Source organism: Pantoea phosphatilytica (assembly GCF_051025615.1).
GTDB lineage: Bacteria > Pseudomonadota > Gammaproteobacteria > Enterobacterales > Enterobacteriaceae > Pantoea.
Genome location: NZ_JBPFDF010000008.1, coordinates 1 through 114610, shown reverse-complemented (window position 1 = coordinate 114610; position 114610 = coordinate 1). Strand labels below are relative to the sequence as shown.

Sequence of the window (114610 nt, the reverse complement as noted above, 5' to 3'; positions counted from 1 at the left end):
AACGTCATAATGAATTTCATTATGTGTTCACTCGTGAGGCTTTGATATTTTTTTGCGTCCGGAGACGCTGATATCAATCCTGCGAGTGCCCACACAGATTGTCTGATAAATTGTTAAAGAGCAGTGCCGCGATTTACTGCGGCGCGGGCTGCGTATATTACGCTTTCCGCATTGTCAGTCAAGCATTTATTTTCGCTTAACTCACTGGTTCGTATGATTTCGAACCTACTTAACCCGGCGCTTCGTAAGCCGTTGTGCCGTGTCAGTGGAGGCGCATTATAGGGAGTTCTCGGAGGCTGACAAGTGCTAATTTCAAATAAAATTCTGAGTGCTGTTTTTTTCAGCGAAAAGCCGCTAAAGCGCCAGTTTTTCCAGCAACGGGAAGCCATAACGCTGTAAAACGGGTGATAATTGTACGGCTTCATCATCCAGCGCCGTGCAAAAAGCGACGTTCTGCTGCGATGAGCGCACTTCAGGCGCTTCATGCTCCAGCAGCCAGGCCGTGCGTCGTGCTATCGCCGCACCGGAATCGATCAGGCGCGTGCCGTCCGGTAACACCTGCTGCAGCTCTTCGCGCAGTAAAGGAAAGTGCGTACAGCCTAAAACGACCGTATCCGGTGGCTCAGCCATCCGCAGCCACGGCTGAACGATGCGGCGTACTTCTTCCAGTGCCACCTGTGCGCCGTGGAGTTTAGCTTCGGCCAGCTCCACCAGCTCCGCTGATCCCAGCATTTCGATGTGGCAGGAACCGGCAAACTGCGCCACCAGCTCATGTGTATAAGGACGACGTACCGTCGCCCGCGTTGCCAGCAACCCCACCACGCCATTACGCGTCAGGCGCGCAGCCGGTTTAATTGCAGGCACCACACCTACAACAGGAAACGCAAAGCGTTCCCGCAGCGCGGGCAGTGAAACCGTGCTGGCCGTATTGCAGGCGATGATGACGAGTGAGAGCGGATAGCGCTGAGTAATCGCCGCAACGATGGCAACCACCCGATCGACAATGAAGGTTTCGCTTTTCTCCCCATAAGGGAAACCGGCGTTATCAAAGGCGTAAAGATAATGAAGGTCTGGCAGGAGCTGCCGGACCTCATCATAGACAGAAAGCCCGCCGACGCCGGAATCAAATACCAGCACCGTGGGGCGTAAATCAGAAGGTGTAGCTGCCGCTGAGGTAATACTCTCGTCCTGGAGTCTGATAGCCATACGCTGTCTCGTAATCTTTATCGAACAGGTTGGCAATTCTACCACGAACCGTGAGTTGTGAAGTGACAGGATATGAGACCGCGAGATCCCACAGGCTGACACCGCCTGATTTCACGCGACGGCTGGGCGTGCTGTTGAAGTCGGTGTCATAACGGTCACCCAGATAGTGATAAGTCACGGACCAGTCAAAGGTATACAGCGTCCAGTCGAGCTGATACTTCACCTGCTGTTTAGCCCGGCGAATGAGCGGCTGGCCGGTGGTGCCATCCCGCGCATCGACATAATCGTATGAGAGCTGATGCGTCAGCGGACCGGTGTCGAATCCGGCTGTGGCCTCAACGCCCTTAATCCGCGCCTGCTTAATATTGTAGTAACGGAAGGTCTGGGGATCGCTATCAATCAGGTTATCGATGTCGTTGCGATAACCTGACACGCGCCAGTTCACCGGTCCGCTCAGCCCTTCAACACCCCCTTCCCACTGCTTACTTTTTTCCGGATCGAGGTCGCGATTGCCATAAAACGGGCTGTAAACCTGGGACAGGTTCGGTGCTTTAAAGGCCGTGCCATACGATGCAAAGAGGCGATAGCCGGAGATAAACTCCCATGACGCCGCGGTCTGCCAGGTGTTATGCCAGCCGAACTGATTGTTGTCGTCACTGCGAACCGCGCCTTCCAGCGTGACGCTGCCCACCTGCTGCTGACCGGTGAGGTAGAGACCGGTGTTGCGCTGCTCATAACCGTCAGACAGATAGTTAGTGCCTGGCTCGGTTGTCTCTTTCTGCCAGTCGATACCGGCGCTAAGCGCGCCCTGCCCCAGCTGCAGGGTGTTACCCCACTGCAGATTGTACTGAGTCACATCATCAAAGGTGGATGCCGCGCCGTAACGGCCATTGCGTGGGTCGTAGTTGATGTCTTTGGTATGACCGTAACTGGCGATGAGTTGAGTAGAGTAAAGGTCACGGCTGAAGCGTAACCCGGTGTCCCAGGTCTGGCTGTAGAGCTGCCGGGTATCCGCCAGCCCGACGACATTCGTGAAGCTCTGATCGTAGCTGTAAGAACCATCGTAGGCGGTACGGTTATCAAACCCATAGCCGCGCACAAAACCAGTGAGCTCATCGCTGAACTGATGCTCCAGATTGCCATACAGCGTTTTGCTCATAAAGCCGTCGCGATCGTGCTGGGCCGGGCCATAGTCATTCGGGTAGCCCGCCACCACATCATACCCCCGGGTATAGGTGTAGTTGCCGGCCAGCGTCAGTGTGGTCGCCTCGCCCAGCCTCTGTTGAGTGGAGCCATCGTAAGATTGATAACCCCGGGAGCCCATGCCCGCCGTCAGCGTAGAGCCCGGCTGCGCACGACCGGTGATGATATTGACGACGCCGCCAATCGCATCGGAACCGTAAACTGCCGAACGCGCACCGCGAATATATTCGATACGCTGAACCAGTGACAGGGGGATCTGGCTGAGGTCAGACGAACCGCTGATACCCGCCTGATTAAGCCGGATGCCATCAATCAGGATCAGCACATGTCGGGATTCGGTGCCCCGGATAAACAGCGAACTCTGCTGACCTAATCCGCCATTCTGCGCCACATCGACACCCGGCAGGCGACGCATGACATCCGTCAGGCTTTTGGCCTGCCAGCGATCGATCTCATCACGCGTAACAACCGTTGTGGGCGCCAGCACGCCCGAAACAGGTTCAGCAAAGCGGTTAGCGGTGACGATTTGCGTTTCATCATTTGCCTGCGCGTAACCGTTTTGCGCCCAGAGAGAAATGGCCGTGGCGCCCAGAGCGCACAGCGAAAGCGTTTTTTTTGTCATTTATTCATGCATCCATAAGACCCAGCAGGATGCCGCAGGCCGACAATCGATAGCACGCGATGATTGTACGAGTAGCGACGTTACACCGGCAGGTCTTCGGGCTGGGAACCATAAGTGATGATGACTTCCCATCCCGGAGGACAGTGTCTGCAATTGCACACATCACGACATTCCTTACCGCTGCGCGTCAGCTCCAGATTTGCACTGGATTCCCTATTAACTCGGGCATGAGGCCGGCGTCAGCAGTCTACGGAGTGGGGATTGGGAAGTCCAGATAGCCCGATATCTTCTCGCTGCAGGACTGGACATCAGCAAGTGAATGCCTACAATCGCCCGCTGGTAAGCTATTAATCAGGATTACTCATGACACCCGAACATCTCCCTATTGAAGAGTATGACGCCCAGCTGGCGGAAAAAGTCAGTCGTTTAGAGACGATGATGACGCCATTTGCGGCGCCCGACGTGGAGGTGTTCCGTTCGCCGGTCAGCCACTATCGGATGCGCGCCGAATTTCGCCTGTGGCATGACGGCGATGACATCTATCACATCATCTTCGATCAGCAGACGCGCGAGCGGATCCGCGTTGATCAGTTCCCGGCGGCCAGCCAGCTGATCAATCAGCTGATGCCGAAGATGATCGCCGCGATCCGCGATAACCGCATCCTGCGCCATAAACTGTTTCAGATCGACTATCTCTCGACCCTGAGCAATCAGATTGTGATTTCGCTGCTTTATCACCGCAAGCTGGATGATGAGTGGCAGCAGGCAGCCGCGGCGCTGCGTGATCAGTTACGCGCCGAAGGGCTGGATGTGCAGCTGATTGGTCGCGCGACCAAAACCAAAATCTGTCTGGATCGCGACTATGTGGATGAGTGTCTGCCGGTGGCAGGCCGCGAGATTATCTATCGTCAGGTCGAGAACAGTTTTACCCAGCCGAACGCCGCGATGAATATTCAGATGCTGGAGTGGGCGCTGGATGTGACACGGGATTCACAGGGCGATCTGCTGGAACTCTACTGTGGCAACGGCAACTTCTCGCTGGCGCTGGCACGCAATTTCCGTCGCGTGCTGGCCACGGAGATCGCGAAGCCGTCCGTCGCTTCAGCTCAGTACAATATTGCGGTAAACCAGATCGATAACGTGCAGATCATTCGTATGGCGGCGGAAGAGTTTACGCAGGCGATGAATGGGGTGCGCAGCTTCAATCGTCTGGAAGGCGTTGACCTGAGCAGCTACGACTGCGAGACGATTTTTGTCGACCCGCCGCGCAGCGGACTGGATGAAGAGACGGTGAAGATGGTGCAGGCTTATCCGCGCATCCTTTATATCTCCTGTAATCCGCAGACCCTGAGCGACAATCTGCAGACGCTGGCGAAAACGCACGATGTGACGCGGCTGGCGCTGTTTGATCAGTTCCCCTATACCCATCATATGGAATGCGGCGTGTTGCTGACGCGAAAAGCGTAAAAAAAACGGGAACCCTGGGGTTCCCGTTTTTATTATCACGTTTAGTGACGCTTGCGTTTGAACCGCGTTGCAATCCAGAACACCAGCGCCACCATCAGGACGGTCGGCACAAAGTTCGATCCGATATCCGGATACTCTGCCCGCACCAGCGCGCTGTAGACCAGAATGCCCAGCAGGAAAAAGGCGGCCGCCAGGCCTGGCATACCATCCGGCATATTGGTATTGAGATAACGCTGATGCAGACACCAGGCTGCCAGACCCAGTGAAATCAGCGGAAAAATCGAAAAGGGAACAAAGGCGCTGAACAGCACCGAAAAGGAGCCGTTAATCGCTAAGCCGGTAATAAAAGCCAGCGCCAGCGTGCTTTTATCGCGAATACCTGGGTGGGTCATGGAGGGATCCTTACTCATTGTTCTTCGGGTTTTTCCAGGGTAACCGCCAGCCGCTCCTGCTCACGGCGGTACCAGTAATAGGCGCCTTTGGCGATCATGCGCAGCTGTAGCACCAGCCGATCCTCAAGCTTTCGTCGCTGCTCCGTATCAACGTCGAGTGCTTCTGCACCGGCGCTGAAGACTATCGTCACCATCGCTTCAGCCTGCGCTTCGGTGAAACTGCGCGGCATGCGATTTTCGACCTCAAGATAATCCGCCAGTTCAGCGATAAAGTGCTGAATTTCACGCGCCACTGCGGCACGAAAAGCAGCAGAGGTGCCGGAACGTTCGCGCAGCAACAGGCGGAAAGCGTTGGGATTGTTGCCGATAAACTCCATAAAGGTCGCGACCGACGTTTTGATAATGCTGCCGCCTTTGGCAATTCGCTGGCGCGCCTGGCGCATCAGCTGGCGCAGCATCAGACCGCTTTCATCCACCATCGTCAGGCCGAGTTCGTCAACATCCTTGAAATGACGGTAAAACGAGGTAGGTGCGATACCGGCTTCGCGGGCAACTTCCCGCAGACTCAGGCTGGCAAAACTGCGTTCGGCGCTGAGCTGACTGAAAGCGGCTTCAATCAGTGTACGTCGTGTACGTTCTTTCTGTTGCGCTCTGACGCCCATTCTCTCTGCCTTTAGCGGTGTTATGGGGCCACTATATCAAAATTTTCAGCGTACAGAGTGGCAATCTTTGTCACCGTCTGTGAACCTCACTCTTTGCCAAACTGTGATGAAAATCGCTGATAGAATTCAGAAGTGCGCGACGAGATGTTAGAATCTCGTTGTAAAAATGTATAAATAATAGGACGTATCGGTATGCAAAAGTCTTACGATTACGATGCCATTGTGATTGGCTCAGGGCCCGGCGGTGAAGGTGCGGCGATGGGGCTGGTAAAACAGGGAGCGCGCATCGCCGTGATCGAACGCTACCACAACATCGGTGGCGGCTGTACGCACTGGGGTACCATCCCCTCCAAAGCCCTTCGCCACGCCGTCAGCCGCATTATCGAATTTAACCAGAACCCGCTCTACAGCGATCACACCCGTCTGCTTCGCTCCTCCTTTGCCGACATTCTCAACCACACGGAAAACGTGATCAGCCAGCAGACAGCCATGCGCCAGGGTTTCTATGAGCGCAACCGCTGCGAGCTTTATCAGGGCGATGCGCATTTCGTGGATGCCAATACGATCGAGATTGAACAGCCGGATGGCACCCGCGAGACGCTGACGGCAGAGAAGTTTGTTATCGCCTGTGGCTCACGTCCTTATCATCCTGCGGATGTGGACTTCACCCATCCGCGCGTCTATGACTCCGACTCGATCCTCAACCTGCACCACGAACCCGGCCACGTCATCATTTATGGTGCAGGCGTGATCGGCTGTGAATATGCGTCGATTTTCCGTGGCCTGAACGTGAAGGTTGATCTGATCAACACCCGCGATCGCCTGCTGGCGTTCCTGGATCAGGAGATGTCTGACTCTCTTTCGTATCACTTCTGGAACAGCGGCGTGGTGATTCGTCACAACGAAGAGTTTGAGAAGATCGAAGGCGTGGAAGATGGCGTAATCATGCATCTCAAGTCGGGCAAAAAAGTAAAAGCGGACTGCCTGCTGTATGCCAATGGCCGTACCGGTAACACCGACTCGCTGTCGCTGGAGAATGTCGGCCTGGAAGCCGATGGCCGAGGCCTGCTGAAAGTAAACAGCATGTATCAGACCGCCCAGCCACACATCTATGCCGTGGGTGACGTGATTGGCTACCCGAGCCTGGCGTCTGCCGCCTACGACCAGGGACGCATTGCCGCGCAGGCGATCATCAAAGGGGAAGCGTCAGCGCACCTGATCGAAGATATTCCGACCGGGATATATACCATTCCTGAGATCAGCTCTGTGGGTAAAACCGAGCAGCAGCTGACGGCCATGAAGGTGCCTTATGAAGTGGGCCGCGCACAGTTTAAACATCTGGCGCGCGCGCAGATCGTGGGGATGAACGTTGGCAGCCTGAAGATCCTCTTCCACCGGGAAACCAAAGAGATTCTGGGGATCCACTGCTTTGGCGAGCGTGCCGCCGAGATTATTCATATCGGTCAGGCCATTATGGAACAGAAAAATGGTGGCAACACGATTGAATACTTCGTGAATACCACCTTTAACTATCCGACCATGGCCGAAGCCTATCGCGTTGCCGCGCTAAACGGGTTAAACCGCCTGTTTTAAAGTGGCGTCGAAATAGTGCTCCATATGGGCTTTGATCGCCTCTGCCAGCTGTTCATAACGGCTGCGCAGAGGGGAGCCCGGACGGTAAACCAGCGCGATCGTCCGTCTGGGAACCGGCTTGTAACAGGGCAGATAGCAGACCCCATCCCGGATGCGTTCCGGCGGAACGGCCAGCGCCGGTAACAGCGTGATGCCGCTGCCTGCCGCCACCATGTTGCGCAGCGTCTCAAGGCTGGTTGCACGGAAATGGGTATCTTCATCCGCTCCCGCCTCAAAGCAGAAGCCCATCGCCTGATCGCGCAGGCAGTGCCCGTCCTCCAGCATCAGCAGTTTTTCACCTGCCAGATCGGACATCGGCACCCGGTCGCGGTCACACCACGGGTGATCAGCGTAGACCGCCAGCTTCATCGGCTCGTCAAACAGCGGGACTTCGATAAAGGCCTCGCTCTCTTTGACCAGCGCGACAATCGCGCAGTCCAGCTTGCCGCTGTCCAGTTGCGCCAGCAGCTGCAGCGTCTGCGCTTCGTGCAGATACATCTCCAGTTTCGGGAACGTCTGGTGCAGCGTGGGGATAATCTGTGGCAGCAGGTAGGGCGCGATCGTCGGGATCAGGCCGATGTGCAGCGGACCGGACATCGCTTCCCCTTGCTGACTGGCCATCTCTTTCAGCACCTTGACTTCCCGCAGCACCGTTCGCGCCTGATCCACCAGCAGCAAACCGGCCTGGGTGAACAGTACTTTACGACTGGTGCGCTCCAGCAGCATCACGCCCAGCTCATCTTCCAGCTTGCGGATCTGCCCGCTTAACGTGGGCTGACTGACATGACAGGCATCCGCAGCACGACGAAAGTGGCGGTGTTCAGCAAGCGAAACCAGATATTCAAGATCACGAATATTCATTATTACCCTCCAGACCACGATAGCCCGTGGCGATAGATAGAATAGCAATGAACGATTGGCCCTATCAAGCGTGGTTGGGAATAATGCGCGCATCAAATGGAACGTGGTTGATCAGGAGTAAGAAATGTTGGCAGGTCAGGAAGGTAAAGCAGTCCCCTCAGTGACTTTTCACACACGCCAGGGCGATCGCTGGGTCGATGTCACCACCGATGCGCTGTTTAAAGATAAAACGGTTATCGTATTTTCACTGCCGGGAGCGTTTACACCCACCTGCTCATCTACTCATCTGCCGCGTTACAACGAATTAGCGGGACAGTTTACCCGCCTGGGTGTGGACAGCATCCTGTGCGTCTCGGTGAATGACACCTTTGTGATGAACGCCTGGAAAGCGGAGCAGCGCGCAGACAACATCACCTTTATTCCTGATGGCAACGGCGAATTTACCCGTGGCATGGAGATGCTGGTCGAGAAAGCTGACCTCGGCTTTGGACCCCGCTCCTGGCGCTACTCCATGCTGGTGCGCAATGGCGTGGTAGAGAAAATGTTTGTGGAGCCGAATCGGCCTGGCGACCCGTTCGAAGTGTCTGATGCTGACACCATGCTGCGCTACCTGGACCCGGCCTGTAAAGCTCAGGAGTCGGTCGCCATCTTTACTAAACCTGGCTGCACCTTCTGCATTCAGGCAAAACAGATGCTGGTCGATCAGGGGATTCAGTACGAAGAGATTGTGCTGGGCCAGGATGCCACAACGGTCAGTCTGCGCGCCGTTACCGGCCGGGCGACGGTGCCGCAAATCTTTATCGGCGGTCGTCATATTGGCGGGAGTGACGATCTGCAGCAATACTTGCTGTCAGCGTAAAAAATCTGAGGGTCAGCCGGGAGAGCTGGCGCTCTGATGATGTGCCTATAAAAAAAGTAGTTGTTATGAAGCTAGAGGTTGGCGGGCATCTGAAATGCCCGCTTTTTTTTATCTGCAGATTACGCCAGACGCTGTTTTGCCTCATTGATGGCACGCGCAACCTGCTGCGGAGAGACACCGCCCTGCGCATTACGCTTATCCAGACAGGATTGCAGCGCCAGGATCGGATAGACATCCTCACCAATTACCGTGCTGTACTGCTGCAGCGTCGCCAGCGGCAGGGCCTCCAGCGCCACACCCTCGCCAATCGCGGCCACGACCACTTCGCCAACGATATGGTGCGCTTCACGGAACGGCACCCCTTTGGCAACCAGATAGTCCGCCAGCTCGGTGGAGTTTGCATAACCCTGTTCGGCGGCCTCCTGGCAGCGCGGACGTTTAACCTGCAGACCATCCAGCACCAGCACCGACATATGCAGACAGTCGAGCCAGGTGTCGAGTGCGTCGAACAGCCCCTCTTTGTCTTCCTGCATATCTTTGTTATACGCCAGCGGCAGCCCCTTCAGCGTCATCATCATCCCGGTCAGCGCGCCCTGCACCCGACCGCACTTGCCGCGAATCAGCTCCAGCGCATCCGGGTTTTTCTTCTGCGGCATTAAAGAGGAGCCAGAGGTGACTTTATCTGACAACTCGATAAAGCCCGCTTCGCCGGTATTAAAGAAAATCATATCTTCGGCAAAGCGTGACAGATGCACCATGCCAATCGCGGCATCGGAGAGCAGCTCCAGCACATGGTCGCGGTCTGAGACGGTGTCCAGACTGTTGCGTGTGGCGGACGCAAAGCCCAGCCAGCCTGCCAGCTGCTGACGGTCGATCTCGTAAGCGGTACCGGCCAGGGCGCCGCAGCCCAGCGGGCTGACATCCAGCCGCTTCAGCGTATCCTGCAGACGGCTCTCATCGCGCGCCAGCATTTCCACATAGGCGAGACACCAGTGGGCAAACGTCACCGGCTGAGCACGCTGCAGGTGGGTATAGCCCGGCATCACCGCATCCTGGTTGGCTTCCGCCGTCACCACCAGCGCCTGCTGCAGATCGCGCGTTGCGCCCAGCAGCGCCTCAACCTGCACCTTGCACCAGAGCTTCAGATCGGTCGCGACCTGATCGTTACGGCTACGGCCGGTGTGCAGTTTTTTACCCAGCGCGCCGACCTTGTCAATCAGTTGACCTTCCACCCAGCTGTGAATATCTTCGGCATCGCTCTGCAGGATCTGCTCAGGATTTTCACGCACGTCCTGCAGTAACGCATTCAGGGCTGCTTCCAGCTGCTGCTGCTCATCCTGAGTCAGGACATTCACCGTTACCAGCGCTTTGGACCAGGCAACAGAGCCAATGATGTCCTGCTCTGCCAGGCGGTAATCGAAGCGCAGCGAGTCGTTGAACTGTTTGAAACGTTGATCTGCTGCCTGAGTAAACCGTCCACCCCAAAGTGCCATGTGAAAACTCCTCTGAATCGTTAAACAAGAGGCGGCATAAATGCCGCCCCTGAAGTGAAACTGTGGGGCGGGGCGTACCCCGCCCGAAAATTACTTCTTCTGCTCGTTCAGGGCACGAATGCGCGACGAGAGTGAGAACAGACGGATGAAGCCGCCCGCATGACGGTGATCGTAAACTTCATCTTCACCGAAGGTCGCGAACTCTTCTGAGTAGAGGCTGTTCGCAGAACGCTTCTGGGTCGCGGTTGCCTGGCCTTTAAAGAGCTGCAGAACCACTTCACCGTTAACCTCTTCCGCCAGCGATTCGGCAGCCGCCTGAATCGACTTACGCAGCGGTGCAAACCAGCGACCATCATAAACAACGTAGGACATTTCATGGCCCAGCTGCTCACGCCATTTGAAGCTGTCGCGATCCAGAACCAGCTGCTCTACCGCACGCAGGGCGTTGACCATGATGGTGCCGCCAGGCGTTTCATAGCAGCCGCGCGATTTAATGCCGACCAGACGGTTTTCAACGATATCGATACGGCCCACGCCATGCTTCGCGCCGAGCACGTTGAGTTTTTCCAGACACTGGAACGGACTCATTTTTTCGCCGTTGACGGCGACCACACGGCCTTTCTCAACGGTCACGGTCACATCTTCAGGCTGATCGGGCGCCTCCAGCGGATCGACCGTCCAGACCCAGCAATCTTTGTTCGGTGCATTGGCCGGGCTTTCCAGCACGCCGCCCTCGGTGGAGATGTGCCACGCGTTTTCGTCACGGCTGTAGATTTTTTCCAGCGACGCGGTCGTCGGGATGTTGCGCTCTTTCAGGTAGTCCAGCAGGGCTTCGCGTGAACGCAGATTCCACTCACGCCACGGTGCCACCACTTTCAGCTGCGGAGCCAGCGCGGTGTAGGTGGTTTCAAAACGCACCTGGTCATTCCCTTTACCGGTTGCGCCGTGGCACAGCGCATCGGCACCCACTTTCAGCGCCAGCTCAACCTGCGCTTTTGCGATGATAGGACGCGCCATTGAGGTGCCCAGCAGGTAGGTGCCTTCATACAGGGCGCCGGTCTGCAGTACCGGATAGACATAGTCGCTGATGAACTCTTCACGCAGGTCAACCACATGGCACTCCGAGGCGCCGGACTGCAGGGCTTTCTTCTCCACACCTTCCAGATCGCCGCGCTCCTGACCGATATCCGCCACAAAAGCGACCACTTCACAGCCGCCGTAGTTCTCTTTCAGCCATGGAATGATGGCTGAGGTATCCAGACCGCCGGAGTAAGCCAGAACGATTTTTTTGATGTTTTGCGTTTGCATTTCGTAATCCTTGAATCAGAGTCGTTAAGCGAGAATCCGGGTGCCAATCGACACGCCGTTAAACAGGTCAGGCAGCCGCTCGGCGTGACGCCAGCTGGCAATATCCACCGGGCGGCCCAGGGTACGCGCCGCATCAAGCGCAGCGTGTACCTTCACAATCATGCCATCGGTGATAATGCCCTGGGTAATCAGCTGTTCAGCTTTATCGGCCGTCATCTCTTCAATGCGCTGGCCTTTACCGTCGAGAATACCACTGACGTCAGACAGCAGAACCAAATCCGCGCCCAGCGTCGAGGCGAGTGCGGTCGCCGCCTGGTCCGCGTTGACGTTCATCAGTTCACCGCTGTCAGTAATACCGATTGAGCTGACTACCGGCAGATAACCGGCCGCCAGCAGGGTGTTCAGCAGAGCCGGATCGCCCGGCATCGCGTGGCCGACATGGCCGAGCTCTTCGTCAAACGGGGTGACGTTGACGATGCCCGCATCACCCAGGCAGAGGCCCACCGCGCGGATACCCGATTTTTTTGCCCATGCCAGCAGGGTTTTGTTAGCGGTTCCCGCCAGCGCACCGGTAATAATGTCGATCTGGTCGGCAGGCGTGACACGCAGGCCGTTTTTCTTCGTCACCGGCAGCGCCAGCTTTTTCATCAGTTCGTCCACCAGGCAACCGCCACCGTGGACAATGATCAGCGGACGCTGATGGGCGCTGCGCCAGGTGAGCAGCGCGTCAAACAGGCGGGCCAGCGCTTCTTCGCTGTCTAACAGCACACCGCCCAGCTTGATAATCAATGGATTGGTCATGGTTTAGTTATCCGTTAAATCAGTGACTGCGTTTCAGGGAAGCCGAACCGGATGTTCAGGCACTGTACCGCCTGCGATGCCGCGCCTTTCAGCAGATTATCTTCGGCGGCCACTACAATCAGATGCTCGCCCTGCATCTCAAAACCGATATCGCAGAAGGGCTGACCCACAACGGCTTTCAGCGCAGGTACGCCCTGCTCATAGAACCGCACCAGCGGTTTATCATCATAGGCGCGATGGAACACTGCGGCGACATCATCACGGCTGACACCCGCTTTCAGACGACAGGTAATGGTCGCCAGAATACCGCGAGGGAAACTCCCCAGATGCGGCGTGAAGATCACCGGCGTAGCGAGGTGCGCGACAATTTCCGGATGATGGCGATGATTGAACAGGCCGTAAGGCTGCAGGCTGACCTCGCAGAAGCTGGTGCCGACATTGGCTTTACGCCCGGCACCGCTCACGCCGCTGGTGGCATTGATGACCGGCCACTGCGCGTCGTTTAACAGTCCGGCATCCACCAGTGGCTTCAGTGCCAGCTGAGCGGCAGTCGGGTAGCAGCCGGGCACGGCCACCAGCTGCGCCTGCTGAATCTTCTCGTGCTGATATTCCGCCAGGCCGTAAACGGCCTTATCCAGCCACTCGCCATGCTGATGGGTGAAGCCATAGAAGCGGGTGTAGAAGTCGGCGTCGTTGACGCGGAAGGCGCCCGACAGATCGAACACCACGCAACCGGCCTTGAGAAATTCGGGCGCCAGATCGTGGCTGACTTCATGGGCGGTCGCCAGGAACACCACATCCACTTTGCCCGCCCACTCCGCCGCGCTGCTGAGCGGCTGCAGCGGGAGATCCACCACGCCTTTCAGCTGCGGATGGAGGTCGGACAGGCGCTTACCGGCATCAGGACTTTGCGCGGAAACCGCCAAAGCGGTTATGTTGATATGTGGATGACGATTCAGGAAGGTGGCTAGCTCTGTACCAGCGTAACCACTGGCACCAACGATCAGCGTATTCAACATCAGGCTGTAACCCTTTTTACAGTCGCACATTCCGGGTCGCGGCCTTGCCCCGTTACCCACCCTGTCATCTGCAGCGATTTAAGGTTCCCTTGCAGAGGACGTTAATGTATTTTTATTCACTATTACTGCATGAATATGGATACATCCTAACCCAAGGACCGCCAACAGTGAAGACAAAATTACCGCCTTTTATTGAACTGTACAGCCAGTTAATCGCCACACCCTCGATCAGCGCAACCGATGCCGCACTGGATCAGAGTAATGAAACTTTAATCAGTTTGCTGGCAGGCTGGTTCCGCGACCTCGGCTTCAGCGTTGAAGTGCAGCCGGTGCCGGGAACGCGCAACAAATTTAATATGCTGGCGCGCACCGGTAGCGGCGCGGGCGGCCTGCTGCTGGCGGGTCATACCGACACCGTGCCCTTTGATGATGGCCGCTGGACACGCGATCCTTTTACCCTGACCGAGCACGACAACAAGCTCTATGGTCTGGGCACGGCCGATATGAAAGGGTTCTTCGCCTTTATTCTCGATACGCTGCGCGATGTGGATGTCAGCACGCTGAGTAAGCCGCTCTATATTCTTGCCACGGCGGATGAAGAGACCACCATGGCCGGAGCCAAATATTTTTCTGAATCGACGCAGCTGCGCCCCGACTGCGCCATCATTGGTGAACCGACCTCGCTTAAGCCGGTCCGTGCGCACAAAGGCCATCTGTCGAACGTGATCCGTATCGAAGGAAAATCGGGCCACTCCAGCGATCCGGCGCGTGGCGTTAACGCTATCGAGCTGATGCATGAGTCGATCACCCACCTGATGCAGCTCCGCACGACGCTGCAGGAGCGCTATCACCACGATGGCTTTGCCATCCCCTATCCCACCATGAATTTCGGTCATATTCATGGCGGTGATGCGGCGAACCGTATCTGCGCCTGCTGTGAACTGCACATGGATATCCGTCCGCTGCCCGGCCTGTCGCTTGGCGATCTCGACGGGCTGCTGAATGAGGCGCTGGCCCCGGTCAGCGCCCGCTGGCCAGGGCGTGTCACCGTGGCCGAGCTGCATCCGCCAATCCCGGGTTATGAGTGTCCGGCTAATCATGAGCTGGTCAGTGTGGTCGAAAAACTGCTGGGCACGCCTACCGAAATCGTTAACTACTGCACCGAAGCGCCGTTTATTCAGCAGCTCTGTCCGACGCTGGTACTGGGGCCAGGTTCAATTAATCAGGCACATCAGCCAGATGAGTTTATCGATACGGCATTTATTAAGCCGACGCGGGCGCTTATCAGTCAGGTTGTGCAGCATTTTTGTCACTGATTAACAGCAAATGGGGCATTTCACTGCAATAACAGCAAAATGCCCCCTCAATCTGCGGGATTTAACAATAAGAATAACTTATCCCGCTTCACTCCCCATAAATACCAATAATTCCCGTTATTTAGCCGCTACTTCGCCGCACTTTATCTCATTTGACGAATGCAACATTACGTGGCTAGATACAAGACGATGTTATACCCACCGGGTGATTATCCAGAGCGTTTCAGAAAGCGGACAGGCGGCAACGGCGCCGGTTCCCCTCCGTGTGCCGGGAACAACACGTTGCTGATTTTCGGCTGCCTGAAAGGTCGGGTGTAGAAGTTTTTCAAGACGATAAGGGTGTCAGGGTCCAATGAACGAACAATATTCCGCAATGCGAAGTAATGTCAGTATGCTCGGCAAACTGCTCGGGGATACGATTAAGGATGCACTGGGCGAGAACATCCTCGACCAGGTGGAAACCATCCGTAAGCTCTCCAAGTCATCCCGCGCAGGCAATGACACTCATCGTAAAGAACTGCTCAATACGCTGCAGAACCTCTCCAACGAGGAGCTCCTGCCGGTGGCGCGCGCGTTCAGCCAGTTCCTTAATCTGACTAACGTAGCGGAGCAGTATCAGACCATCTCGCAGAGTGGCGAGGGTGAGAACCATCCTGAACTGCTGAAAAAGACCTTTGATACCCTGAAGCAGCAGAAAGATATTCGCGAAAGCGACATCCTGACGGCGATTGAGTCGCTGTCGCTGGAGCTGGTGCTGACTGCCCACCCGACCGAAATCACCCGCCGTACGCTGATCCACAAGCTGGTTGAGGTCAACAGCTGCCTGAAACAGCTCGATCACAGCGATGTCTCCGACTACGAACGTAATCAGATCATGCGCCGTCTGCGCCAGCTGGTCGCCCAGGCGTGGCATACCGATGAGATCCGTAAATATCGCCCTACCCCGATCGACGAAGCGAAATGGGGCTTTGCCGTGGTGGAAAACAGCCTGTGGGAAGGCGTTCCCGCCTTTCTGCGTGAACTGAACGAGCAGGTCGAAGAGGCGTTCGGCATCAGACTGCCGGTCGATTTCGTGCCGGTTCAGTTCACCTCCTGGATGGGCGGTGACCGCGACGGCAATCCGAATGTGACGGCGTCGATTACCCGTCATGTGATGCAATTAAGCCGCTGGAAAGCCACCGACCTGTTCCTGCGCGATATTGGCGTGCTGATCTCTGAGCTGTCGATGTCAGAGTGCAGCGAAGAGATCCGCGAACTCAGCGGCGATCCGGAGGCGCTGGAACCCTATCGAGTGATTCTGAAACGCCTGCGCAGCCAGCTGATGAACACGCAGTCGTTCCTGGAGCATCGCCTGAAAGGGGAACGCCTGCCGCGTCCGGCCGACCTGCTGGTGTCTAACGACCAGCTGTGGGATCCGCTGTTCGCCATCTATCAGTCCCTGCAGAAGTGCGGCATGGGCATCATCGCTAACGGCCAGCTGCTCGATACGCTGCGCCGCGTGAAATGTTTTGGCGTGCCGCTGGTGCGTATCGATCTGCGCCAGGAGAGCACCCGTCACACTGAAGCGATTGCAGAAGTGACCCGCTACCTGGGCCTGGGCGATTACGAGAGCTGGTCCGAAGCGGATAAGCAGGCTTTCCTGATCCGTGAACTGAACTCCAAACGTCCGCTGCTGCCCCGCAACTGGGAACCAGGCGATGAAACGCGTGAAGTGCTGGAGACCTGTCGCGTCGCGGCCGAAGCGCCACAGGGCTCTATCGCCGCCTATGTCATTTCGATGGCGAAAACCCCCTCTGACGTGCTGGCCGTTCACCTGCTGCTGAAAGAAGCCGGTATCAGCTATGCGATGCCGGTGGCGCCGCTTTTCGAAACGCTGGATGACCTGAACAACGCTAACGACGTCATGAGCCAGCTGCTGAGCATCGACTGGTATCGCGGCTTTATTCAGGGCAAGCAGATGGTGATGATTGGCTACTCTGACTCGGCGAAAGATGCCGGTGTGATGGCCGCCAGCTGGGCGCAGTATCAGGCGCAGGATGCCCTGATCAAAACCTGCGAGAAAGCCGGGATCTCCCTGACGCTGTTCCACGGACGCGGAGGCAGCATTGGCCGTGGCGGTGCGCCTGCTCATGCAGCACTGCTGTCACAACCACCGGGCAGCCTGCGTGGCGGTCTGCGCGTGACCGAACAGGGTGAGATGATCCGCTTTAAGTATGGATTACCTGAGGTGACTATCGCCAGCCTGTCGCTCTACACCGGCGCGATTCTGGAAGCGAACCTGATGCCGCCGCCGGAGCCGAAACGCGAATGGCGCGACATTATGAATCAGCTCTCGGCTGACTCCTGCGCGATGTACCGCGGTTACGTGCGTGAAAATGCTGATTTCGTGCCCTATTTCCGTTCGGCCACGCCGGAACAGGAGCTGGGTAAACTGCCACTGGGCTCGCGTCCGGCCAAGCGCCGGCCAACCGGCGGCGTGGAGTCGCTGCGTGCTATTCCCTGGATCTTCGCCTGGACGCAGAACCGCCTGATGCTGCCCGCGTGGCTGGGTGCCGGTGCGGCTCTGCAGCAGGCGATGGCGGCAGGCCATCAGGATCAGCTTGAGGCGATGTGCCGCGACTGGCCGTTCTTCTCTACCCGTCTGGGGATGCTGGAGATGGTCTTCTCGAAAGCGGACCTGTGGCTGGCGGAATACTATGATCAGCGGCTGGTGGATAAATCGCTCTGGCCGCTGGGCAAACAGCTGCGCGATCAGCTTGATGCGGATATCAAAGCAGTGCTGACCATCGCCAACGACTCGCACCTGATGGCTGACCAGCCGTGGATTGCCGAGTCGATCGCGCTGCGTAACGTCTATACCGACCCGCTTAACGTGCTGCAGGCGGAATTGCTGCATCGTTCACGCGCCCAGGAAGCGCGCGGCGAAGAGCCGGATGCCCGTGTGGAGCAGGCACTGATGGTCACCATCGCCGGTGTTGCCGCCGGGATGCGTAACACCGGTTAATCCGGCGCTGATGAGCGTCGGCGGGCAGTGATAAAAAAAAGTCGGGCGATGCCCGACTTTTTTATTGTCTGCGCGTGGCGCGATTATGCCGCCGCAGCAGCAGGCCGTACGCCCAGGGTGTGGCAGATGGCGTAACTCATTTCAGCCCGGTTCAGCGTATAGAAATGAAAATCTTTCACCCCCTCGCGCGACAGAATTTTCACCATATCCATGGCGATATTGGCCCCCACCATTTTGCGCGTCTCCGGATCGTTATCCAGCCCGGCAAACATTGCATGCATCCAGCCCGGCACACGCACATTAGTCAGTGTGGCAAAGCGTTGCAGCTGTCTGAAATTGGAGACCGGCAGGATGCCCGGCACGATTTCCACATCAATACCGGTCGCCACACAGCGATCGCGAAAACGTAAGTAGCTTTCCACGTCGAAGAAGAACTGGGTGATCGCCCGGCTGGCGCCCGCATCAATTTTGCGCTTCAGGTTAATCAGGTCAGCCTGGGCGCTTTTTGCTTCGGGATGCACTTCCGGATAGGCGGCGACGGAGATATCAAACTCGCCGACTTCTTTCAGCAGCGACACCAGATCGCTGCCATACATCTCCGGTTTGCCACTGCCGGGCGGCAGATCGCCGCGCAGCGCCACAATATGACGAATGCCATTGTTCCAGTAATCCTGTGCGATAGCGCGCAGCTCGTCACGCGTGGCATCGACACAGGTCAGATGGGGCGCTGCCTCCAGACCGGTACGATCTTTAATGCCTTTGATGATGCTGTGGGTGCGGTCGCGTTCCCCGGAGTTCGCGCCGTAGGTCACAGAAACGAATTTCGGCTTCAGGCTGCTCAGGCGATCGATAGAGCTCCACAGGGTCTCTTCCATTTCGTGGGTACGAGGCGGAAAGAACTCAAAGGAAACATTAATTTGCCCGTTCAGCTCTGCCAGGCTCTGGTTTAGCGCTTCGCGCTGATTAGCATGAAAGAAACTCATCCTGCACCCTCATCGATTAATAACCAGCCTGTAAACATCTACACGTTTAGACGTCCAGAAGTTCAAAATGACGCAATCTGCGTCTGCCGTCAACTTAAAAATAATCAACAGACGTGCGTCATTGTCAGCCAGCGTGAAGGTGGCTGCGCAGGGCAGAGGTAACGCATTGAAAACAGGCGCCGAAGCGCCTGAGGAGGCGTTAAAGCAGTTGGGCGAGGCGATTAATGTCTGACTGAATAGCGCCTGCGGTGACATCCCGGCCCGCGCCAGGCCCGCGGATCACCAGCGGGTTATCCCGATACCAGCGACTCTCAATTGCGAAGACGTTATCACACGGCAGCAGCGAGGCCAGCGGATGCTCCGGACGGACCGCTTCGATGCCCACGCGCGCCTTGCCGTTCGCGTCAAAGCGGGCGACGTAACGCAGCACCAGATCCATCTCCTGCGCGGCTTCCAGTCGCTGCAGCATCTGTTCGTTCAGCTCTTCGCCGTTTTCAAAGAAGTGGTCAACCGAACCCTGCTGACAGTTGTCAGGCACCAGCGACTCCACCCGCACCTGATCCGGCTCGATGTTATAGCCCGCCTCACGCGCCAGGATCACCAGCTTACGCATCACATCCTGACCTGAGAGGTCAGCGCGCGGATCGGGCTCGGTTAATCCCTGCTGCCACGCCTGATCCACCAGCTCGGTAAAGGGCACGGTGCCGTCAAACTGCAGGAACAGCCAGGAGAGCGTCCCGGAGAAAATTCCGCTGATGGCCAGAATGGTATCGCCGCTGTCGCGCAGATCGCGCACGGTATAGTTGATAGGCAGACCCGCGCCCACCGTTGCGTTATAGAGCCAGTGACGCCCGGTTTTGGTAAAAGCATCCCGGATCTGCCGCCATGTCTGACTGTCGGAGGCCCCCGCGACCTTGTTGGCACTGATCACATGGAAACCGTGGCTGGCGAAGTCGAGATATTGCTGCGCCAGCGGGGTGCTGGCGGTGACATCCAGCACCACCAGATCATCAAACGGATGGGCGCGCATCCAGAGGAACAGCGACTCCTCATCGCGCTCCACGGCCTCGTCATCAAAGAAGGCGAGCGCCCGGCTGGCATCCAGCCCCTCATAGCTCAGCAGGCTGCGACGGCTGTCCGCCACGCCCGCCAGCAAAAATTCAAAGCCGGTACGCGCTGACAGTGTCTCCTGCTCACGGGCAAACAGCTCCAGCCAGCGCGAACCGATATTGCCTTTGCCAAACAGCATCAGGCCGATGCGCTTTTCAGCACGGAACAGCGACTGATGCAGCCCCTGGATCAGATGCCGGGTCGGCCCGACGCGCAGCACTGCCACCACGCTGATGTGCTCTTCTGACTGCCAGATGAACTCGATCGGCTGATCTTTTAACTGCTGCCAGAAGCGATGGGTATGCAGCGGGTTGCGGGTGACGCCTGCGCCAACCAGCGCCACCAGCGCCAGCCCGTCGCGCAGCTGCAGATGACCCGGTAAACCCGCGTCCTGCAGCAGCGCAAAGGCGCTGTTGACCACTTCGGAGGTATAGCAGAGTTGCAGAAGCTGGCGATCCGGATGCACACCAAATGCCAGCGGACGCAGCTGCGCTCGCTTCAGCAGCAGGTCGATCTCTTTATGCAGGATCGCGAAGTCATGCTGCTCCGGGAGCTGAATCTCGATCAGGCAGACATCGTCGTGGCTGGTGACGATCCGCGCACCGGTACCGGAAGCCAGGACGCGTTCAATACGGGTAGACCCCTGCTCCGGCTGATAACTGCAACGCAGCTGCAGATCGATATCGCTGCCGGAGACCGGCTGCAGGGTGCGGGTGTGCAGCACCGGGGCCGCCAGGCGCGCCAGCTCGCTGGCTTCATCCAGCCTTAACAGCGGCAGCAGACAGGCGTCCGAAACTTTACGGGGATCGGCGCTGTAGACGCCCGCCACGTCGCTCCAGATGGTGACACGGCCTACACCCGCCAGCGCACCAATCTGTGTGGCGGAGTAGTCGGAGCCGTTGCGGCCCAGCAGCACCGTTTCACCGGCGTCGTTGCGGCTGATAAATCCGGTGACCACGATGCGCTTGTGAGGATGCTGCGCCAGCAAGGTCTGCAGCAGCGGCCAGGACTTGCCCTCATCCACCTGCGGCTGAGCTGCACGTTCAGCCCGCAGAAACTCGCGTGCATCCAGCCAGCAGGCCTGCAGATCGCGCTGGCTCAGCACCGCAGACATCAGGCGCGCCGACCAGATTTCACCATGTCCGACCACTTCGGCGTAGACCGCATCGGTGATCGGCGCATCCAGCAGGGCAGCCAGCTTCTCCAGATCGCGAATAAACGCGCCGATCAGCGGTTCCGCAACTTCAGCAGGCAGGAGCGCACTAATCAGCTCGCTCTGGTAGCGCCGTAACGCCTGTTGCACCTGGTGCGCAGAGAGGCGATCGCTCTGGCTCAGCGTCAGCCAGCTTATCAGCTGGTTGGTGGTTGAGCCGGCGGCAGAGACCACCATCAGGTCGCCCGGCTGGCTGTAGTCCGCCATAATGCTGGCAACGCGCTGGTAGCAGCGTGCATCGGCCAGGCTGCTGCCGCCAAACTTGTGCAACTGCCGGATATCTGGCGTTCCTGCGCCTGCTGAAATCATCATGCTTAACCCTCGGCTGCGACCCGGAATGCATTATCCAGATCGGCTATTAAATCTTCGTGATCTTCGATGCCGACAGAAACCCGCAGCAGCGTATCGGAAATGCCCGCTGCCGCGCGTGCTTCTGCTGACATCCCCGCGTGCGTCATGGTGGCGGTATGGGAGATCAGACTCTCCACACCGCCCAGCGATTCGGCCAGCGTAAACAGCCGCAACGCTTTCAGGAAGCGACGCAGCAGCGCCTCATCACCCTCGACCTCAAAACTCAGCATGGCACCAAAGCCGCGCTGCTGACGTACGGCATATTCGTGTCCGGCGTTCTCCGGCAGCGAAGGATGATACAACTTTTTCACCAGCTTCTGCTGCTGCAGATATGCCACAATCGCCAGGGCATTACGTTGCGCCGCCGCAATACGTGGTGCGAGAGTACGAATCCCGCGCAGCAGCAGATAACTGTCAAACGCCGCGCCGGTTACGCCGATATTGTTCGCCCACCAGGCCAGATCGGTCGCGTGCTGCGGATCGCGGGCAATCACCGCACCCGCAACCACGTCGGAGTGACCATTCAGGTATTTGGTGCAGGAGTGAATAACCAGGTCGGCGCCCAGCGCCAGCGGGTTCTGCAGGGCCGGACTCATAAAGGTATTGTCGACAACGCTGACGGCACCCGCCGCGCGTGCCGCCGCGCAAATCCCGCTGATATCGACCACGCGCAGCAGCGGATTGCTGGGGCTTTCAATCAGCACCAGCTTAGGTTTTTCATCCAGCGCCGCCTGCAGCGCCACCGGATCACCCTGATCGACAAATTTCACCCGATACGCGCCGCGTTTGCTCAGGCTGTCAAACAGCCGATAGCTGCCGCCGTAGCAGTCGTGTGGCGCAACCAGCAGATCGCCAGGCTTCAGGAACAGCGTACTCACCAGATGAATCGCCGACATGCCGGTATTGGTTAATACCGCACCCGCTCCCCCTTCCAGTTCCGCCAGCGTACGCTGAACAACATCACGCGTCGGGTTACCACGACGGGAGTAGTCATGCGCGCGCGGCTCATTGAAATCCAGGAAGTTATAGGTCGTCGAGAGGTGAATGGGCGGGACAACGCAGCCATACTGTTCGTCATCATTCAGACCGCTGCGCACTGCGATAGTTGCCGGTTTACGCGTCATGAGCGAATTGTTCCTGAAGAGTGAAGAAAATGTAGCACACAGGATATCACCCCTTAATTAGACGTCAATACATCTGGACATCTAAATGTCTTTGCGTATAGATTGAGCAAACCCGCAATAACCGCTAAAATTATGCGTCATCGCCTGGCGTTCCCCTCTGTGCAGCAGAGGTTGTGAGCGAAGAAAACCCGCCATATCAGGGGTCAGGCAGGAAAAAATCAGGCATAATCCGCTGATTTCCTCACATTTAACGTTTATTAATTAAGGTAACCCATGGCTGAATGGAACGGCGAATATATCAGCCCGTACGCTGAGCACGGTAAGAAGAGCGAGCAGGTCAAGAAGATAACGGTTTCTATCCCCTTGAGTGTGCTGAAGATTTTAACGGATGAGCGTACCCGTCGTCAGGTGAACAATCTGCGCCACGCGACCAACAGCGAATTGCTTTGCGAAGCTTTTTTACATGCTTTCACGGGCCAGCCGCTGCCGGATGACGTTGACCTGCGCAAAGAGCGCAGCGATGAGATCCCGGAAGAGGCAAAAGCGATCATGCGCCAGATGGGCGTCGATCCGGACACCTGGGAATATTAATCCGTCAGGCTCCTTCGCTTTACCCGTTTCAGAGAAGCAGGCTCCGCTCAGGGAGCCGCTTTCCTGACCCGCCCTGCTCCGCTTATGCCCGCTTCAGTTCACAATATTCAGACGTTCACGCTGTCGCCGGCCTGGTCAGGCTGCCGGGAGAGGGTTTTCGCCATCACGCAGACATAAAAAAACCCAGCCGAAGCTGGGTCTTTTCTGCCGCCGAACCCGCAGGTTCAGGTGCCTTTTAATCTTATTTTTTAGCGCCTGGCACGCTGAAACGCTTGTTAAAGCGGTCAACACGGCCACCAGTTGCCACTTCACGCTGCTTACCGGTATAGAACGGGTGGCATTTGCCACAAACGTCCAGGTTCAGTTCGTGAGTCAGAGTAGAACGGGTGTGAATCTCGTTGCCGCAGGTACATTTGATAGTAACTGCTTCGTATTTCGGGTGAATACCTTGTTTCATGGGAAACCTCATAAAAGGCCGTGTCGCTCTCCGTGCCAGGCGTTAACCTGCACAGCACCACACGCGGTTGAACGTAAAAGTGTATACTCCGGCCAGATCTTTCTCACCGAAGGCCGCATATTATACAGATAACTTTTGATTGCTGCAAATCTATCCTGAGATACCCGCCAGCCGGGTACAGCGTGTACACTAGCTTTCCCGATGATTGAGCCGGAAAGAGAGAGTTATGCCCGTCGTTCAGGTTGCCCTGCCCGTCCCGTTGCCCCGCCTGTTTGATTATCTGCCGCCGCAGGGCGCGCAGCCGGTCATTGGCGGCCGCGTGAGTGTGCCCTTTGGCAATCGAAAAATGATCGGCATCGTGGTCGCCTTCCGCGACAGCAGCGACCTGCCGGAAGCGCAGCTCAGGCGGGTCGGCGAGGTGCTGGATAGCGAGTCACTCTTTCCGCCCTCGCTCTGGCGCATTTTGAACTGGGCCGCGCACTACTATCACTCGCCGCAGGGCGAAGTCCTGAGCCACGCAATTCCGGTGCTGCTGCGTCAGGGGAAAGCGGCGCAGGATACTCCGCTATGGCGCTGGGAAATCACCGAGCTGGGCCGGGCGACCGCGCCAGAGAGCCTGAAGCGGGCGCCTAAGCAGCAGCAGGCGCTGGCGGCACTGCGTCAGCAGCCGCTCTATCGTCATCAGACTGGCGATCACGATCTCACCGACGCGACCCTGCAGGCTCTGCGCGCCAAAGGGCTGTGCGAACTGCATGCGCATCAGCCGGACCGGCATGACTGGCGGTCAACCTATGCCGTCAAAGGCGAGCGTCTGCGCCTGAATACCGACCAGGCGATGGCCGTCGGCGCCATTCGGGCCGATGATGAGAACTATGCGGCCTGGCTGCTGGCGGGGATTACCGGTTCCGGCAAAACCGAGGTTTACCTCAGCGTACTGGAGAATGTGCTGGCGCGCGGTAAACAGGCGCTGGTGCTGGTGCCTGAGATTGGCCTGACCCCGCAGACTATCGCACGCTTTCGTGAACGTTTTGATGCCCCCATTGATGTGCTGCATTCCGCCCTGAACGACAGCGAGCGGCTGGCCGTCTGGTTGCGTGCGCGACGCGGCGAAACGGCGATTGTCATTGGAACCCGCTCGGCGCTGTTTACCCCGCTGGCGCGTCCCGGCGTCATTATTATTGATGAGGAGCATGACAGCTCCTACAAACAGCAGGAGGGCTGGCGCTATCAGGCGCGCGACCTGGCTGTCTTCCGCGCGCATGAAGAGAACATCCCGATTGTGATGGGCTCCGCGACACCGGCGCTGGAGACGCTGCACAACGTGCGCAGCGGCAAATATCGCCAGCTCGACCTGACAAAACGTGCCGGTAACGCCAGACCGGCGCTGCAACAGCTTATCGATTTAAAGGGCGTGCAGCTGATCGGCGGCCTGGCTCCAGGCCTGATCGCGAAAATGCGCCAGCACCTGCAGGCCGACAACCAGGTGCTGCTGTTTCTCAACCGCCGGGGGTTTTCGCCCGCCCTGCTCTGTCACGACTGCGGCTGGATTGCCGAGTGTACCCGCTGTGACCGCTACTACACGCTGCATCAGCATCATCGCCAGCTGCGCTGCCATCATTGCGACAGCCAGCGTCCGCTGCCCAATCAATGCCCGCAGTGCGGTTCGACCCATCTGCTGCCGGTCGGCGTGGGCACGGAGCAGCTTGAGCAGCAACTCGGCACCCTCTTCCCCGGCGTGCCGGTGTCGCGGATCGATCGCGACACCACCAGTCGCAAAGGGGCGCTGGAGCAGCATCTGGCCGACGTTCACCGCGGTGGCGCACGCATCCTGGTCGGCACTCAGATGCTGGCCAAGGGCCACCACTTCCCTGACGTCACGCTGGTGTCGCTGCTGGATGTCGACGGTGCGCTGTTCTCCGCGGACTTTCGTGCGGCGGAGCGCTTTGCCCAGCTCTACACTCAGGTCGCCGGGCGGGCTGGCCGGGCGGGCAAACAGGGCGAAGTTCTGCTGCAGACGCATCATCCGGAGCATCCGTTACTGCAGACGCTGCTGCATCAGGGCTATCCGGCGTTCGCCCAACAGGCGTTACTGGAGCGACAGGCGGTTCACCTGCCGCCCTGGAGCCGCCATGCGCTGTTCCGCGCCGAAGATATGGATAACCAGCAGGCAGCAGAGTTTCTGCAACAGCTTCGCAACCTGCTGGAGGCGAGTCCGCTGAATGATCAGGCTATGTGGTTTATGGGGCCTCTGCCCGCGCTGCAGCCCAAACGCAGCGGGCGCTGGCGCTGGCAGCTGCTCTTACAGCACCCCTCCCGCCAGCGTCTGCAGCAGTTGCTGAGCAGCTCGTTACCGCTGGTTTCAACCCTGCCCGCCGCCCGTAAGGTTAAATGGACGCTGGATATCGACCCGACGGAAAGCTGATTTTTTCTGACACTGCGAGCGGGATCGAAAATTGTCGCTTAAGTCACAATTTTTATGCAAATTAAGTAACAACCGGCCGGGCAATCGTTAACAATGTTGCCCGGTTTGCTTTTATGTCAGGCAAAAACAGAATCGAACGCGCCATAACGCGTCAGGAGCATGTGTTGGAGCAGAATCAACAACCGCCCGCCGCCACGATGAAGGATGTCGCGGAACACGCGGGTGTCTCAACCGCCACCGTATCGCGTGCGCTGATGAACCCGGAGAAAGTCTCTGCGGCCACCCGCCAGAAAGTCGAGCAGGCGGTTGCCGCCGTTGGCTATTCGGCTCATGGTCCCACACGCAATGCGCGTCGTAACGAGACGCGAACTATCCTGGTTATTGTCCCTGACATCTGCGATCCCTTTTTCAGCGAAATTATTCGTGGCGTTGAAGTCGCCGCTGCCGAAGAGGGCTATCTGGTCCTGATTGGCGACTGCGCCCATCAGAATCAGCAGGAGAGAACCTTTCTTAACCTGATGGTTACGCGGCAGATAGATGGCATGGTGCTGCTCGGTTCCCAGCTGCCCTTTGACGCCAGCATTGATGAGCAGCGCAATCTGCCGCCGATGGTGATGGCGAATGAGTTCGCGCCGGAGATGTCCCTGCCCTCGGTTCACATCGATAATCTGACCGCCGCCTTCGAAGCGGTGAATCATCTGCTACAGTTGGGCCACACGCAGATCGCCTGTATCGCCGGGCCGCAGGAGATGCCGCTCTGCCAGTATCGCCTGCAGGGCTACGTACAGGCGATGCGTCGCAGCGGGCTGACGGTCGATCCTGCCTATATCGTGCGTGGCGATTTTACGTTTGAAGCGGGTGTGGCTGCCATGAACCAGCTGATGACGCTGCCGCAGCCTCCGCGCGCACTGTTCTGCCACAGCGATATTATGGCGCTGGGCGCGATGAATCAGGCCAGACGCTGCGGCGTGCGGATACCGGAGGATCTCTCTGTGGTTGGCTTCGATGATATTGAGCTCTCCCGTTACTGCGAGCCGCCGCTCACAACGGTCACGCAGCCGCGTTACCAGATAGGCCGCGAAGCGATGCTGTTGCTGCTGGATGAGCTGAATGGCAAACGGGTGATCAGTGGCTCGCGGCTGCTGGATGCCGGTTTAACCATTCGGGGCAGCACAGCGCGCGCAAAAAAGCGTGAAAAATAAGCCTTTTCGTCTGATTCTTTTCAGTAGATTCTTAAGGCGAACACTGCTGGTCAAAGTTCCGACCCTTAAGTAACATGACGGACTCCTTGCCGGGCGCGTAAGCATCACTATTTCGCCCATCAGGCACTATTTTTGAAGGGTATAAGAACGAGAGTGGCACAAAAAGATTATGTAGGCCGCGGGCGTTCAACAGGGACGCGTCGCAAAAAAAGCCCCAGCCGTGGCAAAAAGAGCAAAGGCGGCTCGGGCATTTCTAAGTTGATGATTGTACTGGCGGTCGCAGTGCTGGTGACCTTTGCCGGTGGTTTATGGTTCCTGGCGCATCATAAAAAAGAGGACGTGCCGGTCATTACGGATCATAAAGCCAACGGCAATGGCTTACCGCCGAAGCCAGAAGAGCGCTGGAAATATATTAAAGAGCTGGAAAATCGTCAGATTACCGTGCCGACCCCTATCGAGCCTTCATCGGGTGGCGAAGTGAAGTCGCAGACACAGCTGACCGATGAGCAGCGTCAGTTGCTGGAGCAGATGCAGGCTGATATGCGTCAGCAGCCGACTCAGCTCAACGAAGTGCCGTGGAACGAACAGACGCCGGCGCAACGCCAGCAGACGCTGCAGCATCAGCAGCAGCTGCAACAACTGCAACGTCAGCAGCAACAGGTTCAGCAGCAACAGCAACGTCAGCAGCAGCAGGTTCAGCAGCAGCAACGTCAGCAGTTGCAGGCTCAGCAACAGCAGCAGCGTCAGCAGCAGTTACAGCAACAACAACTGCGTCAGCAACAGCAGCAGGCACAGCAACGCCAGCAGCAGCAGCAGCAGCAAAATGTACAGCGCCAGACGCAGCAGGCCGCGCCGATTACGCGTGAACCAGAGGCGCAGTCAAAACCGCAGGAAACGGCAAAAGTGAAACCGGCTGAAAAGGCCTCTTCACAGCGCTGGATGGTGCAGTGTGGTTCGTTTAAAGGCACCGACCAGGCTGAATCGGTCCGAGCCGGCTTAGCCTTTGAAGGTTTTGAAAGCCGGATTACTACTGGCGGCGGCTGGAATCGTGTGGTTATCGGTCCTTATAAGGATCGCGCCTCGGCCGACAGCACCCTGAAGCGCCTGCGCAGTTCCGGACACAGCGGCTGCATTCCACTCTCCATCGAGGGTTGAAACCCGTCAAACCCGCCCCATATCTGTTGCATGATACTCCGCGCCCGGTGCGCGGAGTCCTTTTCCGACTGCAACAAGGGGTCTGCCCGTGACAACAATAGTAAGTGTACGACGCAACGGCCAGGTAGTGATTGGCGGTGATGGCCAGGCTACGCTCGGCAATACCGTGATGAAAGGCAACGTCAAAAAAGTGCGTCGTTTATACAACGATAAGGTGATTGCCGGTTTTGCTGGCGGCACCGCAGACGCCTTCACCCTGTTTGAACTGTTCGAACGTAAGCTGGAAATGCATCAGGGCCATCTGGTCAAAGCGGCGGTGGAACTGGCAAAAGACTGGCGTACCGACCGTATGCTGCGTCGTCTGGAGGCCTTACTGGCCGTTGCGGATGAGTCCGCATCGCTGATCATCAGCGGTAACGGTGACGTCATCCAGCCTGAAAACGATCTGATCGCTATCGGCTCCGGTGGGCCTTTCGCTCAGGCAGCGGCACGCGCGCTGCTGGAGAATACCGAACTGGGCGCACGCGACATCGTTGAGAAGTCGCTGAACATCGCGGGTGATATCTGCATCTACACAAACCACAACGTTAATTTCGAAGAATTAACGTCTAAGGCGTAAGGGTATAAATATGTCTGAGATGACTCCACGCGAAATCGTCAGCGAACTGAACCGTTTTATCATCGGCCAGGACAGCGCCAAGCGCGCCGTGGCTATCGCACTGCGTAACCGCTGGCGCCGCATGCAGCTCGACGAAGAGCTGCGCCACGAAGTGACCCCTAAAAACATCCTGATGATCGGTCCGACCGGTGTCGGTAAAACCGAGATTGCCCGTCGTCTGGCGAAGCTGGCCAATGCGCCGTTCATCAAGGTTGAGGCCACCAAGTTTACCGAGGTTGGTTATGTCGGTAAGGAAGTGGACTCTATCATTCGCGATCTGACCGATTCGGCCATTAAGATGGTGCGCAGTCAGGCGATTGAGAAGAATAAATATCGCGCCGAAGAGATGGCTGAAGAGCGCATTCTGGACGTGCTGATCCCACCGGCTAAAAACAACTGGGGTCAGTCAGAACAGAGTGCTGAACCCTCTGCGGCGCGTCAGTCATTCCGTAAGAAGCTGCGCGAAGGCCAGCTGGATGACAAAGAGATTGAGATCGATCTGGCGGCCAGCGGGCCGGGTGTTGAAATCATGGCCCCTCCGGGCATGGAAGAGATGACCAGCCAGCTGCAGTCGATGTTCCAGAACCTGGGCGGCCAGAAGCAGAAAGCCCGCAAGCTGAAGATCAAAGAAGCGATGAAGCTGCTGATCGAAGAAGAAGCGGCAAAACTGGTCAATCCGGATGAGCTTAAACAGGACGCCATCGACGCCGTTGAGCAGCACGGTATCGTATTCATCGATGAGATCGACAAAATCTGTAAGCGTGGCGGCCAGAATTCAGGCGGCCCGGATGTGTCACGCGAAGGCGTGCAGCGCGACCTGCTGCCGCTGGTTGAAGGCTGCACCGTCTCCACCAAGCATGGCATGGTGAAAACGGACCACATCCTGTTTATCGCCTCCGGTGCGTTCCAGGTAGCCAGCCCTTCCGATCTGATCCCGGAACTGCAGGGTCGTCTGCCGATTCGTGTTGAGCTGCAGGCGCTGACCGTGAACGATTTCCAGCGCATTCTGACCGAGCCGAATGCCTCGATTACCGTGCAGTACAAGGCGCTGATGAACACCGAAGGGGTAAACATTGAGTTTACCGAAGAGGGGATTCGTCGCATCGCAGAAGCCGCGTGGCAGGTCAACGAAACCACCGAAAACATCGGTGCGCGTCGTCTGCATACCGTGCTGGAGCGTCTGATGGAAGATATCTCCTATGACGCCAGCGATCGCTCCGGTGAGTCTGTGACCATCGATGCGGAGTATGTCGGCAAGCATCTGGATGTGCTGGTGGCAGACGAAGACCTGAGCCGCTTCATTCTCTGATTCACCGCTTTATGCTTTTCAGAAGCCCAGCCCACCCGGCTGGGCTTTTTTGTGCATGTTATTGATCGAACGATGCTTTTTTCATACTGATGATTTTGCCAACAATCTGCATATAGCGATATACTTACCTCTCCTGTGGCAAACAGACGAAACCCTTATGAAATACGATACATCTGAACTCTGCGATATCTACCATGAAGAAGTGAATGTTGTTGAACCGCTTTTTTCAAACTTCGGTGGGCGCACTTCATTCGGTGGTCAGATTACCACAGTGAAATGCTTTGAAGACAACGGCTTACTTTACGATCTGCTGGAAGAAAATGGCCGGGGTCGGGTACTGGTCATCGATGGCGGCGGCTCTGTCCGTCGGGCGCTGGTGGATGCGCAGCTGGCGCAGCTGGCGGCGGCCAACGAGTGGGAAGGGCTGGTCGTGTACGGTTCGGTGCGGCAGGTGGATGAGCTGGAAGAGCTGGAAATTGGCATTCAGGCCATTGCGGCGATCCCGGCTGGCGCAGCGGGTGAAGGGATTGGCGAAAGCGATGTGCGCGTCAATTTCGGCGGCGTCACCTTCTTCTCCGGCGACCATCTCTACGCTGACAATACCGGTATCATTCTGTCAGAAGACGCGCTGGACATCGAATAGCGCAGACATGAAAACGGGTGCCAGAGCACCCGTTTTTTCACGTCAGCTGAGGCTTCAAACCTCTTCCATTTTTCCCAGCAGCGCACGCAGACGTTCCTGCCACACATGCTGCTCTTCTTTCAGGTGCTGATTTTCACGCATCAGTGCATCGTGGTTGCCCGCAACCTGTTGCGCATCGTTACGCAGTGAGTTGTTCTGCTCTTTCAGCTCTTCGATTTCCATCTGCAACAGGGTGATGGTATCAATCGCCTGCTGTACTTTCGCTTCCAGTTTCTCAAACACTTCAAATGACATCTTTCTGACCTCTCCTAAATTCTGCAAGGCGTTGATGATGCCAGCTTAAGCCAGCAACGTTGTCCCGATTGTATGTAGCCTCACCCCGCAAGTCCAGCAACGTGGCCGCCGCGCGCGCAGTCTGTAACACTTTTCAGTCAATCCCTGACACCGGGCATCGCGAATGACAGCCGTGGTCCGATCCCGCGACAACAGGGCGCGAATTGTGGTTAAAGAAAGCCGGAATACGCGAAATCGCGCATTTTTATGACACAGTACACAAAAAATGATTTCGCTATTTCTCGTTTATGTTCGTTAACGATAAATTCACATCAGCCCTACATCAAAGCTGGGTGACTCATGGACTGAGAACAAAAACTGATAAAATTTAACCTCGCTTCAGGAACCACTATTATGAGTCAGACAACTAACACGCTCAAAGGTCAGTGTATTGCCGAATTTCTGGGGACAGGCTTGATAATCTTCTTTGGCGCAGGCTGTGTGGCTGCTCTGAAACTCGCCGGTGCCGCATTCGGTCAGTGGGAAATCTGCATTATCTGGGGCTTAGCCGTCTCAATGGCGGTGTATCTGACCGCAGGCGTTTCAGGCGCACACCTGAACCCTGCCGTGACGGTCGCGCTCTGCCTGTTCGCCAGCTTCGACGGTCGTAAAGTACTGCCCTACATTCTGGCGCAGGTCGCCGGCGCATTCTGCGCGGCCGCGCTGGTTTATGGTCTTTACTACAGCCTCTTTTTCGATTACGAGCAGAGTCATCAGATGGTGCGTGGCACCGTTCAGAGTCTGGATCTGGCGGGCATCTTCTCTACCTATCCTAACCCGCACATCAGCGTCGGTCAGGCGTTCCTGGTCGAGATGGTCATTACCGCTGTACTGATGGCAGTGATTATGGCGCTGACCGACGATGGCAACGGCGTTCCGCGTGGCCCGATGGCACCGCTGCTGATTGGCCTGCTGGTTGCCGTTATCGGCGGCTCGATGGGTCCACTGACCGGCTTCGCCCTGAACCCGGCGCGTGATTTCGGACCGAAGCTGTTCGCCTTCATCGCAGGCTGGGGTAACGTGGCGTTCACCGGTGGTAAAGATATTCCTTACTTCCTGGTCCCTGTTTTTGGCCCGCTGGTCGGTGCCTGCCTGGGCGCAGTAGGATATCGCACTCTGATTGGTCGCTACCTGCCAGGTATCGCGCAGGCACCTGCAGATGCCCCGGCAGACAAACCCGTTGCACGCGCTCAGCAGCGTAAAGCGTAAGTTTCACCTTTTATCATCAGGACTGAATTTATGACTACCACAACAGATAAAAAGTATATTGTCGCGCTCGATCAGGGCACAACCAGTTCGCGTGCCGTGGTCCTCGATCACGACTCAAATATCGTCGCGGTATCGCAGCGCGAATTTACCCAGATCTACCCGAAAGCGGGCTGGGTTGAGCATGATCCAATGGATATCTGGGCGTCGCAAAGCTCGACACTGGTAGAAGTGCTGGCGCACGCCGACATCCGCTCTGATGAGATTGCGGCAATCGGTATCACCAACCAGCGTGAAACCGCGATTGTCTGGGAAAAAGAGAGCGGCAAGCCGATCTACAACGCCATCGTCTGGCAGGATCCGCGCACTGCGGACTACTGTAACAAACTGAAGAAAGAGGGTCTGGAAGAGTACATCCAGCACACCACCGGCCTGGTGATTAACCCCTACTTCTCCGGCACCAAAGTGAAGTGGATTCTGGATCACGTTGAGGGTGCGCGTGAGCGTGCAAAACGTGGCGAGCTGCTGTTCGGCACCGTGGATACCTGGCTGGTCTGGAAAATGACGCAGGGTCGTGTGCATATCACTGACTACACCAACGCCTCCCGTACCATGATGTTCAACATTCACAAGCTGGAGTGGGATCAGCGCATGCTGGATATCCTGGATATCCCGCGTGAAATGCTGCCGGAAGTGAAGTCCTCCTCAGAAGTCTACGGCCAGACCAACATCGGCGGTAAGGGCGGCACCCGTATTCCAATCGCCGGTATCGCCGGTGACCAGCAGGCCGCGCTGTATGGCCAGCTCTGTGTTCAGCCTGGCATGGCGAAAAATACCTACGGCACCGGCTGCTTTATGCTGATGAACACCGGGACTGAAGCGGTAACCTCCACGCACGGCCTGCTGACCACCATTGCCTGTGGTCCGCGCGGTGAAGTGAACTATGCGCTGGAAGGTGCGGTGTTTATCGGCGGTGCCTCTATTCAGTGGCTGCGCGATGAGATGAAGCTGATCAGCGAAGCCGCTGACTCTGAATACTTCGCGATGAAAGTCAAAGATACCAACGGCGTCTACATGGTGCCGGCGTTCACCGGCCTGGGCGCGCCTTACTGGGACCCGTATGCCCGTGGCGCGATCTTCGGTCTGACCCGTGGTGCTAACTCCAACCACATCATCCGCGCGACGCTGGAGTCTATCGCTTATCAGACGCGCGACGTGCTGGAGGCGATGCAGAACGATGCCAACACCCGCCTGCAGGCGCTGCGTGTGGATGGCGGTGCGGTCTCCAACAATTTCCTGATGCAGTTCCAGGCTGACATTCTGGGCACCCGCGTTGAGCGCCCGGAAGTCCGCGAAGTGACCGCGCTGGGTTCTGCTTATCTGGCCGGTCTGGCCGTGGGCTTCTGGCAGGATCTGGACGAAGTGCGCGCGAAAGCCGTTATCGAACGTGAGTTCCGCCCGAGCCTGGAAACCACCGAGCGTAACTTCCGTTATGCCGGCTGGAAAAAAGCGGTTGCCCGCGCTCAGGCCTGGGAAGAACAGGAGTAATATCAGGGCCCGCGGCGACGATCGTCGCGGGCCTTTCCCCGCCCCACTGCCCCGCTGTGTTACACTGCCTGCCTGTTTTTTGTCAGGTAGATGCCATGAAACGAGAACTTGCCATTGAATTTTCCCGCGTAACCGAAGCTGCCGCCCTGGCGGGCTACCACTGGTTAGGACGCGGCGACAAAAATGCGGCCGATGGCGCGGCTGTCCATGCCATGCGTCATGTCCTGAACTCCATTGAAATCGACGGTCAGATTGTGATCGGTGAAGGCGAGATCGACGAAGCGCCGATGCTTTACATCGGTGAAAGCGTCGGTACGGGTCGCGGTGACGCGGTCGATATCGCGGTCGATCCGATCGAGGGCACCCGCATGACGGCGCTGGGTCAGGCGAATGCACTGGCCGTGATGGCCGTGGGCGACAAGGGAAGCTTCCTGCACGCCCCCGATATGTACATGGAAAAACTGATTGTCGGCCCGGCGGCGCGCGGCGCGATTGACCTCGATCAGCCTCTGGAAACCAACCTGCGCAATATTGCGATCGCGATGAACAAGCCGCTGTCGCAGCTTACCGTCTCCATTCTGGCAAAGCCCCGCCATGACGCGGTGATCGGCCAGCTCCAGCAGCTGGGTGTGCGGGTGTTTACTTTCCCGGATGGCGATGTCGCGGCCTCGATTCTGACCTGCATGCCGGACAGCGAAGTGGATGTGATGTATGGCATCGGTGGCGCGCCGGAAGGGGTGGTCTCTGCGGCGGTGATCCGCGCGCTGGACGGCGATATGCAGGGCCGGTTGCTGGCGCGTCATCATGTGAAGGGCGACAGCGCCGAAAACCGCCGGCTCGGTGAGCAGGAACTACAGCGCTGTGCAGAGATGGGCATCGAAGCGGGTAAAAAACTGACGCTGAGTGAGATGGCGCGCAACGACAATGTGGTGTTTGCTGCCACCGGCATCACCAGTGGCGAGCTGCTGAAAGGCATCACGCGTCAGGGCAATATCGCCACCAGCGAAACCCTGCTGATCCGCGGTAAATCACGCACCATCCGCCGTATCCAGTCGATTCACTACCTCGACCGTAAAGATCCGGCGCTCCATCCGTTTATCCTGTAACCGGCTGGTTGCCGCGCTCCGGCTGACGAGAAAGCGGCAACCAGCAGAGCAGCATCACCAGCGCGGTGAAGAACATCAGCATCCCCAGGCTGAACTGATCGCGCTGCGGCATCAGGGCAGAGAGCCAGGCCACCAGGCCCGATCCCAGGTTCTGCATCCCGCCAATCAGCGCGCCTGCACTCCCCGCCAGCCAGGCATAAGGCTCCATCGCACCGGAGGTCGCCAGCGGGAACAGCATCCCGGCCCCGAAGAAGAACAGCGCCGCAGGCACCAGCAGCGTCCAGATATTCATGATGCCAAACCATGCCGGGATCCACATCAGGATGCCCGCCAGCAGGCAGCTGTTCACACCCCACCACATCAGGCTGTGCCAGGAGCCCTGCTCGCGCCCGGCGAACCAGGCACCAAAGAACGCCGCCGGAATCGGCAGAATGAACAGGATGCTGACGGTCAGGCTGGGCAGGCCAAGCACGCCGCCGAGCAGTACCCCACAGCTCGACTCAAAGACGGCGATCCCGGCCAGTGCGCCAATCAGCAGCACAATGTAGCGGACGAAATTGACGTCACTCAGCAGGCGAACGTAGCGCCTGAAGAAAGGCGTGACTTCCCCGCTCTGAGGCCGGGTTTCCGGCAGCCAGCGCGCCATCGCGCCGGTGACGGACAGACAGAGCAGCAGCAGGAAGGCAAAGCAGGCGTGCCAGCCAAAGAGCTGGGTCAGCAGCGCGCCAATAACCGGCGCCAGCAGCGGGCTGACCAGAATCCCCATGTTAAGCAGGCTGTTGGCGCGGCGCAGCGCGTGCCCCTCATAGAGATCGCGCGGCATCGTGCGCGCCATCACGCCCGCCACGCCGGTTCCCAGCCCCTGAATCGCGCTGCCCAACACCAGCATGTCGAGCGATGTCGACATCAGCGCAGTGACCGCGCCGATCATAAAGATCAGCATGCCCGTCAGGATCACCGGACGCCGCCCGACGCTGTCCGACAGCGGGCCGTAGATCAGCTGGGATCCGCCATAGGTCATCAGATAGGCAGCCATCACACGCTGCAGCGCACCATCCCGCACATTCAGGGCATCCGCCATTACCGACATCGCCGGGACATAGATCGTCTGAGCCATCTGCCCGACGGCCACCAGCACAATGAGCATCACCAGCAGCGGGCGATTTTCCAGTTTACTAATCATGATTCTGCAAAATATCTTTCTGTGAAAGGAGGTTTAAGCAGCGGTTCACCCGCTGGTCACCAGATTATGGCGGGCAAAATATCAGGATTGCGTGACAAAGCGAGAGGCGGGCAAAAAGGGCCGGGGTTGCGGCTGTCAATTTTATGGGCCAGCCTGTAAAGACAATGGAACAGTTTGACGATTAGAGCCTTTGCCGCTCCGCAGACTGGCATTCTCAGCGGGCAGTCGCGAAAATAATGACCTGCCTGAATAATCAACAATCCGGGAGTGATTATGGCTGAATGGGTCAATGCGGAAGTAAAGGAAGTGAAAAACTGGACGGATGCGCTGTTCAGTCTCCGGGTCAACGCGCCCATCGATCCCTTTGTCGCCGGGCAGTTTGCCAAGCTCGCGCTGGAAATCGACGGTGAACGGGTTCAGCGCGCCTACTCCTACGTCAACGCCCCCAGCGATGATCTGCTGGAGTTCTATCTGGTTACCGTGCCGGACGGCAAGCTGAGTCCGCATCTTCAGGCGCTCCGGCCGGGCGACCCGGTGATGATTACCAAAGAAGCGGCAGGATTTTTTGTGCTGGATGAAGTGCCGGATTGCAAAACCTTGTGGATGCTGGCCACCGGCACCGCGATTGGTCCCTATCTGTCGATGCTGCAGCAGGGCGAGGGTCTGGAACGCTTTGAAAACATCGTGCTGGTCCATGCCGCGCGCTACGCCGCCGACCTGAGCTTTTTGCCGCTGATGCAGCAACTGCAGCAGCGTTATCCCGGCCGGTTGCGTATTCAGACAGTGGTAAGCCGCGAAGCGATCGCCGGATCGCTGACGGGCCGGGTGCCGGCGCTGATCGAAAACGGTGAGCTGGAGCGGGCGACCGGACTCACCCTGGATGCCGACAGCAGTCATGTGATGCTGTGCGGTAATCCGCAGATGGTGCGCGATACCCAACAGTTACTGAAAGAGACGCGCGGAATGCGCAAGCATCTGAAGCGTAAACCGGGTCATATCACCAGCGAACATTACTGGTGAGGCGCTGGCCGGTATCGCACCGGCTGGGTCGCGGCACCAAACCGGTTAGCGCCGGGGGTGCCGCGAAAGACGCCGAGATCGAGCAGCAGACCCGCCAGTAAGACAAACGGAATCGCGCGCCCCAGCAGCCAGGGCAGAATTCCAGGCAGCATGCTCCAGTTCCCCGCGACCAGCAACCAGGCCACGATCACCAGAAAGCCCCAGTAGCCGCGACGGTTACGGTCGTGCAGTCGTTTGACGATGACTGCGCTGGCGGGCCACAGCAGACAGACCACGCCGAAGGCCGCCATCTGGGTATCAAGCCAGTCGTTAGCGGCAAAGACAAACAGAAGCGTGGTGGCCAGCAACCAGACCGCCTGCCAGATCCAGAAATCCCGGCGCCCCAGTCGGCCACGCCAGGAAAAACACCATTGTTGTAACGTCATGCATTATTATCCAGAGAAAGAGAACCGCCGCGCTTTTGACCTCGCGGATAAAAACCGTTTTAATTTGCGCCTGAGTTTACGGGTTAGGATCGACAAAATGAAGAATTTGCCTGGCGCACTGCTGTTATCCTTTGCGCTGACGGTTCCGGTATTTGCCGCCGACCCGCCACCACAGGAGCGGGCCGATACGCTGCCTGCTGCCCCCTATCTGCTGGCGGGCGCACCCACTTTTGATATGACTATCGGCCAGTTTCGCGAAAAGTATAATCAGGCCAACGGGACGCTGATGCTGCCGGAGTATCGTGCCATCGATAATCGTGGGGATAAAAGCAACCTGACGCGTGCCGCCAGCAAAATCAATGAAACCCTGTACGCCTCGACGGCGCTGGAGCCGGGTACCGGCAAAATCAAGACGCTGCAGATTACCTGGCTGCCCCTGCCCGGCCCGGATCAGAACGCCTCACAGCAAAAGGCGCTGACCTACATGACCGCCATGCTGCGCTTCTTTGTACCGGGATTAAGTGCCGATGAGGGGCGGAAAAAGCTGGAGGCACTGCTGAAGGAGGGGAAAGATCTTCCCTACTTTGCCCGGGTGGAAGGCGCACTCCGTTTTGTGGTGGCGGACCACGGCGACAAAGGGCTGACCTTTGCCGTTGAGCCGGTCAAACTGGCGCTCGCCAGCCCCTGAGGAAGTGGCTGAAAATGACGAAAAGCAAAGCCATCGCAACATTTGATCTCTATACTGTCTGGCAGTCAACGCTGCCAGCTGGCAGCGATTTTTCATGTATCGCGTTATGCGGAGGATAGAATGCGACATCCACTGGTTATGGGTAACTGGAAGTTGAATGGCAGCAAGCAGATGACAGCTGAACTGATCGCCGGTCTGCGCAAGGAACTCTCTGGCGTTGAAGGTTGTGGCGTCGCGATTGCACCACCAGCGCTCTATCTCGAGCAGGCAAAACACGCTATCTCCGGCAGCCACATCGCCCTGGGTGCGCAGAATGTGGACGTTAACCTGTCTGGCGCCTTCACCGGTGAAGTCTCCGCAGAGATGCTGAAAGACATCGGTGCGAAATATATCATTATCGGTCACTCAGAACGCCGCACCTACCACAAAGAGAGCGACGAATTCATCGCGAAGAAATTCGCCGTGCTGAAAGCTGCGGGTCTGGTACCGGTGCTGTGCATCGGCGAAACCGAAGCGGAAAACGAAGCGGGTAAAACCGAAGAAGTCTGCGCGCGTCAGCTGGATGCTGTGCTGGAATCCCAGGGCGCAGAAGCCTTTAAAGATGCGGTCATCGCGTATGAGCCGGTCTGGGCTATCGGCACCGGCAAATCTGCCACCCCGGCGCAGGCACAGGCTGTCCACAAATTCATTCGTGATCATATCGCGAAGAAAGATGCGGCCATCGCAGAGCAGGTCATCATTCAGTATGGCGGCTCAGTGAACGACAAAAATGCGGCTGAGCTCTTCACCCAGCCTGACATCGATGGTGCGCTGGTTGGCGGTGCGTCACTGAAAGCGGACGCTTTCGCTGTCATCGTAAAAGCGGCAGCGGCGGCCAAAAACGCCTGAGTCTGAGGCGCTGAAGCAGAGGCGGCTCAGGCCGCCTTTTTTGTCGGCGCAATCAGCTGACAGCTGTGGTCCTGTAACTCCTCCGCCGATCCCCTGTTCAGCAGCAGCCAGTTCTGCTCAATCGTCATCAGCACCAGTCGCCCATCCCGTAATTCCGCCAGAGCCAGCCCATATTTTCCCATCTCTGCCCGCGCGGCAGGTTGTTCGTCTGCCAGCCGGATAAACGCACTCTGCTGCGCCAGCGCCTCCGGCGTCAGGGTACGCAGCCAGTAGCGGTGACTGCGCAGCGTGACGCGCTGCCACTGATCGCTGCGCGGCGGTGTCAGCCGGTCGAGCTGCTGACGCACATCGGCCCGCAGGCAGGAGAGATGAATGTGCAGCTGATTCTGCGTGCGCCCATAGTGGGCATTAATCGCCAGTGAGAGCACCCGGTCATCGACAGGCGAACCGTGACGCTGCGCCAGCAGGGAGCGTTCATGCCAGGCAAGGGCAAAATAATTGGGCGTGCCGGGATGGAGTAAGGTCGGGCTTTCGATGCCGCTGATCCTGTTGGTCGGGATCAGCAGATACTGCAGCGGCCCGTTGCGGTCTTTCAGCATCGCATAGTGCTGGCTGAGATCGACGCGCTGACAGGGTGCGGGATCGCCATGACGCTGCTGACCGGGCAGACATTGTTCGCTGACAATCTGCCACAGCGCATCGCTGTTCTTTTTGAAATGCATGGCAGCCGCCAGCATTCCCGCAATGACCAGCACCAGCAGACCGGCAGCCAGACGGGCTGCACGACGTTTTATCGGCATGATGACGCTTCCTGAATGGCTAAGCAGCCTGCATCCTCGCCTGGCAGGAAAAGAATGTCACGGGGTATTCGAATCAGAAGGGATCATCGGGGCGAAGAGGAAAGATCAGCGGTCAGCGCCAATCGGCGCTGACCGCCAGAGATCAGGGTTTCATGACCTTGTCGTAGCTGCCGCCATCGGCAAAGTGCGCTTTCTGTGCCTGCGCCCAGCCGCCAAACTTATCCTGAACGGTAAACAGCTTCACCGGCGCAAAGGTGCTGGAGAATTTCTTCGCGATTTCAGCATCACGCGGGCGATAGTAGTTCTGTGCTGCAATCGTCTGACCTTCCGGCGAGTAGAGATACTTCAGGTAGGCATCGGCGACTTTGCGCGTCTCTTTTTCGTCCACCACTTTATCGACCACTGACACCGTCGGTTCCGCCAGAATGGATTCGCTCGGGGTGACAATCTCAAACTTATCTTTGCCCAGCTTATTCACCGCCAGGTAGGCTTCATTTTCCCAGGCGATCAGCACATCACCAATCCCGCGCTCCACGAAGGTATTAGTTGCGCCGCGTGCCCCGGAATCCTGCACCTCAACGTTTTTAAACAGCGCTCTGACGTACGCCAGGGCTTTTGCCTGATCGCCATTGTTGTGGTCCAGCGCCCAGCCCCAGGCTGCCAGGTAGTTCCAGCGTGCACCGCCCGAGGTTTTCGGGTTGGGGGTAATCACGGAGACGCCGGGTTTCGTCAGGTCGCTCCAGTCATGGATCCCTTTCGGGTTCCCTTTACGCACCAGGAAGACAATGGTCGAGGTATAAGGCGCAGAGTTGTCCGGCAGACGCTGTTGCCAGTTTTTATCGATACGTCCCCGCTCGGCAATGGCATCGACATCCGATTGCAACGCCAGCGTGACCACATCGGCACGAATGCCGTTGATGACGGAGGTCGCCTGCTTACCGGAGCCGCCATGTGACTGACGTACGACAACATTATCGCCGGTTTCCTGTTTATAGTGCGCACTGAACGCTTTGTTGTACTGTTCGTACAGCTCACGCGTTGGGTCGTAGGAAACGTTTAACAGCTGAATGTCTTTCGCCAGAACGCTGGTCGAGGCCAGCAACAGGGTAACGCCAATACTCCACTTGTTCATTACGCACTCTCCCAATGTCGTTATGGGCTAAGCGTGACATAAACCAATTGAGAGATTAAAGAATTAAAAATAAGCGGTTATAACTGCGAGGAATATAGAGCCAGACTGCCGGAGCGTGCTGTGCAGCACGCTCCGCCGTATGATCAGTAGAGTTTTTTCGCGGTGTCGAGCCAGTCACGCTTGAACGGACGCTTCATGTTTTCAATCGCGTCAATGATGTCGTGATGGACCATCTTCTCGTTCTGAATACCGACGCAGCGGCCGCCATAACCCTGCATCAGCAGTTCAATGGAGTAGGCACCCATCCGCGACGCCAGAATGCGGTCATAGGCGCAGGGCGCACCGCCACGCTGAATGTGACCCAGTACGGTCGAACGGGTTTCACGTTTGGTTTCTGTTTCGATGTAACGCGCCAGATCGTCGATATCGCAGATGTGCTCGGTAATCGCCACGATGGCATGTTTCTTCCCTTTGGCGATGCCCGCTTTGATCTCCGCCACCAGCTCTTCGCGGGTGTAGGGGAACTCTGGCAGCACGATGAACTCACAGCCACCGGCAATCGCCGCCGCCAGCGTCAGATCGCCACAGTAGCGGCCCATCACTTCAACGATAGAGATGCGCTGGTGCGAAGAAGAGGTATCACGCAGGCGGTCAATCGCTTCCACCACCGTTTCCAGCGCAGTGAAGTAACCGATGGTGTAATCTGTTCCGGCAACGTCGTTATCGATGGTGCCGGGCAGACCGATGCAGGGGAAGCCCATCTCAGTCAGTCGCTTGGCACCCATATAGGAACCATCACCGCCAATCACCACCAGCGCATCGATGCCGCGCTTTTTCATGTTCTCAATGGCGACCTGACGGATATCTTCGTTACGGAACTCAGGAAAACGCGCCGAGCCCAGGAACGTGCCGCCGCGATTGATCATGTCAGAGACGCTGTAGCGATCGAGGTTGATCATGCGATCTTCGTACAGTCCCAGATAGCCGTCATAGATCCCAAAAACTTCCAGTCCTTCACTCAGCGCGGAACGTACCACTCCGCGAATAGCTGCGTTCATGCCTGGGGCGTCACCGCCGCTGGTTAATACACCAATTTTCTTGATCATGACAACCTCTGGATTGTTCAAACTAAGGGTTAATCCTGCCTGTCGATCGCGGCAGACGGCCATTTATGACTCGCGCGACATGTGATGGCAGATAGTATATCAAAGGCTTGCTGCTGAATTGATTCAGGTCAGACAACTTTTCACTAATTTTTGCAGCAATGTTAACGCCAGGTCATACCTTGCGTATCAAATTGATTCAGTTGGGTTAAAAACCGGCAGAATCCTGTTTCTCGAACGGTACCACAGAACAGGGATCCTGATGGATAATTACGTCCGATCCGGGAAATTCTTTACGTAGCGCCTTCTCAACCTGATCGGCAACCCGATGCGCCTGTACCAGCGGCAACTGATCCTCCAGCTCCAGATGAAGCTGAATAAATTTAGTCGGCCCGGACTGACGGGTGCGCAAATCGTGAACGCCCTGCACCTGCGGCCAGGTGGTGGCGAGGGTCAGGATCTGCTGCCGCTCCTCTTCCGGCAACGCGCGGTCCAGCAGCGACTGCACCGCCTCGTAGCCCATACGCAGCGCGCTGTAGAGAATAAACAGGCCAATCCCCAGCGCGAACAGGGCGTCTGCGCGCGCAAAGCCATAGCTGCTCAGCACCAGCGCAATCAGAATGGCACCGTTCATGATGACGTCCGACTGGTAGTGCAGCATATCGGCCCGGATTGCCTGACTGCGGGTTTTGCGTACCACCCAGCGCTGAAAGGCGACCAGGATCAGCGTCGAACTCAGTGCCACCACGGTCACCGCAATCCCGACGTCCGGTGCGCGCAGCACATTGGGGGAGGCCAGATGCTGCAGGCCGGTCAGAAACAGGAACAGGGCCGAACCGGAAATAAACATACTCTGGGCCAGCGCGGCCAGTGACTCCGCTTTGCCATGGCCGAAGGTATGATCTTCATCAGCCGGCTGCAGGGCATAGCGTACGACCAGCAGATTAGTGAGCGAGGCGGCGATATCGACCAACGAGTCCACCAGAGAGGCCAGCAGACTCACCGATCCGGTGTACCACCAGGCAAAGATTTTCACGAGTAACAACACAGAAGCAAGAATGGTAGCGGCAAGCGCAGCGCGCTTTACCAGTCGGCCATAAGAGGGTTGCATGCCAGTTTTCCTGTAGCGCATCGATGACGATGCGCACTCAGATGAAAGAGTGGCTGCAGTTTAACACCGGGAAGCGGAGCGTGCTCAGCAGGTCGCTCAGCCGGTCAGTTTCTTTTGACAGTGACAGGGTTTGAAAGGGAGAAAAAAACAAGCCCCGACCTCACAGAGGACGGGGCAGAGTGTCATACACATCAGGATCAGGCCATGCTCAGAGGCAGGCCCACCCTAAGGAAGAGAGGCGATTACTTCTTGCCGCCTTTTTTCCCGGCTTCTGATGCTTTTTCACGATCGTTTTTAAAATTTCCGCCGCCGCTGTTCTGGCCGCCTTTTTTACCGGCTTCAGACGCTTTTTGCGGATTATCTGCGAAATTACCTGAACCACCACGATGCTCTGCCATAACTTACTCCGTTAATAGATTCATTCAGGACTACATAATGTGGTTGCTGCTCCCTGAGACTTCGCAAAGACACTGCATTTCCCTGCAGTGACAGAACTAAGTGTAGAGGGTGCGCCTGAACCGGCAAGCGTAACGCGGGATAAGCAACCCATTGATTAGTGGAATGAAAATCAAGAGGCGGGTCAGTAACTCATTGTCTTTCAGCAGGTTAGCCGGTTTCATCCGTCTGAAAAACCTACCGGTACGCTTAACGCGAAAGAGTGGCCCGTAAAGTCATAAATCGGCAGAACTGGCAAACAAACGTTAAACAGGCGCTAATAAAAAGCGGCTTTTGTTACAGAGTGATGATTCCTGTCAAAATAAAAAAAGTGAAAAAAAGATAAAAAAAACCCCCACCATCATGGCGGGGGAAGACAGGGATGTGTCTATGGCAAGGAAAACAGGGATACTATGTTACTGGTTACTGCTGGTACGACTCACTGCCTGCAGCGATGACGCTGGCTGCAATTTCGAAATATGGCGCAGCTCGTTAAGCCGCTGCTGATAATTCTGCTGAACCCTGGCCTGCTGGGCCGGCGTCAGCAGCTGAAACATCTGATTCTGAACGCGGGCCAGCTCAACCTGCTGTTCAACCTGAACACGGGCGATAACTTCCGCCTTTTCACGGATGGCCGCTTCGTTAAACTGGTCTGCAGTGACTAATTCATGCAGTGCTGCAATATCGTCAATGTGAACGACCGGGCGCTCATGCCGGGCCTGTTGCATCAGGTCACGCATCTGCTGACGCTGCTCTTCCGTCAACTCGATGCCATCGAACATGTGGCTTTGCGGATTTTGCGTCATACTGCCTGTCGGCAATCCGCCATGATGCATTTCGTCAATCGTCGTCGCCTCCCGGGCACCTGCGCTGGCACCACTCAGCGCCACCGCTGAGGCAAGGACGACGGCGGTTAATGTGCGCATCGTGTACTCCAGTTCGTTCCGTTTTGCGATTCAACGAGAGCCAGTGTACGGCGACAGCTGCAAACATCCGTCAGGGGGTGTAAAACTACGTAAAGCGATGGATAGGTGCGCCAGGAACACGGTATTTTGCCTGCGGAGGGCTACAAAAATGAATAAAATCCTGTTGGTAGATGACGACCGCGAATTAACTTCGCTTTTAAAAGAATTGTTAGAAATGGAAGGGTTTGAAGTGGTGGTCGCCAGCGATGGCGAACAGGCACTGAACCTGCTCGATAACTCTATTGATCTGCTTTTACTGGATGTCATGATGCCGAAGAAAAACGGTATCGACACCCTGAAAGAACTGCGTCAGCAACATCAGACCCCCGTCATCATGCTAACCGCGCGCGGCAGCGAGCTGGATCGCGTACTGGGCCTCGAACTGGGTGCAGATGACTATCTGCCTAAACCCTTTAACGATCGCGAACTGGTGGCGCGTATCCGCGCTATTCTGCGCCGCTCGAACTGGAGTGAGCAGCAGCAGCAGCACGACAACAGCTCTCCTACGCTGGAAGTCGACTGCCTGCGCCTCAATCCGGGTCGCCAGGAGGCCAGCTTTAACGATGTGACGCTGGAGCTTACCGGTACGGAGTTCACCCTGCTCTACCTGCTGGCACAGCATCTGGGCCAGGTGGTATCGCGTGAGCACCTGAGTCAGGAAGTGCTGGGCAAACGCCTGACCCCTTTTGACCGCGCCATCGATATGCACATCTCCAATCTGCGTCGCAAACTGCCTGAGCGTCACGATGGTCATCCCTGGTTTAAAACCTTGCGGGGCCGCGGCTATCTGATGGTTTCAGCGTCATGATAGGAAGTCTGACCACCCGTATCTTCGCCATCTTCTGGTTAACCCTGGCGCTGGTGCTGATGCTGGTGCTCATGGTGCCCAAGCTCGATTCACGACAGATGACCTCGCTGCTGGAGAGTGAACAGCGGCAGGGCATCATGATCGAGCAGCATGTCGAAGCTGAGCTGTCGCAGGATCCCCCTAACGATCTGATGTGGTGGCGTCGTCTGTTTCGGGCCGTGGAAAAGTGGGCACCGCCAGGTCAGCGGCTGCTGTTAGTGACCAGCGAAGGTCGGGTGATCGGTGCGCAGCATAATGAAATGCAGGTGATCCGTAACTTTATCGGCCAGTCTGACAATGCCGATCATCCGCAGAAAAAGAAGTATGGCCGTGTTGAGCTGGTAGGGCCTTTCGCCGTCCGGGATGGCGAAGATAACTACCAGCTTTATATGATCCGCCCGGCCAACAGTTCTCAGCTCGATTTCGTCAATCTGCTGTTTGACCGTCCCCTTCTGCTGCTGATCGTTACCATGCTGATCAGCTCGCCGCTGCTGCTGTGGCTCGCCTGGAGCCTGGCGCGTCCGGCACGTAAGTTAAAATATGCGGCCGATGAGGTGGCCAGCGGGAATCTGCGCCAGCATCCAGAGCTGGAGTCGGGGCCTCAGGAGTTTCTGGCTGCGGGGTCGAGCTTTAACCAGATGGTGAGCGCGCTGGAGCGGATGATGACCGGTCAGCAACGGCTGTTATCCGACATCAGCCATGAACTTCGTACCCCGCTGACCCGCCTGCAGCTGGCGACCGCACTGCTGCGCCGGCGTCAGGGCGAAAGTAAAGAGCTGGGCCGCATCGAAATGGAAGCGCAGCGTCTCGATGGCATGATCAACGACCTGCTGGTGCTGTCGCGCACCCAGCATAAAAATGCGCTGGTCAGCGAGGCGATGAAGGCGAATCAGCTGTGGAATGGGGTGCTGGAAGATGCGCGCTTTGAAGCTGAGCAGATGGGTAAGAAGATGGACATCCCCTATCCGCCTGGCCCGTGGCCGCTTTATGGCAACCCGCATGCGCTGGAGAGTGCGCTGGAAAATATCGTGCGCAACGCGCTGCGTTATTCCCACTCGCACATCAGCGTCAGCTTCTCGGTCGATATTTCCGGCATCACAGTGCATGTGGATGATGACGGTCCTGGCGTCAGCCCGGAAGATCGTGAACAGATTTTCCGTCCCTTCTACCGGACCGATGAAGCGCGCGACCGCGAGTCAGGCGGCACCGGTCTCGGCCTGGCGATCGTCGACACGGCCGTACAGCAGCATCGGGGCTGGGTAAAAGCCGATGACAGCCCGCTGGGCGGCCTGCGTCTCACCCTCTGGCTGCCGCTCTACTCCTCCGGCCGCCAATAATTTGCTATGCTTCGGCCCCTGTCATCGGGGGCCTTATGCTTAACATTGTCTTGTTTGAACCAGAAATTCCGCCGAATACCGGCAATATCATTCGTCTTTGCGCCAATACGGGCTTTCAGCTTCATCTGATCCAGCCGCTTGGCTTTGCGTGGGATGATAAACGCCTGCGCCGTGCGGGACTGGATTACCACGAATTTACCGCAATTAAATTTCACGCTGACTATCCGGCGTTTATCGCCTCCGAGTCACCGAAACGCCTGTTTGCGCTGACGACCAAAGGGACGCCTGCACACAGCGCTGTCGCGTATCAGGCGGGAGATTATCTGCTGTTCGGACCGGAGAGCCGCGGGCTTCCGGCGGCGATCCTGGCGGCATTACCGGCAGAGCAGAAAATCCGGATCCCGATGAGAGCCGAAAGCCGCAGTATGAACCTGTCGAACGCCGTTTCGGTGGTGGTTTATGAAGCGTGGCGCCAGCTGGATTATGCGGGCGCGCTGATTAAAGACTAGATGCCGTCGCCAAACTGAAAACCCGCCAGGCTGCCGTTGAAGTGCTGATCCATATCCATCGACGGCTTGTCGCTGCCGGGCTTGCCGACGATGCGTGCGGGCACGCCTGCTGCCGTGGTGTGCGGCGGTACAGGCTGTAGCACCACCGAACCGGCACCGATTTTTGCTCCTTTACCCACTTCAATATTCCCCAGAACTTTTGCACCGGCACCAATCATCACCCCCTCACGGATCTTCGGATGACGGTCGCCACTGGTTTTGCCGGTTCCGCCCAGCGTCACCGATTGCAGGATCGAAACGTCGTTCTCCACCACGGCCGTTTCACCAATGACGATGCCGGTGGCATGGTCGAGCATGATGCCATGACCAATGCTGGCCGCCGGATGGATATCAACGGCAAAGGAGACAGAGATTTCATTCTGCAGATAGACCGCCAGGGCGCGGCGGCCTTCATTCCACAGCCAGTGACCAATGCGGTAGGCCTGCAGGGCGTGAAAACCTTTGAGATAGAGCAGAGGCGTAGAGTATTTATCCACCGCCGGGTCGCGCTGACGCACGGCCTGAATATCGTATGCTGCAGACAGGATCATTGATGGATCTTCGCGGTAAGCCTCTTCGACGATCTCACGAATAGCGATGGCGGGCATTATCGGATTCGCCAGCTTATTGGCCAGCATATAACTCAGTGCACTGCCGAGATTTTCATGCTTAAGCAATGTCGCGTGAAAGAAGCTGGCCAGCATCGGCTCACAATCAGCCAGGGCGCGTGCTTCTGCTTTGATATTATTCCAGACCAGTTCTAACTCATCAGACGACATTGCTGTTTTCTCCCGATAAAAAAAGCGCCTGAATGGCGCTGCAGGTGATGATGCTACGCGTCCTGCGTTAGCCTGTGCTGTTTTCGTCCTTCCTTGTTCGTCCCAGCAGGCTCAATGCTGCATCTCTCGCCGGTTTTTCGCAATACAGTACCTGATAAATCTGCTCAGTAATCGGCATTTCCACGCCCATACGCGCAGCCAACGCTTTGACTTCTTTCGTGTTTCTGTAGCCTTCTACAACTTGTCCGATAATGCGTTGTGCGCTATCGACATCCTCACCCTGGCCCAGCATCATGCCAAAACGACGGTTGCGCGACTGGTTATCGGTGCAGGTCAGCACCAGATCGCCCAGGCCCGCCATCCCCATAAAGGTGGTGGGATCGGCACCTAACGCAGCGCCCAGACGGCTCATTTCGGCCAGCCCACGGGTGATCAGTGCGGTACGCGCATTCGCGCCAAATCCAATCCCGTCGGACATCCCGGCGCCAATGGCAATCACGTTTTTTACCGCGCCGCCCAGCTGTACGCCGATGAAGTCGGGATTATTGTAGACGCGGAAACTTTTTCCGCAGTGCAGCTTCTGCTGCAGGTCGTCGGCAAACTGCGCATCCGTTGCCGCCAGCGCAATCGCGGTAGGCAGGCCAGCAGCCAGCTCTCTGGCAAAGGTGGGGCCAGAGATCACAGCCAGCGGGATGGCATCGCCCACAATGTCGCGTGCCACATCCTGCAGCAGTCGTCCGGTCTCTTTTTCCAGCCCCTTGGTCGCCCAGACGATACGGGAGTCTGGTCGCAGATGCGGCTTGATCTGCTGCAGCACATCGCCAAACACATGACTTGGCACCACGATCAACAGGTCGCGGCTGGCGGCAATGGCGCGGGTCAGGTCAGGTTCAGGGGAGAGATTGTCGGGGAAAGGAACATCGGGCAAAAAGGCCGTGTTGCAGCGGTCTGTCTGGAGTTGCGCAAGGTGCGAAGGATTATGTCCCCACAACTGTACCGGATTGCCGTTACGGGCCAGCGTAATCGCCAGAGCGGTGCCGTAGGAGCCGGCACCGATGACGCTAATCGAAGCGTGTGTGGTCATCAGGCATCCTGATGGTGTTCAGCACCTTCTTCACCTTGCTGCTGCTGCAGGTAGTTCATGAACAGCGCATCAAAGTTAACCGGTGCCAGGTTCAGCTGCGGGAAGGTACCTCGTGATACCAGGCTGGTAATACATTCGCGGGCATACGGGAACAGGATGTTCGGGCAGTAAGCGCCCAGGCAATGTGCCATCTGCGTTCCTTCAATACCGCTGATGGTGAAAATACCCGCCTGCTGTACTTCACACAGGAAAGCGGTCTCTTCGCCCACGTTAGCGGTTACAGTCACACGAAGGACGACTTCGTACACTTCGTCAGCCAGCTGAGAAGATGCAGTGTCCAGATCCAGTTTAACGTCCGGTTCCCACTCTTTCTGGAAAACCTGCGGGGCATTAGGCGCTTCAAAAGAGATATCTTTGGTGAAGACGCGCTGAATCTGGAATTGCATTTCGTTGGTGTTATGTTCTGACATGTGACCAAATCCTATGTATGAGATTATCCGGCGTAAAATTACGCCTGCAGTAGGGGATCTAAACCTTCGCGATTATCGAGCGCGAATAAGTCGTCGCAGCCGCCGATGTGCTGCGCATCAATAAAAATCTGAGGTACGGTGGTACGGCCGCTACGCTTAATCATCTCTTCGCGTTTCGCCATGTCGCCATCGATAGGGATCTCCTGAAACGCGACGCCTTTTTGCGTCAGCAGCGCCTTCGCCCGATGGCAGTAAGGACAGGTGGCCTTGGTATACATTTCAACGTTTGCCATGCTCAGCACCTCTGTAGGATTATTTGCCGCGAACCAGTGGCAGGTTTTCGCCGCTCCAGCCGCTGATACCATCTTTCAGCACTGAAACCTGGGTGAAGCCTGCCGCGCTCAGGTGGGCAGCAGGATCGGCAGCGCTCTGTCCGGTTGCACACACCACAATTATGGGCTGTGCTTTGTGCTTTTCCAGTTCGCCCAGGTTGCCTTTTTTAATCTCAGCGGCAGCAATGTTCTGCGCGCCTGAAATATGCCCTCTGCGGAAATCGTCACGCGAACGCACGTCTACCACTACCGCGTCCTCTTTGTTAATCAGGCGGGTGGCTTCACCGCGGCTGATCGTTTTTACTTTAGAGAACATCCCTTTAACGGTAGTGACAATCACCATAACGAGTAAAACGACCCATGCGAGACTCAGGATGGGGTGATTGCTTGCAAACTGCATAATTTCTTGCATGAGGGGTAACGACTCCAGACCGGGCTAATAAGCTAAAACAAGGGTTCTGAGTATACCTGCGCCACTTCGCATGTACAGATGCTATGCGGCCAGAGTATCGATTTGTGCTCCATTTTCCAAAAAAAGTGGCTGAATAGCAAAAATGGCGTAAGGCTTAATCCATGTCGTTGTGAATGTGGACATAACCGGAAAAGCAAATGCCCGTGGGGAGCACTGGTAAGCGGCGGTTCATCGTGGAATAATCATTGGCCTATGAAGGGAAAAACAACCGTTTCGCACACAAGGACCCGTTCCAACGGCGATAACCTGCCGTTGTTCAGCCACCTGTCCAGCCTCTCCCTTAGCCTGCTTTGTGCGGGCGCACTGTTATTGCCTGCCGCAGCCCAAAGTGCGGAAGACAGCAAATCTCAGCTGCAATCCATCCAGCAAAACATTGCTGAGAAAGAGAAAAGCGTTAAAGCGCAGAAGGTGCAGCGCAGTAAACTGCTGGATCAGCTTCAGAGCCAGGAAAAAATCATCGCGCAGGCGAGTCGCCAGTTGCGTGACACCCGCAACAGCCTCTCCGCCCTGAATGACGAAATAAAGCAGCTTACCGCCTCTATTGCCCGCCTTGAGAAACAGCAAAGCCAGCAGGAAAACCTGCTGTCTGAGCAGCTTGATGCGGCTTTCCGTCAGGGCCAGCACAGCGGCGTGCAGCTTTTGCTGGGTGGCGAAGAGAGCCAGCGCAGCGAGCGCATTCTGGCTTATTTCGGCTATCTGAACGCGGCCCGTCAGAAAAGTATCGAATCGCTGCAAAAGACGCGTCAGGATTTAGATCAGCAACGCGCCGCGCTGGAGCAGAAGCAACAGCAGCAGAAAACCCTACTCGCCCAGCAGCAGAGTCAGCAACAGAAGCTGCAGCAGGCGAGCGACGCCCGTAAAAAGACCCTGACGTCGCTGGAAAGCGCGCTGGAAAAAGATCAGGCCGATCTGGTCGAGATGCGGCAGAACGAAAGCCGCCTGCAGGACAAGATCGCGCGGGCGGAACGCGAGGCACGCGAACGTGCCGCCCGTGAAGCGCGTGAGGCGGAAAAAGTACGTCAGCGTCAGGCGCAGGCGAAAGCCAAAGGCTCCAGTTATCAGCCGACCCAGAGCGAACGCGAACTGGTGGCCCGCACCGGTGGACTGGGTCGCGCAGGCGGACAGGCGATGTGGCCTGTACGCGGTCGCATCGAACATCGCTTTGGCGAACAGCTGCAGGGTGAATTACGCTGGAAAGGTCTGGTGATCGATGCGCGCGAAGGCACCGAGGTCAGGGCGATTGCCGACGGTCGTGTGCTGATGGCTGACTGGCTGCAGGGCTACGGTCTGGTCGTGGTGCTGGAGCACGGTAAAGGCGATATGAGTCTCTATGGCTACAACCAGAGTGCGCTGGTGAGCGTGGGTACGCAGGTGAAGGCAGGACAGCCTATCGCACTGGTGGGCACCAGTGGTGGCCGCGGTACCCCGTCGCTCTATTTTGAAATCCGACGTCAGGGACAGGCCGTCAATCCACTGCCGTGGTTAGGAAAATAGGTTTTGCTGCAACGTCGAAAGATCTCCCTTCTGTTAAGTGCCCTGCTGTTCAGCTTCGCTGCGCAGGCGGGTAAACTGGCCATTGTCATCGATGATTTCGGCTATCGCCCTGCCGAAGAGAACAAAGTCCTGCAGATGCCGCAGGCCATTTCGGTGGCCGTGTTGCCCAACGCGCCTCATGCCCATGAGATGGCGACCCGCGCGCATCAGGGAGGGCATGAGGTCCTGATCCATCTGCCGATGGCGCCCCTGAGCAAACAGCCGCTGGAAAAAGATACGCTGACGCCGGAGATGAGCAGTGAAGAGGTGGCCCGCATCATGCGTAATGCGGTGAACAACGTGCCTTATGCGGTCGGTCTGAACAACCATATGGGCAGCAGGATGACATCAAGCCTGTCCGGTATGCAGAAGGTGATGCAGGCGCTGAACCACTACAACCTCTACTTTCTGGACAGCATGACCATTGCCAACAGCCAGGCCGTGCCGGCGGCTCAGGGCACCCAGGTCAGCGTGTTAAAACGCCGGGTCTTTCTTGATGACAGCCAGGACAGCAATGCCATCCGCCAGCAGTTCAGCCGGGCGGTGAAGCTGGCGCAGCGCGACGGATACGCCATTGCCATTGGGCATCCTCACCCTGCCACCGTGCGGGTCCTGCAGCAGATGCTGCCCACCCTGCCAGCCGATATTACGCTGGTTCGCCCCAGCCAGCTGCTGAACGAGCCGCTTCACAGCGCGTCCCGGACACCGGTGGCACTGGCCAAACTGGCGACACCTCGCTTCCAGCCTGCGGCGCTGTGTAAGCCGAAGCAGCCGCTGGCCCCAGTTCCGGCGACCCGCGCTCTGGCGGTCATCGGTGAGAGCCTGAACACCAGTCCGCTGTTTAAAACGCTGAAAAACCTGTTCTGAATGTACTATGAATGCTAAGTCTCAGGCTTAGCGTTCAATTATGCGCAGAAATTACTATAATCCTGGGTCGGGCAATAACGGGCTGTGCGGGAACAGTGATAGGGATGACGATTACTAAACAAAAAATCCTGCTGCTGGACAACGGCAGAGAGTGGGGCGGCGGCACCAACAGTATGCTGGAGCTGCTGAAACGTATCGATCGTCAGAAATTTGATATCACCTGCTGTTTTTATCATAACTACAGCCGTGGCAACGATGAAACCATTGAGGCCACCCTCAATGCACTGGCTATTCCGGTCTTTTTTATTCCGCAAATCAGACAGCCGCGCTGGGCAAAGTTTGTGAAAGAAGCCGCGCGTGCGCTGCTGTTTTTCAATAAAAAACTCAAAAAGCGCGCCATCGATGAGATCGATACGCGCTGGCGGGTCATTCCCAACGCCAGCAAGATCCATTCCCTGCTGCAGCTGGGGAAGTTTGACACCCTCTATATGAATAACCAGCCCAGCACCAATATAGAGGGCTACCTGGCGGCGCGCAGCCTGGACGTCGCGGTAGTGCAGCACTGCCGTATCGATCCGGTCCTGGAGCCACGGCTGGTCAGTATGGTGAATCAGAATTGTCAGGCGGTGATCGCCGTCTCGCAGGGCGTCAGTAAGACCCTGCGCAGCCACGGTGTTGATGCTGAACGCTGTTTCACCGTCAGTAATGCTATCGATATCCACCAGCCTCTGCCTGATCGCCTTGAGGTACGCCAGCGTTTTAAGCTATCCCCGTCGACGTTTGTCTTTGGCTCGATCGGCTCTCTGATATTACGTAAATCTAACCACCATATTCTGCAGGCGCTGGGCCGCTTTAAACGTGCTAATCCTCAGGCCGACTGGAAAATGGTGATCGTCGGGGCGGGTCCGGAACTGCAGCATCTGCTGCAACTGGCAACCGCCGAGAATATTCAGCATCACGTGGTCTTTACGGGCTTCCAGAACAATGCGCTGGATTACCTGACCGCCTTTGATACCTTTATTCTTGCCTCGCGCAGCGAGGGCTTACCGCGGGTGGTGCTGGAAGCGATGCTGGTAAATACCGCCGTCGTCGGCTCCCGGGTCGTCGGCACTGCCGAATTGATCAGTCATGACGAAACCGGGTTGCTGTTTGATTATGGCAACGTGGTGCAGCTGACCCAGCAGCTTACTGCGCTGTGGGAAGATGCGCATTTGCGTCAGCGCCTGATCAATGCGGCAGCAAAACGTGTCCGTGAACAGTACGCCATTGAAACCTATATCAGCGGTGTCGAGAATATCTTACAGAGCGTCACCAGAAAGAAACCTCATGCTTAACTTTTTGAATCCCCGATACCGTCACATCAGAGCGCGCCATAATCTGCCCTATTCGCATAAAGAGGTGCAGGGTTCGGTGCCGGTCACCTCTGTGGTGATCCCCTGTACCGGCGCGGACTATATCGAAGAAGCGCGGCTCAGCACCGATTTTGCGGCACGCTTTGCCACTCAGGTAAAAGAGATTGTAATTGTCAGCGATCAGCCCGCTCATGCCTTTGGCAGCCTGCCGGCGAAAACCCGCGTGGCAACGCTGGATGTGCCACATCGAGAAGCCTCCTATCGCTACAAGCAGATCTACCGCAGCCGTTTGATTAAGCTGCAGGCTCCCCTGCAGGCTGAGGGCGACGGCATTCTGATGATCGATTCCGACCTCAATCTGCTTAAAATGCCAGAGATCATGATGAAGCCGGGCCATCTCTACTCCAGCTTCCGTCAGGGAAAGATGATTGCCAAGCTGGCTGAAGCGCCCCAGGAGGCGATTCCCGCCTACTATCCGCACAGCGTCCGGCCTTATCTGGTGGATCACGTTAACGGAGCTTACCTGGCGGCCACCCGCGACGTCTGGCAGCGCATTTCACCGCTGTGGCTGACGCTGTTTAATGATACCTGGAATCTGATGAACGACAGCCAGCCGCCGACCGATCAGCTGCCGCTCGCGGTGTTGCTGGACATGCTGGATATTAAAACCGTCAATCTGGGAGAATGGGCCAACTGGCCGGTCTCGAAAAAAATTGGCGGCCAGTCGGCGGTGATCCCCTCTGAAGTGGTAGGCGCGCATGGCGGATTCCCGTTGTCAGAGTGGCAGAAATACCTTGCCGATCCGCAGCAGCCGCTGAACTTCAAAGGCCAGGATTATACGCGCAAAGTGCGCTACCTGACCGACGAAGAGAAGAAGCGAAGCTGAGCAGGCGGCCGTCCCGGCGGCCGCTGCGTTAATCCCAGTTCAGTATCACTTTTCCCGAGCGCCCTGAGCGCATCTCATCAAAGCCCTGCTGGAAATCGTCGATGCCGAAACGATGGGTAATGATCGGGGTTAAATCGAGGCCGGACTGGATCAGCGCCGCCATTTTGTACCAGGTTTCAAACATCTCCCGGCCATAAATCCCTTTGATAAAGAGCCCCTTGAAGATCACCTGATTCCAGTCGATCGCCATTTCACCCGGTGGAATGCCGAGCAGGGCAATCCGTCCGCCGTGATTCATCACCTCCAGCAGTGCGCGGAAAGCGGGCGGCGCGCCGGACATCTCCAGCCCGACATCAAAGCCTTCGGTCATGCCCAGCGCGTGCATCACATCACGGAGATCTTCATGCGCGACATTAACCGCGCGGGTGACCCCCATTTTTCGCGCCAGATCCAGACGATATTCGTTGATATCCGTGATCACCACGTTGCGTGCGCCAACGTGGCGACAGATAGCGGCGGCCATGATCCCGATCGGCCCTGCGCCGGAGATCAGCACATCCTCACCAACCAGATCGAAGGAGAGTGCGGTATGCACCGCGTTGCCAAAGGGGTCAAAAATAGCCGCCAGCTCGTCGGAAATGTTGTCGGGAATTTTAAACGCGTTAAACGCCGGGATGACCAGATATTCCGCAAAGCAGCCCTGGCGGTTTACCCCGACCCCCACACTGTTCCGGCACAGGTGCGTGCGTCCGGCACGGCAGTTGCGGCAATGCCCACAGGTGATATGCCCCTCGCCCGAGACCCGATCGCCAATGGTGAAGCCTTTCACCTCCTGCCCGATAGCAACCACCTCACCCACATATTCATGGCCGACAATCATGGGCACCGGAATGGTTTTACGCGACCAGTCATCCCAGTTGTAGATATGTATATCGGTTCCACAGATAGCGGTTTTACGGATTTTAATCAGCAGATCGTTATGCCCCGGCTCAGGCACTGGCGCATCGTCCACCATCCAGATGCCCGGTTCCTTCTTCAGTTTGGCGAGTGCTTTCATAACCGACTCCTCAGGCGATGACGCCAAGTTGTTTGCCGATGCGGGTAAAGGCGGTTACCGCACGCTCCAGCTGTTGCTGAGTGTGCGCCGCCGAGATTTGGGTGCGAATACGAGCCTGCCCCTTCGGCACCACCGGATAGAAGAAACCGGTCACGTAGATGCCTTCCTGTTGCAGCAGGCGGGCAAACGCCTGGGCGACACGCGCTTCCCCGAGCATCACCGGGATAATCGCGTGATCGGCACCGGCCAGGGTAAAGCCTGCTGCCGTCATCTGCTCGCGAAAGAAGCGGGCGTTATCCCACAGACGCTGGCGCAGCCCGTCGCCTTCGCTGAGCAGATCCAGCACCCGCAGCGAGGCGGCAACGATGGCTGGCGCGAGGGAATTGGAGAACAGATAGGGACGGGAGCGCTGGCGCAGCCACTCCACCACTTCGGCTTTCGCGGCGGTGTAGCCGCCGGATGCGCCGCCCAGCGCTTTACCCAGCGTTCCGGTAATAATGTCGACCCGGCCCATTACGTCACAATATTCATGGGTGCCGCGTCCACTGTTCCCGACAAAGCCCACCGCATGGGAATCATCCACCATAACCAGCGCAGAGAACTCATCGGCCAGATCGCAGATTGCAGGCAGATTGGCGATCACCCCATCCATAGAGAAGACGCCATCGGTGGCGATCAGAATATGCCGCGCGCCGTTGTCACGCGCCGTCTGAAGCGCCGTGCGCAGCCCGTCCATGTCGTTGTTGGCATAACGGTAACGCTGCGCTTTGCACAGCCGGACGCCGTCGATGATAGAGGCGTGATTCAGCGCGTCAGAGATCACTGCATCCTGCGCATCCAGCAGCGTTTCAAACAGGCCACCATTGGCGTCAAAGCAGGAGGAGTAGAGAATCGCATCCTCCATCCCGAGAAACTCCGCCAGCCGCTTCTCCAGCGCCTTATGGTTGTCCTGAGTGCCGCAGATAAAGCGCACCGAGGCCATGCCAAACCCATGCGAATCCATTCCCTCTTTTGCCGCCTGAATCAGCGCCGGATGGTTTGCCAGCCCTAAGTAGTTGTTGGCGCAGAAGTTAATCACTGCCGGGTCGTCGCCAACCGCAATCGCCGTCTGCTGGGCAGAGGTGATGATCCGCTCCTGTTTAAACAGTCCTTCCTGACGTGCGTCATCAAGCTGCTGACGAAGTTGTTGGTAAAATTGCGCAGGCATTATTGCTCTCCTCAGATGGCAAAAAACTGGCATATCTTACTGAACAGGCCGCATCTTCACGACAAATCGCCCAACAGAATGTCATTTTTGCAGCATAGTTCACGCCGCGAGGAGAGACGGACAAAGCGTTAAAGAGTCATCTGGCTGTCTGCACTCGGATGAAATGTTATGATGTGAGGCATTCGTGCGTGAAACCTCCTGTTTCACCCTACAACATTGAAGGTAATAACATGATTATCGTAACTGGCGGCGCGGGCATGATTGGCAGCAACATCGTCAAAGCGCTGAACAAACGCGGTCACACCGATATTCTGGTGGTGGATAATCTGAAGGATGGCACCAAATTTGCCAATTTAGTCGACCTCGACATCGTCGATTACATGGACAAAGAAGAGTTTCTGATCAGCGTGATGGCGGGTGACGACTTAGGCCCGATCGAAGCGGTATTCCACGAGGGTGCCTGCTCCGCCACCACCGAGTGGGATGGCAAGTACATGATGGAGAATAACTATCAGTACTCCAAAGAGCTGCTGCACTTTTGCCTTGAACGCGAGATCCCCTTCCTCTACGCCTCCTCCGCGGCCACCTACGGCGGACGCAACGACCATTTCATCGAAGAGCGCCAGTATGAGCAGCCGCTGAATGTTTACGGCTACTCCAAAATGCTGTTCGACCACTATGTCCGCCAGATGCTGCCGGAGGCGAACTCGCCGGTGTGCGGCTTCCGCTACTTCAACGTCTATGGCCCGCGTGAAGGTCATAAAGGCAGCATGGCAAGCGTAGCCTTCCATCTGAACACGCAGATCAGCAACGGTGAGAATCCAAAACTGTTTGAAGGCAGCGATGGCTTTAAGCGCGACTTCATCCACGTTGACGATGTGGCCGAAGTCAACCTGTGGTGCTGGGAGAATAATATTTCCGGCATCTACAACTGCGGCACTGGCCGCGCCGAGTCCTTCCAGGAAGTGGCTGACGCGGTGCTGAATTTCCATCAGAAAGGTCAGATCGAATACATCCCGTTCCCGGAAAAACTCAAAGGCCGTTATCAGGCTTATACCCAGGCCGATCTCACAAAACTGCGTGCCGCCGGCTACGACAAGCCGTTTAAAACGGTGGCGCAGGGCGTCGCTGAATATATGGTCTGGCTGAATCGCAACGCATAAAGGAAGCTGCTCCGGCGATGAAAATTCTGGTAATCGGCCCGTCGTGGGTCGGCGATATGATGATGTCGCAAAGTCTCTATCGCACCCTCAAAGCCGAACATCCCGATGCGGTGATTGACGTGATGGCACCGGCCTGGTGCCGTCCATTACTGTCACGCATGCCGGAGGTGAATCAGGCGCTGGCGATGCCACTCGGGCATGGCGCGCTGGAAATCGGCGAACGTCGCCGGCTGGGAAAAGTGCTGCGCGCCAGCCATTACGACCGGGCCTATGTCCTGCCTAACTCCTTCAAATCGGCGCTGGTGCCCTTTTTTGCCGGCATCAGACGGCGTGTAGGCTGGCGTGGCGAGATGCGTTACGGCCTGCTGAACGATTTGCGGGTGCTGGACAAAGCGGCTTTTCCGCTGATGGTTGAGCGCTATGTTGCGCTGGGCTACGACACCCCCGTTGCCTCGGCGGCGCAGCTGCCACAGCCGCTGCTGTGGCCCAGACTGCAGGTCGATGAGCAGGAGATGCGTGAAACGGCCGCCCAGTTCCGGCTCACCGCGACCCGCCCGATCATCGGTTTTTGCCCCGGTGCTGAATTTGGCCCGGCCAAACGCTGGCCACACTATCACTACGCCTCGCTGGCCCGTCAGCTGATTGCAGAAGGCTTCCAGATCGTGCTGTTTGGATCCGCCAAAGATCGTCCGACCGGCGAAGAGATTATCGCGGCGCTGCCTGAAGAGGCGCGCGGACACTGCCGGAATCTGGCGGGTGAAACCCAACTGGAGCAGGCGGTGATCCTGCTGGCGCAGTGTCGTGCCGTGGTCAGTAACGACTCCGGCCTGATGCACATTGCCGCCGCGCTGGACCGCCCGCTGGTGGCGCTCTATGGACCCAGCAGCCCGGACTTTACGCCGCCGCTGGCGCGTCAGGCGCGCATTATCCGCCTGATCACCGGCTACCACAAAGTGCGCAAAGGCGATGCTGAACAGGGTTATCATCAGAGCCTGATCGATATTCAGCCAGAGCGCGTCCACCAGACATTGCGTGAGCTGCTCGCGCCTCAGGAGGTGCCATGCACGTCCTGATCGTAAAAACGTCGTCGATGGGCGATGTGCTGCACTCCCTTCCGGCTCTCACCGATGCGATGCATGCCATTCCCGGCATCCGTTTTGACTGGGTGGTGGAAGAGAATTTTGCTCAGATCCCTGGCTGGCATCCCGCGGTCGACAGGGTGTTGCCAGTCGCCATCCGGCGCTGGCGTAAACACTGGTTTGGCAGCCAGCAGCGTGAAGAGCGCGTGCTGTTTAAGCGTGCGTTACAGTCACGCCAGTACGATATCGTGATTGATGCGCAGGGGCTGATTAAAAGCGCCGCGCTGGTGACGCGGTTAGCCAAAGGGGTGAAGCATGGACAGGACAGCCGCAGTGCGCGTGAGCCGTTTGCCAGCTGGTGGTTTGACGTCCGCCATGAGGTGAGCAGGCAGCAGCACGCGGTAGAGCGGACGCGCGAACTGTTTGCCAAAAGCCTCGGTTATGAAAAGCCGCAGCATCAGGGCGACTATGCGATCGCCGGGCACTTCCTGCATCATCTGCCCGCCGACGCGCACCATTATCTGGTCTTTCTGCATGCCACGACGCGCGACAATAAGCACTGGCCGGAATCACACTGGCGGCAGCTGATTGCCCTGATGCAGCCCAGTGGACTGCGGGTGAAACTGCCGTGGGGTGCCGAGCATGAGCATCAGCGTGCGCTGCGTCTGGCGGAAGGGTTTGCGCATGTGGAGGTGTTGCCAAAACTGACGCTGGAAGCGGTCGCCCGACAGCTGGCGGGTGCCCGGGCGGTGGTGTCCGTCGATACCGGTCTGAGCCATCTGACCGCGGCGCTGGATCGTCCCAATCTCACACTGTATGGCCCGACCGATCCCGGACTGATTGGCGGTTACGGGCAGAATCAGCAGGCACTGAGTGCTCCGAATCATCATCTGGCGGAGCTGACGGCTGACACGGTGGCAGAGAGACTGCAGGCCGTTATTACGGAAAACACACCATGAACTATGTGCTGATCTATCTGTTGCTGCTGCCTTTCCGGGCGCTGATGCGGCTCTTTTACCGCCCGACCGGACGCAGCTTAATTATCCAGACGGCGAAGATTGGGGACTTTATTAATATCACCCCGATGCTGCGCGCGCTGGGTCAGTCTGAGCTGCTGATCAGCAAAGCGGTGGAGCCGCTGGCACGTCACGACGACACGGTCAGCCGCTATTTTCTGATCGAAGAGGCGAAGCGCAGCTTTTTGGCCAAACTGAAGCTGGCGTTCACCCTGATGAACCGCTATGACAACGTCTATCTGGTACAGCCAAACAGCGTGAACCTGTTTTTTGCGGCATTATGCAATGCGCCCAACCGGCAGTTTCTGCGCACTTACGTGCGCAAATCCTACCACTCAACCTTCTATCGCCGGGCCAGCGGCATTGTCGAACATACGAAAACGGACTTAACGCTCGACAGTTACCTGAAGCTCATCAACCGCGACTATCGCCACACCGATTTCCCCAAGCATGCGACCTCGCCGCTCTGGCAGCCGCCTGCGCCGCCAGCCGCGTTGCTGAACCCGCGCAGCGGCATTAAAATCGGCATCAGCATCTCTGCCGGTAACCGGGCTAAAACCATTCCGGCCACCGTCTGGCAGCAGCTGATGGCCTCGCTGTCTGACCTGCCCTGCACCTTTTATGTCTTTGGCCCGCCCGCTGAACAGCCCTGGCTGGATGAGTTACTGAGCCTGACCGGGCCGAAAGAGAATATTGTCAGCCTGATTGGTGAGCTAAAGCTGGAAGAGGTTCCGTGGGCCATCGCGCAGATGGATTTCTACATCTCCTCAGACTCTGGCAATGCCTATATCGCCGACGCGCAGCAGGTTCCGGTGATCATGCTTTACGGGCCGTGTGAAATCAGAGAACAGCGTCCGGTTAACAACGTGTTATTTATCGGACCCGATAATATTGCTGCCTCGACGTTCGTTTTTGCTACGCGTTTTAAGTTTGATCAGCCCGCTGAAAAATTATTCGGGCTGGATGACGATAAACTGACTAGAATACAAACGTTTATTACTCATAATCTGGAATAGTGAAGCGTAATGGCCATTACCCCTCTTGCTGACGCCGTTCAGCAAAGTCAGCTGCTGGTGAACACGCTCGCTGACATGGATGATAATCCGGTTCATGTTGCGTTTGGCATCAACCATGCCTACGCGCGTGGTCTGGGCATTACGCTGTTTTCACTTCTTTGCCATCATCCCGATACCGCTTTCCACGCCCACATTTTTTCCGATTCGCTGCGTGAAGAGGATGTGGAAAAGCTGCGTACGCTGGCGACCGGTCATCGGCTGGCAATTACGCTGCATATCTTCAACAGCGCCTGGGTTGATCAACTGCCTGCGGTGGGACGCTACCCCAAAAGTATTCACTACCGCTTCCTGATCCCTGAAACCGTGGCGCGCTACAGCGATCGGGTGATCTACCTCGACGCCGACACCCTGGTCGTCGGGGATTACTCGCCCCTGTTTACGCTGGATATCACGGACTACACGCTGGCGGCCTGCAATGACACGCCGCGGGCGCGGCAGAACCAGTGCGCGCGGCTGGGGCTGACGCACCATCACTATTTCAATTCCGGCTTTATGCTGATCAATATTCCACGCTGGCTCGACAGGCAGACCACGGCGCGCATTACTGACGTGCTGGTGACCCGCGGCGCCGGGTTTGGTTTCCCCGACCAGGATGCGCTGAATATTGTGCTGGAGGAGGAGATCCTGATCCTGCCGGATCGTTACAACCATATTTATGACATCATTGCCAACAAAGTCTGGGACCACTCCGGCGTACCCGACGACACCGTGATGATTCACTACACCGGCAAATGCAAACCCTGGCACGCCTGGGGGGGCAGCGATCTCTCCCGTCTTTACTACCGTTATTACCAGCGTTCGCCATGGGCCACGCAGCCGCTTGATGCGCCAAAGCATTACAAAGAGATCAAGCGCTTTGCCCGCATAAAGTGGCATCAGAAAGAGTACGCTGAAAGCATGAGCTGGATGATGAAATATGTCAGGCTGAAGTTTTTTAATCCGCGCCAGCCGTAGTGAGCCCCGGCGTGCAGGCGCGAAAGGAGGCCGGTTCTGTCAGCTATCACGCCTGCGAGCCCGACACAGAGATCGCTGGCTGATGCGTCCGCGCCTGCATCAACCGGATGCGTAAAAAAAACGCACATAACACACTCCAGAGGTCGTGCGTGGCTTTTTAGTAAAGCAGGCTGGTCAGCCCGTTCTATAATCGCGACACTCCTGTTTTCATTCTGCTGATTTGGACATGATTTATGACGAGGCAACGCCCTTTCGCAGTGAATATCCCGCTGGCGCAGAGAGTGTCATGAGTACTTCTCCTCTGCTGAGTATCATTACCCCGATGTATAACGCGGGCAGCATGTTTGATGAGTTCATGCGGTCACTGCTGGCGCAGACACTGACCTCGCTGGAAATTATTATCGTCGACGATGGTTCCACCGACGGCTCAGGCGAACGCGCCGACCACTATGCGCAGCATCACGCTCACATTCGTGTCATTCATCAGGAGAACGGCGGTGTCTCGCGGGCGCGCAATGCGGGACTGGCTATCGCGCGCGGAAAATATGTCTCCTTCCCTGACGCCGATGATACCCAGCAGCCCGAGATGTACCAGACGCTGGTGACGATGGCAGAGGCGGACGATCTGGATGCGGCGCAGTGCAACGCCGAGTGGTTTTTCAAACACAGCCAGCGGGTAAAGCCGCTGATCCCGCTGGATCGCCTGCGCAGCACGCCGGTGCTGAGCGGTGCCGCCTGGCTCAACACTGCCCTGAAAACCCATCGCTATATGCATGTGGTCTGGCTGGGCATCTATCGCCGGGCGCTGATTGAGCAGCATCAGTTGCAGTTTGAACCCGGTCTGCATCATCAGGATATTCCCTGGACCACCGAATTTATGCTGCTGGCCAGTCGGGTGCGTTATACCGACGCGGTGCTCTATCGCTACTATATGCACGACGCCTCGATCAGCAATCGCAAACGGACAGGGGCGCGCAACGTTGAATATCAGCGTCACTACCTGAAAATCGCGCGGCTGCTGGAAGAGCTGAATATCCGCTATCGGGACCGCGTAAAAATCTACCCATCGTTTCACTATCAGGTGACCCATGAGGCGCTGAGCGTCTGCCACAGCGTGAGACGGGAACCCGACGAACAGGCCCGCCAGGCCATTATCGCAGATCTCTTTGCCAGCCGGACGCATCTGCGCATGCTGCGCAATGCCCGGGGCATCAAGCAGTGGTATCAGTTACTGCTGTGGCTGGGCCGGCTCTATCGCTGGCGGGCTAAATAACCGCTGAGGCTGGCTTTATCCTAAAAAGCGTTTGCCCTACAATCGGTTCACTGAATTCTGAGAACTCTTGTTTATGGCCAGCCTGACTCCAGCAAACATCTCACCCCAAAATATATTACTGATTAAGCTGCGCCATCATGGTGACATGCTGCTCACCACGCCCGCGATTAATGCGCTGCGGGCGCGGTATCCGCAGGCCAGCATCGATGTGCTGCTCTATCAGGAAACCCGCCCGATGCTGGAAGCGCATCCGGCTATCCGCCATTTGCACGTTATCGATCGTAAATGGAAGCAGGAAGGCACCTGGCGCAAGCTGGGCCATGAGCGAGCCCTGATCCGCGCCATTCGTGATGCACAGTATGATCTGGTGATTAATCTGGCCGATCAGTGGCGCGCAGCCCTGATTACCCGGCTTTCCGGGGCGCCCGTTCGCATCGGGTTCGCCTTTAAAAAGCGGGATAACGCCCTGTGGCGATGGTGCCATAACCGCCTGGTGCCCACGCACAATCACAGCAAACTGCACACCGTTGAGCAGAATATGTCGGCGCTGGCGCCCCTGGGCATCAGCAGCGATGGCGCACGCGTGTCGATGCACTACAGCGAGGCAGACCGGCAGATCGTACAAGCCCGCCTGGCGGAACACCGGGTGACCGGCTCCTATATCGTGGTGCAGCCAACCTCGCGCTGGGGCTTCAAATGCTGGGAAGAGGAGAGCGTGGCCGCCACGATCGAACAACTGGCGCAGCCCGGCCGTAAGGTCGTGCTGACCGCCGGACCGGACAAGCAGGAGCTGGCCATGATTAACCGCATCCGGGCGCTCTGTGCGTCGCCGGACGTGGTGTCGCTGGCCGGCCAGTTCACGTTGCCGCAGCTGGCCGCGCTGATTGAGCACGCCCGGCTGTTTATTGGTGTCGACTCCGCTCCGATGCACATGGCCGCCGCGCTGAAAACGCCCTGCATTGCGTTGTTTGGCCCGACCAAACTGCAGCACTGGCGGCCCTGGGGCGACAACAATCACGTCATCTGGGCGGGCGATTATGGCCCGCTGCCCTCACCCGATTCTATCGACACCCGCACTGACCAGCGCTATCTGTCGGCGATCCCGGTGAAGGATGTGGTCGCGGCCGCAAGGAGTTACCTGAATGAGTAAGTTACGGCTGGCGATCGTCCGGCAGAAATACCGGCCGGATGGCGGCGCCGAGCGGTTTATCTCACGCGCGCTGGAGGCGCTGGGTAGCGAACAGCTCGACCTCAACATCATTACCCGCAGCTGGCAGGGCACGCCAAACCCTGACTGGCATCTGCATATCTGCAACCCGGCAAAGCTGGGCCGCATCTCCCGAGAACGCGGTTTTGCCCGCGCGGCCCGCGCCTGCTGGGAGCGGGAGCAGTTCGATATTGTGCAGAGCCATGAGCGCATCGCGGGCTGTGACATTTTCCGCGCCGGGGATGGCGTTCATCGCGTCTGGCTGGAACAGCGCGCCCGCATCGTCTCGCCCTGGCAGCGGCTGAGCGCGGCACTCAGTCCTTATCACCGCTACGTTCTGCAGGCGGAAGCGGAGATGTTTAACTCGCCGACGCTGAAAGCGGTGATCTGCAATTCGGAGATGGTGAAGCGCGATATCCTGCGCTGTTTCTCGCTTGATGCCGGCAGGATCCATGTGATTCACAACGCCATCGACGCCAGCCGTTTTCAGCCCGCTACGGAAGCGGCGCGTCAGGCGAGCCGCCAGCAGCTGGCGCTGCCCGCTGACGCCACCGTACTGATTTATGTCGGCTCCGGCTTTGAACGTAAAGGGCTGAAAGCGGCGATTCAGGCGCTGGCCGCCAGCGATCGCTATCTGATTGTGGTGGGTCAGGACAAGCAACAGTCACGCTATCAGCAGCTGGCCAGGCAGCTGAACTGCCTGGATCGGCTGCGCTTTGTCGGCGTCCGGCAGGATGTGCAGCCGTTTTATCACGCAGCGGATGGCCTGCTGCTGCCCACGCTCTACGATCCTTTCCCGAATGTGGTGCTGGAGGCGATGGCCTGCGGCTTGCCGGTCATTACCAGCACCGGCTGCGGTGGCGCCGAATTCATTACCGCCGGTCAGGAAGGCTTCGTCTGTGATGCGTTGGATATCAACGGGTTAAATCAGGCGGTGAACGCCATACCGGCACTTTCCCGCGATTCACGCATGGGCGACGCCGCACGGCGCAAAATTGAACCTTACGGCCCGTCGCGACTGGCGCAGGCGCTGACGTCGCTTTATCAGCAGGTACTGAGCGGCAACTGACAATCCGGGATGAGTGCATGCAGGGTTTCTGATAACATGCCGCCATCCGATTTTAATCTTTTTTCAGACGCGAACCTGCTGTAACGGTAACTATGACGACCATTTACACCGCACTGCTCTACTTAATTCAGCCACTGATCTGGCTGCGCCTGTGGCTGCGCGGTCGTAAAGCGCCGGCCTATCGCAAACGCTGGGCAGAACGCTATGGCTATTGCACCGGCAAAGTCGCGCCCGACGGCATCGTGCTGCACTCGGTCTCTGTGGGGGAAACCCTGGCCGCGATTCCGCTGGTGCGCGCGCTGCGTCATCGTTATCCGACCCTGCCGATTACCGTCACCACCATGACGCCGACCGGCTCCGAGCGGGCACAATCCGCGTTTGGCAAAGATGTTCACCATGTTTATCTGCCCTACGATCTGCCGGGGTCGATCAATCGTTTTCTGGATACGGTCAACCCCAGGCTGGTGATCATCATGGAAACCGAGCTGTGGCCGAACATCATCCGCATACTGCACCAGCGTAATATTCCGCTGGTGATCGCCAACGCCCGCCTCTCCGCCCGCTCGGCCAAAGGCTATCGCAAGCTGGGCAAATTTATGCGCCGGCTGCTGCAGAGCATCACGCTGATCGCCGCACAGAACGCCGAAGATGGCGACCGCTTCCTGGGGCTGGGGCTGAAACGGTCCCAGCTGGCGATTACCGGCAGCCTGAAGTTTGATATTTCCGTCACGCCAGAGCTGGCCGCCCGCGCCGTAACGCTGCGCCGTCAGTGGGCACCACGCCGTCCGGTCTGGATTGCCACCAGCACGCATGAAGGCGAAGAGGCTATCGTGCTGGATGCGCATCGCCGCCTGTTGCAGACATTCCCGGATCTGCTGCTGATTCTGGTTCCCCGCCATCCCGAACGCTTTGATGATGCGCGCGAACTGACGCAGGAACGCGGCTTCAGCTTTATTCTGCGCAGCAGCGGCGAGATCCCGTCAGGTGCAACCCAGGTAGTTATCGGTGACTCAATGGGTGAACTGATGCTGCTGTACGGCATTGCGGATCTGGCCTTTGTCGGCGGCAGCCTGGTGGAACGGGGCGGACATAACCCGCTGGAACCGGCCGCACATGCCCTTCCGGTGCTGATGGGCCCGCACATCTGGAACTTCAAAGATATCTGCGGCAAGCTGCAGGAGGGCCAGGGGCTGATCACCGTTACCGACGTGGTGTCGCTGGAAAAAGAGGTCACTAATCTGTTGCAGGATGACGATTATCGCCGCTATTACGGACGTCACGCGGTAGAGGTGCTGCATCAGAATCAGGGCGCGCTTCAGCGCCTGCTACAGTTACTCGAACCCCATCTGCCACCGCGAGCCCACTAATGTCCGTACGCCAGCGTCTCTCCGTGGTGATGATCACCAAAAATGAAGCCGGGCTGCTGCCTGATTGCCTGGCCTCGGTCAGCTGGGCCGATGAAATTATCGTGCTGGACTCCGGCAGTGATGACGGCAGCACTGATATCGCGGCCCGGGCAGGCGCACAGGTCTACCGGAATGATGACTGGCAGGGCTACGGCATCCAGCGCCAGCGCGCGCAGCACTATGCCACCGGCGATATGATTCTGATGATCGATGCGGATGAGCGCGTCTCACCGGAACTGCGTGCTGCGATTGAGCAGGTGCTGGCTGCGCCGCCCGGCCGGACGATTTACAGCCTGGGCCGCAGCAATCTGTTTCTCGGACGCTTTATGCGGCACAGCGGCTGGTATCCTGACCGCGTGCTGCGGCTCTATCCGCGTACCTTCCGCTACAATGACAATCTGGTGCATGAATCGCTGCAGAGCGAGGGCGCACCGGTCGTGGCGTTGCCCGGTGACCTGCAGCATCTGACCTGCCGCGATCTGGTCGCTTTCCAGCGCAAGCAGCTGGCCTATGCCGAAGCCTGGGCAACGGAACGCCATCAGCGCGGTAAAGGATGCAGCCTCTTTTCCGTGTTCAGCCATACGCTGGGTGCCTTTGTGAAAACGCTGGTATTACGTGCCGGTTTTCTCGACGGAAAGCAGGGCTGGCTTCTGGCGGTGGTTAATGCGCAGTATACCTTCAATAAATATTCAGCCCTCTGGGCGCTGAATCATGCTTCGGCAAAAGGGCGAGTATGACCACAAAAGCCATCTATCCCGGTACCTTTGATCCCGTTACGCTCGGGCACCTCGATATCGTGACGCGCGCCGCGCTGATGTTTGATCAGGTGATTCTGGCCGTTGCTGCCAGTCCCGGTAAAAAACCGATGTTCAGTCTGGATGAGCGCGTGGCGCTGGCCAGCGAGGTCGTGCGTCATCTGCCCAACGTCAATGTCGTCGGCTTCAGCGATCTGATGGCGAATTTTGCCCGTGAACAGCAGGCTAATGTGCTGGTGCGGGGGCTGCGTGCGGTGTCAGACTTTGAATATGAAATGCAGCTGGCGCAGATGAATCGTCATCTGCTGCCGACGCTGGAGAGTGTTTTCCTGATGCCGTCCGAAGGCTTCTCGTTTGTCTCATCGTCGCTGGTCAAAGAGGTGGCACGTCACGGCGGCGATGTCACCGCCTTCCTGCCCGCCTCTGTCCATCAGGCCCTGCTGGCTAAACTGGCTTAATGCTGACAGCGGGGGCACCAGTAAGTGCTGCGCTGCCCGTGCCTGCCGCTGATAATGGGTGTGCCACAGACGCGGCAGGGTTCACCGGCCCGATCATAGACCTGCAGCTGCTGCGCAAAATAGCCTGGCTTGCCGTCGCTCTGTAAGAAGTCACGCAGCGTGGTGCCGCCCTGCTCGATAGAGCGTAACAGCACCGCTTTAATGGTATTGACCAGCAGCTCCGCTTCGGCCTGCGACAGGCTGCCGGCGGCACGATCGGGAAGGATCCCGGCGGTAAACAGCGACTCGCTGGCGTAAATGTTGCCCACGCCCACCACCACTTTGTTGTCCATCAGCCACGGCTTGATCAGCGTTCGCTTGCCGCGCGACTTCTCAAACAGGTAATTCCCGTCAAACTGGCTGCTCAGTGGCTCAGGGCCGAGATGTGCCAGCACGCTGCTGCCCGCCAGATCGCTGCTCCAGAGCCAGGCCCCGAAGCGGCGCGGATCGGTGTAGCGCAGCACTTTGCCGTTGCTCATAACCAGATCAACATGGTCATGCTTTGCGGCAGGCAACTCTTCAGACAGCACGCGCAGGCTGCCTGACATGCCAAGGTGGATGATAATCCAGCCATGCGGCAGCTCCAGCAGCAGATATTTTGCGCGGCGCTGCACGCTGAGCACCGGCTGATCGCTCAGCGCCAGAATTTCCTGCGAAACAGGCCAGCGCAGACGTGAATTACGCACCACGGCGTGAAGGATAGTTTCACCGACCAAATGCGGCTCGATACCGCGGCGGCTGGTTTCAACCTCTGGCAACTCTGGCATATCCTCTCCTCAGCGTTTTACACAAACAAAAAACCCGGCCGGAGCCGGGTTTTTAGCAGAACACTAAAATTACTTAATTTTAGCTTCTTTGTAGATCACATGCTGACGTACAACCGGATCGAACTTTTTCAGTTCCAGCTTCTCTGGTTTAGTACGCTTGTTCTTCGTGGTGGTATAGAAGTGACCTGTACCAGCAGAGGAAACCAGCTTGATCTTCTCACGAATACCTTTAGCCATGATTCAGTTCCTTAGTACTTCTCACCACGGGCACGCATGTCGGCTAATACCGTATCAATGCCCTTTTTATCAATAATACGCATACCTTTAACAGATACACGCAGACTAACGAAGCGCTTCTCGCTCTCAACCCAAAAACGGTGTGAGTGCAGGTTCGGAAGGAAACGGCGTTTCGTCGCGTTCATTGCGTGGGAACGGTTGTTACCGGTCACCGGACGCTTTCCAGTTACCTGGCAGACTCGTGACATGTCTATTCTCCAAAAATCAAATCAGCTCGAGCTTTAAAAATTAGGTTTTGGCCGCCTCGTCAGGCTTGCAGCCCGCCAGGCGAGTTCCATGGAACCCGCTAAGCTGGCCTAACCGCCAAACCCGAGATTCTCAAAGGTGGCGTAGTATACGCCGCTCAGCCCAAGTGCTCAAGTCCCGAACAGATAAAGATCCCGAATGATCGGGCAAAAAGCCGCCACCTGGCGCGAAAATTCCCGCTATCAGAGCCATCCGCGCTCGGCGAAAGAGACATATTCGCCATGACCTATCACCAGATGATCCAGCAGACGGATATCAAGGAGCTGACAGGCTTCGCTGATTTTATGGGTCACCTCACGGTCTGCCCGGCTCGGTTCGGCTACGCCCGACGGATGATTATGCGCCAGGATCAGGGCGGCGGCATTAAGCTTCAGGGCTTCGCGGACGATCTCGCGCGGGTGAACTTCGACGCTGTTGATGGAGCCCGAGAACATATTCTGTGCCCGCAGCACCCGGTGCTGATTATCCAGGAACAGCGTCATAAAGATCTCGCGTTCCTGATCGGCTAACAAACTTTGCAGGTACTGCCGCGTAATCTGCGGATTTTCCATCACGCTTTCACGGGCAAGTTTGCTGGCGAAGAAGCGCTTCGCCAGTTCGGCGATCGCATGCAGCTGCGCCAGTTTGGCATCGCCGACACCTTTAATGCCGCTGAAGGCCGTTTTGCCTGACGTCATAAGCTGATAAAGCGAGCCAAAATCCTGCAACATCTGGTCAGCCAGCGCAATGACGTTCTGCCCTGGCGATCCGGTACGGAGAAAAATAGCCAGGAGTTCGGTATCGCTGAGCGAATGCGCGCCCAGCTTCTGAAGTTTTTCCCGTGGTCCGCTTATTTTCATATCTGCTCTCCCTGAGATACGCATCAGCATGACTCATCCGAATGCGAACCGCTATGCGTGGCGATACGATCTACGAGGCGGCTCGCAAACGCAGCCTGTGGAAAGGCGTATCCACGCTTTTGTGATAAAGTCCGTGCATTCGCCGCCACGAGCGGCTGAGAGCTTAGTGAGGCCAACATCATGATGGGATTAGCCGGCAAAAAAATTCTTCTTGGCGTCAGCGGCGGGATCGCTGCTTACAAAGCACCTGAACTGGTGCGCCGTCTGCGCGACCGCGGCGCGGATGTTCGCGTGATGATGACAGAGGGCGCGAAAGCCTTTATTACGCCGCTCAGCCTGCAGGCCGTGTCCGGCTATCCGGTCTTTGACGATCTGCTTGATCCTGCTGCGGAAGCGGCGATGGGTCATATCGAACTGGCCAAATGGGCCGACCTGATTGTGCTGGCACCAGCCACTGCCGATCTGATTGCCCGGGTCACTGCCGGTATGGCAAACGACCTGGTGACGACTGCCGTCCTGGCGACGGCCTCCCCCGTCGCGGTGGTGCCTGCGATGAATCAGCAGATGTATCGTGCGGCGGTTACACAGCAGAATCTGCAGAGTCTTGCGGTGCGCGGCGTGCTGATCTGGGGACCGGACAGCGGCAGCCAGGCCTGCGGCGACGTCGGGCCGGGCCGGATGCTTGATCCGCTGGCGATTGTTGACCATGCGGTGCAGTGGGCCGCACCCGTCAACGATCTGCAACATCTCAACATTATGATCACCGCCGGTCCGACCCGCGAGGCGCTGGATCCGGTGCGCTACATCAGCAATCACAGCTCAGGCAAAATGGGCTTTGCGATAGCCGCCGCCGCCGCCAGACGCGGCGCGCAGGTGACGCTGGTCAGCGGCCCGGTTACCCTGCCTGCGCCAGCGGGCGTGCGCCGCATTGATGTCACCAGCGCGCTGGAGATGCAGGCCGCCGTGATGAGCGAGATAGACAAACAACATATTTTCATTGCAAGCGCAGCCGTGGCAGACTACCGGGCGGCCGATATTGCGACCGATAAAATCAAGAAACAGGGCGGCGATGATACCGTCACGCTGAACCTGATAAAGAATCCCGATATTGTTGCCGGCGTCGCCGCCCTTCAGGAAAAGCGGCCATTCGTTGTCGGATTTGCGGCTGAAACACAGAATGTGGAAGAATACGCCCGGCAAAAACGGGTGCGCAAGAATCTGGATCTGATCTGCGCTAACGACGTCGCTAAAACCGGACAGGGGTTTAATAGCGATACCAATGCTCTTCACCTTTTTTGGCAGGATGGAGAAAAACGCTTACCGCTCAGCGATAAGTCGCTCCTTGGCCAACAATTAATAGACGAGATTGTCAGCCGTTATGATGAAAAAAATAGACGTTAAAATCCTGGATCCGCGTGTCGGCAAAGAGTTTCCCCTGCCGACCTACGCCACCTCAGGTTCTGCCGGGTTAGATTTACGCGCATGCATTGATGAGGTTCTCACTATCGCGCCAGGCACCACGACGCTGGTGCCGACCGGCCTGGCGATTCATATCGCCGATCCTGAACTGGCTGCGGTGATCCTGCCGCGCTCAGGTCTGGGCCACAAACATGGGATTGTGCTAGGCAATCTGGTGGGCCTGATCGACTCCGATTATCAGGGACAGCTGATGGTCTCGGTCTGGAATCGCGGTCAGGAGAGCTTCTCGCTGCAGCCTGGCGACCGCATGGCACAACTGGTCTTCGTGCCCGTGGTGCAGGCGGAATTTAACCTGGTAGACGATTTCGACGCCAGCCTGCGCGGTGAAGGCGGCTTTGGCCACTCAGGTCGCCAGTAACCCGCAATACCGACTTTCACTTACGCCCGTTATTTTTCCTCATCGCCATGGGACGCGTTCCTGTGGCAGATGCGTAGGTGTTGCCTGTTTTTAGGTAAATTTCAGGGGTTTTTAAGGTCATGGCAGAAAAAAAAGTCGCGAAACGGAATCGTCGCGAAGAGATTTTGCAGGCACTGGCACAGATGCTGGAGTCCGGTGATGGCAGTCAGCGCATTACCACCGCTAAACTGGCGGCCACGGTAGGCGTATCCGAAGCGGCGCTCTATCGTCACTTCCCCAGCAAGACCCGGATGTTCGACAGCCTGATTGAGTTTATTGAAGACAGTCTGATTACCCGCATCAATCTGATCCTCAAGGATGAAAAAGAGACCATGACGCGCCTGCGTCTGATCGTCCAGTTGATACTGGGATTTGGTGAGCGTAATCCAGGACTGACCCGCATTCTGACCGGCCATGCGCTGATGTTTGAGCAGGACCGCCTGCAGGGCCGCATCAATCAGCTGTTTGAGCGCATTGAAGTGCAGCTTCGGCAGGTCATGCGTGAACGGAAGATGCGTGAAGGTGAAGCTTTTCAGGCTGATGAGGCGCTGCTGGCCAGTCAGCTGCTGGCTTTCTGTGAAGGTTTACTGTCGCGCTATGTCCGTTCTGAGTTTCGCTTCAGCCCTACCGCAGACTTTGAGGCACGCTGGCCGCTGATCGCCGTTCAGCTGGCCTGAGAGTAAAAAAGGCGGGCATCGCGCCCGCCTCGATTAAATCCCGTACGCCTTCTGATAAGCCCGCACCTGCGCCAGGTGATCGGCCATCTCCGGCTTCTCTTCCAGCCAGGTAATCAGATCGGCCAGCGTGATAATCGCGGTCACTTTGCAGCCGTAATCGCGTTCCACTTCCTGAATCGCCGACATCTCTCCGCGTCCGCGCTCCTGACGATCCAGCGACACCAGCACACCAGCCAGCGTGGCGTTGTGCGCGCCGATAATGTCCATCGACTCACGGATCGCCGTACCGGCGGTGATCACGTCATCCACCAGCATCACTTTGCCCTGCAGTGGACTGCCCACCAGCAGACCGCCTTCGCCGTGATCTTTGGCTTCTTTGCGGTTGAAGCAGTAAGGCACGTCGCGGTCATGATGATCCGCCAGCGCCACCGCCGTGGTGGTCGCAATCGGAATGCCTTTGTAAGCCGGACCGAACAGCAGATCGAAATCGACCGCGCCATCGACCAGCGCCTGCGCGTAGAAGCGTCCCAGCAGCGCTAAATCCCGCCCGCTGTTAAACAGACCGGCATTAAAGAAATAGGGGCTTTTACGCCCGGACTTCAAAGTGAACTCACCGAACTTCAGCACCTGCTTGTTCAGGGCGAATTCAATAAACTGACGCTGCCAGGCTTTCATTTCTCACTCCTCAAATAAAGAAAAGGCGACTCTGTGGTCGCCTGTTACATCAATTTTCCAGCGCCGCTTTCTGCGCCTGAATCAACTCTTCAATGCCGCCGCGCGCCAGTGCCAGCAGCGTCAGCAGTTCGTCGTGGCTGAAGGGTTCACCTTCTGCGGTGCCCTGCACCTCGATCATGCGGCCATCTTCCATCATCACAACGTTCATGTCGGTTTCAGCGGCAGAATCTTCAACGTATTCCAGATCGCACAGAGCTTCGCCCCTGACGATGCCCACGGAAATGGCCGCAACCATCCCCTTCATCGGGTTCGCTTTCAGCTTGCCGCTGGCAACCAGCTTATTCAGCGCATCGGCCAGCGCCACACAGGCACCGGTGATGGAGGCGGTGCGGGTGCCGCCATCGGCCTGGATCACGTCGCAGTCGAGCGTAATGGTGAACTCACCCAGCGCCTTCAGATCGACGGCGGCGCGCAGTGAACGGGCGATCAGACGCTGGATCTCCAGCGTGCGGCCACCCTGCTTACCTTTTGCCGCTTCACGCGCCATACGGCTGTGGGTCGAGCGCGGCAGCATGCCATATTCGGCCGTGACCCAACCCTGGCCCTGGCCTTTCAGGAAACGCGGAACCCCTTCGTCTACGGAGGCAGTGCAAAGCACTTTCGTTTCGCCGAACTCCACCAGAACGGAACCCTCTGCGTGTTTGGTGTAATTGCGGGTCAATGTGACTGGACGCACCTGTTGTGCGCTACGGCCTGCTGGACGCATGGGTAATCTCCGGCTTGCTAATGATTGGCTGCGCATTATACGGACTTCCTTGCCCGCTGTCTCTTGCGCCGGTCCGGAGCAGCCATCAGATGAAATTCCCCGCCAGCTGTGGCTAAATGCGCGTTCCTTTCTCTCTGATAAAAAACACATATGGCCGCCATTCTTCATTTTCTGCTGGCGCTGGTGGTGATTTTCGCCCTTGCGCTGCTGGTCAGTCATGACCGTAAACAGATTCGCCTGCGCTTTATTATTCAACTGATTGTGGTGGAAGCAGTCCTGGGCTGGTTCTTCCTCCACTCCGCCGGGGGTCTGGCGCTGGTCGGCTCATTCGCCGGTTTCTTTGAAACGCTGCTGGGCTTTGCCGCACAGGGCACTGAGTTTGTGTTTGGCGGCATGAGCAAACAGGGGCTGGCCTTTATTTTCCTCGGCGTGCTCTGCCCGATTGTCTTTATTTCGGCGCTGATCGGTATCCTGCAGCACTGGCGTATCCTGCCACTGCTGATCCGTCTTTTCGGGACCCTGCTGTCGAAAATTAACGGCATGGGCAGGCTGGAGTCGTTTAACGCCGTCAGTACGCTGATTCTGGGTCAGTCAGAGAACTTCATCGCCTACAAAGGGATTCTGGCTGACATTCCGCCACGCCGCCTCTACACCATGGCGGCCACCGCGATGTCGACCGTGTCGCTGTCGATTGTCGGTGCGTATATGTCGATGATTGAACCGAAATATGTGGTTGCGGCGCTGCTGCTTAACATGTTCAGCACCTTTATTATCCTGTCGATCATCAACCCGATGACCCGCCAGGATGAGCAGCCTATCGCGCTGGAAAAACTGCATGAAGATCAGAGTTTCTTTGAGATGCTGGGTGAGTACATCCTGGCCGGTTTCAAAGTGGCGATGATCATTCTGGCTATGCTGATTGGTTTTATTGCCCTGATCGCCGCCGTTAACGCGCTGTTCGCCGCCCTGTTCGGCTACAGTTTCCAGCAGCTGCTCGGCTACCTGTTCTATCCACTGGCCTGGCTGGTTGGGATCCCTAAAGCCGATGCCCTGCAGGCGGCCAGCATTATGGCGACCAAGCTGGTGGCCAATGAGTTTGTGGCGATGATTGAGCTGCAGAAAGTGGCGGCAGGCATGAGCGCGCGCGGGCTGGGCATCCTGTCGGTCTTCCTGGTCTCCTTTGCTAACTTTGCCTCCATCGGCATCGTTGCGGGCGCCATCAAAGGCCTGAATGAGAAACAGGGCAATGTGGTGTCCCGTTTTGGCTGGAAGCTGGTGTATGGTTCTACGCTGGTCAGCCTGCTCTCTGCCGCGTTTGCCGGGCTGTTTATCTGACCTTTCAACGGGCGGCGACGCTGCCGCCCTTTTCCCCTCAGAAACTGACACACACGGGCGCATCGACCCGCATCACCGACTCCTGACCAAACCGTTTCTTATAGAGGCTGCGTATTGCCTCGATAGCCTGGCTGGTGGCAGGATCGATCCCGTGGATAAGCATTAACGCTTTGCTGTTTTCGCGTGCCAGCTGGCCGTTTTCGCCCAGCCACTGCCCTCTGGCGTCATAGACCGACAGCCCCGATCTGAAGCGCGGCGTGACCTCGTTATCGACAAAGTTCATCCAGTCGAGCGAACTTACCCTGCCACCATCCGGTTTACTCAGTCCAAACCACAGCGTGGTCTGCATCATCATGTCGCCTCCCGCACAGATAGGTTGCGGTTTCGTAGGCGACGAGTGGTGGCGCGCCTGGCAGCCCGCCAGCAACAGAGCCATCACAACAGGAAGGGCAATAACGCGAGACATAGATCAGTTATCCTCACAAGGGGTCAGCGGTCATCATAAGTGGCTGCCGCGGAAAGCGGAAATGGTTCGTTATTTTCCTGTGAGGCGCTTATGCCTGTTATGCCGTGGCTCGCCTCGCTATACTTCACCTATCTTTCCGCAAATGAGTACCGCTTATGATCCGCAGTATGACCGCTTATGCCCGCAGCGAAGCCAAAGGCGAATGGGGCAGCGCCGCCTGGGAGCTGCGCTCTGTTAACCAGCGTTATCTGGAAACCTATATCCGTCTGCCGGAACAGTTTCGCGGGCTGGAACCGGTTATCCGTGAGCGCATACGTCAGCGCCTGACGCGCGGTAAAATCGAGTGCAACCTGCGCTATGACGCCGATCCCAGCGCGCAGGGCGAACTGATGCTGAACGAGACTCTGGCTAAACAGCTGGTGCAGGCGGCCAACTGGGTGAAAATGCAGAGCGACGAAGGCGCCATCAATCCGCTGGATATTCTGCGCTGGCCGGGTGTGATGTCCGCGCAGGAGCAGGATCTGGACGCCATCAATACGCAGCTGCTGCAGGCGCTGGATAACGCGCTGAATGATTTCATTGCGGCGCGCGAAAGCGAAGGCAGCGCACTGAAAGCGATGATCGAGCAGCGTCTGGAAGGCGTGTCGCAGGAAGTCAGCAAAGTGCGTGCGCAGATGCCTGACGTGATCAAATGGCAGCGTGAGCGCCTGGTCACCAGACTGGAAGAGGCGGACGTTCAGCTGGAAAACAATCGCCTTGAGCAGGAACTGGTGATGATGGCGCAGCGTGTTGACGTCGCCGAAGAGCTGGATCGTCTGGACGCGCATGTGAAAGAGACCTACAACATCCTGAAGAAGAAAGAGGCCGTTGGCCGTCGTCTCGACTTCATGATGCAGGAGTTCAATCGCGAGTCGAACACCCTGGCCTCGAAATCGATCAACGCCGATATCACTGCCTCAGCGATCGAACTGAAAGTGCTGATTGAGCAGATGCGCGAGCAGATTCAGAACATCGAGTAACTCCCTGCCTCACGTCCTGAACGAAGCGTCAGCAATGACGCTTCGTTCATCGCTCCCGCATCGGCTTTTAACATTCATTCGCAAATCGCAGCCCGCCCACGCCTGACGGGCCGCATTTTTACGTAAAGATAGATAAATAATCATTTCCGGACTCTTCCTGGCGTCTCATCTGACACGCTTTATCTTCCGGATAATCCTGCTTCAATCTGCTGAAATTTATCTGCTTTTTCTGGTCTGCATCCTTGTGATGCCTTCTGGCGACATCGCTCCATGAAACTGGTCAATCCTGTAGATTCCAGAGTTTCCCTTTCTTTGAAGGCACTTTTTGATAAAGTGCCGGTCGAAATCAGTACAGCTGTACCGCCTGGAGACTATGGAAGTGCTCTTTATGCGTTACGTCCATTTCTCTCATGAAGGTAGTTAATGAAAAACACCGGAAAATTTAGCAGTTCGCTGCTGCATCCGCGTTACTGGTTTACCTGGTTTGGCCTGAGCGTGCTCTGGCTTCTGGTCCAGCTTCCCTATCCTGTTCTTATGCGTCTCGGTGCCGGGGCGGGTAAGATCTCCCGTCATTTTATGCAGCGCCGCGAACGTATCACCCGTCGCAACATTGAACTCTGTTTTCCCGGTATCAGCGAAGAGAAAACGGAAGCGATGATTGCCGGTAACTTTGCGTCGTTAGGCATGGCGCTGGCTGAAACCGGTATCGCCTGGTTCTGGTCTGACCGTGCGGTCAGGCGTCTGTTTAACGTTACCGGCATGGACAATCTCTATGCGGCGCAGAACGAAAAACGCGGCGTGATGCTGATTGGTGTGCATTTTATGTCGCTGGAGCTGGGCGGGCGCATCAGCGGCCTCTGCCAGCCCATGATGGCAATGTATCGTCCGCACAACAATCAGGCAATGGAGTACGTGCAGACCAAGGGCCGGATGCGGTCGAACAAAGCGATGATCGACCGTCGCGACCTGCGCGGCATGGTCAATGCGCTGAAGCAGGGCGAGTCGGTCTGGTTTGCGCCGGACCAGGATTACGGCCCGAAAGGCAGCACCTTTGCGCCGCTGTTTGCAGTGGAGAAAGCCGCTACCACCAACGGAACATTTGTCCTGTCGCGCCTGGCGAAGCCTGCGATGGTGCCGATTATGCTGATCCGCAATCCGGACAATCATGGCTACCACCTGATCATCGAAGCGATGCTGGAAAATTACCCTCATACTGATGAGGTCGCAGCGGCAGCTTATATGAATAAGGTGATTGAAAATCAGATCCTGCGCGCGCCCGAACAGTATCTCTGGCTGCATCGCCGTTTCAAAACCCGGCCACCGGGTGAACAATCGCTCTACGTCTGAGTGAACGCATAAAGCAGGCCCCGCGCCTGCTTTTTTGTTTTTGTCCGCCGCCCTTTCCTCCGGCCACCCTTTTTTTCTGTTGGTATCGCCACTCGTGAACGCTTCGCTTCTCTGCCCGTTACCCGGCTGGCATCAGCACGCAAATTAGGGAATGATGGTGTCTCTTACCTCGTCATTGCCGGACAATCTTATGGATATCAATGATGCACAGCAGTGGCAGCGCCCGCTGATTGATGATCGCCTTACACCCTATATTGAAGTAGACACCGCGCGGCTGGATCAGAACCTGCAGCAGATGCAGCGCAAAGCGAATGAGGCCGGTTTGGCGTTGCGGCCGCATATCAAAACGCATAAAAGCGTCTGGATTGCGCAGCGCCAGCTTGCACTGGGTGCCCGGGGCGTTACGGTTTCTAAGCCCAGCGAAGGCGTGACGTTTATTCTGGGTGGCGTGCGCGATCTGCTGCTGGCCTACCCGATTGTGCAGCCGCAGAGCGTGGCCGATTTGCTGCGCCAGGCAGTGCTGCATCAGGTCAGGCTCACCCTGATCGCGGACAGCGTTCAAGGTGTGGCGGCGATTGCTGAGGCCCGCCAGCAGCAACCGGCGTGCGAACTGGCGGTCGCGATTAAGGTGGATGTCGGATTGCATCGGATTGGTGTCAACCCGGACACCGATGAGGCGATAGTGATTGCCCAGGCGCTGAAGGATCACGGGTTACGCTTTGCCGGACTCCTTTCCCATGCCGGTCACGCTTATGGTGCCGGTCATGCCGCGGCGATTGCGGATATCGCCCGTCAGGAGGCCCACCTGATGCAGCGGCTTCAGGCAAAACTGCAGGCGGCAGGATTTACCGATTGCCCCCTCTCCGTGGGCTCAACACCCACCGCGCTGGCGGCAGAGATTGCGCCCTGCCTGGATGAAATCCGGCCCGGCAACTATGCACTCCTGGATCTCACCGCCTGCCGACTCGGTTTAAGCCGTGTCGACCAGCTGGCTATGAGCGTCATCACCCGCGTCGTAGCGGTGAACGACCACTTCGCGATTGTGGATGCGGGATCGAAGATGCTGAGTTCCGACAAAGGCCCACACGGCACCAATGCCAGCGGTTTTGGTATTGCCGTGGATGAAGCCGGCCACACGTATGAGGTGACGAAGCTCTCGGAAGAGCACGGTTTCCTGCTTTATCAGGATCGCCGCCCGGACGTCGGTTCGCTGCTGCGCATCTTTCCCAATCACAGTTGTGCCGTGATGGCGCAGTCGGACGGCTTTGTTCTGCGTCATTCAGACGGTCAGAGCGAAGCGCAGCCGGTTTCTGCGCGCGGCAATTTCATCTGAATCAGCGGCAGACAGCCTTATTCTGCTGTCTGCCGTTTGTACAGAACTCTGCTGACCCCACAGTTCTGCTGTTACAACGTTTTAACAAACCTGCCGCCATGCTTTAATGCCTTTTTCGCTTATCCTCCGGAGGTTATATGCTCTCCTCGCGTACGCTGAGTCTGACAATCCCCCGTCACTGGTTAGATCTGTATGAAACCATCTGGAAGCCGGAGTTTTTTCCAAAGTGGGCGTCAGGGCTGACGCAGAGTGCTCTGGAGCCGGAGGGAAATCGCTGGCGTGCTAAGGGCCCGCTCGGCAGTGTGAAGCTGCGGTTCTCGCCCCACAATCCATTTGGTGTAATGGATCACTGGATTGATGGCGGTTCAGGAAAGGAGATCTACGTGCCGATGCGCGTAATCGCTAACGAACAGGGTGCTGAGGTGCTGGTGACGATTTATCGCCAGCCATTTACGTCCGATGAGAAATTTAAGCAGGATATTGAATGGGTTAGCAAGGATCTCGAAAAACTCAATCAACTGCTGACTCAATAAATCAATCACTTAGAACGGAGTTTTTCCTGTATTTATCACTGGTCGTTTATGAAAAAAACAGAAAAATTTCTGCAGATAAAGCATTACGCCCTCATCTGATTGTTGCTCCCTGTTAAGCATTGACCACCACTGCGGCTTAAGCATTGTTACCAGGGAAATTCCTGGTAATCTCTTCCGCCAGCAGGGTGATCCCCCGTGATTACAGGCCTCTTTACCTGTCGCGCCCGCTTTTCGCCTGTTGCGCATTCATTAATCATTAATCGTTGTTTATTTCCACAGTGCTGAGGATTTAATATTTATCATGCATAAAGTGAAACCATTTATTTCTGCGTTAGCGTAATCAGACTTTTCTTATGGTGTTAAATTAAATAAAACAATGTATAAATCATTCCACACACAGCAATACCCATAATGATAAAGCACGAAAACGTCATGGACCGCTCAGCTTCTCTTTTGTTATCTGAATAAAAGGATGCTGAGAATGCCGCAGGGATGCGGGCAGGAGAATATAAAACGACAAAAGGATTTATTCGTGATCTGGCGGCATGCTCATCAGTAAAGGAGAATGCCGCCATGACACGACACAGACGCTTAACCGGGGAACCTTTTTATCCGGGTACTATTTTCAAACCGATAATAACACGGCAGGTCTGAAATAATTTTCAGAACGCAGGCCGGAAAATTGCACTAAAGAACGGTGTCACAGCAACTTCTGCTTGCTGTAACACAACTATTTAATTCTCACAGAGTCGCTGGGCTCTATCGAGTATATGATGGCAATACGTGAAAGCAGTCTTAATAGCGCAAAATGGTCTCTGCTCTCTTCAATCAAAATTATTGGCATCGGCGTCCTGCAACTCTCCTTGCTGGCGCAGATTCTGCAGGCGAATGAACTGAATCTGCTGGCAGTTGCCGTCATCGCCCTGCTGGCTGTGGATGCGCTGGCCGATCGCGGCTTCTGTAACAAGCTCATCCGCCGCTGTATGCTCTCGATCAACGACCTCTCTATAATCTACTGGGGTAATATGTTGATGGGGGTTGCGGTTTTTGGACTCTTATTTACCGGCAGTCATCTGCTGACTGCGCTATTTCATCAGCCTGAACTGGCCTTAATGCTGCAGATGGTCTCCGTGGTGTTTATTATCATTCCCCAGGGCCAGCATTATCGTGCGATATTACAGCGTGAGAAACAATATACGCGTATCGCGTTTGCCGAAACCTCTTCGGTATTAGCCGGGCTTGCGGTGACCTTATTTACCGTCTGGCTGACACCCTCCGTATTATGTGCGATCTGGGGTTACCTGGCGATGGCCTCTATTCGTATGCTGATTTACTGCTACTATGGTCGTTCCTGGTTCCAGCCGGAATATCATTTCAGCCTGAACGCATTTTTGAAAATTCGTGCACGAAACAAATAATAAAATAAGTCTGTATGGTGGGCTCTGAGCGTCGGAAACGATGCGTTGGCGTGCTGTTAACCAGCACGCCTTTTCTTTTTTATCGGCTGCATCATCTCTCTTTTCGATTCTGACTCTTCTCCGCTGTCCCGCTTTCTCTCTTTTGTCCGAATGAGTGCCTGCCTGAAGGCGAACCTGTTGTCGCTGTGTCCTGCTTCCAGCCCCGTCACTGAAACGTCAGGCATGCGTCTGCCCGGCATCACCGTTCTCTCCTGTCCCTGCCGCAGATGTTCTGCAAAACTCTTTCTATGCTGACGCCGGGGCGGGCTGGTATAAACTGCGCTCATCCCGGACGCCGGACGCCAGAAAGTCCCCGTCGCCGTCTCTCGGGCAATGCCGTCGCGTTGCCGCCGTTTTACCGGAGTCTGCTATGTTACTGACCGTTCTCTACATTATTGGTATTACCGCCGAGGCCATGACCGGCGCGCTGGCCGCAGGTCGCCGCAAAATGGATCTGTTCGGCGTCATTATCATTGCGTCAGTCACCGCTATTGGTGGCGGTTCGGTGCGCGATATCCTGCTGGGCCACTATCCGCTGGGCTGGGTGAAGCATCCCGAATACATCATGATTGTGGCGGCTGCCGCCGTTGTGACTACCTTTCTGGCACCGCTGATGACACATCTGCGTAAAGTCTTTCTGGTGCTGGATGCGCTGGGTCTGGTGGTCTTTTCCATCATCGGCGCGCAGGTTGCGCTGGATTCCGGCCACGCCATGATTATTGCCGCCATAAGCGCAGTGATCACCGGCGTCTTTGGTGGCGTACTGCGGGATATGTTCTGCAACCGTATTCCGCTGGTGTTTCAGAAGGAAATCTACGCGGGTATCGCTTTTGCCTCAGGCTGGATCTACATCCTGCTGCTGAAAACCTCGCTGGCGCATGAAGCGGTGATCATCATTACCCTGCTGTTCGGCTTTTTCGCCCGTTTACTGGCGCTGCGCTTCCGTCTGGGTCTGCCGATTTTCAACTATCCCCATCCCGAGCACTGAGCTGGCGGGAATGTCCTGCTGCTGCAGGAATGTTATCAGCGTCTGCAGCCGGGCATCATGAAACTGCTCCACCAGGCGATTTGCCAGCGCCGCGCCGACACCCGGTAATGTCTGCCAGGCCATCACATCCCGCGCTATCAGGCTCTCCCACTGCTGGTCAGGCAGGGCATTCAGGGCCTTGCGCGGCAGTGAAACGCCTGACGCCTCCACCCAGCGACGAAACGGCTGCTGCCGGGTGAGATTAAAACGGTGCCAGAGCTGTCCGGCACGTTCCGGCGACAATCCGGTTGCTGCGGCAATCTGCTGCGGGGTTAATACCAGCCAGCCGAACAGGTGAGTCATGCTGCCGCTTTCCAGCAGGCGCAGCCAGGTCCCGCGCTCAACGCCCGGAATATTCAGTACGCCTTTCTGGCTGAGCCAGCGTAGTTTCGCCAGCAGCTGCTTCTGACAGGTCGCACTGAAGGTAAAACAGCTCAGCGGGCTGTAACGTGATGCCTCAGGAGGGTGAGGAGGGTGTCGCTCTGCTACACGCCAGATTACCCGTTCCAGCCGGGGAATGCCCTGACCCGCCAGGCTCAGCGTGATCACATCCCCCGCGACGATATCGCTCTCCTGCCAGCGCCGCAGCGATCCGATGTTTACCCGCCTGACCGTCCGGTCATCCAGCTGTACCGGCTGCAGATTCAGCACCGCCGCGATTTTTCCGGTCCGGCCCACCGGAAAATCGACGGAGAGCACTTCCGTGCTGACTTCGGGCGGCTGATACTTCCAGGCAACGGCCCAGCTTCCCTCGCCCGGCAGCCAGCGTTGCCCCGCAGGGCGCTGGCTCTGATGGACCACGACACCATCAGTGACAAAGGGGAGCGCAGCATGAAACCAGCGTTCCCGCCAGGCGGCAACCTCCTCTTCATCCTTCACGCGGTGACTCCATCGGGCCGCCAGGCCAAATCCCCAGCGGCTGAGCTGCTGAAGGCGTTCTGCCATCGTCTCCGGGCCATCCGGCCAGGCCCAGATAAAAATGCCGAGCGACTTCAGCAGGGGAACACGCTGTTTACTCATCATGGCTCCGGCCACCTGTGAGCGCGCATTCTTACCGCCATCGACCGCCTGCCGATGATCGGTCATCAGCAGGAAGAGCTCACCCTGAAGGACCACATTCTCAAGATCGGTGTCGATTTGCAGCGGAATAACCGGGATGGCGGCGGCTTTAGAGAGCCACTCTTCACCGCGCAACCCATCGCCACGACTCAGCAGCGATACCAGCCTGCCGTGACGATAGACCAGTGATACTGCGATGCCGTCGATCTTCGGCTGCACCCAGAGGTCGTGCCGGTCCTGCATCCAGTAAGCCAGTGCCAGTTGGTCGCGCACCTTTTTAACGCCCGTATGCGCCACCGGATGCAGGTGCTCGCCCTGGTCCGGCAACTGCGGCGCATAAGCGGGCTGCTGCGGACTAAAGCAGTGCTGCCAGTGATTGAGTCGCTGCTGCAGCGCATCATAATCCGCGTCCACAACCGGACTCTGGCCCTGCCGATAGTAGGCATCATCCCAGTGTTGCAGTTGCTGCTGCAGTCGGCGCATCTCTTCTGTCGCCCGTATGGGGGTCCAGACCGGACACAGGGCGCTCTGCACAGGCCCTGTGACGATCCACAAAAGCGTTGCCAGCAGCACTCCGCTAACTCTTTTCATGCTCGCTCTCCTGAGGTTTTGGGGTATTCCACACCCCGGCCTCATGACCTGCCAGCGACCATATTCGGTTTCGCGAAGGCTACCGACGCAAACCGGTAAGATTTTCAGCGTGGCGACAGCGGATTGCGCGAAGATGCGCAAAAGTTGGCTGTTACCGCTGCGCAAACGCTGCGTGGCAGCGGGAAGCTGTGTATACTGGGCAGGAAATCGACTCCGCTTTTAATCAATTCAAGAAAACCATGGCTCAAGGCACGCTCTATATTGTTTCTGCACCCAGCGGCGCAGGTAAATCCAGCCTGATTCAGGCACTGTTAAAGACCCAGCCGTTGTATGACACGCAGGTCTCTGTTTCGCACACGACGCGCGGTATGCGTCCGGGTGAAGTCCATGGCGAACATTACTTTTTTGTTGAGAAACATGAATTTGAGCAGATGATCGCGGAAGATGCCTTCCTCGAACATGCCCGGGTTTTCGACAACTATTATGGAACCTCGCGCCATGCGATTGAGCAGGTGCTGGCAACCGGCGTTGACGTATTTCTGGATATCGACTGGCAGGGCGCGCAGCAGATTCGCGCCAGAATGCCGGGCGCACGCAGCATCTTCGTTCTGCCGCCTTCGAAAGAAGAGCTCGACCGCCGTCTGCGCGGTCGTGGCCAGGACAGCGAAGAGGTGATCACGCGTCGTATGGCTCAGGCCGTAGCGGAAATGAGTCACTACGCCGAATATGACTATTTAATTGTGAATGATGATTTCGATCTGGCGCTGTCCGATCTGAAAACCATTATTCGCGCAGAACGTCTGCGTATGGCGCGCCAGAAGGCGCGTCACGATGCTTTAATCAGCAAACTGTTGGCAGTCTGAATACAGTTTCAGTATGATGCGCAGTCATTTCTTCATCTGTGGAGTAGCACACCTATGGCACGCGTAACCGTTCAGGACGCAGTAGAAAAAGTTGGTAATCGTTTTGACCTGGTGTTGGTCGCTGCACGTCGTGCACGTCAGATGCAGGTAGGCGGCAAAGATCCGCTGGTTCCGGAAGAGAACGATAAGCCGACCGTTATCGCCCTGCGCGAAATCGAAGAAGGTCTGGTCACCAATCAGATTTTAGATGTGCGTGATCGTCAGGAACAGCAAGAGCAGGAAGCCGCTGAGTTACAGGCCGTTACCGCTATCGCTGAAGGTCGTCGTTAACAGCCACCTGCAGGTCGCCCTTGTATCTGTTTGAAAGTCTCAATCAGCTGATTGAAAAATACTTGCCAGAGGAGCAGATCAAGCGCCTCCAGCAAGCCTATCTTGTCGCACGTGATGCCCACGAGGGACAGACACGCTCCAGCGGTGAGCCCTATATCACCCATCCGGTTGCCGTAGCCTGTATTCTGGCGGAAATGAAGCTCGACCATGAAACCCTCATGGCCGCGCTGCTGCATGACGTGATCGAAGACACACCTGCCACTTATCAGGACATGGAACAGCTGTTCGGTAAAAGCGTGGCGGAGCTGGTCGAAGGCGTTTCCAAGCTGGATAAGCTGAAATTCCGCGACAAGAAAGAGGCGCAGGCAGAGAACTTCCGCAAGATGATTATGGCGATGGTGCAGGATATCCGCGTCATTCTCATCAAGCTGGCTGACCGCACCCACAACATGCGCACCCTGGGTTCGTTACGCCCGGACAAACGTCGCCGCATCGCGCTGGAAACGTTAGAGATTTACAGTCCGCTGGCGCATCGCCTGGGTATTCACCATCTTAAAACGGAGCTGGAAGAGCTCGGTTTCGAAGCCCTTTATCCTAACCGGTATCGGGTGATTAAAGAGGTGGTGAAAGCCGCACGCGGTAATCGTAAAGAGATGATCCAGAAGATTCTTTCTGAGATCGATGGCCGCCTGCAGGAAGCGGGCATCCCCTGCCGCGTCAGCGGTCGTGAGAAGCATCTTTACTCGATCTACCGCAAAATGACGCTGAAAGAGCAGCGTTTTCACTCGATCATGGATATCTATGCCTTTCGCGTTATCGTGAAAGACCTGGATACCTGCTATCGCGTTCTGGGCCAGATGCACAGCCTCTACAAGCCGCGTCCGGGCCGCGTTAAAGATTACATCGCCATCCCCAAAGCCAACGGCTATCAATCGCTCCATACCTCCATGATCGGCCCGCACGGCGTGCCGGTGGAAGTGCAGATCCGCACCGAGGATATGGATCAGATGGCGGAAATGGGGGTCGCCGCGCACTGGGCATACAAACAGGCGGGCGAAAGTGGCACCACCGCACAGATTCGCGCTCAGCGCTGGCTGCAGAGCCTGCTGGAGCTGCAGCAGAGTGCGGGCAGTTCGTTTGAATTTATCGAAAGCGTAAAGTCCGATCTCTTCCCGGATGAGATCTACGTCTTTACGCCTGAAGGCCGCATCGTGGAGCTGCCCACCGGCGCCACGCCGGTGGACTTCGCCTATGCGGTGCACACCGATATCGGCCATGCCTGTGTCGGCGCTCGCGTTGACCGTCAGCCCTATCCGCTGTCGCAACCCCTGACCAGCGGTCAGACGATTGAGATTATCACCGCGCCAGGCGCCCGTCCTAACGCCGCCTGGCTTAACTTCGTCGTCAGCTCGAAAGCCCGCGCCAAGATCCGCCAGTTGCTGAAAAACCTCAAACGCGAAGACTCCGTGAATCTGGGTCGTCGCCTGCTCAGCCACGCGCTGGGCGGCAGCCGCAAACTGGCGGAGATCCCGGCTGAAAATATCCGGCAGGAGCTGGATCGCATGAAGCTGACCTCGCTTGACGACCTGCTGGCGGAAATCGGTCTGGGCAATGCGATGAGCGTGGTGGTGGCGAAGAATCTGTTGCAGGCTGACAGCAAGGCGATCAGCAGCAGCAAGCGCGGTAAGCTGCCGATTAAAGGTGCAGATGGCGTACTGATTACCTTTGCCAAATGCTGCCGACCCATTCCCGGTGACCCGATTGTCGCCCATGTCAGCCCCGGTAAAGGGCTGGTGGTGCACCATGAGTCGTGCCGGAACATTCGCGGCTACCAGAAAGAGCCCGAAAAATTCATGCCGGTCGAGTGGGATAAGGTCACCGAGCAGGAGTTCGTGGCGGAAATCAAGGTCGACATGTTTAACCATCAGGGCGCGCTGGCTAACCTGACGGCCGCCATTAATACGGCCGGTTCCAATATTCAGAGCCTGAATACCGAAGAGCGTGATGGCCGCGTTTACAGCGCCTTTATCCGCCTGACCGCACGCGACCGCGTCCATCTGGCGAATATCATGCGCAAAATCCGCGTGATGCCGGATGTGATCAAAGTCCACCGTAACCGTAATTAGTGCATGAACGATCAACGTTTTGCCCGGATACAGACGATGCTGGCCCTGCGCCAGCACGATCTCACGGTCTGTATGGAGAAGGTGCATAAGCCGCATAACGTTTCCGCTGTGATCCGCACCGCCGATGCCGTCGGCATCCATGAGGTGCATGCGGTCTGGCCCAGCGAGCGGATGCGCACCCAGGCTTCTGCATCCGCTGGCAGCAACAGCTGGGTCAAGGTCGTTACCCACCCCACTATTGGCGATGCCGTTAATCAGCTCCGTCAGCAGAAAATGCAGGTGTTAGCTACCCATCTCTCCGCTGATGCCGTAGATTTCCGCGAGATCGACTATACCCTGCCGACCTGCATCCTGATGGGTCAGGAAAAAACCGGTATCACCGAAGAAGCCCTGGCGCTGGCCGATCGGCAAATCGTGATTCCGATGGTGGGCATGGTGCAGTCGCTGAATGTCTCCGTCGCCTGCGCGCTTATCCTCTATGAAGCTCAGCGGCAGCGGCAGAATGCAGGACTCTACCTGCGCGACCACAGCCTGCTGGATGACGAAGAGCAGCAGCGCCTGCTGTTTGAAGGCGGCTTCCCGGTGCTGGCAAGAGTCGCAAAACAGAAAGGCTTACCCTATCCGCGCATCAATGCGCAGGGGGAAATCGACGCCGATCCCAGCTGGTGGGCGACCATGCAGTCAACCGGTAAACAAAGATGAAAGGCCGTCTGCTGGATGCCATCCCGCTCAGTACCCTGACCGGCGTCGGTGCCAGCCAGGCGGCAAAGCTGGCCAGGATTGGCCTGCACACCATTCAGGACCTTCTGCTTCACCTCCCGCTGCGTTACGAAGATCGTACCCAACTCTATGCGATTGACGATCTGCTGCCCGGCATCTGGGCCACCGTAGAGGGCGAGGTGCTGCACACCGACATCACCTTTGGCCGCCGCCGGATGATGGTCTGTCAGATCAGCGATGGCAGCGGCGTTCTGACGATGCGCTTCTTCAATTTCAACGCGGGCATGAAGAATAATCTCTCGCCAGGCCGTCGCGTCACCGCCTATGGCGAAATTAAACGCGGCCAGCGTGGCGCGGAGATTATCCACCCCGAATACCGCATTCAGGGCGAACAGAGCAATGTGACGCTGGAAGAGACCCTGACGCCGGTCTATCCCACCACCGAAGGGATTCGTCAGGCCACGCTGCGTAATCTCACCGATCAGGCGCTGACGCTGCTGGAGAGCTGCCCGATTGCCGAACTGCTGCCGCAGGAGCTGAGCAGCGGGCTGATCAGCCTGCCTGATGCGCTCCGCACGCTGCATCGTCCACCGCCCGATCTCAGGCTCAGTGAGCTGGAGAGTGGCCGTCATCCGGCACAGCGCCGGTTGATTCTGGAAGAGCTGCTGGCGCACAACCTCAGTATGCTGGCGGTGCGCGCCGGTGCGCAGCGTTACTATGCGCTGCCGATGCCACCACGGCACACTCTCAGCGACCAGCTGCTGGCCGCGCTGCCCTTTTCACCCACCCGCGCCCAGGCGCGCGTGGTGACGGAGATAGAACAGGATCTGGCCAACGATTTTCCGATGATGCGGCTGGTGCAGGGCGATGTCGGCTCCGGTAAGACTCTGGTCGCCGCACTCGCGGCGCTGAATGTGATCGCGCACGGCAGGCAGGTCGCGCTGATGGCGCCGACCGAGCTGCTGGCTGAACAGCACGCCAGCAACTTCCGTCAGTGGTTTGCGCCGCTGGGTATTGAAGTCGGCTGGCTGGCCGGTAAACAGAAAGGCAAAGCCCGTCAGGCGCAGCAGGAGGCGATAGCCAGCGGTCAGGTGGCGATGGTAGTCGGCACCCATGCGCTGTTCCAGGAGCAGGTCCGGTTCAGCGGGCTGGCGCTGGTTATTATTGATGAGCAGCACCGGTTTGGCGTCCACCAGCGACTGGCGCTGTGGGAAAAGGGCGAAGAGCAGGGTTTTCATCCGCATCAGCTGATCATGACCGCCACGCCGATCCCGCGCACCCTGGCGATGACCGCCTATGCCGACCTGGATACCTCCACCATCGACGAGCTGCCGCCGGGACGTACGCCGGTGACCACGGTGGCTATCCCGGACTCCCGGCGTGATGAGATCGTGGCCCGGGTTGAGCACGCCTGTCGCGAAGGACGCCAGGCCTATTGGGTCTGCACCCTGATCGAAGAGTCAGACCTGCTGGAAGCCCAGGCGGCGGAGGCGAGCTGGGAATCGCTGAAAACCGCGCTGCCCGGCCTGAACATCGGGCTGGTGCATGGCCGGATGAAACCGGCAGAGAAACAGGCCGTCATGCAGGCGTTCAAGGCCAATGAGCTACAGCTTCTGGTCGCGACCACCGTTATTGAGGTAGGCGTGGATGTGCCTAATGCCAGCCTGATGATCATCGAAAACCCGGAGCGGTTGGGGCTGGCACAGCTGCATCAGCTGCGCGGACGCGTAGGCCGCGGTGCCGTGGCTTCTCACTGCGTGCTGCTCTACAAAGCGCCCCTGAGCAAGACGGCGCAGAAGCGTCTGCAGGTGCTGCGCGACAGCAATGACGGCTTTGTCATTGCCCAGTTCGATCTGGAGATCCGCGGCCCCGGTGAGCTGCTGGGCACGCGCCAGACCGGAAACGCCGAATTTAAAGTCGCTGACCTGCTACGCGATCAGGCGATGGTGCCGGAAGTGCAGCGCGTGGCGCGCCATATCCATCAACACTATCCCGAACAGGCCAGCGCCCTGATTGAACGCTGGCTGCCAGAGAACACCCGCTACACCAACGTCTGAATAAAATCCCGCTAATAGAGCCCTGTTATCCTCACGGGCAAACGATTGCTTTTAGCCTGCGGATGATTACAATCGCCACACACTTTTTCGGGAAGAACAGAAGATGTCCATCACTCCACAATCAGACCAGCCCTCCGCCAGGCACAGCGAACTGATTTACCGTCTTGAAGATCGTCCACCACTGCCGCAGACGCTGTTTGCCGCCGGTCAGCACCTGCTGGCGATGTTTGTGGCGGTCATTACCCCCGCGATTCTGATTTGTCAGGCGCTGGGCCTGCCCGCAGAGGATACCCGGCACGTTATCAGCATGTCGCTGTTTGCCTCGGGCGTCGCCTCGCTGCTGCAAATCAAAACCTGGGGACCGGTGGGATCGGGCCTGCTGTCGATTCAGGGCACCAGCTTTAACTTCGTCACGCCGCTAATCATGGGCGGGATGGCGCTGAAAAATGGCGGGGCTGACGTTCCCGCCATGATGGCCGCCCTGTTTGGCACGCTGATGGTCGCCTCCTGTACCGAAATGGTGTTGTCGCGCGTCCTGCATCTGGCGCGCCGGATTATTACACCGCTGGTTTCCGGTATCGTGGTGATGATTATCGGCCTGTCGCTGATTCAGGTAGGACTGACCTCGATTGGCGGTGGCTTCAGTGCCATCAGCGACCACACCTTCGGCGCGCCAAAGAATCTGATGCTGGCGGGGGCCGTGCTGCTGGTGATTGTGCTGCTTAACCGGCAGAAAAATCCCTACCTGCGCGTGGCCTCGCTGGTGATTGCGATGGCGGTGGGTTATCTGCTGGCCTGGGCGATGGGCATGCTGCCTGCTGCGGGCTTACCGGCCGATCAGCCGCTGATTGTGGTGCCTGCCCCGCTCTACTATGGTCTGGGCTTTGACTGGAATCTGCTTATCCCGCTGATGCTGGTGTTTATGGTGACCTCCCTGGAGACCATCGGCGATATCACCGCGACGTCCGATGTCTCCGAGCAGCCGGTCAGCGGCCCGCTCTATATGAAACGCCTGAAAGGGGGCGTGCTGGCGAATGGCCTTAACTCTTTTGTTTCCGCGCTGTTCAATACTTTCCCGAACTCCTGCTTCGGCCAGAACAACGGGGTGATTCAGCTGACCGGTGTGGCCAGCCGCTACGTCGGCTTTGTGGTGGCGCTGATGCTGATTGTACTGGGGCTGTTCCCGGCGGTCAGCGGTCTGGTGCAGCTGATCCCTGAACCGGTGCTCGGCGGTGCCACCATCGTGATGTTCGGCACCATTGCCGCGTCGGGCGTCCGCATCGTGTCACGCGAGCCGCTTAACCGTCGCGCCATCATGATTATCGCCCTGTCGCTGGCGGTGGGCCTGGGCGTTTCGCAGCAGCCGCTGATCCTGCAGTTTGCGCCGGACTGGCTGAAAACCCTGCTCTCTTCCGGTATTGCGGCGGGCGGTATCACCGCGATCGTCCTCAACCTGATTTTCCCGCAGGAGAAGTAAGGCCACGGGCAGGCTCCGGCCTGCCTGCTAATTATTCGGATTTACATCCAGGCTGTTGAGCTGTAACGGGAATTCAGGCATAACAACCTCTCACCGGATTCAACTCGGGAAGGATGCAATGAAATTTCTTGGAAAGTTTTTCCTCACCCTGCTTTTGCTGCTGCTGTTCACCCTGGTGGTGATCTATGTTCTGCTGCAGACACACTGGGGTGCAGGCTGGTTCAGCCGTTGGGTGAGCGACAAAACCGAATGGCATCTCTCCCTGAGTAAAATTGAACACAATTTCTCTTCCCCCTCTCACATCATTCTGGATGACTTCAGCTTTGGTCACGACGGGCAGCCTGCGGTACTGGTCGCCAGACGGGTCGATCTCGGCCTGGCGCTGATCCAGTTCAGCGATCCGCTGCACTTCAGCAGCCTGGAACTGCGCGATGGCGAGGTGAATCTGGCCAATCTGACGCAGGGCAGCGCACTGCCGATTCAGGCCGACCGCCTGCAACTCAATAATATGCGTGTCGACAGCCCCAACACCGCGCTGCCGCTGCTCGCCCGCCAGGTGAATGGCGGCATCATGCCGTGGAAACCCGTTGCCCTGGATATGCTGGGCCGCGATGCCCGCTTCCAGATGAGCGCGGGCAGCATGACGCTGAATGAAGTACCGGCTGAAAACGTCCTGATCCAGGGCAGCGTTTCCCAGGGCCGGATGCGCATCGACAATATGGGGGCCGACCTGGCGCGCGGTTCCATGACCGGTAACGGTGAACGCGATGCCCGGGGCAACTGGAAGGTGAATCAGCTGCGCCTGAACGACATTCGTCTGCAGACCGCCAGCAGCCTGAAAGATTTTCTGCATAAGTTACAGGTGGTGCCCTCCCTTGCCATTACCCGGCTGGATCTGACCGATGCCCGCCTGCAGGGGCCGGACTGGGCGGTGACGGATCTTGATCTGACGCTGAGAAACGTGAACTGGCAGAACGATGACTGGCAGAGTAACGACGGTTCGCTGGCGCTGAATGCCAGCAACTTCATTAACGGCGGATTTGAACTCAACGATCCCATTATCAACCTGGATTTCTCCCCGCAGGGTGTGGCGCTGACCCAGTTCAGTTCACGCTGGGCGAATGGGGTGATCCGGGCTGACGGTGAATGGTCACGCAGCGACAAACGTCTGACGCTGAAAAACCTGGCGGTGGCCGGGCTGGAATATACCCTGCCACAGGACTGGCGCGACCGCTGGCAGGCCACGCTGCCCGCCTGGCTGGAGAGTGTCGAGGTGACGCGCTTCACCTCGAACCGTAACCTGATCATTGATATCAATCCGGCGTTTCCTTTCCAGCTGACCTCTCTGGATGGCACCGGCGAAAACCTGCGGCTGGCGCAGCAGCATCAGTGGGGGATCTGGTCAGGTAAGCTCAGCCTGAATGCGGCCGAGTCGACCTTTAACCGCACCGATCTGCGTCATCCGTCGATTACGCTGAGTGCCGATGCGCAGCAGATTCAGGTGACGGAACTGAGTGCGTTCAGCAATAAAGGCCTGCTGGAAGGCACAGCCACCCTGGGTCAGCAGCCTGCCCGGCCGCTGACGCTGCAGCTGACAGGTCGTGCCGTGCCGGTCAATGTGTTGCAGAACTGGGGATGGCCGGCGTTGCCGTTATCCGGTGACAGCAATATGCAGCTGCAGCTGCGCGCGGCGCTCGCCGCCGGTCAGCCGCTGCGTCCATCGGTTAATGGCACGTTATCTGTGGTAACTGACAGTCAGCAGGTGCAGCAGACGATGCAGGCGGGCGAGGTCCGATAATCCCATCGGGGCCGCATGGCGGCCCCGAACCTCAGTTGATTCGTGCGCCGGAACCGCCCTCCTCCAGCGGCCCGTCGGGATCGGCAGGCAGAACGATATAGACCCCTTCAAACACCGCGCCACGCTCATCATCTCCAAACAGCTCGACTTCAAGCTGCACGCGCGCTTTACGTCCGCGCGCCAGCCGGTCGAGATCGCCGCTTAAGGAGCCCAGGTCGGCAATGGCGCCCGGCCGTCCGCTGATGGGCTGGCTGTAGCGGATGTGCGCATCCGCCAGAATAATGGTGCCACCAAGGTGACGCTCGCGCAGCAGCAGCCAGATTAATCCCCAGCCGGTCAGCGTAGCCAGTGAGAAGAGGCTCCCGGCGAACAGGGTATGATGGGGATTCTGGTTGCCCGCTTCCGGCATGGTGGTGATAAATTTCTGCCCGGTAAACTGCAGGATGCGCACCCCCATCTTCTCGCTGAGGGGGATGTGATCGTACCAGGCCTGTTGCAGCTGACCGCACCAGTCGGCGCGATGCAGGATATCGTCAAGGGTGACGACCGGTTTAATCATCAGGAAGTGACGTACCGGCGTAGTCTGCGGCGCGGTGATCTCGCCCTGATTGATGTAGCCCAGTTTGGCGAAGAAGGCGACGGCATCCTCACGGGCACTGCAGGTGACCCGCTTGACCCCCTCCTGACGCGCCACCGACTCCAGCGTCATCGCCACCAGCGTACCCAGGCCTTTGCCCTGCACCGAGGGGTGAACGGCCATAAAGCGGATCGCGGCCTCGTTGTCGGCATTGATATAGAGACGGCCAATGGCAACCGGGTTTCCCTGCTCATCAACCACCATCTGGTGATGCGCCAGGGCATCCCACGCGTCACGTTCCGACCCCGGCGGCTGGCGCAGAGGCTTACGCAACATCTCCCAGCGGAACTGATAATAGATATCCAGCTCTTCCGCCGTCTGTGGCACACGAAGGTGATACATGTAATGTTTCTCCCGTTCGGAGCTTGCGTGGCCTGATCCATGCCGCTCAGCTGACGATCTCACACCTGCAACCAGAACGTTACAGGACCATCATTCACCAGCGAAACCTGCATATCCGCGGCAAAACGACCGTTCGCCGTGGTGATGGCCTGCTGGCGACAGCAGTGGCTGAAGTATTCATACAGACGTTCCGCTTCAGCCGGCTCGGCGCCGCCTGAAAAAGAGGGGCGCATCCCTTTTTGCGTGTCTGCGGCCAGTGTGAACTGCGACACCACCAGCACGCTTCCGCCCGTCTGGCGGAGGCTCAGGTTCATTTTGCCCTGTTCGTCACTGAAGATGCGATAGCCCAGTACACGTTCTGCAAGACGCTCCGCACGCGCGTTGTCGTCGCCTTTTTCCACGCCCAGCAAAACCAGTAATCCGGCACCAATTTCGCCAACCACCTGCTGGTCGACGCTGACGCTGGCTCGCTGCACGCGCTGAATCAATGCAATCATGTTTCCTCGCGTTGTTCTTCTTTTTGCTGCTGTTTCAGCTGCCGGTAGTCGGCTAAGGTGACAGTTATCTCCGCACCCAGCAACACAATACACCAGGTCCAGTAGACCCAGAGAAAGAGAATCGGGATCACGGCCAGTACACCGTAGATCAGCTGATAAGAGGGGAACATCGTAACATAGAGCGCGAAGCCCTTTTTTCCCAGCTCAAACAGCGCACCCGCCACCAGCGCACCAATCAACGCATCGCGCGGCGGTACACGCTGGGTCGGAACGATGCTGTAGAGCAGCCAGAAGGCGAACCACGACAGCAGCAGTGGAAAAATACGCAGCATCTGATCGACCAGGCTGGTGACGCCGGTGGCGTTAATCCAGCGCAGCGACAGCAGATAAGAGCTGATCGCCAGGCTGGCACCGGCCAGCAGCGGACCCAGCGTCAGGATCATCCAGTAGACCGCGAAGGAGTAAACCATCGGCCGCTTCTTGTCGCTACGCCAGATGGTGTTTAACGCAGTATCGACCGAATGCATCAACAGCAGGGCGGTCACGATCAGGCCGATCGCCCCGACCGCCGTCATCCGGTTTACGTTGGCAACAAACTGCTCCAGATAACGCTGCAGCGTGTTGCCTGCGGCGGGCATTAAGTTGTTAAAGACGAACTGCTTCAGCTGTACGCTGATATCAGAGAAGACCGGAAACGCGGCAAACAGGGCAAACACCACCGCGATCAGCGGCACCAGCGCCAGCAGTGAGACATACGCCAGATTACCCGCCTGGGTCGTCATACCGTCTTCATCAATGCGTTTCCACAACAGCCGGAGCCACAGCCAGAAGGCATGCAGCCCGGGATGAAATTTATGTGACATCATGAGTAACTGTTAACCTGCAAACCAGTTGGGGACTGTCGAACTGTCAGTCACCAGTACACTTTCAATTCCCAGGGCGCGGGCCGCCTCTATATTGTCGGGATTATCATCAAAGAAGACCGCCTGATCGGCCGTCACCCCTTCCGCCGCCAGAACGTGCTGGTAAATCCGGGCTTCCGGTTTACGCATGCCCAGATCCTGCGACAGATAGAGCCTGTCAGCGGCCTGCTGCACATCCGGGTACTGCGTTGGCCAGAATTCACAATGCAGTCGGTTGGTGTTTGAGAGGATCACCACCCGATGGCCCTCTAGCCGCAGCCGGTTCATCAGCGCCAGGGTTTCCGGACGCACATCCACGAACACCGCCTGCCAGCCCGCAGCGAACTGCTCATAGCTCAGCGCGATCTCCAGTTTTTCACACAGCGCCAGTGCGAAATCTTCATCGCTGATCTCGCCGCGCTCATGCTGTTCAAATGCCTCATCCATCCGGAAATGGCTTTGCAGCGACGCCAGCGGCACACGACTCAGATCACTCCAGACACCCAGCACGCGGTTAAAGTCGATATCGATAATCACATTGCCTAAATCAAAGATATACAGCATGGTGTCTCTCCCTCGGTTCCCTGGACTATTCACTCTAGCGGCAAAAGTGCAGGCTGAACAGGCATCCGCGGAGAGAAAAGCGTAAACGCCGGAAGGCGAGCAAAACGTGCGGGAGTACAGATGAGCCGGGCGGGGTCCGGCTGAAAAAAGCGGGGCTTCAGGCAAAAAAAAAGCCCCGCATGGCGGAGCTTTTCTCAGTTAAAGGCGCAATTATGCGTCTTTAGAACCACGCGAAGCACGTTTACGGTCGTTTTCTGTCAGATGACGTTTACGGATACGCACTGACAGCGGCGTCACTTCTACCAGTTCGTCATCATCGATGAACTCGATAGCCTGTTCCAGCGTCATTTTCTGCGGTGGAACCAGGGTCGTGGCTTCATCCGTACCGGAAGCACGCATGTTGGTCAGCTTCTTACCGGTCAGACAGTTAACGGTCAGGTCGTTAGAACGGCTGTGAATACCGATGATCTGGCCTTCATAGACTTCTGCACCGTGACCCAGGAACAGCTTACCGCGATCCTGCAGACCGAACAGGGCGAACGCAACAGCTTTACCCTGACCGTTAGAGATCAGTACGCCGTTCTGACGCTGGCCGACTTCGCCCTGACGGATGTCATCGTAGTGGCTGAAGGTCGAATAGAGCAGACCGGTACCGGAAGTCATGGTCATGAATTCGTTACGGAAGCCAATCAGACCACGGCTTGGGATCACGTAGTCAAGACGTACGCGGCCTTTGCCATCCGGATCCATGTTTTTCAGGTCGCCTTTACGCTCGCCCATGGCTTGCATAACGGAACCCTGATGCGTCTCTTCGATATCCAGCGTAACGTTTTCGAATGGCTCCTGCTTACGGCCTTCGAACTCACGGAAGATGACTTTCGGACGGGATACCGCCAGCTCGAAACCTTCACGACGCATGTTTTCGATCAGAACAGAGAGGTGAAGCTCACCACGACCTGATACGCGGAACGCGTCAGCATCTTCGGTTTCTTCAACACGCAGTGCCACGTTGTGAACCAGTTCTTTGTTCAGACGCTCAAGGATCTGACGTGAAGTCACGTACTTACCTTCTTTACCGCAGAACGGTGAGGTGTTGACGTTGAAGAACATGGTAACGGTTGGCTCATCGACGCTCAGTGCCGGCAGCGCCTGCACGTTCTGTGGATCACAGATAGTGTCAGAGATGTTCAGCTCGCCCAGACCGGTAATCGCGATGATATCGCCCGCTTCGGCCAGGTCGCTGTCGATACGCTCAAGCCCCAGGTGAGTCAGGACTTTGCCGACTTTACCGTTACGGGTTTTGCCTTCGCTATCGATGATAGTGACCTGCTGGTTAGGCTTCACTTTACCGCGTTTGATACGGCCGATACCGATCACGCCCAGGTAGTTGTTGTAGTCCAGCTGAGAGATTTGCATCTGCAGTGGCGCTTCAACCTCAACCTGAGGCGGAGAAACGTGGTCGACGATCGCCTGATACAGCGGGGTCATATCGTCAGCCATGTCGGTGTGCTCCAGACCCGCAATACCATTCAGCGCAGAGGCGAAAATGATAGGGAAGTCGAGCTGCTCATCGGTCGCATCCAGGTTAACGAACAGATCGAAGACCTGATCCACAACCCAGTCCGGACGCGCGCCAGGGCGGTCTACTTTGTTGATAACCACAATCGGCTTCAGACCATGCGCGAACGCTTTTTTGGTCACGAAGCGGGTTTGCGGCATAGGGCCATCCATCGCATCTACAACCAGCAGCACCGAGTCCACCATGGACATAACGCGCTCAACTTCACCACCGAAGTCGGCGTGTCCTGGGGTATCAACGATGTTGATACGGTAGTCATTCCACTTAATGGCGGTGTTTTTTGCGAGGATGGTAATCCCACGCTCTTTCTCCAAATCATTGGAGTCCATCACACGCTCGGTTGCTTCGGTACGGGCATCAAAAGTACCGGATTGTTGCAGCAGTTTGTCAACCAGGGTGGTCTTTCCATGGTCAACGTGCGCGATGATGGCGATGTTACGCAAATTTTCGATCACAGCTTTGCCTCAGGCATTAGAAATAGCGCGCTATTGTACACGGATTAAGCGGAAGACTGAACACGATCACACTTTTCACTGAAAGTTTATTGCATTGGCGCAAATTCGCACTGTTCCCGGTGCAGAAAATGCACTAAGTTGGTCCTGCGCACCAAAATAGTGCTCAAAGTGCACTCAGTAGCACCATCATGGTGCACTAAAACCATCGTGGTGCAGCGTCTTAATGACAAAAAGGTGCAGCACAAGGCGATTTAAGCAACATCAAAAAAGTTGGCACAGAATTCGCTTTAGTCTGTTTAAGCGTAAACGCCAGTCAGATGTCGGTTGAAGAGCGTGCCGGAAGAGGTGGAGCAGGAAGCAGTTTCCCGCCACGCCTTCCGGAAACGACGTTTCCTCGCCATGTAGATAATGAAAGACCATTTCCAGGAGAGTTGAGTATGTCCGCTGAACACGTTCTCTCGATGATGAACGAGCATGAAGTTAAGTTTGTTGACCTGCGTTTTACCGATACCAAAGGTAAAGAACAGCACGTTACGATCCCTGCTCACCAGGTTAACGCTGACTTCTTCGAAGAAGGCAAAATGTTCGATGGTTCCTCTATCGGCGGCTGGAAAGGCATCAACGAATCAGACATGGTGCTGATGCCTGACGCGACCACCGCGGTCATGGATCCTTTCTTCGAAGATTCTACGCTGATCATCCGTTGTGACATTCTTGAGCCAGGCACCATGCAGGGCTACGATCGCGACCCGCGCTCCATCGCCAAGCGTGCAGAAGATTTCCTGCGCTCTTCAGGCATCGCGGATACCGTGCTGTTTGGACCAGAACCTGAATTCTTCCTGTTTGATGATATCCGTTTTGGTTCATCAACCTCCGGTTCACATGTCGCTATCGACGATATCGAAGCCGCATGGAACACCGGTAAAGAGTACGAAGGCGGTAACAAAGGCCACCGTCCAGGTCTGAAAGGCGGTTACTTCCCGGTGCCACCGGTTGACTCATCACAGGACATCCGTTCTGCCATGTGTCTGACCATGGAGCAGATGGGCCTGGTCGTTGAAGCGCATCACCACGAAGTGGCAACCGCAGGTCAGAACGAAGTGGCAACCCGCTTCAACACCATGACCAAGAAAGCGGACGAAATTCAGATCTACAAATATGTCGTTCACAACGTCGCGCACGCTTACGGCAAAACTGCGACCTTTATGCCGAAGCCTATGTTTGGCGACAACGGTTCAGGCATGCACTGCCACATGTCGCTCTCTAAAGGCGGCCAGAACCTGTTTGCCGGCGATAAGTACGGCGGCCTGTCTGAAATGGCACTGTTCTACATCGGCGGTATCATCAAACACGCTAAAGCGATCAACGCCCTGGCGAACCCGACCACCAACTCCTACAAGCGTCTGGTTCCGGGTTACGAAGCACCGGTCATGCTGGCTTACTCAGCCCGTAACCGTTCCGCCTCTATCCGTATTCCGGTTGTTGCCAGCCCGAAAGCCCGCCGTATCGAAGCGCGCTTCCCGGATCCAGCGGCTAACCCATACCTGGCGTTCACCGCGCTGCTGATGGCTGGCCTGGATGGCATCATCAACAAGATCCATCCTGGCGATGCGATGGATAAGAACCTGTATGACCTGCCACCGGAAGAAGAAGCTGAGATTCCAAAAGTTGCAGGCTCTCTGGAAGAAGCTCTGAATGCACTGAACGAAGACCGCGAGTTCCTGACCCGTGGCGGTGTGTTCACTGACGAATCAATCGACGCTTACATCGAACTGCGTAAAACAGAGATGGACCGCGTTCGCATGACGCCACACCCGGTTGAGTTCGAGCTTTACTACAGCGTTTAACTGGTCAGACATTTTTGTTGCCGTGGAAACTTTTAGCCCATCTTCGGATGGGCTTTTTTCTCCGCGAATTCACCGTTCATTCGCGCCCTTTCAGGCTTAAAGAGTAAAATGCACCTATTTAGTGCAGAGGAACGTGGTATGGCAACTGGCTCTCTGCCCGATGCAGGGCAGATTCTCAACGCGTTGATCAACAGTATTCTGCTGGTGGATAACGATCTGGTTATTCATTACGCCAACCCGGCCGCGCAGCAGCTACTGGCGCAAAGCTCGCGCAAACTGTTCGGCACGCCGTTACCGGAACTGACCGGCTACTTCTCGCTGAATATTGAGGTGATGCGTGAGAGTCTTGAGGCTGGCCAGGGTTTTACGGACAGTGAAGTGACGCTGGTGGTTGATGGGCGGGCGCACATTATGTCGCTGACCGCCCAGCGGTTACCCGACGGCTTAATTCTGATGGAAATGGCGCCGATGGATAATCAGCGTCGTCTCAGTCAGGAGCAGTTACAGCACGCCCAGCAGGTGGCCGCCCGCGATCTGGTTCGCGGCCTGGCCCATGAGATTAAAAACCCGCTGGGTGGATTGCGCGGCGCGGCACAGCTCTTATCCCGTGCCCTGCCCGATCCCTCGCTGAACGAATATACCAAAGTGATTATTGAACAGGCTGACCGGCTGCGGAATCTGGTTGATCGTCTGTTAGGGCCGCAGCAGCCGGGTATGCACATTACCCAGAGCATTCATCAGGTGGCCGAACGCGTGGTCAATCTGGTGTCGATGGAGCTGCCGGAGAATGTCTCGCTGGTGCGGGATTATGATCCCAGCCTGCCCGAACTGCCGCACGACCCCGACCAGATCGAGCAGGTGCTGCTTAACGTGGTCCGCAACGCCCTGCAGGCGCTGGGTGATGAGGGCGGCACGATTATTATCCGCACCCGTACGGCTTTCCAGCTGACGCTGCACGGCACCCGTTATCGCCTGGTGGCACGTATTGATATTGAAGATGATGGCCCCGGCATTCCGGCCCAGCTGCAGGATACGCTGTTCTATCCGATGGTCAGCGGACGTGAAGGCGGAACCGGTTTAGGCCTCTCGATTGCCCGTAGCCTGATTGATCAGCATTCAGGAAAAATAGAATTTAACAGTTGGCCAGGACATACCGAGTTTTCGGTTTACCTGCCTATTCGCCAGTGAGGTTTCTATGCAACGAGGGATAGTCTGGATCGTCGATGACGATAGCTCCATCCGCTGGGTGCTTGAACGCGCGCTCACTGGAGCCGGTTTAAGCTGTGCGACCTTTGACAGCGCAGGCGAGGTGCTGGATGCCCTCTCAACCAAAACCCCGGACGTTTTACTGTCAGATATCCGCATGCCGGGCATGGATGGCCTGGCGCTGCTGAAACAGATTAAACAGCGTCATCCGATGCTTCCGGTCATCATTATGACGGCGCATTCAGATCTCGATGCCGCCGTCAGCGCCTATCAGCAGGGGGCGTTTGATTATCTGCCTAAACCTTTTGATATTGATGAAGCCGTGGCGCTGGTAGAGCGTGCGATCAGCCACTATCAGGAGCAGCAGCAGCCGCGCAATCAGCCGGTCAGTGGACCGACGACCGATATCATCGGTGAGGCCCCGGCGATGCAGGATGTCTTCCGCATTATCGGACGGCTGTCGCGCTCGTCGATCAGCGTTCTGATTAATGGTGAGTCGGGAACCGGTAAAGAGCTGGTGGCGCATGCGCTGCATCGCCATAGCCCGCGCGCCAAAGCGCCGTTTATCGCGCTGAATATGGCCGCGATCCCCAAAGATTTGATCGAATCTGAGCTGTTTGGTCACGAGAAAGGTGCCTTTACCGGCGCGAATCAGATCCGTCAGGGCCGTTTTGAACAGGCTGATGGCGGCACGCTGTTCCTGGATGAAATCGGTGATATGCCGCTGGATGTGCAGACCCGCCTGCTGCGCGTGCTGGCCGATGGCCAGTTCTATCGTGTCGGGGGCTATGCGCCGGTTAAAGTGGATGTGCGTATTATCGCCGCGACGCACCAGAACCTGGAACTGCGCGTGCAGGAAGGCAAGTTCCGCGAAGACCTGTTCCACCGCCTTAACGTGATCCGCGTGCATCTGCCTCCTCTGCGTGAGCGTCGTGAGGATATTCCGCGTCTGGCGCGCTATTTCCTGCAGGTCGCCGCCCGTGAGCTGGGTGTGGAAGCGAAGATTCTGCACCCGGAAACGGAAACGGCCTTAACCCGGCTGCACTGGTCGGGTAACGTGCGCCAGCTGGAGAACACCTGTCGCTGGCTGACGGTAATGGCAGCCGGTCAGGAAGTGCTGATTCAGGATCTGCCCGGGGAGCTGTTCGAATCGAGCACGCCGGAGAATCCGGTGCAGTCACTGCCGGACAGCTGGGCCACGCTGCTGGCGCAGTGGGCCGACCGCGCCCTGCGTTCCGGTCATCAGAATCTGCTGTCGGAAGCGCAGCCGGAGATGGAGCGTACGCTGCTGACCACCGCCCTGCGCCATACGCAGGGCCACAAGCAGGAAGCAGCCCGTTTACTGGGCTGGGGACGCAACACACTGACGCGCAAGCTGAAAGAGCTTGGCATGGAGTAAGCGGTTCAGGACGGGCTGGCAGGATTGCCGGCCCGTTTTTTCAGATCACGCGGGAGAACTGCTGCTGACGCGCTTTCTGACGCAGATAGCGATCAAAGCACATGCAGATATTACGAATCAGTAACCGGCCAATTCCCGTCACCTTCAGCCCTGTTGCGGTACATTCCACCAGCCCGTCAGCAATCAGCGGTTCCAGCAGCGCCAGATCCTCAGCAAAGTAATCCCTGAAGTCGATCCCCCACTGCGCTTCTGTGGCAGCAAAATCCAGCGAGAAGTGACAAATCAGCGTTTTAATCACATCACGCCGCAGGCAATCATCCTCGCTTAAGGTGAGACCGCGCCACAGGCCATTTCCCTGCCGTTCTACACAATCATACCAGGTATTGAGCTCTTTCTGATTCTGGGCATAACTGTCGCCAATCATACTGATGGCGGAGACGCCCAGCCCCAGCAAATCGCTGTCGCCCTGGGTGGTGTAGCCCTGAAAATTACGGTGCAGCTGCCCGCTGCGCTGCGCAATAGCCAGTTCATCCTGCGGCTTCGCAAAGTGGTCCATGCCGATAAACTGGTAACCCTGCTGCGTCAGGGTCGCGATGGTCTGCTGCAGAATATCCAGCTTCTGCTGCGCGGAGGGCAGCTCATCCTCTTTGATTTTGCGCTGCGCCGCGAACATCGCAGGCAAATGCGCATAGTTAAACACACTCAGGCGATCCGGGCTCAGCGCCAGCACCCGCTCCAGCGTCCAGGCGAAGCTGGCGGGCGTCTGCAGGGGCAGACCATAGATCAGGTCGATGCTGGTGGAGCTGAAGCCCTGTTCGCGGGCCCGCGCCACCAGGCCGAAAATCACCGCCTCGTCCTGCACCCGATTGACGCGCTCCTGCACCGCTTTATTGAAATCCTGCACGCCCATGCTCAGACGATTGAATCCCAGCGATCGCAGGTGATCGATCATATCCAGCTCAATTTCCCGCGGATCGACCTCGATCGACATCTCAGCCTCGTCGGTCAGCGTGAAGTGCTGTTTCAGCAGCGCCATCAGCCGCGAAACCTGGGCTTTGTCGAGAAAGGTAGGCGTCCCCCCGCCCCAGTGAAGCTGCGTAACCTGACGCTGACGAAACAGAGGCGCGCGCTGAATAATCTCCTGCTCAAGCACATCCAGATAGCGGTCAGCCTTATGGCGCTGACGCGTCACAAGCTTGTTGCAGCCACAGAAGTAGCAGAGACGATGGCAGAAAGGAATATGGACGTAGAGTGACAGCGGGCGATCCGGATAGCGTGCCACGGCGCGCCGGAAATCGGCTTCCGCGAACTGTTCGCTGAACTCCAGCGCGGTGGGATAAGAGGTGTAGCGCGGACCGGCGTAATTGTACTTTTCAATTAGCGCCCGATTCCAGTCAGTCTGCAGCGATGGCATGCTCACTCCTTCCGGTGACGTCGTCTGAGAGAAGGTCGCGAAGAAGAAGGGATGAAAGGTGAGCGGGATGAGACCCGACGTAAACGTTGCTTCAGACGCGACAGGCGTCGTAGTTTAAACAATAACCACAGCAGATAACATGTCGCCAGCAGCGCGAAAATTGATCCAGGCCAAAACATTGTCGTTTACCTGAAATGTGCGGCATGCGGAAACCACATGCCGATCAAATTGGCTTAATTGCCCTTCAGCAGGCGATACATATCTTCTTCTGCCTTGTCATCTTCGTCATCATCCATCACGATGCCCAGCTGCTCCATCAGTTCATCGATGCGATCCAGCGAGGCATCCAGCCAGCCCTGATCTTCAGCTGACAGCGTTTCGCCATTTTCCAGTCGATCCAGCAGCGCATCCAGACGCTCATCATTTTCCAGCTTCGCCAGCTCTTCCTCAGGCGTCAGACGTACTTTTTTCGCGGCGGGCTTTTCGACGCTTTTCTTTGGCTTAGTGGCCGTGGTCTTTCCGTCTGCAATCAGGGCGACCGGTTTTTTACTCCCGATGCGTGGGTCTTTCGCGCTGTCCGACTGACGCCCGCTGCTATTGGCAGGCGCTGCCGGATTCGCACGGCTGCCAGATGCGTGCCCGCGATGCTTTTTATCACGTTTGCGATCGCGCGCTTCGTTGTTGATTTCGTCACGCGATTTGCGTTTGGCTTTGCCGGCAGGTTTGCCGTGCGCAGCTCGTGCAGGTTGCTTCATAGTGTTCGGTCCCGGCTTTTTTATTCAGTATAGAATTGCGGCGAAATCTAGCAGAAACCAGACAAAGAAAAAAGGCGACAGCTCAAGCTGTCGCCTTATTTCATACCTTCATAAGAAGGAATCATGTTTTAAATCCTTTTTGGCTCGTAACATCCCGGTCAATCCCGCGCCTGCTCAACTCCTGAGCTATTCCTTATCCCTGTCCGGTCCTCTCCTCTGACCGCTTCCATTCCCTCGCTCATTGCCATCCTGACATCCCTGAGGCATCTTCCTGATGGGTGCTGCCGTGCACTGCACACTAATGTAGACCAACTGGTAAAACCCTCAAGTCGCCATCGAAAATAGTTCGTTCAAAAAAGAAACGAAAATATGTAAACAATTGAATTTTATCTTTTTTTATTTTAAGTAATTAAAGTAAAAAGCGAAATAACCCGCAGCAGCTATGGCAAATATCTTACACAGTTTGTTAAAGAGATGTGATTGAGCACTTTCGCGCCATAACGCGTATAATCGCCGGCATTGCCTTAATGCGTTTTTTTGGAGTGTCACCTTGTCTGAACTGAATTATCACGTTACCCACTTTGTTATGAGCGCGCCGGATATCCGTCATCTGCCTGCCGATACCGGAATTGAAGTGGCTTTCGCTGGCCGCTCAAACGCGGGAAAATCGAGTGCGCTGAATACGTTAACCAATCAGAAAGGTCTGGCGCGTACCAGTAAAACGCCGGGACGTACGCAGCTGATTAACCTGTTTGAAGTCAAAGAGGGCAAGCGTCTGGTCGACCTGCCTGGCTACGGCTATGCCGAAGTCCCGGAAGAGATGAAGCTGAAGTGGCAACGTGCGCTAGGGGAATACCTGCAAAAACGTCAGGCACTGAAAGGACTGGTCGTGCTGATGGATATCCGCCACCCACTCAAGGATCTCGACCGCCAGATGATTCAGTGGTCAGTGGAAAGCGGCATACCGGTACTGGTGCTGCTCACCAAAGCCGATAAACTCGCCTCGGGTGCCCGTAAAGCCCAGCTGAATGTTGTGCGTGAAGCGGCGCTCGGCTTTGCCGGAGATGTACAGGTCGAGCTCTTCTCATCGCTGAAGAAAATTGGCGTGGATAAAGTGCGTCAGAAGCTGGACAGCTGGTTTAACACGCTTGAACCGGCTTATGAGGATCAGGACGCCGAAGAGTAAGGCACTGCCCCGCGCTGCTGAAGCGACGCGGTGAAAAGCCCAATAAAAAACGCCCCAGTCACAGAATGACTGGGGCGGCTAAATTCAGCCAAATCCGATTACGTGAAGTAAAAGGTCTGAAAGATAGAACATCTTACCTCTGTACCCTACGCGACGAACTTTACCTGATTTTCTGTGCGTGACAAAGGCTTTTTTGTTGCTTACTTACATCAAAAAGGACTTTTTTTACCATGCTCGTCACAGAATTAGCGTTGCGATGTAGTTAAATGACGAGAAAAATGTTTAGCCGATAGGCAGTTAGAAAACCACTCGTGTGTCATACCAGCCTTCGCTCAGCTAAACCGGTTAACCCAACGATTTTCTTATACCTGAGTCCGGGTCGATCCCTCTCATCTGAACCGACCCGCAGCAGGCAATCAGTGGGCTTCGTCCCAGTTATCGCCCACGCCGACTTCCACCAGCAGCGGCACGTCGAGCCGCACGCTGCCTTCCATCAGCGCCTGGATTTTCTGGCTGGCCTCTTCAACCGCTTCCGCTTTGACCTCGAAGACCAGTTCATCATGAACCTGCATGATCATTCTGACGGTGTCATCGTTTTGCTGCTCAAGCCACGCATCAACAGCAATCATTGCCCGTTTGATGATATCTGCTGCCGTTCCCTGCATCGGCGCATTGATCGCGGCACGTTCGGCGGCTTTACGGCGAATGGCGTTGCCCGATTTAATATCGGGCAGCCAGAGCCGGCGGCCTTCCAGTGTTTCGACATAGCCTTTACTCGCCGCCAGCTGACGGGTGTTCTCCATATAGCGCAGTACGCCAGGATAACGTTCGAAGTAGAGATCCATATACTTCTTCGCTTCGCCCGCCCCGATATTCAGCTGACGTGACAGGCCAAAGGCGCTCATCCCATAGATCAGACCAAAGTTGATCGCCTTGGCACTGCGACGCTGTTCACCGCTGACCTTCTCCAGCGGCACCCCGAACACTTCCGATGCTGTGGCGCGGTGAATATCTTCGCCCTGAGCAAACGCGTCCAGTAACCCTTTGTCCTGGGAAAGGTGCGCCATAATACGCAGTTCGATCTGCGAATAGTCCGCAGCCACGATGCGATAACCTTTCGCCGCCACAAAGGCCTGACGAATCCGCCGCCCTTCATCATTGCGAACCGGAATGTTCTGCAGGTTTGGATCGGCTGAAGAGAGACGCCCGGTCGCGGTCACGGCCTGATGATACGAGGTGTGCACGCGCCCGCTTATCGGGTTGATCATCTGCGGCAACTTATCTGTATAGGTCGATTTCAGCTTGGATAAACCGCGATGCTCCAGGATCACTTTTGGCAGCGGATAATCGAGTGCCAGCTCAGCCAGCACCTCTTCACTGGTGGAAGGCGCACCACCCGGGGTTTTCTTAGTCGGTTTGATGCCCTGTTTTTCAAACAGAATCACCTGGAGCTGTTTGGTGGAGGAGAGATTGAAGGGTTCGCCCGCCAGCTCATGCGCTTTTAACTCCAGTTCTGCCAGGCGTGCCGTCAGCTCTTTCGAGTGTTGCGCCAGTATGCCCTGATCGATCAATACGCCATTACGCTCTATCCGGGAGATCACGGTCAGCAGCGGCATCTCGATCTGCTCGAAAACGTTCTTCGGCCCCGCTTCTTTCTCCAGCTCTGGCCACATCTTCAGATGCAGCTGCAGGGTGACATCGGCATCTTCAGCCGCATAGTGCGAAGCCTGTTCCAGTGCAATCTGGTTGAAGGTCAGCTGATTTTTGCCTTTGCCGGCGATCTCCTGGAAGGTGATCGTCTTGTGGTGAAGCCAGCGTGCGGCCAGGCTGTCCATATCATGCTTGCCCACCACGCTGTTCAGAATGTAGGACTCAAGCATGGTGTCGAATCTGATGCCCGCCAGTTCGATGTCGTAGTTCTTCAGCACGCCACGGTCATACTTCAGGTTCTGACCCACTTTCCAGACGCTGTCATCTTCCAGCAGAGGTTTAAGCTGCGCCAGCACGGCCGCGCGATCCAGTTGATCAGGCGCATCGAGATAGTCATGGGCAACCGGCAGATAGGCGGCTTCCCCGGGGGCAATGGCGAAACTGATGCCAACGATGCTGGCGCTCAGGGTGTCCAGCGCATCGGTTTCCAGGTCAAAGGCAAAGACGTCGCTGTTTTTCAGCTTCTCCAGCCAGGTTTCAAACAGCGCCTGGTCCAGGATAGTGACATATCCTTCTGATGAGAGAACGCTGCGGGTTTCGACCGCAGGGGCTGGCTCATCGGCCAGGGCTTTCTGCGCCTGGGTGTTGCTCTTTTTGCCCTGCAGCCATTTGCCCTCCTGCAGATCGCTCAGCCAGCGTTTAAACTCATAACGGCTGAACAGAGCCTGCAGTGCCTCCACATCCGGTTCAGTGACCGTGAGCGCCTCGCACGGCTGCTCCAGCTCAACATCGGTCTTAATGGTCGCCAGCTGGTAGGAGAGAAAGGCCACATCGCGATTCTGTTCGAGTTTCGTCGCCATGGTTTTCGCACCACGGAACGAAAGATCGGCAACCTTATCCAGATTGTCATAGATCGTCTTCATGCTGCCCAGCCCCTGCAGCAGCGCCTGCGCGGTTTTCTCACCCACGCCCGGTACACCGGGAATGTTGTCTGAGCTGTCGCCCATCATGGCGAGGAAATCGATGATCAGCGCAGGGGGAACACCATATTTGTTCTCTACCTCTTCCGGCCCGAGAATGGTGTTTGTCATGGTGTTGATCAGCGTAATGCCTGGCGTGACCAGCTGGGCCATATCTTTGTCGCCCGTACTGATCAGCACCGGGAGACCTTTTTTCTCCGCTTCCAGCGCCAGCGTACCGATTACATCATCAGCCTCAACGCCGCTCACCGCCAGCAGCGGCAGCCCCATCGCCCGCACCATCTCATGGAGCGGCTCGATCTGCGCACGCAGATCGTCAGGCATCGGGGGACGGTGAGATTTGTAATGCTCAAACAGCTCGTCCCGGAAGGTTTTGCCTTTGGCATCGAACACCACAGCAACGTGACTCGGATTATATTGCGCCAGCAGGCTTTTCAGCATGTTGAGCACGCCGTACATGGCGCCAGTGGGTTCACCTGCACTATTGGTCAGCGGCGGAAACGCGTGATACGCGCGATAAAGATAGGATGAGCCATCAACCAGAATCAGGGGATTTTCTGCAATTTGCGCCATAAGTCTGTGTCGTCTTCGTTGCGATGAGTTGGGTTATAAGGATGCCACAACCTGGCAGAAATGGTGAACTAAGGCGTACCGCGCCAGGTTTTTTTCATGCTTCCGGAAGCCGGATCGCAACGATCGTTCTGTGGATAACTTTGTGCGTAAAAATTATAACGGTCTGTTTTTCAGGGCTCCGTACAATTCAGTATCAAATAAAAGTCAATAATTTCAATTGTTTATTTTATTTCCGTGACCCGATCGCTATTTTTAATAGCGCGATCCCTTGTGTGGATATTAAATTTATGCCCTGGAGATGGACAAAAAGCAGACGGATGTTCAAAAGCCAAAAAAAACGCCAGCAGCGCTGGCGTTTAATGGAAGGGTGAAGCCGATTACTTCTGGCTTACAAGGAATTTAACCACGTTCGCATAGTCCGCGACGAAATTATCCATAGAGCTGGTATCCAGACCGCCGTTGTTCACCATGTATTTGCCGTTGACGAACATGGCAGGCACACCGCGAAGATCCACATCCGCAGCGGCTTTCTGCTGCTGCGCTACCAGGGCTTTAACCGCAAAGCTGTTCCAGGCCGCATCATAATCCGCAGCAGAGATACCTGCCGCCTGGACAAAGGTCGCTTTCAGGCTGGCAGGATCGGTAATGGTCTGGGTTTTCTGGATGCCATCGAAAATAGGTGCCGTGACTTTATCTTCCACGCCCAGCGCCATCGCGACAGCCCAGGCCTGAGTTACGACCGGACCCAGATCGCCGCCAAGGAAATCAACATGGTATTTCACCAGTTTAACGTCAGCAGGCAGATTCTTTTTCACCGCGTCATTGACGTGATAAATGCGTTCAAACTGATAGCAGTGCGGGCAGAAGAAGGAGAAGAACTCCATCACCTGAGGTTCGCCAGCTACCGGCTTCTGCAGATTCACATATTGTTTACCTTCAGTGAACTGGGCAGCAGACGCGCTGAATGCCAGCACTAAACCCATCAGTGCAAACCAAATTTTCTTCATCGTGAAAAAATCTCCTGACTACGTCATTAATATTGCGGTGTCAGCTGCAGAGGAGGTTCCTGCAACAGCTTCTCCTGCTCGGTAAAGAGTGAAATCTGCCTGCGCCAGAAATCTTCATCTGTCATCCAGGGAAACGCGCGCGGAAAAGCGGGATCCTCCCAGCGTCGGACAACCCAGGCCAGATAATAAACCATGCGCATGGCGCGTAAAGGCTCAATCAGTGACAATTCATTAATATCGAAGTCACTGAATTCGCTGTACGCCTCCAGCAGGATATCCCACTGAATACGCTGTTCCTGCCGGTCGCCGTTAACCAGCATCCAGAGATCCTGCACAGCGGGGCCGTTACGAGCGTCATCCAGATCGACGAATAACGGCCCGTCACGCCACAGGATATTACCCGGATGGCAGTCCCCATGTAATCGTAGCGGCTGCCACGCAGTGTGCCACTGTTGCTGCAGCGTGTTTCCCAGCTTATCGACAGCCTGTAGCAGGGGGGCTTTGAGCGATTCAGGAACGAGCAGAGCGCGCTCCAGCACCTGCCGGGGTTCATGCAGATATTCTTCCAGCCCTATAGCTGGCCGATGGCTGAAAAGGGCTTTACGCCCGGTCTGATGAATGCGCCCCAGAAAACGGCCAACCCACTCCATCTGATCTTCGTTGTCTGTCTCATACTGCCGCCCGCCGAGACTGGGAAAGACAGCAAAAAAGAAGCCCGCGTGACTGTGCAATGACTCGCCCTGCAATCGTAGCGGCGCGGCAACCGGCACTTCGTCAGCCAGCAGGTCATGCGCAAACTGATGCTCTTCCGCGATCTGTTCCGCACGCCAGCGCTGCGGACGGTAAAACTTTGCGACGTAGCGGCGTTTTTCATCATCGCTGAACTGGTAAACCCTGTTTTCATAACTGTTCAGGGCTGTCAGGCCTGATTCGACGCGGATCCCGGTCTCCCACAGCGCATCCAGCAGCACGTCAGGATTCAGAGTCTGGAAGTTAAAAGCAGCGTCGCTCATGATGTTACCTGTAGTTGCCCTTGCATTTAGCTGCCAAGGATAACATTACTCGTCCGATTTAATGACCCCCCGTGCGCGCAGCAGGGCGGTTTTGAAATCAACTTCATAATCTTTTTTCAGGCCCGGAATCGCATCATCGCGGGCGGAGTCACGCATTTTGAGATGGTAAATTAATACATCGTCCGTTAATTCACTTAACGGGCCACGGAAACCAGATTCCTGAGCCAGTTTCTGCAAAAATGTGACCAGATTGAGGTCTGGCTCTTTTTGCCAGGCGGGTTGCAGCAGCGCAAGCAGTTCATTTAAACGATGACATTTCATTTCGTTTTCTCCTTTCACAACTACTTATCAGCGAGGGCAGACGCATGACGACAGTAACCGGCATCATTATGGCCGGTGGTCAGGGCCGCCGTATGGGTGGTCAGGACAAGGGATTAGTGCAACTCAATGGCAGGCCGCTTTATGAGCATGTTCTTGAACGGTTCAGGCCACAGGTCAACATTGTCATGATTAATGCGAATCGTAATATTGATCGCTATCAGTTAAGCGGGTGTCGGGTGATTCAGGATCTCGTCGGGGATTATCCTGGCCCGCTGGCTGGCATCTATAGTGCATTGCGCGCTATTGATGATGAATGGGCAGCGTTCTGTTCCTGCGATACGCCAGCCATTCCGCTTAACTTTGTTGAAAAGCTGGCCGGACAGCGCGGAGCAGCACCGGCGGTCTGGGTTCGTTCGGCGTCGCGCGACCACCCGACGCTGGCCCTGGTTCACCGGAAACTGGCGGCACCGCTTCAGGCGTATCTGGAGGCGGGTGAACGGCGCCTTATGCACTTCCTGCGCGACCATGGCGGTCATGCTGTTCAGCTGGATGATGATGAGTCGGCTTTCCGCAATATCAATACACCTGAGGATCTGAAGGAGAGACGCTGAGATGGCATTACCCCTTCTTGCTATTACAGGCTGGAGCGGAACCGGAAAAACGACGCTGCTACAGCAGGTGATCCCCCTGCTGGCCAGTAAAGGGATTCGCGCCGGGCTGATTAAGCATACCCATCATCAGATGGATATTGATACACCCGGCAAAGATAGCTATCTGCTCAGAAAGGCGGGAGCCCGTCAGGTCATCGTAGCAAGCGCGCAGCGGTGGGCATTGATGTGTGAGACGCCGGAAGAGCCCTCTGTTAATCTGCCTTATCTGCTGAGCCGCATGGATCCCTCTGTGCTGGAGATTGTGCTGGTCGAAGGCTTCAAAGATGAACCCGTGCCTAAAATTGTGCTCTGGCGCGCCGGGATTAAAGGAGGCGTCGGTGAACTGCTTGATGAGCATGTTATCGCGGTGGCCAGCGATCAGAAACTGGATCTGGCGCTACCCGTTCTGGATCTGAACAGCCCGGAAAACGTGGCAGATTTCATTGCTGAGTGGCTGAAAAAACGTTGAAGAAGGCGAGACTGATATGTTTTTCACGATCGACGGACGTAAAAAAGCCCCGCACTTCCGTGCGGGGCTTCTTCACTTGTACAGTGCCTGGCAGTTCCCTACTCTCGCATGGGGAGGCCCCACACTACCATCGGCGCTACGGCGTTTCACTTCTGAGTTCGGCATGGGGTCAGGTGGGACCACCGCGCTAAAGCCGCCAGGCAGATTCTGT

At 57.0% G+C, this 114610-nt stretch carries 108 protein-coding genes, 1 rRNA gene and 1 riboswitch; of the genes, 59 read left to right on the top strand and 50 right to left on the bottom strand.

Annotated elements, in window-relative coordinates; genetic code table 11:
* Positions 1–354: 354 nt before the first annotated feature.
* Together murI and btuB are read right to left on the bottom strand one after the other, a co-directional pair.
* Positions 355–1206, bottom strand: coding sequence for a glutamate racemase (gene murI, locus ACR6AS_RS20055; RefSeq protein ID WP_111140435.1), 852 nt, complete (start codon positions 1204–1206; stop codon positions 355–357).
* On the bottom strand, positions 1151–3031 hold the full coding sequence (btuB, locus tag ACR6AS_RS20050) for a TonB-dependent vitamin B12 receptor BtuB (protein WP_111140434.1): 1881 nt from the start codon (positions 3029–3031) through the stop codon (positions 1151–1153). The genes murI and btuB overlap by 56 nt, the downstream gene beginning before the upstream one ends.
* Before the next feature lie 70 nt (positions 3032–3101).
* Positions 3102–3284, bottom strand: a riboswitch (cobalamin riboswitch).
* A gap of 110 nt (positions 3285–3394) precedes the next feature.
* On the opposite strand from btuB, the gene trmA reads away from it, so the two are divergent.
* On the top strand, positions 3395–4498 hold the full coding sequence (gene trmA / locus ACR6AS_RS20045) for a tRNA (uridine(54)-C5)-methyltransferase TrmA (protein WP_111140433.1): 1104 nt from the start codon (positions 3395–3397) through the stop codon (positions 4496–4498).
* A 41-nt stretch (positions 4499–4539) separates the two neighbouring features.
* Here the strand turns inward: trmA and ACR6AS_RS20040 are convergent, their stop codons facing one another.
* Both ACR6AS_RS20040 and fabR read right to left on the bottom strand, forming a co-directional pair.
* Positions 4540–4890, bottom strand: a complete 351-nt coding sequence (locus tag ACR6AS_RS20040) for a YijD family membrane protein (RefSeq protein ID WP_111140432.1) — start codon at positions 4888–4890, stop codon at positions 4540–4542.
* A 14-nt stretch (positions 4891–4904) separates the two neighbouring features.
* A complete protein-coding gene (gene fabR, locus ACR6AS_RS20035) occupies positions 4905–5552 on the bottom strand; it encodes an HTH-type transcriptional repressor FabR (RefSeq protein WP_111140431.1) in 648 nt (215 codons plus the stop codon).
* Positions 5553–5744: 192 nt separating this feature from the next.
* Between fabR and sthA the strand changes: the two genes are divergently transcribed.
* Positions 5745–7145, top strand: a complete 1401-nt coding sequence (sthA, locus tag ACR6AS_RS20030; protein ID WP_111140430.1) for a Si-specific NAD(P)(+) transhydrogenase — start codon at positions 5745–5747, stop codon at positions 7143–7145.
* Here sthA and oxyR read toward each other — a convergent pair.
* Complete coding sequence (oxyR, locus tag ACR6AS_RS20025; RefSeq protein WP_111140429.1) at positions 7128–8045, bottom strand: DNA-binding transcriptional regulator OxyR; 918 nt, start codon at positions 8043–8045, stop codon at positions 7128–7130. The genes sthA and oxyR overlap by 18 nt on opposite strands.
* A 124-nt stretch (positions 8046–8169) precedes the next feature.
* Between oxyR and ACR6AS_RS20020 the strand changes: the two genes are divergently transcribed.
* Positions 8170–8904 carry a glutathione peroxidase gene (locus ACR6AS_RS20020; protein ID WP_111140428.1) on the top strand — a complete coding sequence of 245 codons (735 nt, stop codon included), beginning with the start codon at positions 8170–8172 and terminating at the stop codon, positions 8902–8904.
* A gap of 119 nt (positions 8905–9023) precedes the next feature.
* Here ACR6AS_RS20020 and argH read toward each other — a convergent pair whose 3' ends face one another.
* From argH to argC, 4 genes are all read right to left on the bottom strand, one after another.
* Entirely contained in the window at positions 9024–10397 is a 1374-nt protein-coding gene (gene argH, locus ACR6AS_RS20015) for an argininosuccinate lyase (RefSeq protein ID WP_111140427.1), read from the bottom strand.
* A 90-nt stretch (positions 10398–10487) separates the two neighbouring features.
* Complete coding sequence (locus ACR6AS_RS20010; RefSeq protein ID WP_111140426.1) at positions 10488–11705, bottom strand: argininosuccinate synthase; 1218 nt, start codon at positions 11703–11705, stop codon at positions 10488–10490.
* Between the two features lie 24 nt (positions 11706–11729).
* Positions 11730–12506: an acetylglutamate kinase gene (gene argB, locus ACR6AS_RS20005; protein ID WP_111140425.1), complete on the bottom strand. Its 777-nt coding sequence runs from the start codon at positions 12504–12506 to the stop codon at positions 11730–11732.
* Positions 12507–12520: 14 nt separating this feature from the next.
* Positions 12521–13525 (bottom strand): N-acetyl-gamma-glutamyl-phosphate reductase, encoded by a 1005-nt coding sequence (gene argC, locus ACR6AS_RS20000; RefSeq protein ID WP_434163546.1) that lies wholly within the window; start codon positions 13523–13525, stop codon positions 12521–12523.
* Positions 13526–13692: 167 nt separating this feature from the next.
* On the opposite strand from argC, the gene argE reads away from it, so the two are divergent.
* Together argE and ppc are read left to right on the top strand one after the other, a co-directional pair.
* The gene (argE, locus tag ACR6AS_RS19995; protein WP_111140424.1) at positions 13693–14841 is read left to right on the top strand and encodes an acetylornithine deacetylase; all 1149 of its coding nucleotides are present in this window, start codon (positions 13693–13695) and stop codon (positions 14839–14841) included.
* A gap of 352 nt (positions 14842–15193) precedes the next feature.
* On the top strand, positions 15194–17845 hold the full coding sequence (ppc, locus tag ACR6AS_RS19990) for a phosphoenolpyruvate carboxylase (protein WP_111140423.1): 2652 nt from the start codon (positions 15194–15196) through the stop codon (positions 17843–17845).
* 83 nt (positions 17846–17928) lie between these two features.
* On the opposite strand, the gene metF is transcribed toward ppc, so the two are convergent.
* The 3 genes from metF to metB all read right to left on the bottom strand — a co-directional run bounded on the left by metF (position 17929) and on the right by metB (position 22626).
* A complete protein-coding gene (metF, locus tag ACR6AS_RS19985) occupies positions 17929–18828 on the bottom strand; it encodes a methylenetetrahydrofolate reductase (RefSeq protein ID WP_111140422.1) in 900 nt (299 codons plus the stop codon).
* A gap of 199 nt (positions 18829–19027) precedes the next feature.
* On the bottom strand, positions 19028–21463 hold the full coding sequence (locus ACR6AS_RS19980) for a bifunctional aspartate kinase/homoserine dehydrogenase II (RefSeq protein WP_111140421.1): 2436 nt from the start codon (positions 21461–21463) through the stop codon (positions 19028–19030).
* Positions 21464–21465: 2 nt separating this feature from the next.
* Entirely contained in the window at positions 21466–22626 is a 1161-nt protein-coding gene (gene metB, locus ACR6AS_RS19975; RefSeq protein ID WP_111140420.1) for a cystathionine gamma-synthase, read from the bottom strand.
* A 273-nt stretch (positions 22627–22899) separates the two neighbouring features.
* Between metB and metJ the strand changes: the two genes are divergently transcribed.
* Positions 22900–23217: a met regulon transcriptional regulator MetJ gene (metJ, locus tag ACR6AS_RS19970; protein WP_009088019.1), complete on the top strand. Its 318-nt coding sequence runs from the start codon at positions 22900–22902 to the stop codon at positions 23215–23217.
* 241 nt (positions 23218–23458) lie between these two features.
* Here the strand turns inward: metJ and rpmE are convergent, their stop codons facing one another.
* Complete coding sequence (gene rpmE, locus ACR6AS_RS19965; protein ID WP_003851227.1) at positions 23459–23674, bottom strand: 50S ribosomal protein L31; 216 nt, start codon at positions 23672–23674, stop codon at positions 23459–23461.
* A gap of 226 nt (positions 23675–23900) precedes the next feature.
* Here rpmE and priA point away from each other — a divergent pair, with 226 nt between their 5' ends.
* The 6 genes from priA (at position 23901) to rraA (ending at position 31063) form a co-directional block, all read left to right on the top strand.
* Positions 23901–26096, top strand: coding sequence for a primosomal protein N' (gene priA, locus ACR6AS_RS19960; protein WP_111140419.1), 2196 nt, complete (start codon positions 23901–23903; stop codon positions 26094–26096).
* A 164-nt stretch (positions 26097–26260) separates the two neighbouring features.
* Positions 26261–27298, top strand: a complete 1038-nt coding sequence (gene cytR, locus ACR6AS_RS19955) for a DNA-binding transcriptional regulator CytR (protein WP_434163545.1) — start codon at positions 26261–26263, stop codon at positions 27296–27298.
* 153 nt (positions 27299–27451) lie between these two features.
* A complete protein-coding gene (gene ftsN / locus ACR6AS_RS19950; protein WP_434163544.1) occupies positions 27452–28453 on the top strand; it encodes a cell division protein FtsN in 1002 nt (333 codons plus the stop codon).
* An 88-nt stretch (positions 28454–28541) separates the two neighbouring features.
* Positions 28542–29072: an ATP-dependent protease subunit HslV gene (hslV, locus tag ACR6AS_RS19945; protein WP_111140416.1), complete on the top strand. Its 531-nt coding sequence runs from the start codon at positions 28542–28544 to the stop codon at positions 29070–29072.
* A 10-nt stretch (positions 29073–29082) separates the two neighbouring features.
* Positions 29083–30420, top strand: coding sequence for an ATP-dependent protease ATPase subunit HslU (gene hslU / locus ACR6AS_RS19940; RefSeq protein ID WP_111140415.1), 1338 nt, complete (start codon positions 29083–29085; stop codon positions 30418–30420).
* A 157-nt stretch (positions 30421–30577) separates the two neighbouring features.
* Complete coding sequence (rraA, locus tag ACR6AS_RS19935) at positions 30578–31063, top strand: ribonuclease E activity regulator RraA (RefSeq protein WP_111140414.1); 486 nt, start codon at positions 30578–30580, stop codon at positions 31061–31063.
* 54 nt (positions 31064–31117) lie between these two features.
* On the opposite strand, the gene zapB is transcribed toward rraA, so the two are convergent.
* Positions 31118–31357: a cell division protein ZapB gene (gene zapB / locus ACR6AS_RS19930; RefSeq protein ID WP_003851242.1), complete on the bottom strand. Its 240-nt coding sequence runs from the start codon at positions 31355–31357 to the stop codon at positions 31118–31120.
* Positions 31358–31750: 393 nt separating this feature from the next.
* Here zapB and ACR6AS_RS19925 point away from each other — a divergent pair, with 393 nt between their 5' ends.
* From ACR6AS_RS19925 to glpX, 3 genes are all read left to right on the top strand, one after another.
* Positions 31751–32605: an MIP/aquaporin family protein gene (locus tag ACR6AS_RS19925; RefSeq protein ID WP_434163543.1), complete on the top strand. Its 855-nt coding sequence runs from the start codon at positions 31751–31753 to the stop codon at positions 32603–32605.
* 30 nt (positions 32606–32635) lie between these two features.
* Complete coding sequence (glpK, locus tag ACR6AS_RS19920) at positions 32636–34150, top strand: glycerol kinase GlpK (RefSeq protein ID WP_367395925.1); 1515 nt, start codon at positions 32636–32638, stop codon at positions 34148–34150.
* 95 nt (positions 34151–34245) lie between these two features.
* On the top strand, positions 34246–35256 hold the full coding sequence (glpX, locus tag ACR6AS_RS19915) for a class II fructose-bisphosphatase (protein ID WP_293770505.1): 1011 nt from the start codon (positions 34246–34248) through the stop codon (positions 35254–35256).
* On the opposite strand, the gene emrD is transcribed toward glpX, so the two are convergent.
* On the bottom strand, positions 35246–36439 hold the full coding sequence (gene emrD, locus ACR6AS_RS19910) for a multidrug efflux MFS transporter EmrD (RefSeq protein WP_111140700.1): 1194 nt from the start codon (positions 36437–36439) through the stop codon (positions 35246–35248). The genes glpX and emrD overlap by 11 nt on opposite strands.
* 273 nt (positions 36440–36712) lie before the next feature.
* On the opposite strand from emrD, the gene fpr reads away from it, so the two are divergent.
* Positions 36713–37459 carry a ferredoxin--NADP(+) reductase gene (gene fpr / locus ACR6AS_RS19905; protein ID WP_418804203.1) on the top strand — a complete coding sequence of 249 codons (747 nt, stop codon included), beginning with the start codon at positions 36713–36715 and terminating at the stop codon, positions 37457–37459.
* Here the strand turns inward: fpr and ACR6AS_RS19900 are convergent.
* A complete protein-coding gene (locus ACR6AS_RS19900) occupies positions 37450–37884 on the bottom strand; it encodes a DUF805 domain-containing protein (RefSeq protein WP_293770509.1) in 435 nt (144 codons plus the stop codon). The genes fpr and ACR6AS_RS19900 overlap by 10 nt on opposite strands.
* A gap of 97 nt (positions 37885–37981) precedes the next feature.
* Between ACR6AS_RS19900 and ACR6AS_RS19895 the strand changes: the two genes are divergently transcribed.
* Together ACR6AS_RS19895 and tpiA are read left to right on the top strand one after the other, a co-directional pair.
* Entirely contained in the window at positions 37982–38572 is a 591-nt protein-coding gene (locus ACR6AS_RS19895) for a DUF1454 family protein (RefSeq protein WP_111140728.1), read from the top strand.
* 120 nt (positions 38573–38692) lie between these two features.
* Positions 38693–39460, top strand: coding sequence for a triose-phosphate isomerase (gene tpiA, locus ACR6AS_RS19890; RefSeq protein WP_111140703.1), 768 nt, complete (start codon positions 38693–38695; stop codon positions 39458–39460).
* A gap of 26 nt (positions 39461–39486) precedes the next feature.
* On the opposite strand, the gene ACR6AS_RS19885 is transcribed toward tpiA, so the two are convergent.
* The 6 genes from ACR6AS_RS19885 to cpxP all read right to left on the bottom strand — a co-directional run bounded on the left by ACR6AS_RS19885 (position 39487) and on the right by cpxP (position 44967).
* Positions 39487–40260 (bottom strand): CDP-diacylglycerol diphosphatase, encoded by a 774-nt coding sequence (locus ACR6AS_RS19885; RefSeq protein WP_111140704.1) that lies wholly within the window; start codon positions 40258–40260, stop codon positions 39487–39489.
* Positions 40261–40402: 142 nt separating this feature from the next.
* Positions 40403–41392 carry a sulfate ABC transporter substrate-binding protein gene (locus ACR6AS_RS19880; RefSeq protein WP_111140705.1) on the bottom strand — a complete coding sequence of 330 codons (990 nt, stop codon included), beginning with the start codon at positions 41390–41392 and terminating at the stop codon, positions 40403–40405.
* Positions 41393–41535: 143 nt separating this feature from the next.
* A complete protein-coding gene (gene pfkA / locus ACR6AS_RS19875) occupies positions 41536–42498 on the bottom strand; it encodes a 6-phosphofructokinase (protein ID WP_111140706.1) in 963 nt (320 codons plus the stop codon).
* A 205-nt stretch (positions 42499–42703) separates the two neighbouring features.
* Positions 42704–43606: a CDF family cation-efflux transporter FieF gene (gene fieF / locus ACR6AS_RS19870; RefSeq protein WP_111140707.1), complete on the bottom strand. Its 903-nt coding sequence runs from the start codon at positions 43604–43606 to the stop codon at positions 42704–42706.
* 242 nt (positions 43607–43848) lie between these two features.
* Positions 43849–44004 (bottom strand): con-10 family general stress protein, encoded by a 156-nt coding sequence (locus tag ACR6AS_RS19865; protein WP_003851267.1) that lies wholly within the window; start codon positions 44002–44004, stop codon positions 43849–43851.
* A gap of 453 nt (positions 44005–44457) precedes the next feature.
* Positions 44458–44967 (bottom strand): cell-envelope stress modulator CpxP, encoded by a 510-nt coding sequence (gene cpxP / locus ACR6AS_RS19860; RefSeq protein WP_111140708.1) that lies wholly within the window; start codon positions 44965–44967, stop codon positions 44458–44460.
* Between the two features lie 148 nt (positions 44968–45115).
* Here cpxP and cpxR point away from each other — a divergent pair, with 148 nt between their 5' ends.
* From cpxR to trmL, 3 genes are read left to right on the top strand one after another with little or no spacing between them, the layout of a single operon-like run.
* Complete coding sequence (gene cpxR / locus ACR6AS_RS19855; protein WP_111140709.1) at positions 45116–45814, top strand: envelope stress response regulator transcription factor CpxR; 699 nt, start codon at positions 45116–45118, stop codon at positions 45812–45814.
* Positions 45811–47190, top strand: a complete 1380-nt coding sequence (gene cpxA / locus ACR6AS_RS19850; RefSeq protein WP_111140710.1) for an envelope stress sensor histidine kinase CpxA — start codon at positions 45811–45813, stop codon at positions 47188–47190. The genes cpxR and cpxA overlap by 4 nt, the downstream gene beginning before the upstream one ends.
* 35 nt (positions 47191–47225) lie before the next feature.
* On the top strand, positions 47226–47699 hold the full coding sequence (gene trmL, locus ACR6AS_RS19845) for a tRNA (uridine(34)/cytosine(34)/5-carboxymethylaminomethyluridine(34)-2'-O)-methyltransferase TrmL (RefSeq protein WP_111140711.1): 474 nt from the start codon (positions 47226–47228) through the stop codon (positions 47697–47699).
* Here trmL and cysE read toward each other — a convergent pair.
* The 5 genes from cysE to ACR6AS_RS19820 all read right to left on the bottom strand — a co-directional run bounded on the left by cysE (position 47696) and on the right by ACR6AS_RS19820 (position 50815).
* Positions 47696–48517, bottom strand: coding sequence for a serine O-acetyltransferase (gene cysE / locus ACR6AS_RS19840; protein ID WP_111140712.1), 822 nt, complete (start codon positions 48515–48517; stop codon positions 47696–47698). The two genes, trmL and cysE, sit on opposite strands and share 4 nt — an antisense overlap.
* A gap of 67 nt (positions 48518–48584) precedes the next feature.
* Entirely contained in the window at positions 48585–49601 is a 1017-nt protein-coding gene (gene gpsA / locus ACR6AS_RS19835) for an NAD(P)H-dependent glycerol-3-phosphate dehydrogenase (RefSeq protein ID WP_199560018.1), read from the bottom strand.
* Positions 49601–50071 (bottom strand): protein-export chaperone SecB, encoded by a 471-nt coding sequence (secB, locus tag ACR6AS_RS19830; protein ID WP_111140714.1) that lies wholly within the window; start codon positions 50069–50071, stop codon positions 49601–49603. Before secB ends, gpsA begins: the two co-directional genes overlap by 1 nt.
* A 38-nt stretch (positions 50072–50109) precedes the next feature.
* Entirely contained in the window at positions 50110–50364 is a 255-nt protein-coding gene (gene grxC, locus ACR6AS_RS19825; RefSeq protein ID WP_111140715.1) for a glutaredoxin 3, read from the bottom strand.
* Between the two features lie 19 nt (positions 50365–50383).
* Entirely contained in the window at positions 50384–50815 is a 432-nt protein-coding gene (locus ACR6AS_RS19820; protein ID WP_111140716.1) for a rhodanese-like domain-containing protein, read from the bottom strand.
* A 252-nt stretch (positions 50816–51067) separates the two neighbouring features.
* Between ACR6AS_RS19820 and envC the strand changes: the two genes are divergently transcribed.
* The 4 genes from envC to ACR6AS_RS19800 all read left to right on the top strand — a co-directional run bounded on the left by envC (position 51068) and on the right by ACR6AS_RS19800 (position 55513).
* The gene (envC, locus tag ACR6AS_RS19815) at positions 51068–52369 is read left to right on the top strand and encodes a murein hydrolase activator EnvC (protein ID WP_111140717.1); all 1302 of its coding nucleotides are present in this window, start codon (positions 51068–51070) and stop codon (positions 52367–52369) included.
* 3 nt (positions 52370–52372) lie between these two features.
* Positions 52373–53275 carry a divergent polysaccharide deacetylase family protein gene (locus ACR6AS_RS19810; protein WP_434163542.1) on the top strand — a complete coding sequence of 301 codons (903 nt, stop codon included), beginning with the start codon at positions 52373–52375 and terminating at the stop codon, positions 53273–53275.
* 104 nt (positions 53276–53379) lie between these two features.
* On the top strand, positions 53380–54609 hold the full coding sequence (locus tag ACR6AS_RS19805; protein WP_111140719.1) for a glycosyltransferase: 1230 nt from the start codon (positions 53380–53382) through the stop codon (positions 54607–54609).
* Positions 54602–55513, top strand: coding sequence for a glycosyltransferase family protein (locus ACR6AS_RS19800; RefSeq protein ID WP_111140720.1), 912 nt, complete (start codon positions 54602–54604; stop codon positions 55511–55513). The genes ACR6AS_RS19805 and ACR6AS_RS19800 overlap by 8 nt, the downstream gene beginning before the upstream one ends.
* A gap of 28 nt (positions 55514–55541) precedes the next feature.
* Here the strand turns inward: ACR6AS_RS19800 and tdh are convergent, their stop codons facing one another.
* A complete protein-coding gene (gene tdh, locus ACR6AS_RS19795) occupies positions 55542–56570 on the bottom strand; it encodes an L-threonine 3-dehydrogenase (protein WP_111140721.1) in 1029 nt (342 codons plus the stop codon).
* Between the two features lie 10 nt (positions 56571–56580).
* Positions 56581–57777, bottom strand: a complete 1197-nt coding sequence (locus ACR6AS_RS19790; protein ID WP_293770612.1) for a glycine C-acetyltransferase — start codon at positions 57775–57777, stop codon at positions 56581–56583.
* A 230-nt stretch (positions 57778–58007) separates the two neighbouring features.
* On the opposite strand from ACR6AS_RS19790, the gene rfaD reads away from it, so the two are divergent.
* The 11 genes from rfaD to coaD all read left to right on the top strand — a co-directional run bounded on the left by rfaD (position 58008) and on the right by coaD (position 69233).
* Positions 58008–58940 (top strand): ADP-glyceromanno-heptose 6-epimerase, encoded by a 933-nt coding sequence (gene rfaD, locus ACR6AS_RS19785; RefSeq protein ID WP_111140723.1) that lies wholly within the window; start codon positions 58008–58010, stop codon positions 58938–58940.
* A gap of 17 nt (positions 58941–58957) precedes the next feature.
* Positions 58958–60013, top strand: coding sequence for an ADP-heptose--LPS heptosyltransferase RfaF (gene rfaF, locus ACR6AS_RS19780; protein WP_111140724.1), 1056 nt, complete (start codon positions 58958–58960; stop codon positions 60011–60013).
* A complete protein-coding gene (rfaC, locus tag ACR6AS_RS19775; protein ID WP_111140725.1) occupies positions 60001–60978 on the top strand; it encodes a lipopolysaccharide heptosyltransferase RfaC in 978 nt (325 codons plus the stop codon). The genes rfaF and rfaC overlap by 13 nt, the downstream gene beginning before the upstream one ends.
* Positions 60975–62051, top strand: a complete 1077-nt coding sequence (locus tag ACR6AS_RS19770; RefSeq protein ID WP_293770524.1) for a glycosyltransferase family 9 protein — start codon at positions 60975–60977, stop codon at positions 62049–62051. Before rfaC ends, ACR6AS_RS19770 begins: the two co-directional genes overlap by 4 nt.
* 9 nt (positions 62052–62060) lie before the next feature.
* Positions 62061–63065 (top strand): glycosyltransferase family 8 protein, encoded by a 1005-nt coding sequence (locus ACR6AS_RS19765; RefSeq protein ID WP_367395933.1) that lies wholly within the window; start codon positions 62061–62063, stop codon positions 63063–63065.
* 286 nt (positions 63066–63351) lie between these two features.
* A complete protein-coding gene (locus ACR6AS_RS19760; protein ID WP_434163541.1) occupies positions 63352–64338 on the top strand; it encodes a glycosyltransferase in 987 nt (328 codons plus the stop codon).
* 73 nt (positions 64339–64411) lie between these two features.
* Positions 64412–65488, top strand: coding sequence for a putative lipopolysaccharide heptosyltransferase III (gene rfaQ / locus ACR6AS_RS19755; RefSeq protein WP_111142155.1), 1077 nt, complete (start codon positions 64412–64414; stop codon positions 65486–65488).
* Positions 65481–66614, top strand: coding sequence for a glycosyltransferase family 4 protein (locus tag ACR6AS_RS19750; RefSeq protein ID WP_288477685.1), 1134 nt, complete (start codon positions 65481–65483; stop codon positions 66612–66614). The genes rfaQ and ACR6AS_RS19750 overlap by 8 nt, the downstream gene beginning before the upstream one ends.
* Positions 66615–66706: 92 nt before the next feature.
* Complete coding sequence (gene waaA, locus ACR6AS_RS19745) at positions 66707–67981, top strand: lipid IV(A) 3-deoxy-D-manno-octulosonic acid transferase (RefSeq protein ID WP_418799781.1); 1275 nt, start codon at positions 66707–66709, stop codon at positions 67979–67981.
* A complete protein-coding gene (locus ACR6AS_RS19740; RefSeq protein ID WP_293770542.1) occupies positions 67981–68757 on the top strand; it encodes a glycosyltransferase family 2 protein in 777 nt (258 codons plus the stop codon). Before waaA ends, ACR6AS_RS19740 begins: the two co-directional genes overlap by 1 nt.
* Positions 68754–69233 carry a pantetheine-phosphate adenylyltransferase gene (gene coaD / locus ACR6AS_RS19735; protein ID WP_111142159.1) on the top strand — a complete coding sequence of 160 codons (480 nt, stop codon included), beginning with the start codon at positions 68754–68756 and terminating at the stop codon, positions 69231–69233. Before ACR6AS_RS19740 ends, coaD begins: the two co-directional genes overlap by 4 nt.
* Here coaD and mutM read toward each other — a convergent pair.
* The 4 genes from mutM to radC form a co-directional block, all read right to left on the bottom strand.
* On the bottom strand, positions 69230–70039 hold the full coding sequence (gene mutM, locus ACR6AS_RS19730) for a bifunctional DNA-formamidopyrimidine glycosylase/DNA-(apurinic or apyrimidinic site) lyase (RefSeq protein ID WP_293770545.1): 810 nt from the start codon (positions 70037–70039) through the stop codon (positions 69230–69232). The two genes, coaD and mutM, sit on opposite strands and share 4 nt — an antisense overlap.
* A 69-nt stretch (positions 70040–70108) precedes the next feature.
* The gene (gene rpmG, locus ACR6AS_RS19725; RefSeq protein WP_001051798.1) at positions 70109–70276 is read right to left on the bottom strand and encodes a 50S ribosomal protein L33; all 168 of its coding nucleotides are present in this window, start codon (positions 70274–70276) and stop codon (positions 70109–70111) included.
* Between the two features lie 11 nt (positions 70277–70287).
* Positions 70288–70524, bottom strand: a complete 237-nt coding sequence (rpmB, locus tag ACR6AS_RS19720; protein ID WP_111141478.1) for a 50S ribosomal protein L28 — start codon at positions 70522–70524, stop codon at positions 70288–70290.
* A gap of 240 nt (positions 70525–70764) precedes the next feature.
* Positions 70765–71421 carry a RadC family protein gene (gene radC, locus ACR6AS_RS19715; protein WP_111141477.1) on the bottom strand — a complete coding sequence of 219 codons (657 nt, stop codon included), beginning with the start codon at positions 71419–71421 and terminating at the stop codon, positions 70765–70767.
* A gap of 180 nt (positions 71422–71601) precedes the next feature.
* On the opposite strand from radC, the gene coaBC reads away from it, so the two are divergent.
* From coaBC to slmA, 3 genes are all read left to right on the top strand, one after another.
* Entirely contained in the window at positions 71602–72822 is a 1221-nt protein-coding gene (coaBC, locus tag ACR6AS_RS19710; RefSeq protein WP_434163540.1) for a bifunctional phosphopantothenoylcysteine decarboxylase/phosphopantothenate--cysteine ligase CoaBC, read from the top strand.
* Positions 72800–73258 (top strand): dUTP diphosphatase, encoded by a 459-nt coding sequence (gene dut / locus ACR6AS_RS19705; RefSeq protein ID WP_146240874.1) that lies wholly within the window; start codon positions 72800–72802, stop codon positions 73256–73258. The genes coaBC and dut overlap by 23 nt, the downstream gene beginning before the upstream one ends.
* A gap of 119 nt (positions 73259–73377) precedes the next feature.
* Positions 73378–73974, top strand: coding sequence for a nucleoid occlusion factor SlmA (gene slmA / locus ACR6AS_RS19700; protein ID WP_313655808.1), 597 nt, complete (start codon positions 73378–73380; stop codon positions 73972–73974).
* A 33-nt stretch (positions 73975–74007) separates the two neighbouring features.
* Here the strand turns inward: slmA and pyrE are convergent, their stop codons facing one another.
* The gene (pyrE, locus tag ACR6AS_RS19695; RefSeq protein ID WP_111141473.1) at positions 74008–74649 is read right to left on the bottom strand and encodes an orotate phosphoribosyltransferase; all 642 of its coding nucleotides are present in this window, start codon (positions 74647–74649) and stop codon (positions 74008–74010) included.
* Between the two features lie 49 nt (positions 74650–74698).
* Entirely contained in the window at positions 74699–75415 is a 717-nt protein-coding gene (rph, locus tag ACR6AS_RS19690; RefSeq protein ID WP_111141472.1) for a ribonuclease PH, read from the bottom strand.
* Between the two features lie 150 nt (positions 75416–75565).
* On the opposite strand from rph, the gene ACR6AS_RS19685 reads away from it, so the two are divergent.
* Complete coding sequence (locus tag ACR6AS_RS19685; RefSeq protein ID WP_434163539.1) at positions 75566–76750, top strand: NupC/NupG family nucleoside CNT transporter; 1185 nt, start codon at positions 75566–75568, stop codon at positions 76748–76750.
* Between the two features lie 37 nt (positions 76751–76787).
* Here ACR6AS_RS19685 and ACR6AS_RS19680 read toward each other — a convergent pair whose 3' ends face one another.
* Positions 76788–77216, bottom strand: a complete 429-nt coding sequence (locus ACR6AS_RS19680) for a DUF3574 domain-containing protein (RefSeq protein ID WP_293770553.1) — start codon at positions 77214–77216, stop codon at positions 76788–76790.
* A 155-nt stretch (positions 77217–77371) separates the two neighbouring features.
* Here ACR6AS_RS19680 and ACR6AS_RS19675 point away from each other — a divergent pair, with 155 nt between their 5' ends.
* The 6 genes from ACR6AS_RS19675 (at position 77372) to ACR6AS_RS19650 (ending at position 83893) form a co-directional block, all read left to right on the top strand.
* Complete coding sequence (locus ACR6AS_RS19675) at positions 77372–78235, top strand: YicC/YloC family endoribonuclease (RefSeq protein WP_111141469.1); 864 nt, start codon at positions 77372–77374, stop codon at positions 78233–78235.
* A 423-nt stretch (positions 78236–78658) separates the two neighbouring features.
* On the top strand, positions 78659–79582 hold the full coding sequence (gene lpxP, locus ACR6AS_RS19670; protein ID WP_111141256.1) for a kdo(2)-lipid IV(A) palmitoleoyltransferase: 924 nt from the start codon (positions 78659–78661) through the stop codon (positions 79580–79582).
* Between the two features lie 190 nt (positions 79583–79772).
* Positions 79773–80915: an alanine racemase gene (locus ACR6AS_RS19665; RefSeq protein ID WP_434163538.1), complete on the top strand. Its 1143-nt coding sequence runs from the start codon at positions 79773–79775 to the stop codon at positions 80913–80915.
* A 137-nt stretch (positions 80916–81052) separates the two neighbouring features.
* Entirely contained in the window at positions 81053–81448 is a 396-nt protein-coding gene (locus ACR6AS_RS19660; RefSeq protein WP_293770561.1) for a polyketide cyclase, read from the top strand.
* A 773-nt stretch (positions 81449–82221) separates the two neighbouring features.
* A complete protein-coding gene (locus ACR6AS_RS19655) occupies positions 82222–82866 on the top strand; it encodes an oligosaccharide flippase family protein (RefSeq protein ID WP_111141269.1) in 645 nt (214 codons plus the stop codon).
* 409 nt (positions 82867–83275) lie between these two features.
* Complete coding sequence (locus ACR6AS_RS19650; protein WP_111141260.1) at positions 83276–83893, top strand: trimeric intracellular cation channel family protein; 618 nt, start codon at positions 83276–83278, stop codon at positions 83891–83893.
* On the opposite strand, the gene ligB is transcribed toward ACR6AS_RS19650, so the two are convergent.
* Positions 83831–85582 (bottom strand): NAD-dependent DNA ligase LigB, encoded by a 1752-nt coding sequence (ligB, locus tag ACR6AS_RS19645; RefSeq protein WP_434163537.1) that lies wholly within the window; start codon positions 85580–85582, stop codon positions 83831–83833. The genes ACR6AS_RS19650 and ligB overlap by 63 nt on opposite strands.
* 239 nt (positions 85583–85821) lie before the next feature.
* On the opposite strand from ligB, the gene gmk reads away from it, so the two are divergent.
* The 7 genes from gmk (at position 85822) to ACR6AS_RS19610 (ending at position 94953) form a co-directional block, all read left to right on the top strand.
* Entirely contained in the window at positions 85822–86445 is a 624-nt protein-coding gene (gene gmk / locus ACR6AS_RS19640) for a guanylate kinase (protein ID WP_111141262.1), read from the top strand.
* 54 nt (positions 86446–86499) lie between these two features.
* Entirely contained in the window at positions 86500–86775 is a 276-nt protein-coding gene (rpoZ, locus tag ACR6AS_RS19635) for a DNA-directed RNA polymerase subunit omega (RefSeq protein WP_003851346.1), read from the top strand.
* A gap of 20 nt (positions 86776–86795) precedes the next feature.
* On the top strand, positions 86796–88901 hold the full coding sequence (gene spoT / locus ACR6AS_RS19630; protein WP_111141263.1) for a bifunctional GTP diphosphokinase/guanosine-3',5'-bis pyrophosphate 3'-pyrophosphohydrolase: 2106 nt from the start codon (positions 86796–86798) through the stop codon (positions 88899–88901).
* Between the two features lie 3 nt (positions 88902–88904).
* On the top strand, positions 88905–89603 hold the full coding sequence (trmH, locus tag ACR6AS_RS19625; protein WP_293770563.1) for a tRNA (guanosine(18)-2'-O)-methyltransferase TrmH: 699 nt from the start codon (positions 88905–88907) through the stop codon (positions 89601–89603).
* Entirely contained in the window at positions 89600–91678 is a 2079-nt protein-coding gene (gene recG / locus ACR6AS_RS19620; protein WP_293770565.1) for an ATP-dependent DNA helicase RecG, read from the top strand. Before trmH ends, recG begins: the two co-directional genes overlap by 4 nt.
* Positions 91679–91781: 103 nt before the next feature.
* Positions 91782–93155 (top strand): nucleobase:cation symporter-2 family protein, encoded by a 1374-nt coding sequence (locus ACR6AS_RS19615; protein ID WP_293770567.1) that lies wholly within the window; start codon positions 91782–91784, stop codon positions 93153–93155.
* Between the two features lie 118 nt (positions 93156–93273).
* Positions 93274–94953: an AsmA family protein gene (locus ACR6AS_RS19610; RefSeq protein ID WP_367395937.1), complete on the top strand. Its 1680-nt coding sequence runs from the start codon at positions 93274–93276 to the stop codon at positions 94951–94953.
* Between the two features lie 31 nt (positions 94954–94984).
* On the opposite strand, the gene fabY is transcribed toward ACR6AS_RS19610, so the two are convergent.
* From fabY to typA, 5 genes are all read right to left on the bottom strand, one after another.
* A complete protein-coding gene (fabY, locus tag ACR6AS_RS19605; protein WP_293770573.1) occupies positions 94985–95932 on the bottom strand; it encodes a fatty acid biosynthesis protein FabY in 948 nt (315 codons plus the stop codon).
* Between the two features lie 59 nt (positions 95933–95991).
* Positions 95992–96429, bottom strand: coding sequence for a D-aminoacyl-tRNA deacylase (gene dtd / locus ACR6AS_RS19600; protein WP_111142112.1), 438 nt, complete (start codon positions 96427–96429; stop codon positions 95992–95994).
* Positions 96426–97295 carry a virulence factor BrkB family protein gene (locus ACR6AS_RS19595; RefSeq protein WP_111142113.1) on the bottom strand — a complete coding sequence of 290 codons (870 nt, stop codon included), beginning with the start codon at positions 97293–97295 and terminating at the stop codon, positions 96426–96428. The genes dtd and ACR6AS_RS19595 overlap by 4 nt, the downstream gene beginning before the upstream one ends.
* A 9-nt stretch (positions 97296–97304) precedes the next feature.
* Positions 97305–97895: a glucose-1-phosphatase gene (gene yihX / locus ACR6AS_RS19590; protein ID WP_111142114.1), complete on the bottom strand. Its 591-nt coding sequence runs from the start codon at positions 97893–97895 to the stop codon at positions 97305–97307.
* A 210-nt stretch (positions 97896–98105) separates the two neighbouring features.
* The gene (typA, locus tag ACR6AS_RS19585) at positions 98106–99929 is read right to left on the bottom strand and encodes a ribosome-dependent GTPase TypA (protein WP_111142115.1); all 1824 of its coding nucleotides are present in this window, start codon (positions 99927–99929) and stop codon (positions 98106–98108) included.
* A 437-nt stretch (positions 99930–100366) separates the two neighbouring features.
* On the opposite strand from typA, the gene glnA reads away from it, so the two are divergent.
* The 3 genes from glnA to glnG all read left to right on the top strand — a co-directional run bounded on the left by glnA (position 100367) and on the right by glnG (position 104381).
* The gene (gene glnA / locus ACR6AS_RS19580; RefSeq protein ID WP_009088151.1) at positions 100367–101776 is read left to right on the top strand and encodes a glutamate--ammonia ligase; all 1410 of its coding nucleotides are present in this window, start codon (positions 100367–100369) and stop codon (positions 101774–101776) included.
* 138 nt (positions 101777–101914) lie between these two features.
* Positions 101915–102964, top strand: coding sequence for a nitrogen regulation protein NR(II) (gene glnL / locus ACR6AS_RS19575; RefSeq protein ID WP_111142116.1), 1050 nt, complete (start codon positions 101915–101917; stop codon positions 102962–102964).
* Positions 102965–102971: 7 nt separating this feature from the next.
* Positions 102972–104381 carry a nitrogen regulation protein NR(I) gene (gene glnG, locus ACR6AS_RS19570; protein ID WP_128085010.1) on the top strand — a complete coding sequence of 470 codons (1410 nt, stop codon included), beginning with the start codon at positions 102972–102974 and terminating at the stop codon, positions 104379–104381.
* 40 nt (positions 104382–104421) lie between these two features.
* Here the strand turns inward: glnG and hemN are convergent, their stop codons facing one another.
* Positions 104422–105795 (bottom strand): oxygen-independent coproporphyrinogen III oxidase, encoded by a 1374-nt coding sequence (hemN, locus tag ACR6AS_RS19565; RefSeq protein ID WP_434163536.1) that lies wholly within the window; start codon positions 105793–105795, stop codon positions 104422–104424.
* A 233-nt stretch (positions 105796–106028) separates the two neighbouring features.
* Positions 106029–106550 (bottom strand): Der GTPase-activating protein YihI, encoded by a 522-nt coding sequence (yihI, locus tag ACR6AS_RS19560; RefSeq protein WP_111141988.1) that lies wholly within the window; start codon positions 106548–106550, stop codon positions 106029–106031.
* Positions 106551–107100: 550 nt separating this feature from the next.
* On the opposite strand from yihI, the gene yihA reads away from it, so the two are divergent.
* The gene (gene yihA, locus ACR6AS_RS19555; RefSeq protein WP_111141987.1) at positions 107101–107736 is read left to right on the top strand and encodes a ribosome biogenesis GTP-binding protein YihA/YsxC; all 636 of its coding nucleotides are present in this window, start codon (positions 107101–107103) and stop codon (positions 107734–107736) included.
* A gap of 84 nt (positions 107737–107820) precedes the next feature.
* Here yihA and spfP read toward each other — a convergent pair whose 3' ends face one another.
* From spfP to ACR6AS_RS19535, 5 genes are all read right to left on the bottom strand, one after another.
* Positions 107821–107868 carry a small protein SpfP gene (spfP, locus tag ACR6AS_RS20550; protein WP_071892919.1) on the bottom strand — a complete coding sequence of 16 codons (48 nt, stop codon included), beginning with the start codon at positions 107866–107868 and terminating at the stop codon, positions 107821–107823.
* A gap of 284 nt (positions 107869–108152) precedes the next feature.
* Positions 108153–110939: a DNA polymerase I gene (gene polA, locus ACR6AS_RS19550; RefSeq protein ID WP_293770602.1), complete on the bottom strand. Its 2787-nt coding sequence runs from the start codon at positions 110937–110939 to the stop codon at positions 108153–108155.
* 377 nt (positions 110940–111316) lie between these two features.
* On the bottom strand, positions 111317–111946 hold the full coding sequence (gene dsbA / locus ACR6AS_RS19545) for a thiol:disulfide interchange protein DsbA (protein ID WP_293770604.1): 630 nt from the start codon (positions 111944–111946) through the stop codon (positions 111317–111319).
* A 26-nt stretch (positions 111947–111972) separates the two neighbouring features.
* Positions 111973–112959 (bottom strand): serine/threonine protein kinase, encoded by a 987-nt coding sequence (locus ACR6AS_RS19540; protein WP_367395940.1) that lies wholly within the window; start codon positions 112957–112959, stop codon positions 111973–111975.
* Between the two features lie 45 nt (positions 112960–113004).
* Positions 113005–113280, bottom strand: a complete 276-nt coding sequence (locus ACR6AS_RS19535) for a YihD family protein (RefSeq protein ID WP_418799737.1) — start codon at positions 113278–113280, stop codon at positions 113005–113007.
* A gap of 44 nt (positions 113281–113324) precedes the next feature.
* On the opposite strand from ACR6AS_RS19535, the gene mobA reads away from it, so the two are divergent.
* Positions 113325–113891, top strand: coding sequence for a molybdenum cofactor guanylyltransferase MobA (mobA, locus tag ACR6AS_RS19530; protein WP_434163535.1), 567 nt, complete (start codon positions 113325–113327; stop codon positions 113889–113891).
* Position 113892: 1 nt separating this feature from the next.
* On the top strand, positions 113893–114399 hold the full coding sequence (gene mobB, locus ACR6AS_RS19525) for a molybdopterin-guanine dinucleotide biosynthesis protein MobB (protein WP_293770610.1): 507 nt from the start codon (positions 113893–113895) through the stop codon (positions 114397–114399).
* 85 nt (positions 114400–114484) lie between these two features.
* On the opposite strand, the gene rrf is transcribed toward mobB, so the two are convergent.
* Positions 114485–114600 (bottom strand): 5S ribosomal RNA (gene rrf / locus ACR6AS_RS19520).
* Between the last annotated feature and the right edge of the window lie 10 nt (positions 114601–114610).

Bases quoted from the DNA above. Each gene is read 5' to 3' on its own strand.
- ACR6AS_RS19535 (WP_418799737.1), bottom strand. From the start codon at position 113,280: ATGAAATGTCATCGTTTAAATGAACTGCTTGCGCTGCTGCAACCCGCC.
- ACR6AS_RS19615 (WP_293770567.1), top strand. From the start codon at position 91,782: ATGTCCATCACTCCACAATCAGACCAGCCCTCCGCCAGGCACAGCGAA.
- hslU (WP_111140415.1), top strand. From the start codon at position 29,083: ATGTCTGAGATGACTCCACGCGAAATCGTCAGCGAACTGAACCGTTTT.
- rfaF (WP_111140724.1), top strand. From the start codon at position 58,958: ATGAAAATTCTGGTAATCGGCCCGTCGTGGGTCGGCGATATGATGATG.
- dut (WP_146240874.1), top strand. From the start codon at position 72,800: ATGATGAAAAAAATAGACGTTAAAATCCTGGATCCGCGTGTCGGCAAA.
- oxyR (WP_111140429.1), bottom strand. From the start codon at position 8,045: ATGAATATTCGTGATCTTGAATATCTGGTTTCGCTTGCTGAACACCGC.
- ACR6AS_RS19760 (WP_434163541.1), top strand. From the start codon at position 63,352: ATGAGTACTTCTCCTCTGCTGAGTATCATTACCCCGATGTATAACGCG.
- fpr (WP_418804203.1), top strand. From the start codon at position 36,713: ATGGCTGAATGGGTCAATGCGGAAGTAAAGGAAGTGAAAAACTGGACG.
- rfaD (WP_111140723.1), top strand. From the start codon at position 58,008: ATGATTATCGTAACTGGCGGCGCGGGCATGATTGGCAGCAACATCGTC.
- fieF (WP_111140707.1), bottom strand. From the start codon at position 43,606: ATGCAACCCTCTTATGGCCGACTGGTAAAGCGCGCTGCGCTTGCCGCT.
- waaA (WP_418799781.1), top strand. From the start codon at position 66,707: ATGACGACCATTTACACCGCACTGCTCTACTTAATTCAGCCACTGATC.
- ACR6AS_RS19865 (WP_003851267.1), bottom strand. From the start codon at position 44,004: ATGGCAGAGCATCGTGGTGGTTCAGGTAATTTCGCAGATAATCCGCAA.
- glnA (WP_009088151.1), top strand. From the start codon at position 100,367: ATGTCCGCTGAACACGTTCTCTCGATGATGAACGAGCATGAAGTTAAG.
- pyrE (WP_111141473.1), bottom strand. From the start codon at position 74,649: ATGAAAGCCTGGCAGCGTCAGTTTATTGAATTCGCCCTGAACAAGCAG.
- dtd (WP_111142112.1), bottom strand. From the start codon at position 96,429: ATGATTGCATTGATTCAGCGCGTGCAGCGAGCCAGCGTCAGCGTCGAC.
- ACR6AS_RS20020 (WP_111140428.1), top strand. From the start codon at position 8,170: ATGTTGGCAGGTCAGGAAGGTAAAGCAGTCCCCTCAGTGACTTTTCAC.
- cpxP (WP_111140708.1), bottom strand. From the start codon at position 44,967: ATGCGCACATTAACCGCCGTCGTCCTTGCCTCAGCGGTGGCGCTGAGT.
- glpX (WP_293770505.1), top strand. From the start codon at position 34,246: ATGAAACGAGAACTTGCCATTGAATTTTCCCGCGTAACCGAAGCTGCC.
- ACR6AS_RS19740 (WP_293770542.1), top strand. From the start codon at position 67,981: ATGTCCGTACGCCAGCGTCTCTCCGTGGTGATGATCACCAAAAATGAA.
- ACR6AS_RS20040 (WP_111140432.1), bottom strand. From the start codon at position 4,890: ATGACCCACCCAGGTATTCGCGATAAAAGCACGCTGGCGCTGGCTTTT.
- yihI (WP_111141988.1), bottom strand. From the start codon at position 106,550: ATGAAGCAACCTGCACGAGCTGCGCACGGCAAACCTGCCGGCAAAGCC.
- trmH (WP_293770563.1), top strand. From the start codon at position 88,905: ATGAACGATCAACGTTTTGCCCGGATACAGACGATGCTGGCCCTGCGC.
- ACR6AS_RS19900 (WP_293770509.1), bottom strand. From the start codon at position 37,884: ATGACGTTACAACAATGGTGTTTTTCCTGGCGTGGCCGACTGGGGCGC.
- ACR6AS_RS19885 (WP_111140704.1), bottom strand. From the start codon at position 40,260: ATGCCGATAAAACGTCGTGCAGCCCGTCTGGCTGCCGGTCTGCTGGTG.
- glnL (WP_111142116.1), top strand. From the start codon at position 101,915: ATGGCAACTGGCTCTCTGCCCGATGCAGGGCAGATTCTCAACGCGTTG.
- tpiA (WP_111140703.1), top strand. From the start codon at position 38,693: ATGCGACATCCACTGGTTATGGGTAACTGGAAGTTGAATGGCAGCAAG.
- ACR6AS_RS19765 (WP_367395933.1), top strand. From the start codon at position 62,061: ATGGCCATTACCCCTCTTGCTGACGCCGTTCAGCAAAGTCAGCTGCTG.
- ACR6AS_RS19655 (WP_111141269.1), top strand. From the start codon at position 82,222: ATGGCAATACGTGAAAGCAGTCTTAATAGCGCAAAATGGTCTCTGCTC.
- ACR6AS_RS19895 (WP_111140728.1), top strand. From the start codon at position 37,982: ATGAAGAATTTGCCTGGCGCACTGCTGTTATCCTTTGCGCTGACGGTT.
- zapB (WP_003851242.1), bottom strand. From the start codon at position 31,357: ATGTCATTTGAAGTGTTTGAGAAACTGGAAGCGAAAGTACAGCAGGCG.
- glnG (WP_128085010.1), top strand. From the start codon at position 102,972: ATGCAACGAGGGATAGTCTGGATCGTCGATGACGATAGCTCCATCCGC.
- radC (WP_111141477.1), bottom strand. From the start codon at position 71,421: ATGAAAATAAGCGGACCACGGGAAAAACTTCAGAAGCTGGGCGCGCAT.
- ACR6AS_RS19790 (WP_293770612.1), bottom strand. From the start codon at position 57,777: ATGCCTGCGCAATTTTACCAACAACTTCGTCAGCAGCTTGATGACGCA.
- rph (WP_111141472.1), bottom strand. From the start codon at position 75,415: ATGCGTCCAGCAGGCCGTAGCGCACAACAGGTGCGTCCAGTCACATTG.
- ACR6AS_RS19805 (WP_111140719.1), top strand. From the start codon at position 53,380: ATGACGATTACTAAACAAAAAATCCTGCTGCTGGACAACGGCAGAGAG.
- priA (WP_111140419.1), top strand. From the start codon at position 23,901: ATGCCCGTCGTTCAGGTTGCCCTGCCCGTCCCGTTGCCCCGCCTGTTT.
- ACR6AS_RS19680 (WP_293770553.1), bottom strand. From the start codon at position 77,216: ATGTCTCGCGTTATTGCCCTTCCTGTTGTGATGGCTCTGTTGCTGGCG.
- recG (WP_293770565.1), top strand. From the start codon at position 89,600: ATGAAAGGCCGTCTGCTGGATGCCATCCCGCTCAGTACCCTGACCGGC.
- hemN (WP_434163536.1), bottom strand. From the start codon at position 105,795: ATGCCATCGCTGCAGACTGACTGGAATCGGGCGCTAATTGAAAAGTAC.
- sthA (WP_111140430.1), top strand. From the start codon at position 5,745: ATGCAAAAGTCTTACGATTACGATGCCATTGTGATTGGCTCAGGGCCC.
- fabY (WP_293770573.1), bottom strand. From the start codon at position 95,932: ATGTATCACCTTCGTGTGCCACAGACGGCGGAAGAGCTGGATATCTAT.
- argC (WP_434163546.1), bottom strand. From the start codon at position 13,525: ATGTTGAATACGCTGATCGTTGGTGCCAGTGGTTACGCTGGTACAGAG.
- ACR6AS_RS20010 (WP_111140426.1), bottom strand. From the start codon at position 11,705: ATGCAAACGCAAAACATCAAAAAAATCGTTCTGGCTTACTCCGGCGGT.
- cysE (WP_111140712.1), bottom strand. From the start codon at position 48,517: ATGTCGTCTGATGAGTTAGAACTGGTCTGGAATAATATCAAAGCAGAA.
- cpxA (WP_111140710.1), top strand. From the start codon at position 45,811: ATGATAGGAAGTCTGACCACCCGTATCTTCGCCATCTTCTGGTTAACC.
- mutM (WP_293770545.1), bottom strand. From the start codon at position 70,039: ATGCCAGAGTTGCCAGAGGTTGAAACCAGCCGCCGCGGTATCGAGCCG.
- argH (WP_111140427.1), bottom strand. From the start codon at position 10,397: ATGGCACTTTGGGGTGGACGGTTTACTCAGGCAGCAGATCAACGTTTC.
- emrD (WP_111140700.1), bottom strand. From the start codon at position 36,439: ATGATTAGTAAACTGGAAAATCGCCCGCTGCTGGTGATGCTCATTGTG.
- yihX (WP_111142114.1), bottom strand. From the start codon at position 97,895: ATGCTGTATATCTTTGATTTAGGCAATGTGATTATCGATATCGACTTT.
- ACR6AS_RS19820 (WP_111140716.1), bottom strand. From the start codon at position 50,815: ATGCAAGAAATTATGCAGTTTGCAAGCAATCACCCCATCCTGAGTCTC.
- metB (WP_111140420.1), bottom strand. From the start codon at position 22,626: ATGACGCGTAAACCGGCAACTATCGCAGTGCGCAGCGGTCTGAATGAT.
- ACR6AS_RS19880 (WP_111140705.1), bottom strand. From the start codon at position 41,392: ATGAACAAGTGGAGTATTGGCGTTACCCTGTTGCTGGCCTCGACCAGC.
- coaBC (WP_434163540.1), top strand. From the start codon at position 71,602: ATGATGGGATTAGCCGGCAAAAAAATTCTTCTTGGCGTCAGCGGCGGG.
- ACR6AS_RS19665 (WP_434163538.1), top strand. From the start codon at position 79,773: ATGGATATCAATGATGCACAGCAGTGGCAGCGCCCGCTGATTGATGAT.
- slmA (WP_313655808.1), top strand. From the start codon at position 73,378: ATGGCAGAAAAAAAAGTCGCGAAACGGAATCGTCGCGAAGAGATTTTG.
- gmk (WP_111141262.1), top strand. From the start codon at position 85,822: ATGGCTCAAGGCACGCTCTATATTGTTTCTGCACCCAGCGGCGCAGGT.
- ACR6AS_RS19540 (WP_367395940.1), bottom strand. From the start codon at position 112,959: ATGAGCGACGCTGCTTTTAACTTCCAGACTCTGAATCCTGACGTGCTG.
- ACR6AS_RS19980 (WP_111140421.1), bottom strand. From the start codon at position 21,463: ATGATGATTTCAGCAGGCGCAGGAACGCCAGATATCCGGCAGTTGCAC.
- rfaC (WP_111140725.1), top strand. From the start codon at position 60,001: ATGCACGTCCTGATCGTAAAAACGTCGTCGATGGGCGATGTGCTGCAC.
- ACR6AS_RS19675 (WP_111141469.1), top strand. From the start codon at position 77,372: ATGATCCGCAGTATGACCGCTTATGCCCGCAGCGAAGCCAAAGGCGAA.
- tdh (WP_111140721.1), bottom strand. From the start codon at position 56,570: ATGAAAGCACTCGCCAAACTGAAGAAGGAACCGGGCATCTGGATGGTG.
- fabR (WP_111140431.1), bottom strand. From the start codon at position 5,552: ATGGGCGTCAGAGCGCAACAGAAAGAACGTACACGACGTACACTGATT.
- cpxR (WP_111140709.1), top strand. From the start codon at position 45,116: ATGAATAAAATCCTGTTGGTAGATGACGACCGCGAATTAACTTCGCTT.
- rfaQ (WP_111142155.1), top strand. From the start codon at position 64,412: ATGGCCAGCCTGACTCCAGCAAACATCTCACCCCAAAATATATTACTG.
- trmA (WP_111140433.1), top strand. From the start codon at position 3,395: ATGACACCCGAACATCTCCCTATTGAAGAGTATGACGCCCAGCTGGCG.
- ACR6AS_RS19660 (WP_293770561.1), top strand. From the start codon at position 81,053: ATGCTCTCCTCGCGTACGCTGAGTCTGACAATCCCCCGTCACTGGTTA.
- grxC (WP_111140715.1), bottom strand. From the start codon at position 50,364: ATGGCAAACGTTGAAATGTATACCAAGGCCACCTGTCCTTACTGCCAT.
- envC (WP_111140717.1), top strand. From the start codon at position 51,068: ATGAAGGGAAAAACAACCGTTTCGCACACAAGGACCCGTTCCAACGGC.
- murI (WP_111140435.1), bottom strand. From the start codon at position 1,206: ATGGCTATCAGACTCCAGGACGAGAGTATTACCTCAGCGGCAGCTACA.
- dsbA (WP_293770604.1), bottom strand. From the start codon at position 111,946: ATGAAGAAAATTTGGTTTGCACTGATGGGTTTAGTGCTGGCATTCAGC.
- ACR6AS_RS19650 (WP_111141260.1), top strand. From the start codon at position 83,276: ATGTTACTGACCGTTCTCTACATTATTGGTATTACCGCCGAGGCCATG.
- rraA (WP_111140414.1), top strand. From the start codon at position 30,578: ATGAAATACGATACATCTGAACTCTGCGATATCTACCATGAAGAAGTG.
- rpmB (WP_111141478.1), bottom strand. From the start codon at position 70,524: ATGTCACGAGTCTGCCAGGTAACTGGAAAGCGTCCGGTGACCGGTAAC.
- secB (WP_111140714.1), bottom strand. From the start codon at position 50,071: ATGTCAGAACATAACACCAACGAAATGCAATTCCAGATTCAGCGCGTC.
- ACR6AS_RS19770 (WP_293770524.1), top strand. From the start codon at position 60,975: ATGAACTATGTGCTGATCTATCTGTTGCTGCTGCCTTTCCGGGCGCTG.
- mobB (WP_293770610.1), top strand. From the start codon at position 113,893: ATGGCATTACCCCTTCTTGCTATTACAGGCTGGAGCGGAACCGGAAAA.
- ligB (WP_434163537.1), bottom strand. From the start codon at position 85,582: ATGAAAAGAGTTAGCGGAGTGCTGCTGGCAACGCTTTTGTGGATCGTC.
- ppc (WP_111140423.1), top strand. From the start codon at position 15,194: ATGAACGAACAATATTCCGCAATGCGAAGTAATGTCAGTATGCTCGGC.
- ACR6AS_RS19925 (WP_434163543.1), top strand. From the start codon at position 31,751: ATGAGTCAGACAACTAACACGCTCAAAGGTCAGTGTATTGCCGAATTT.
- trmL (WP_111140711.1), top strand. From the start codon at position 47,226: ATGCTTAACATTGTCTTGTTTGAACCAGAAATTCCGCCGAATACCGGC.
- ACR6AS_RS19610 (WP_367395937.1), top strand. From the start codon at position 93,274: ATGAAATTTCTTGGAAAGTTTTTCCTCACCCTGCTTTTGCTGCTGCTG.
- rpmG (WP_001051798.1), bottom strand. From the start codon at position 70,276: ATGGCTAAAGGTATTCGTGAGAAGATCAAGCTGGTTTCCTCTGCTGGT.
- ACR6AS_RS19685 (WP_434163539.1), top strand. From the start codon at position 75,566: ATGGCCGCCATTCTTCATTTTCTGCTGGCGCTGGTGGTGATTTTCGCC.
- lpxP (WP_111141256.1), top strand. From the start codon at position 78,659: ATGAAAAACACCGGAAAATTTAGCAGTTCGCTGCTGCATCCGCGTTAC.
- coaD (WP_111142159.1), top strand. From the start codon at position 68,754: ATGACCACAAAAGCCATCTATCCCGGTACCTTTGATCCCGTTACGCTC.
- ACR6AS_RS19750 (WP_288477685.1), top strand. From the start codon at position 65,481: ATGAGTAAGTTACGGCTGGCGATCGTCCGGCAGAAATACCGGCCGGAT.
- mobA (WP_434163535.1), top strand. From the start codon at position 113,325: ATGACGACAGTAACCGGCATCATTATGGCCGGTGGTCAGGGCCGCCGT.
- gpsA (WP_199560018.1), bottom strand. From the start codon at position 49,601: ATGACCACACACGCTTCGATTAGCGTCATCGGTGCCGGCTCCTACGGC.
- pfkA (WP_111140706.1), bottom strand. From the start codon at position 42,498: ATGATCAAGAAAATTGGTGTATTAACCAGCGGCGGTGACGCCCCAGGC.
- glpK (WP_367395925.1), top strand. From the start codon at position 32,636: ATGACTACCACAACAGATAAAAAGTATATTGTCGCGCTCGATCAGGGC.
- rpmE (WP_003851227.1), bottom strand. From the start codon at position 23,674: ATGAAACAAGGTATTCACCCGAAATACGAAGCAGTTACTATCAAATGT.
- rpoZ (WP_003851346.1), top strand. From the start codon at position 86,500: ATGGCACGCGTAACCGTTCAGGACGCAGTAGAAAAAGTTGGTAATCGT.
- ACR6AS_RS19800 (WP_111140720.1), top strand. From the start codon at position 54,602: ATGCTTAACTTTTTGAATCCCCGATACCGTCACATCAGAGCGCGCCAT.
- metF (WP_111140422.1), bottom strand. From the start codon at position 18,828: ATGAGTTTCTTTCATGCTAATCAGCGCGAAGCGCTAAACCAGAGCCTG.
- metJ (WP_009088019.1), top strand. From the start codon at position 22,900: ATGGCTGAATGGAACGGCGAATATATCAGCCCGTACGCTGAGCACGGT.
- polA (WP_293770602.1), bottom strand. From the start codon at position 110,939: ATGGCGCAAATTGCAGAAAATCCCCTGATTCTGGTTGATGGCTCATCC.
- argB (WP_111140425.1), bottom strand. From the start codon at position 12,506: ATGACCAATCCATTGATTATCAAGCTGGGCGGTGTGCTGTTAGACAGC.
- btuB (WP_111140434.1), bottom strand. From the start codon at position 3,031: ATGACAAAAAAAACGCTTTCGCTGTGCGCTCTGGGCGCCACGGCCATT.
- ACR6AS_RS19595 (WP_111142113.1), bottom strand. From the start codon at position 97,295: ATGATGTCACATAAATTTCATCCCGGGCTGCATGCCTTCTGGCTGTGG.